The 115343-nt window shown below is 44.9% G+C and carries 101 protein-coding genes, 9 tRNA genes and 1 pseudogene (1 of these 111 only partly in view); 31 read left to right on the plus strand and 80 right to left on the minus strand.

The features are described 5' to 3' along the window. The first annotated feature begins 121 nt into the window (after positions 1–121). A complete protein-coding gene (gene btsR / locus Xedl_RS04525; protein WP_074022664.1) occupies positions 122–841 on the plus strand; it encodes a two-component system response regulator BtsR in 720 nt (239 codons plus the stop codon). A gap of 107 nt (positions 842–948) precedes the next feature. Here the strand turns inward: btsR and Xedl_RS04530 are convergent, their stop codons facing one another. The 17 genes from Xedl_RS04530 to rlmE form a co-directional block, all read right to left on the minus strand. Further along, positions 949–2871 carry a DEAD/DEAH family ATP-dependent RNA helicase gene (locus tag Xedl_RS04530; protein WP_074022665.1) on the minus strand — a complete coding sequence of 641 codons (1923 nt, stop codon included), beginning with the start codon at positions 2869–2871 and terminating at the stop codon, positions 949–951. Next, on the minus strand, positions 2861–2941 hold the full coding sequence (gene yrbN / locus Xedl_RS38725; protein WP_120211369.1) for a protein YrbN: 81 nt from the start codon (positions 2939–2941) through the stop codon (positions 2861–2863). The genes Xedl_RS04530 and yrbN overlap by 11 nt, the downstream gene beginning before the upstream one ends. Before the next feature lie 100 nt (positions 2942–3041). After that, positions 3042–3926: a lipoprotein NlpI gene (gene nlpI / locus Xedl_RS04535; protein WP_074022666.1), complete on the minus strand. Its 885-nt coding sequence runs from the start codon at positions 3924–3926 to the stop codon at positions 3042–3044. Between the two features lie 191 nt (positions 3927–4117). Further along, positions 4118–6256, minus strand: coding sequence for a polyribonucleotide nucleotidyltransferase (gene pnp, locus Xedl_RS04540; protein WP_074022667.1), 2139 nt, complete (start codon positions 6254–6256; stop codon positions 4118–4120). Between the two features lie 268 nt (positions 6257–6524). Next, positions 6525–6794, minus strand: a complete 270-nt coding sequence (rpsO, locus tag Xedl_RS04545; RefSeq protein ID WP_074019926.1) for a 30S ribosomal protein S15 — start codon at positions 6792–6794, stop codon at positions 6525–6527. 172 nt (positions 6795–6966) lie between these two features. Next, a complete protein-coding gene (gene truB, locus Xedl_RS04550) occupies positions 6967–7911 on the minus strand; it encodes a tRNA pseudouridine(55) synthase TruB (RefSeq protein WP_074022668.1) in 945 nt (314 codons plus the stop codon). Then, positions 7911–8321, minus strand: a complete 411-nt coding sequence (gene rbfA, locus Xedl_RS04555) for a 30S ribosome-binding factor RbfA (RefSeq protein ID WP_074022669.1) — start codon at positions 8319–8321, stop codon at positions 7911–7913. The genes truB and rbfA overlap by 1 nt, the downstream gene beginning before the upstream one ends. 74 nt (positions 8322–8395) lie before the next feature. Then, entirely contained in the window at positions 8396–11164 is a 2769-nt protein-coding gene (gene infB, locus Xedl_RS04560; protein WP_074022670.1) for a translation initiation factor IF-2, read from the minus strand. Between the two features lie 25 nt (positions 11165–11189). Further along, a complete protein-coding gene (gene nusA, locus Xedl_RS04565; protein WP_074022671.1) occupies positions 11190–12698 on the minus strand; it encodes a transcription termination factor NusA in 1509 nt (502 codons plus the stop codon). Between the two features lie 21 nt (positions 12699–12719). Continuing rightward, positions 12720–13172: a ribosome maturation factor RimP gene (gene rimP, locus Xedl_RS04570; protein WP_143187377.1), complete on the minus strand. Its 453-nt coding sequence runs from the start codon at positions 13170–13172 to the stop codon at positions 12720–12722. A 224-nt stretch (positions 13173–13396) separates the two neighbouring features. Beyond that, positions 13397–13473: transfer RNA gene (locus Xedl_RS04575), tRNA-Met, on the minus strand. 58 nt (positions 13474–13531) lie between these two features. After that, positions 13532–13621: transfer RNA gene (locus Xedl_RS04580), tRNA-Leu, on the minus strand. A gap of 87 nt (positions 13622–13708) precedes the next feature. Beyond that, positions 13709–14047 (minus strand): preprotein translocase subunit SecG, encoded by a 339-nt coding sequence (secG, locus tag Xedl_RS04585; RefSeq protein WP_074022673.1) that lies wholly within the window; start codon positions 14045–14047, stop codon positions 13709–13711. Positions 14048–14226: 179 nt separating this feature from the next. Continuing rightward, positions 14227–15564 (minus strand): phosphoglucosamine mutase, encoded by a 1338-nt coding sequence (glmM, locus tag Xedl_RS04590; RefSeq protein ID WP_074022674.1) that lies wholly within the window; start codon positions 15562–15564, stop codon positions 14227–14229. A gap of 95 nt (positions 15565–15659) precedes the next feature. Further along, entirely contained in the window at positions 15660–16502 is an 843-nt protein-coding gene (gene folP, locus Xedl_RS04595) for a dihydropteroate synthase (RefSeq protein WP_074022675.1), read from the minus strand. A 66-nt stretch (positions 16503–16568) separates the two neighbouring features. Continuing rightward, on the minus strand, positions 16569–18488 hold the full coding sequence (gene ftsH, locus Xedl_RS04600) for an ATP-dependent zinc metalloprotease FtsH (RefSeq protein ID WP_074022676.1): 1920 nt from the start codon (positions 18486–18488) through the stop codon (positions 16569–16571). 48 nt (positions 18489–18536) lie between these two features. After that, complete coding sequence (gene rlmE, locus Xedl_RS04605; RefSeq protein WP_074019936.1) at positions 18537–19166, minus strand: 23S rRNA (uridine(2552)-2'-O)-methyltransferase RlmE; 630 nt, start codon at positions 19164–19166, stop codon at positions 18537–18539. Between the two features lie 134 nt (positions 19167–19300). On the opposite strand from rlmE, the gene yhbY reads away from it, so the two are divergent. Beyond that, complete coding sequence (gene yhbY / locus Xedl_RS04610; RefSeq protein WP_038218890.1) at positions 19301–19594, plus strand: ribosome assembly RNA-binding protein YhbY; 294 nt, start codon at positions 19301–19303, stop codon at positions 19592–19594. Between the two features lie 89 nt (positions 19595–19683). Here yhbY and greA read toward each other — a convergent pair whose 3' ends face one another. Continuing rightward, positions 19684–20160, minus strand: coding sequence for a transcription elongation factor GreA (gene greA, locus Xedl_RS04615; RefSeq protein ID WP_074022677.1), 477 nt, complete (start codon positions 20158–20160; stop codon positions 19684–19686). A gap of 295 nt (positions 20161–20455) precedes the next feature. On the opposite strand from greA, the gene dacB reads away from it, so the two are divergent. Further along, positions 20456–21916 carry a serine-type D-Ala-D-Ala carboxypeptidase gene (gene dacB, locus Xedl_RS04620; RefSeq protein WP_074022678.1) on the plus strand — a complete coding sequence of 487 codons (1461 nt, stop codon included), beginning with the start codon at positions 20456–20458 and terminating at the stop codon, positions 21914–21916. A gap of 90 nt (positions 21917–22006) precedes the next feature. Here the strand turns inward: dacB and cgtA are convergent, their stop codons facing one another. From cgtA to rplU, 3 genes are all read right to left on the minus strand, one after another. Next, positions 22007–23176 carry an Obg family GTPase CgtA gene (cgtA, locus tag Xedl_RS04625; protein WP_074022679.1) on the minus strand — a complete coding sequence of 390 codons (1170 nt, stop codon included), beginning with the start codon at positions 23174–23176 and terminating at the stop codon, positions 22007–22009. A 131-nt stretch (positions 23177–23307) separates the two neighbouring features. Next, entirely contained in the window at positions 23308–23565 is a 258-nt protein-coding gene (gene rpmA, locus Xedl_RS04630) for a 50S ribosomal protein L27 (RefSeq protein WP_038237679.1), read from the minus strand. A 19-nt stretch (positions 23566–23584) separates the two neighbouring features. After that, the gene (gene rplU / locus Xedl_RS04635) at positions 23585–23893 is read right to left on the minus strand and encodes a 50S ribosomal protein L21 (protein WP_047766254.1); all 309 of its coding nucleotides are present in this window, start codon (positions 23891–23893) and stop codon (positions 23585–23587) included. A gap of 251 nt (positions 23894–24144) precedes the next feature. On the opposite strand from rplU, the gene ispB reads away from it, so the two are divergent. Further along, positions 24145–25116, plus strand: a complete 972-nt coding sequence (gene ispB / locus Xedl_RS04640; RefSeq protein WP_074022680.1) for an octaprenyl diphosphate synthase — start codon at positions 24145–24147, stop codon at positions 25114–25116. Between the two features lie 26 nt (positions 25117–25142). Here the strand turns inward: ispB and Xedl_RS04645 are convergent, their stop codons facing one another. Both Xedl_RS04645 and Xedl_RS04650 read right to left on the minus strand, forming a co-directional pair. Next, entirely contained in the window at positions 25143–25523 is a 381-nt protein-coding gene (locus Xedl_RS04645; RefSeq protein WP_074022681.1) for a DNA-binding protein, read from the minus strand. Between the two features lie 75 nt (positions 25524–25598). Beyond that, positions 25599–25946: a DNA-binding protein gene (locus Xedl_RS04650; protein ID WP_074022682.1), complete on the minus strand. Its 348-nt coding sequence runs from the start codon at positions 25944–25946 to the stop codon at positions 25599–25601. 187 nt (positions 25947–26133) lie between these two features. Between Xedl_RS04650 and Xedl_RS04655 the strand changes: the two genes are divergently transcribed. Beyond that, entirely contained in the window at positions 26134–26400 is a 267-nt protein-coding gene (locus tag Xedl_RS04655; RefSeq protein WP_074022683.1) for a helix-turn-helix domain-containing protein, read from the plus strand. A 110-nt stretch (positions 26401–26510) separates the two neighbouring features. On the opposite strand, the gene mdh is transcribed toward Xedl_RS04655, so the two are convergent. Next, positions 26511–27449, minus strand: a complete 939-nt coding sequence (gene mdh / locus Xedl_RS04660; RefSeq protein ID WP_074022684.1) for a malate dehydrogenase — start codon at positions 27447–27449, stop codon at positions 26511–26513. 344 nt (positions 27450–27793) lie between these two features. Here mdh and argR point away from each other — a divergent pair, with 344 nt between their 5' ends. Continuing rightward, positions 27794–28264: a transcriptional regulator ArgR gene (argR, locus tag Xedl_RS04670; RefSeq protein ID WP_074022686.1), complete on the plus strand. Its 471-nt coding sequence runs from the start codon at positions 27794–27796 to the stop codon at positions 28262–28264. An 82-nt stretch (positions 28265–28346) separates the two neighbouring features. Here argR and mpl read toward each other — a convergent pair whose 3' ends face one another. Continuing rightward, the gene (gene mpl / locus Xedl_RS04675; protein WP_074022687.1) at positions 28347–29717 is read right to left on the minus strand and encodes a UDP-N-acetylmuramate:L-alanyl-gamma-D-glutamyl-meso-diaminopimelate ligase; all 1371 of its coding nucleotides are present in this window, start codon (positions 29715–29717) and stop codon (positions 28347–28349) included. Positions 29718–29917: 200 nt separating this feature from the next. Between mpl and fbp the strand changes: the two genes are divergently transcribed. From fbp to ppa, 5 genes are all read left to right on the plus strand, one after another. Continuing rightward, positions 29918–30922, plus strand: coding sequence for a class 1 fructose-bisphosphatase (gene fbp / locus Xedl_RS04680; protein ID WP_074022688.1), 1005 nt, complete (start codon positions 29918–29920; stop codon positions 30920–30922). Positions 30923–31333: 411 nt separating this feature from the next. Continuing rightward, a complete protein-coding gene (locus Xedl_RS04685) occupies positions 31334–34510 on the plus strand; it encodes an inverse autotransporter beta domain-containing protein (RefSeq protein WP_083600270.1) in 3177 nt (1058 codons plus the stop codon). Between the two features lie 229 nt (positions 34511–34739). After that, positions 34740–35057: a type II toxin-antitoxin system RelE/ParE family toxin gene (locus Xedl_RS04690; protein WP_074022690.1), complete on the plus strand. Its 318-nt coding sequence runs from the start codon at positions 34740–34742 to the stop codon at positions 35055–35057. 2 nt (positions 35058–35059) lie between these two features. After that, positions 35060–35374: an addiction module antidote protein gene (locus Xedl_RS04695; RefSeq protein WP_208605024.1), complete on the plus strand. Its 315-nt coding sequence runs from the start codon at positions 35060–35062 to the stop codon at positions 35372–35374. Positions 35375–35483: 109 nt separating this feature from the next. Continuing rightward, the gene (ppa, locus tag Xedl_RS04700) at positions 35484–36014 is read left to right on the plus strand and encodes an inorganic diphosphatase (RefSeq protein WP_074022769.1); all 531 of its coding nucleotides are present in this window, start codon (positions 35484–35486) and stop codon (positions 36012–36014) included. Between the two features lie 90 nt (positions 36015–36104). On the opposite strand, the gene Xedl_RS04705 is transcribed toward ppa, so the two are convergent. The 3 genes from Xedl_RS04705 to tamA are packed head-to-tail and all read right to left on the minus strand — an operon-like array spanning position 36105 to position 41979. Continuing rightward, positions 36105–36452 carry a gamma-glutamylcyclotransferase family protein gene (locus tag Xedl_RS04705; RefSeq protein WP_074022692.1) on the minus strand — a complete coding sequence of 116 codons (348 nt, stop codon included), beginning with the start codon at positions 36450–36452 and terminating at the stop codon, positions 36105–36107. Between the two features lie 2 nt (positions 36453–36454). Then, a complete protein-coding gene (gene tamB / locus Xedl_RS04710) occupies positions 36455–40240 on the minus strand; it encodes an autotransporter assembly complex protein TamB (protein WP_074022693.1) in 3786 nt (1261 codons plus the stop codon). Further along, positions 40237–41979, minus strand: coding sequence for an autotransporter assembly complex protein TamA (gene tamA / locus Xedl_RS04715; RefSeq protein ID WP_074022694.1), 1743 nt, complete (start codon positions 41977–41979; stop codon positions 40237–40239). The genes tamB and tamA overlap by 4 nt, the downstream gene beginning before the upstream one ends. Positions 41980–42117: 138 nt before the next feature. On the opposite strand from tamA, the gene msrA reads away from it, so the two are divergent. The 3 genes from msrA to Xedl_RS04730 all read left to right on the plus strand — a co-directional run bounded on the left by msrA (position 42118) and on the right by Xedl_RS04730 (position 43552). Further along, the gene (gene msrA / locus Xedl_RS04720) at positions 42118–42765 is read left to right on the plus strand and encodes a peptide-methionine (S)-S-oxide reductase MsrA (protein WP_083600271.1); all 648 of its coding nucleotides are present in this window, start codon (positions 42118–42120) and stop codon (positions 42763–42765) included. A gap of 194 nt (positions 42766–42959) precedes the next feature. Further along, positions 42960–43274: a type II toxin-antitoxin system RelE/ParE family toxin gene (locus tag Xedl_RS04725; protein ID WP_074022696.1), complete on the plus strand. Its 315-nt coding sequence runs from the start codon at positions 42960–42962 to the stop codon at positions 43272–43274. Continuing rightward, complete coding sequence (locus Xedl_RS04730; protein WP_074022697.1) at positions 43271–43552, plus strand: helix-turn-helix domain-containing protein; 282 nt, start codon at positions 43271–43273, stop codon at positions 43550–43552. Before Xedl_RS04725 ends, Xedl_RS04730 begins: the two co-directional genes overlap by 4 nt. Positions 43553–43646: 94 nt before the next feature. Here the strand turns inward: Xedl_RS04730 and Xedl_RS04735 are convergent, their stop codons facing one another. After that, positions 43647–43853 (minus strand): DUF1107 domain-containing protein, encoded by a 207-nt coding sequence (locus Xedl_RS04735; protein WP_074022698.1) that lies wholly within the window; start codon positions 43851–43853, stop codon positions 43647–43649. Between the two features lie 343 nt (positions 43854–44196). Here Xedl_RS04735 and Xedl_RS04740 point away from each other — a divergent pair, with 343 nt between their 5' ends. Next, positions 44197–44769, plus strand: coding sequence for a YtfJ family protein (locus Xedl_RS04740; RefSeq protein ID WP_074022699.1), 573 nt, complete (start codon positions 44197–44199; stop codon positions 44767–44769). Positions 44770–44840: 71 nt separating this feature from the next. Here Xedl_RS04740 and cysQ read toward each other — a convergent pair whose 3' ends face one another. The 18 genes from cysQ to tsaE all read right to left on the minus strand — a co-directional run bounded on the left by cysQ (position 44841) and on the right by tsaE (position 62592). Further along, positions 44841–45584, minus strand: coding sequence for a 3'(2'),5'-bisphosphate nucleotidase CysQ (cysQ, locus tag Xedl_RS04745; protein ID WP_074022700.1), 744 nt, complete (start codon positions 45582–45584; stop codon positions 44841–44843). A gap of 143 nt (positions 45585–45727) precedes the next feature. Further along, the gene (gene bamJ / locus Xedl_RS04750; protein WP_074022701.1) at positions 45728–46348 is read right to left on the minus strand and encodes a BamJ family beta-barrel-assembly machinery protein; all 621 of its coding nucleotides are present in this window, start codon (positions 46346–46348) and stop codon (positions 45728–45730) included. 215 nt (positions 46349–46563) lie between these two features. After that, entirely contained in the window at positions 46564–47016 is a 453-nt protein-coding gene (gene rplI / locus Xedl_RS04755; protein WP_074022702.1) for a 50S ribosomal protein L9, read from the minus strand. Between the two features lie 38 nt (positions 47017–47054). Next, positions 47055–47282 (minus strand): 30S ribosomal protein S18, encoded by a 228-nt coding sequence (gene rpsR / locus Xedl_RS04760; RefSeq protein WP_000135199.1) that lies wholly within the window; start codon positions 47280–47282, stop codon positions 47055–47057. A gap of 4 nt (positions 47283–47286) precedes the next feature. Then, complete coding sequence (priB, locus tag Xedl_RS04765; protein WP_074022703.1) at positions 47287–47604, minus strand: primosomal replication protein N; 318 nt, start codon at positions 47602–47604, stop codon at positions 47287–47289. Positions 47605–47609: 5 nt separating this feature from the next. Then, positions 47610–48008 carry a 30S ribosomal protein S6 gene (gene rpsF / locus Xedl_RS04770; RefSeq protein ID WP_074022704.1) on the minus strand — a complete coding sequence of 133 codons (399 nt, stop codon included), beginning with the start codon at positions 48006–48008 and terminating at the stop codon, positions 47610–47612. A gap of 149 nt (positions 48009–48157) precedes the next feature. Continuing rightward, positions 48158–48895, minus strand: coding sequence for a 23S rRNA (guanosine(2251)-2'-O)-methyltransferase RlmB (gene rlmB / locus Xedl_RS04775; RefSeq protein ID WP_074022705.1), 738 nt, complete (start codon positions 48893–48895; stop codon positions 48158–48160). A 104-nt stretch (positions 48896–48999) separates the two neighbouring features. Then, complete coding sequence (rnr, locus tag Xedl_RS04780; protein ID WP_074022706.1) at positions 49000–51435, minus strand: ribonuclease R; 2436 nt, start codon at positions 51433–51435, stop codon at positions 49000–49002. Between the two features lie 44 nt (positions 51436–51479). Next, a complete protein-coding gene (nsrR, locus tag Xedl_RS04785) occupies positions 51480–51899 on the minus strand; it encodes a nitric oxide-sensing transcriptional repressor NsrR (protein WP_074022707.1) in 420 nt (139 codons plus the stop codon). Positions 51900–52078: 179 nt separating this feature from the next. Then, on the minus strand, positions 52079–53377 hold the full coding sequence (locus tag Xedl_RS04790) for an adenylosuccinate synthase (protein ID WP_074022708.1): 1299 nt from the start codon (positions 53375–53377) through the stop codon (positions 52079–52081). Between the two features lie 193 nt (positions 53378–53570). Continuing rightward, positions 53571–54560, minus strand: a complete 990-nt coding sequence (hflC, locus tag Xedl_RS04795; RefSeq protein ID WP_074022709.1) for a protease modulator HflC — start codon at positions 54558–54560, stop codon at positions 53571–53573. A gap of 2 nt (positions 54561–54562) precedes the next feature. Then, a complete protein-coding gene (gene hflK / locus Xedl_RS04800; RefSeq protein WP_074022710.1) occupies positions 54563–55774 on the minus strand; it encodes an FtsH protease activity modulator HflK in 1212 nt (403 codons plus the stop codon). A 322-nt stretch (positions 55775–56096) separates the two neighbouring features. Continuing rightward, positions 56097–57377 carry a ribosome rescue GTPase HflX gene (hflX, locus tag Xedl_RS04805; RefSeq protein ID WP_074022711.1) on the minus strand — a complete coding sequence of 427 codons (1281 nt, stop codon included), beginning with the start codon at positions 57375–57377 and terminating at the stop codon, positions 56097–56099. Between the two features lie 97 nt (positions 57378–57474). Next, positions 57475–57777: an RNA chaperone Hfq gene (hfq, locus tag Xedl_RS04810; protein ID WP_074021079.1), complete on the minus strand. Its 303-nt coding sequence runs from the start codon at positions 57775–57777 to the stop codon at positions 57475–57477. 120 nt (positions 57778–57897) lie between these two features. After that, positions 57898–58839 (minus strand): tRNA (adenosine(37)-N6)-dimethylallyltransferase MiaA, encoded by a 942-nt coding sequence (gene miaA / locus Xedl_RS04815; RefSeq protein ID WP_074022712.1) that lies wholly within the window; start codon positions 58837–58839, stop codon positions 57898–57900. Continuing rightward, a complete protein-coding gene (mutL, locus tag Xedl_RS04820; protein ID WP_074022713.1) occupies positions 58832–60697 on the minus strand; it encodes a DNA mismatch repair endonuclease MutL in 1866 nt (621 codons plus the stop codon). The genes miaA and mutL overlap by 8 nt, the downstream gene beginning before the upstream one ends. Before the next feature lie 60 nt (positions 60698–60757). Next, on the minus strand, positions 60758–62131 hold the full coding sequence (amiB, locus tag Xedl_RS04825; protein WP_083600272.1) for an N-acetylmuramoyl-L-alanine amidase AmiB: 1374 nt from the start codon (positions 62129–62131) through the stop codon (positions 60758–60760). Next, the gene (gene tsaE, locus Xedl_RS04830; protein ID WP_074022714.1) at positions 62128–62592 is read right to left on the minus strand and encodes a tRNA (adenosine(37)-N6)-threonylcarbamoyltransferase complex ATPase subunit type 1 TsaE; all 465 of its coding nucleotides are present in this window, start codon (positions 62590–62592) and stop codon (positions 62128–62130) included. Before tsaE ends, amiB begins: the two co-directional genes overlap by 4 nt. Before the next feature lie 204 nt (positions 62593–62796). Between tsaE and queG the strand changes: the two genes are divergently transcribed. After that, positions 62797–63954 (plus strand): tRNA epoxyqueuosine(34) reductase QueG, encoded by a 1158-nt coding sequence (gene queG / locus Xedl_RS04835; RefSeq protein WP_074022715.1) that lies wholly within the window; start codon positions 62797–62799, stop codon positions 63952–63954. A gap of 528 nt (positions 63955–64482) precedes the next feature. Here the strand turns inward: queG and Xedl_RS04845 are convergent. Next, positions 64483–64558: transfer RNA gene (locus Xedl_RS04845), tRNA-Gly, on the minus strand. A gap of 400 nt (positions 64559–64958) precedes the next feature. On the opposite strand from Xedl_RS04845, the gene Xedl_RS04850 reads away from it, so the two are divergent. Further along, complete coding sequence (locus tag Xedl_RS04850; protein ID WP_074022717.1) at positions 64959–68333, plus strand: indolepyruvate ferredoxin oxidoreductase family protein; 3375 nt, start codon at positions 64959–64961, stop codon at positions 68331–68333. Between the two features lie 92 nt (positions 68334–68425). Here the strand turns inward: Xedl_RS04850 and Xedl_RS04855 are convergent. The 3 genes from Xedl_RS04855 to orn all read right to left on the minus strand — a co-directional run bounded on the left by Xedl_RS04855 (position 68426) and on the right by orn (position 69411). Further along, positions 68426–68501: transfer RNA gene (locus Xedl_RS04855), tRNA-Gly, on the minus strand. A gap of 54 nt (positions 68502–68555) precedes the next feature. Beyond that, positions 68556–68631: transfer RNA gene (locus Xedl_RS04860), tRNA-Gly, on the minus strand. Positions 68632–68865: 234 nt separating this feature from the next. Beyond that, positions 68866–69411, minus strand: a complete 546-nt coding sequence (orn, locus tag Xedl_RS04870; protein WP_074022718.1) for an oligoribonuclease — start codon at positions 69409–69411, stop codon at positions 68866–68868. Positions 69412–69534: 123 nt separating this feature from the next. Between orn and rsgA the strand changes: the two genes are divergently transcribed. The 5 genes from rsgA (at position 69535) to Xedl_RS25055 (ending at position 75980) form a co-directional block, all read left to right on the plus strand. Next, positions 69535–70593, plus strand: a complete 1059-nt coding sequence (gene rsgA, locus Xedl_RS04875) for a small ribosomal subunit biogenesis GTPase RsgA (RefSeq protein ID WP_074022719.1) — start codon at positions 69535–69537, stop codon at positions 70591–70593. 94 nt (positions 70594–70687) lie between these two features. Beyond that, positions 70688–71593 carry an archaetidylserine decarboxylase gene (asd, locus tag Xedl_RS04880; protein WP_074022771.1) on the plus strand — a complete coding sequence of 302 codons (906 nt, stop codon included), beginning with the start codon at positions 70688–70690 and terminating at the stop codon, positions 71591–71593. 46 nt (positions 71594–71639) lie between these two features. Next, complete coding sequence (gene mscM / locus Xedl_RS04885; RefSeq protein WP_074022772.1) at positions 71640–74984, plus strand: miniconductance mechanosensitive channel MscM; 3345 nt, start codon at positions 71640–71642, stop codon at positions 74982–74984. A gap of 381 nt (positions 74985–75365) precedes the next feature. Continuing rightward, positions 75366–75596, plus strand: coding sequence for a hypothetical protein (locus Xedl_RS25050; RefSeq protein ID WP_143187378.1), 231 nt, complete (start codon positions 75366–75368; stop codon positions 75594–75596). A gap of 84 nt (positions 75597–75680) precedes the next feature. Continuing rightward, a complete protein-coding gene (locus Xedl_RS25055; RefSeq protein ID WP_143187379.1) occupies positions 75681–75980 on the plus strand; it encodes a hypothetical protein in 300 nt (99 codons plus the stop codon). Between the two features lie 481 nt (positions 75981–76461). Here the strand turns inward: Xedl_RS25055 and Xedl_RS04900 are convergent, their stop codons facing one another. Beyond that, positions 76462–76803 carry a HigA family addiction module antitoxin gene (locus Xedl_RS04900; RefSeq protein WP_422645899.1) on the minus strand — a complete coding sequence of 114 codons (342 nt, stop codon included), beginning with the start codon at positions 76801–76803 and terminating at the stop codon, positions 76462–76464. Positions 76804–76885: 82 nt separating this feature from the next. Here Xedl_RS04900 and Xedl_RS23070 point away from each other — a divergent pair. After that, positions 76886–77585 (plus strand): annotated as a pseudogene (locus Xedl_RS23070) (IS1 family transposase). Positions 77586–77715: 130 nt separating this feature from the next. Here Xedl_RS23070 and Xedl_RS04915 read toward each other — a convergent pair. The 4 genes from Xedl_RS04915 to recQ form a co-directional block, all read right to left on the minus strand. After that, positions 77716–78147, minus strand: a complete 432-nt coding sequence (locus Xedl_RS04915; protein ID WP_074022723.1) for a carboxymuconolactone decarboxylase family protein — start codon at positions 78145–78147, stop codon at positions 77716–77718. A gap of 784 nt (positions 78148–78931) precedes the next feature. Next, positions 78932–79732 carry a sugar/pyridoxal phosphate phosphatase YigL gene (yigL, locus tag Xedl_RS04920; RefSeq protein ID WP_074022724.1) on the minus strand — a complete coding sequence of 267 codons (801 nt, stop codon included), beginning with the start codon at positions 79730–79732 and terminating at the stop codon, positions 78932–78934. A 21-nt stretch (positions 79733–79753) separates the two neighbouring features. Then, on the minus strand, positions 79754–80725 hold the full coding sequence (gene pldB / locus Xedl_RS04925) for a lysophospholipase L2 (RefSeq protein ID WP_074022725.1): 972 nt from the start codon (positions 80723–80725) through the stop codon (positions 79754–79756). Between the two features lie 60 nt (positions 80726–80785). Then, positions 80786–82612 (minus strand): ATP-dependent DNA helicase RecQ, encoded by a 1827-nt coding sequence (gene recQ / locus Xedl_RS04930; RefSeq protein ID WP_074022726.1) that lies wholly within the window; start codon positions 82610–82612, stop codon positions 80786–80788. 287 nt (positions 82613–82899) lie between these two features. On the opposite strand from recQ, the gene Xedl_RS04935 reads away from it, so the two are divergent. The 3 genes from Xedl_RS04935 (at position 82900) to rarD (ending at position 85794) form a co-directional block, all read left to right on the plus strand. Then, complete coding sequence (locus Xedl_RS04935; RefSeq protein WP_074022727.1) at positions 82900–83385, plus strand: thioesterase family protein; 486 nt, start codon at positions 82900–82902, stop codon at positions 83383–83385. Positions 83386–83726: 341 nt separating this feature from the next. Next, complete coding sequence (locus Xedl_RS04940) at positions 83727–84401, plus strand: hypothetical protein (protein ID WP_074022728.1); 675 nt, start codon at positions 83727–83729, stop codon at positions 84399–84401. A 502-nt stretch (positions 84402–84903) separates the two neighbouring features. Next, positions 84904–85794 (plus strand): EamA family transporter RarD, encoded by an 891-nt coding sequence (gene rarD, locus Xedl_RS04950; protein WP_074022730.1) that lies wholly within the window; start codon positions 84904–84906, stop codon positions 85792–85794. Positions 85795–85919: 125 nt separating this feature from the next. Here rarD and corA read toward each other — a convergent pair whose 3' ends face one another. From corA to lptM, 7 genes are all read right to left on the minus strand, one after another. Then, positions 85920–86870 (minus strand): magnesium/cobalt transporter CorA, encoded by a 951-nt coding sequence (gene corA / locus Xedl_RS04955; protein WP_074020654.1) that lies wholly within the window; start codon positions 86868–86870, stop codon positions 85920–85922. Positions 86871–86958: 88 nt separating this feature from the next. Next, positions 86959–89124 carry a DNA helicase II gene (uvrD, locus tag Xedl_RS04960; protein WP_074022731.1) on the minus strand — a complete coding sequence of 722 codons (2166 nt, stop codon included), beginning with the start codon at positions 89122–89124 and terminating at the stop codon, positions 86959–86961. A gap of 46 nt (positions 89125–89170) precedes the next feature. Continuing rightward, positions 89171–89887 carry a 5-amino-6-(5-phospho-D-ribitylamino)uracil phosphatase YigB gene (gene yigB / locus Xedl_RS04965; RefSeq protein ID WP_074022732.1) on the minus strand — a complete coding sequence of 239 codons (717 nt, stop codon included), beginning with the start codon at positions 89885–89887 and terminating at the stop codon, positions 89171–89173. After that, complete coding sequence (gene xerC, locus Xedl_RS04970; protein WP_074022733.1) at positions 89887–90801, minus strand: tyrosine recombinase XerC; 915 nt, start codon at positions 90799–90801, stop codon at positions 89887–89889. The genes yigB and xerC overlap by 1 nt, the downstream gene beginning before the upstream one ends. After that, complete coding sequence (locus Xedl_RS04975; RefSeq protein ID WP_074022734.1) at positions 90798–91502, minus strand: DUF484 domain-containing protein; 705 nt, start codon at positions 91500–91502, stop codon at positions 90798–90800. Before Xedl_RS04975 ends, xerC begins: the two co-directional genes overlap by 4 nt. 48 nt (positions 91503–91550) lie before the next feature. After that, positions 91551–92375, minus strand: coding sequence for a diaminopimelate epimerase (dapF, locus tag Xedl_RS04980; protein WP_074022735.1), 825 nt, complete (start codon positions 92373–92375; stop codon positions 91551–91553). A 44-nt stretch (positions 92376–92419) separates the two neighbouring features. Next, positions 92420–92617: an LPS translocon maturation chaperone LptM gene (lptM, locus tag Xedl_RS04985; RefSeq protein ID WP_074022736.1), complete on the minus strand. Its 198-nt coding sequence runs from the start codon at positions 92615–92617 to the stop codon at positions 92420–92422. Positions 92618–92695: 78 nt separating this feature from the next. On the opposite strand from lptM, the gene cyaY reads away from it, so the two are divergent. Continuing rightward, on the plus strand, positions 92696–93016 hold the full coding sequence (cyaY, locus tag Xedl_RS04990) for an iron donor protein CyaY (RefSeq protein ID WP_074022737.1): 321 nt from the start codon (positions 92696–92698) through the stop codon (positions 93014–93016). Between the two features lie 95 nt (positions 93017–93111). On the opposite strand, the gene Xedl_RS04995 is transcribed toward cyaY, so the two are convergent. Then, positions 93112–95724: a class I adenylate cyclase gene (locus Xedl_RS04995; RefSeq protein ID WP_074022738.1), complete on the minus strand. Its 2613-nt coding sequence runs from the start codon at positions 95722–95724 to the stop codon at positions 93112–93114. Positions 95725–96464: 740 nt separating this feature from the next. Between Xedl_RS04995 and hemC the strand changes: the two genes are divergently transcribed. The 4 genes from hemC to hemY are packed head-to-tail and all read left to right on the plus strand — an operon-like array spanning position 96465 to position 100559. Continuing rightward, positions 96465–97406, plus strand: coding sequence for a hydroxymethylbilane synthase (gene hemC, locus Xedl_RS05000; protein WP_074022739.1), 942 nt, complete (start codon positions 96465–96467; stop codon positions 97404–97406). Continuing rightward, entirely contained in the window at positions 97403–98143 is a 741-nt protein-coding gene (gene hemD, locus Xedl_RS05005; RefSeq protein WP_074022740.1) for a uroporphyrinogen-III synthase, read from the plus strand. Before hemC ends, hemD begins: the two co-directional genes overlap by 4 nt. A gap of 20 nt (positions 98144–98163) precedes the next feature. Then, positions 98164–99351, plus strand: coding sequence for a uroporphyrinogen-III C-methyltransferase (gene hemX, locus Xedl_RS05010; protein ID WP_074022741.1), 1188 nt, complete (start codon positions 98164–98166; stop codon positions 99349–99351). Positions 99352–99353: 2 nt separating this feature from the next. Next, entirely contained in the window at positions 99354–100559 is a 1206-nt protein-coding gene (gene hemY, locus Xedl_RS05015) for a protoheme IX biogenesis protein HemY (RefSeq protein WP_074022742.1), read from the plus strand. Positions 100560–101341: 782 nt separating this feature from the next. Here the strand turns inward: hemY and Xedl_RS05020 are convergent. The 16 genes from Xedl_RS05020 to wzzE all read right to left on the minus strand — a co-directional run. Beyond that, positions 101342–101418, minus strand: a tRNA-Pro gene (locus tag Xedl_RS05020). 23 nt (positions 101419–101441) lie between these two features. Beyond that, positions 101442–101528: transfer RNA gene (locus Xedl_RS05025), tRNA-Leu, on the minus strand. Between the two features lie 15 nt (positions 101529–101543). Then, positions 101544–101619: transfer RNA gene (locus tag Xedl_RS05030), tRNA-His, on the minus strand. A 75-nt stretch (positions 101620–101694) separates the two neighbouring features. Beyond that, positions 101695–101771 (minus strand) — tRNA-Arg (locus Xedl_RS05035). Positions 101772–101941: 170 nt separating this feature from the next. After that, positions 101942–103315, minus strand: coding sequence for a bifunctional threonine/serine APC transporter ThrP (thrP, locus tag Xedl_RS05040; RefSeq protein ID WP_074022743.1), 1374 nt, complete (start codon positions 103313–103315; stop codon positions 101942–101944). 193 nt (positions 103316–103508) lie between these two features. Then, a complete protein-coding gene (gene wecG, locus Xedl_RS05045; RefSeq protein WP_074022744.1) occupies positions 103509–104246 on the minus strand; it encodes a lipopolysaccharide N-acetylmannosaminouronosyltransferase in 738 nt (245 codons plus the stop codon). Further along, a complete protein-coding gene (wzyE, locus tag Xedl_RS05050) occupies positions 104233–105660 on the minus strand; it encodes an ECA oligosaccharide polymerase (protein WP_074022745.1) in 1428 nt (475 codons plus the stop codon). The genes wecG and wzyE overlap by 14 nt, the downstream gene beginning before the upstream one ends. Before the next feature lie 2 nt (positions 105661–105662). Further along, on the minus strand, positions 105663–106775 hold the full coding sequence (locus Xedl_RS05055; protein WP_074022746.1) for a TDP-N-acetylfucosamine:lipid II N-acetylfucosaminyltransferase: 1113 nt from the start codon (positions 106773–106775) through the stop codon (positions 105663–105665). Next, complete coding sequence (wzxE, locus tag Xedl_RS05060; protein ID WP_074022747.1) at positions 106772–108022, minus strand: lipid III flippase WzxE; 1251 nt, start codon at positions 108020–108022, stop codon at positions 106772–106774. The genes Xedl_RS05055 and wzxE overlap by 4 nt, the downstream gene beginning before the upstream one ends. Before the next feature lies 1 nt (position 108023). Next, complete coding sequence (gene rffA, locus Xedl_RS05065) at positions 108024–109154, minus strand: dTDP-4-amino-4,6-dideoxygalactose transaminase (protein WP_074022748.1); 1131 nt, start codon at positions 109152–109154, stop codon at positions 108024–108026. Next, positions 109141–109869: a dTDP-4-amino-4,6-dideoxy-D-galactose acyltransferase gene (rffC, locus tag Xedl_RS05070; RefSeq protein WP_074022749.1), complete on the minus strand. Its 729-nt coding sequence runs from the start codon at positions 109867–109869 to the stop codon at positions 109141–109143. The genes rffA and rffC overlap by 14 nt, the downstream gene beginning before the upstream one ends. After that, entirely contained in the window at positions 109847–110728 is an 882-nt protein-coding gene (gene rfbA / locus Xedl_RS05075) for a glucose-1-phosphate thymidylyltransferase RfbA (RefSeq protein ID WP_074022750.1), read from the minus strand. The genes rffC and rfbA overlap by 23 nt, the downstream gene beginning before the upstream one ends. Before the next feature lie 18 nt (positions 110729–110746). Continuing rightward, positions 110747–111817 carry a dTDP-glucose 4,6-dehydratase gene (gene rffG, locus Xedl_RS05080; RefSeq protein WP_074022751.1) on the minus strand — a complete coding sequence of 357 codons (1071 nt, stop codon included), beginning with the start codon at positions 111815–111817 and terminating at the stop codon, positions 110747–110749. Next, complete coding sequence (wecC, locus tag Xedl_RS05085) at positions 111814–113076, minus strand: UDP-N-acetyl-D-mannosamine dehydrogenase (RefSeq protein ID WP_074022752.1); 1263 nt, start codon at positions 113074–113076, stop codon at positions 111814–111816. Before wecC ends, rffG begins: the two co-directional genes overlap by 4 nt. After that, positions 113073–114203, minus strand: a complete 1131-nt coding sequence (gene wecB, locus Xedl_RS05090; RefSeq protein ID WP_074022753.1) for a non-hydrolyzing UDP-N-acetylglucosamine 2-epimerase — start codon at positions 114201–114203, stop codon at positions 113073–113075. Before wecB ends, wecC begins: the two co-directional genes overlap by 4 nt. A gap of 81 nt (positions 114204–114284) precedes the next feature. After that, a protein-coding gene (gene wzzE, locus Xedl_RS05095) for an ECA polysaccharide chain length modulation protein (RefSeq protein ID WP_074022754.1) crosses the window boundary here: on the minus strand, positions 114285–115343 show its 3' portion. Its footprint extends 12 nt past the window's final position; 1059 of the gene's 1071 nt are visible here — the last part of the coding sequence; its start codon lies off the right edge, out of view; it ends in the stop codon at positions 114285–114287.

Here is a 115343-nt window from a genome sequence, read left to right on the forward strand (position 1 = left end):
GTGGACTGATCGCTTACTGCCTTAAATTGAAAAAACCATCACTGGAAGTTTTCTATTCAGAAGACGCTGTTCCAATGATGGCTTAAGCAGAATTCGGGTAAGTTAATAAAGCGGCGTAAATATGGATATATTGATTGTTGACGATGAGCCATTGGCTCGTGAAAATCTACGTTGTCTGCTGGAAGAGGAAACTGATATTCAAATCATGGGAGAATGTGCCAACGCAATCGAAGCGATTGGTGCCATCCATCGTTTGAAACCCGATGTTGTTTTTCTCGATATTCAAATGCCCCGTATTACCGGGCTGGAAATGGTAGGTATGCTCGATCCAGAGCATCGCCCTTATATTGTTTTTCTGACTGCATTTGATGAATATGCAGTGCAAGCCTTTGAAGAACATGCCTTCGATTATTTATTAAAACCTCTGGAAAAAGAGCGCCTGAGTAAGACGCTGCAACGGCTGCGTTCTGGCTATCAAAAGCAAAATCTGGCAGATCTTCAACGTGAAGATGAACAACTGAAATATATTCCCTGTACCGGACATAGCCGAATCTGGCTGATGCCATTGGATGATGTTCTGTATGTCACTTCCCGCCTGAGTGGTGTATATGTCATGAACGCTAACGGTCAGGAAGGCTTTACCGAGTTGACCCTGCGAGCACTGGAAACTCGCACGCCACTAACCCGCTGCCATCGCCAATATTTAGTCAACATGACCCAATTACGGGAAATTGTTTTTGGCGAAAATGGGCAGGCCGAGCTGGTACTAAGCAATGACGAGCGTATTCCAGTTAGTCGCCGTTATCTGAAACCCCTTAAAGAAGAATTGGGGTTAAATTGATCGCTGCTTATAGAAAAAGCCCTTCCTCTTAATGGAGAAAGGGCTTTATTCAATTCATTGCGATATTTTCAACGCAACAAGCAAGTCAATGAGAGATTAGCGTATGCTTATACATTGCCATTGCTTTGACGGCGACGTGGTGCACCACCATTGAAATCATCGTTGCCACGACCACGGAAAGAGCCACGCTCACCACCGCCACGACGTTCGTTGTTAAAACGACGGCCACCGTTATTGCCGAAACCGTCACGGTCACGACGTGCACCATTACCTCCGTTGCCGCCGTTACCGCCGTTACCATTACGACCACCACCACGACGCTCACGACGTTCAAATGGTTGCGCATCCCCCATCAACTGCATATTCATGGGTTTGTTCAGAATACGAGTACGGGTGAAGTGAGAGAGTAATTCCCCTGGCATGCCTTTTGGCAGCTCAATCGTAGAGTGGGTGGCAAACAGTTTGATATTACCGATATAACGGCTACTGATATCACCTTCGTTTGCAATTGCACCCACAATATGGCGAACTTCAACGCCATCATCACGGCCAACTTCAATGCGATACAGTTCCATATCACCCACGTCACGACGTTCACGACGAGGACGATCACCTCTGTCACGCTCACCAAAGCCATTACCATTGCTATTGCTATTGCGACGGCGGTCATCACGATCGTTGAATTCACGGCGAGGACGACGCACTGGATCGGGTGGCAGAATAAGTGGACGCTCACCCTGTGCCATTTTCAGCAGGGCTGCTGCCAATGTTTCCATATCCAAATCATCACCGGTGCCCAGTTTAGACAACAATGCGCGGTATTGATCCAGATCGCTGCTTTCCAGTTGATTCTGAACATTGGTCGCAAATTTCTCCAAACGACGCTGGCTCAGAAGCTCTGCGTTCGGCAATTCAACTTCCGGGATAGTCAGTTTCATGGTGCGTTCAACGTTACGCAGCAAACGGCGTTCGCGGTTTTCAACAAACAACAGAGCACGACCCGCACGACCCGCACGACCAGTACGACCGATACGGTGTACATAAGATTCTGCGTCCATTGGGATGTCGTAGTTAACAACCAGGCTAATGCGATCAACGTCCAGACCACGAGCCGCTACATCAGTCGCAATCAGAATGTCCAAACGGCCATCTTTCAGGCGCTCAAGTGTTTGTTCACGCAGAGCCTGGTTCATATCACCATTCAGAGCTGCCGAGTTGTAGCCGTTACGCTCCAGCGTTTCTGCAACTTCCAACGTTGCATTCTTGGTGCGCACGAAAATAATTGCAGCATCAAAATCTTCTGCTTCAAGGAAACGCACCAACGCTTCATTTTTGCGCATACCGTAAACAGACCAGTAGCTTTGGCTAATGTCAGGACGGTTTGTGACACTGCTCTGAATACGAACTTCCTGTGGATCATTCATAAAACGACGAGTGATACGGCGGATCGCTTCTGGCATTGTCGCGGAGAACAGCGCGGTTTGATGTTCAGCAGGGATCTGGCTCATGATGTTTTCAACATCTTCGATAAAGCCCATACGCAACATTTCGTCAGCTTCATCCAGTACCAGGCCTTTCAGGTTGGACAGATCCAAGGTTCCGCGTTTCAGATGGTCAAGCAAACGTCCCGGCGTTCCTACCACAACTTGTGGTCCCTGACGCAAAGCACGTAACTGAACGTCATAACGCTGTCCACCGTAAAGCGCAACAACATTCACATTGCGCATATGCTTGGAAAAATCTGAACATGCTTCAGCAACCTGCACCGCCAGTTCACGGGTTGGCGCTAATACAAGGATTTGTGGCGCTTTAAGTTCAGCATCAATGTTATTCAATAAAGGTAAGCTGAAAGCTGCGGTTTTACCACTGCCAGTCTGTGCCATACCCAGCACATCGCGGCCGTTCAGCAAGTGAGGAATACATTGTTGTTGAATAGGAGAAGGCTTCTCATAGCCCAGGTCTCCCAACGCAGAAAGGATAGGTGCTGATAAACCTAAATCAGCAAAAGAGATTTCAGTCTCAGTGGTCATGTAATGGTGCCTCATTGATCATGGCGGCCAGTCTACATAACACAGTGAAAAGAATTTCTGTCATTTTCATTTAAAATGTGAACTGGCTCAAATTATGTTATTAAACGAACAAACAAGCCCCCACCTCTAGAGATGTGGACTTTAAAATCTGTCGTGAAAATGTTCGTCAGCTATTGTTGGTTCGATTCCGATAAGTCATCTTGTTTTTGGCTCAATAGCGCCAATTCCAACAATGCGTAGCGGTGCTCAACAAAGTTATGCACATTGTTAGCCACCGTCAGCTTGAATAACGCAACTGCGCTATCCTCATCCCCCAGACTTAGGTAATGTTTACCTAAATAGAAGTCAGTTTCACTGAGATGCTCAGCGAGCGAAGTGTTATCTGCTGAACCCTGTTTTAAGCGTTCCATCAGTGTTTTTTCACTGATTTTGCCCAAATAGAATTCAACAATATTCCAGCCCCATCTCCCCCGGTTCGCTTTGTCAAAATGATGCGACAAATTAGTCATTGCAGCCTTAGGATCAATTTTATCTTCCACAAGGTACAACCACAACGAACGGAAGGGATCATTTGGATCGTCTTGATAAAACGCCTGCAGATCATCCTGCGCCAATCGATAGCGGCCACCGTAATACAGTGAAATGCCGCGATTCATTCGCGCGTAGTTGTAAGTTGGATCAAGCTCTAAAACAGAATCAAACGCTTCATAGGCAGAATCAAAATTGCCTGCCTGCGTAAAATAAATTCCCAGATAATTAAAAATTTCAGGAATATCAGGACGGATAGTCAAAGCCACTGAAAAATCATTCTGTGCCAATGCCCTCAGCCCAAGGCTATCATACAGCACACCTCGTTCATATAAAAGCTGTGCATATTCATCTTCCGTAAGTGACCGACTCGCAAGTATTTGCTCCATGCGAGCCAGAATAACCTCTTGTTGCAATGTCGGTTGTAATGGAATAGCAATAACTTCATTTTTACGCCATCCAGTGCCGCTACATCCCACAAGGAGAAAAATAGCCGCCACATAACACCAGCGCAGAAAAGAATTCATTTCCCACTCCCGAAGCCAGACATCAATCAAAATGCCCTATTACTCCACCCACATTGTATATTTCAGGCTTCCTGCCCAAAACTGACTTCTTCTCATCTTTCAGGCCATTGCCCAGCTACTGCCAACAACAACTCGAAATCTATTGAGATAAACGGCGCCCTTTTTACAGGACGCCGCTCTTTACGTCAAATTTATTCTACTGATGATTCCGGTGATTGCAGTTCTGCATCAGTTGTAATCACAGCTTCTTTCATGCTCAAGCGGATACGACCCTGACGGTCAATTTCCAGCACTTTCACCGGAACTTCTTGCCCGATTTGCAGATAATCAGTGACTTTCTCTACACGTTTTTCTGCGATCTGAGAAATGTGTACCAGCCCTTCTTTACCGCCGCCAATAGCCACAAATGCGCCAAAATCAACAATACGAGTCACTTTGCCAGCATAAATACGACCCACTTCAACTTCCGCCGTGATTTCTTCGATACGTCTGATAGCATGACGTGCTTTATCGCCATCAGTTGCCGCAATCTTCACTGTACCGTCGTCTTCAATTTCAATGGTAGTCCCTGTTTCTTCCGTCAATGCGCGGATCACGGAACCCCCTTTACCAATCACATCTTTGATCTTGTCTGGATTGATCTTGATAGTGTGAATACGTGGTGCAAATTCAGAAATATCATTGCGTGGGCTATGAATTGCCTGTTCCATCACATTCAGGATGTGCAGACGAGCGCCTTTGGCTTGATTCAGTGCAATCTGCATGATTTCACGGGTGATACCTTCGATTTTGATGTCCATTTGCAATGCACTGACACCATCACGGCTACCCGCAACTTTAAAGTCCATGTCGCCCAGATGATCTTCGTCACCCAGAATGTCAGACAGAACAACAAAGTTATCCCCTTCTTTCACCAATCCCATTGCGATACCTGCAACAGCAGCCTTAATTGGCACACCCGCATCCATCAATGCCAGTGACGCACCACAGACAGAAGCCATAGAAGAAGAACCGTTGGATTCCGTGATTTCAGATACCACGCGAACGGTATATGGGAATTCGTTAGCGCTTGGCATCACCGCCAATACACCACGTTTCGCCAGACGACCGTGACCAATTTCACGACGTTTTGGTGAACCAACCATGCCAGTTTCACCAACAGAGTATGGAGGGAAGTTATAGTGGAACAGGAAGCGATCTGTACGCTCACCCATCAGCTCATCGATAACCTGAGCATCACGCTCTGTACCCAATGTTGCAGTCACCAGAGCCTGAGTTTCACCACGGGTAAACAGGGATGAACCATGAGTACGTGGCAATACACCTGTGCGGACGTCCAGAGCACGAACCATGTCTTTTTCACGGCCATCAATACGCGGTTCACCACGCAGAACACGGCTACGAACAACATTTTTTTCCAGAGTAGCGAGAACTTCAAGAACTTCTGTTTCTTCCTGTTCAACGCCTTTTTCTGCGAATTCTGCCAGGATAGCCGCAGTAACTTCTTCTTTGATGCTATCAACCTGAGCATAACGCGCCTGCTTCTCAATAATGCGATAAGCATCACCCAGACGGCTTTCAGCCAGTTCTGCAACACGATCGTGCAGAGGCTGATTAACAAGCTCTGGCGCCCAATCCCATTTTTCTTTACCCGCTTCAGCAACCAGTGCATTGATGTTATCAATCACAATCTGTTGTTGCTCGTGACCAAACACCACGGCACCCAGCATTTGCTCTTCAGTCAGCAGTTCCGCTTCGGACTCTACCATCAGTACCGCGTTATTTGTACCGGCAACGACCAGATCCAAACGGCTGTGTTTCAGCTCATCGCTGGTTGGGTTCAGAACGTACTGATCGTTAATGTAACCAACACGCGCAGCACCAATTGGACCATTGAATGGAATACCAGACAGCGCCAGTACAGCGGAAGAGCCGATCATGGCAACGATATCAGGGTTTACTTGTGGGTTAACAGAAACGACTGTCGCGATGATTTGAACTTCATTCAGGAAACCTTCTGGAAACAGAGGGCGTAGAGGGCGGTCAATAAGACGGGCAACGAGCGTTTCACCTTCGCCCGGACGGCCTTCGCGACGGAAAAAACTTCCCGGAATGCGGCCAGCAGCGTAAGTACGCTCCTGATAGTTAACGGTCAGAGGGAAGAAATCCTGACCTGCTTTGACTTTCTTTTGACCTACAACGGTGACAAATACCGCTGTGTCATCCATATTTACCATAACGGCTGCTGTCGCTTGACGCGCCATCATGCCAGTTTCAATGGTCACAGTGTGTTGACCATACTGAAATTTACGAACAATCGGATTTAGCAAAATAATGTTCCTTTGTTAGTGTTGCCGCATTAAGAAACCAGCAACAAGGGATTTCCTCTTCTTGCTACACCCTCACGACTAATGACAGTGCTCATTGCTTTGAGTACTCTCATTAGCCGCGCGAGTCACTACTGTAGCGGAAGAGGTTCAAATTTTAGAGACGGTGCCAAAAACAGTAGATTAAATTTTCCAATTCTGTTTCCTGGCAATTCCGTTTCCTAGAAGAAAAGGGGCCCGATTAGGCCCCCTTTCCACTGAAACTCATCAATTAGCGACGCAGTCCCAGACGCTCAATCAGAGCAACATAGCGTGCCACATCTTTACGCTTCAGGTAGTCCAGTTGCTTACGACGCTGTGCAACCTTTCTCAGCAGACCACGACGGCTGTGGTGATCTTTTTTGTGCTCTGAAAAGTGACCTTGCAGGTGGTTGATGTCAGCAGTCAGCAGTGCGATCTGAACTTCGCTGGAACCACTGTCGTTAGCGCCGCGACCAAATTCAGCAATAATCTGTGCTTTTGCAGCAGTACTTAGAGACATAGTATAACTCCAAATATGTAATTTAAAATGACGAGTGCCGATCTCTAATTCAGCAACTCATATACAGACGCAGTATTCTACGCTGCAAATAGGTGAAGCGCAAGACAGCATAATCACCGCCATTCTGTGCCCCAACTCAATTTACCTGCTGTAAATTCCTTGTCTGTTGCTATCATGATTCAGTTTCAACAACCAGACGGCGTGGAGCCACTAATCCATCATCATCAATCACGGCAATACCGATGAATTTATTTTCATCTCCTTCGGTCACCCTCACCCATTCATCTGAAGCCAAATTATGTTTGCTTCGAATCGGCTGGCCTTGTTTGAAGTAAGACGCAACGACAGAGGGTAAGTGAATGACAGGAAAATGAGCCACCGCGGTATCCATTGGTAGCAACAATGAATCAAGTAATTCCCATGCCTCAATTTCTTGACCTTCAGCCTGTTGTTTTAACTGATATAACTGTTCCAACGTTACCATTCTTTGATTGGGATAATTGGCAACCTGCAAACGGCGCAGATAAATAACATGCGCGCCACAACCCAAAAGTTCCCCTAAATCATCAATGATGGTACGAATGTAAGTTCCCTTGGAACAGTGTATTTCCAATTCCAGCTCATTCCCTTCCCAGCGAATGAATTGTAATTCATAAACAGTGATAGGACGCGCTTCTCGCTCAACTTCAATCCCCTGACGGGCATATTCGTATAGCGGTTTTCCCTGATGTTTCAATGCAGAATACATGGAAGGAACCTGCATGGTATCACCACGGAATTTATCCAATGCAGCATTAAGCTGAGACTCGGTGATTATTACATCACGCTCACTGATGACTGTCCCATGTGAATCCGATGTATCTGTACGCTGCCCCAAACGGGCAATCACACGATAGCGTTTGTCAGAATCCAGCAAAAATTGGGAAAATTTGGTCGCTTCACCCAGACAAATCGGCAACATGCCTGTCGCCAATGGGTCGAGTGCACCAGTATGACCCGCCTTATTGGCATTAAAAATCCGCCTGACTTTCTGTAACGCATCATTGGAGGAAATATCTTGTGGCTTATCCAGTAACAATACACCGTGTATAGAACGGCCTCGACGACGGCGCCCCATCATTTTTCCTCATTATGATCCGTAGATGCGCGACGCTTCTCATCGTCTTTAACGACGTTGCTAACCAAATTCGACATACGCATCCCGTCTACCAAAGAACTGTCATAAGAGAATGTCAGTTCAGGAATGATACGCAAGCGCATCGCTTTACCCAGAAGGGAACGGATAAAACCAGAAGCTTCGTTCAATGCCTTGATGCCTTCTTTAACCATATCTGAATCATGCCCTTCCACCAACACATTCAAAAAGGTTACAAATACTTTGGCATAAGCCAGATCGCGGGAAACCTCAACACCAGAGACTGTCGCCATGCCGATACGAGGATCTTTGATTTCACGCTGTAAGATGATGGCAATTTCTTTTTGCATTTCCTGTGCAACGCGCTGAGTACGACTAAATTCTCTTGCCATTGTTATATCTCCTGACATTTTGGGGGGCATGAAGCCCCCCAAGAATGGAATGAATCTATTGATAAATAATGGTATTAATCGATGGAGCGTTTAATTTCAATCACTTCAAAGACTTCAATCATGTCACCAACGCGAACATCATTGTAGTTCTTCACACCGATACCACATTCCATACCATTACGGACTTCATTAACGTCATCTTTAAAGCGACGCAAGGATTCCAATTCACCTTCGTAAATGACAACGTTATCGCGCAGTACACGGATCGGGTTATTACGCTTGATGGTACCTTCTGTCACCATACAACCAGCAATAGCACCAAATTTCGGTGACTTAAACACATCACGAACTTCGGCAAGACCCATGATCTGCTGTTTGTATTCTGGTGCCAGCATACCGCTCATCGCCTGTTTGATCTCATCAATCAGGTTATAGATAACGGAGTAGTAACGCAGATCCAAACTTTCGTTTTCAATGATACGACGTGCAGAAGCATCAGCACGAACGTTGAAGCCCAGAATAATTGCCTCAGATGCCGCTGCCAGTGTTGCATCAGTTTCAGTGATACCACCCACACCAGAACCGATGATTTTCACTTTCACTTCATCAGTAGACAGTTTCAGCAGTGAATCACTAATTGCTTCACATGTACCTTGAACATCTGTTTTCAGAACAATGTTCAGTTCAGATACTTTGCCTTCTTCCAGGTTAGCGAAGATGTTTTCCAGCTTAGCTTTGTGCTGACGAGCCAACTTCACTTCACGGAATTTACCCTGGCGATACAAGGCTACTTCACGCGCTTTTTTCTCGTCACGAACAACAGTTGCTTCATCACCCGCAGATGGCACATTGGACAGACCCAAAATTTCCACTGGGATAGATGGGCCAGCCGAGGTCACTTCACGGCCAAGTTCGTTACGCATCGCACGGATACGGCCATATTCGAAGCCACACAGAACGATGTCGCCTTTGTTCAGAGTACCGGACTGAACCAGAATGGTTGCGACTGGACCGCGGCCTTTATCCAGGAAGGATTCAATGACCACACCATTCGCCATACCTGTGCGTACCGCTTTCAGTTCAAGAACTTCTGCCTGCAGCAAAATGGCTTCCAGCAATTCATCAATACCAATACCTGCTTTAGCAGACACATTCATGAACTGGTTTTCACCACCCCACTCTTCTGGAATGATACCGTATTGTGACAATTCATTCTTCACGCGATCTGGATCAGCTTCTGGCTTATCGATCTTGTTCACAGCAACAACAACCGGTACGTTGGCCGCTTTAGCGTGCTGGATAGCTTCGATGGTCTGTGGCATCACACCATCATCCGCTGCGACAACCAGAACAACGATATCTGTTGCTTTCGCACCACGTGCACGCATGGAGGTAAACGCAGCATGGCCTGGGGTATCCAAGAAGGTGATCATGCCTTTTTCAGTTTTCACATGATACGCACCAATGTGCTGGGTAATACCACCCGCCTCTCCAGAAGCCACTTTAGTGGAACGGATATAATCCAGCAGAGAAGTTTTACCGTGGTCAACGTGCCCCATGATGGTGACAACAGGTGCACGAGGTTCTGCCTGCGTTTCACCCGTATCACGATCACTCATCAGCGCTTCTTCCAGTTCGTTTTCACGACGCAGGAAAACTTTGTGCCCCATTTCTTCGGCAACCATTTGTGCTGTTTCTTGGTCGATCACTTGGTTGATGGTTACCATTGCGCCCATGTTCATCATGGTCTTAATGACCTGAGCACCTTTCACGGCCATTTTGTTAGCCAATTCAGCAACAGTAATTGTCTCACCAATCACAACGTCACGGTTAACCGCGGCAACAGGTTTCGTGAAACTCTGCTGTAAGGTACTCGGCTTACGTTGTTTACCTTTGGTACGACCCACAGCGCGCGCTTCTTCGCGATCAGCTTTCGATTCAGAATGTTTGTTATTCTTTTTCTGGCGGGATTTACCGCCACGGGAGCGGGAACGACGATCGCCTTCTACTTTGGCGTCATTTTCATCTTCCGCATCACGAGCATAGCGGGAAGTGGTTATGTGGTAGTCACTGTTGTCACTGTTCTCAGAGTCATAAGACCATTTGTCTTTGTTCTCTTCTGCCATTCGACGCGCTTCTTCTGCAACACGTTTCGCTTCTTCCTCCACCTTACGGCGCATTTCTTCTTCAGCTTTACGTTTTAAATTTGCAGCTTCAGCTTCACGACGCGCTTTTTCATTTAGCGCGGCAGAATGATTCTGAACTGATTTTTGATTGTTTTCGGTATGTTGCTTAGTCACTTTTTCTTTTTCCACCGCCTCACGCTGAGACAGTTTAGCCTCTTCACGTTTGGCTTTTTCTTCTGCTTCACGTCGAGCGCTCTCTTCAGCTTCACGTTTAGCCTTTTCTTCAGCTTCACGTTTAGCTTGCTCTTCTGCGAGTTTTTTCGCTTCAGCCTCAAGCCGCGCCTTCTCTTCTGCCTCGCGCCGAGCCTGCTCTTCCGCTTCACGCTTTGACTGCTCTTCCGCTTTACCCTGTTCAGTGGCATCGCGGTTTACATATGTGCGTTTTTTGCGGACTTCAATCGCTACCGATTTACTTTTGCCACCGGTGCCAGGAACGTTCAATGTACTGCGTGTTTTACGCTGTAGTGTCAATTTACCTGGCTGACCGCCAGAACCGCCTTGTTCGCGGTTAAGGTGGGCCAGCAAAGCTTCTTTTTCTTTCTGGGAAACAGAGTCAGTTGCGGTTTTCTGAATGCCAGCATCAGCAAATTGCTGGATTAGACGTTCCACCGATGCCTGGATCTCTTCTGCCAGTATTTTTACGGTTACCTCTGTCATTCTGTTCCTTCCTGCTACAGTTTATTTATGCATCATCGCCAAACCAACAGATATTGCGGGCTGCCATAATGAGTTCTCCTGCTTTCTCATCATTCAGTCCTTCGATATCAGATAAGTCGTCGATACCCTGCTCGGCAAGATCTTCCAGAGTGCAGATGCCACGGGCAGCCAGGTTAAACGCCAAAGTACGCTCCATGCCAGGCAGATTCAATAAATCTTCGGCAGGTTGCTGATCACCTAGACTCTCTTTCTGAGCCAGTTCCAGCGTCGTCAAGGCCGCTTTAGCGCGTTCACGAAGAACTTCAACGGTTTCTTCATCCAGGCCTTCTACAGCCAGAAGTTCATTGATTGGCACATAAGCCAGTTCTTCCAGCGTAGAGAAACCTTCCTCGACCAATACAGTGGCGAAATCTTCATCAATGTCGAGATGCTTAGTAAATGTATCAATAGAAGCGTGTGCTTCTGCCTGATGTTTTGCTTGTAACTCTTCCGCAGTCATGACATTAAGTTCCCATTTGTCATCACCACGATGTTTTTTCAACAGTTGTGCCGCCAGACGAACGTTCTGACCATTACGTCCAATCGCCTGAGCAAGATTACTGTTTTCTACGGCAACATCCATAGTGCAGTTATCTTCGTCAACCACAATAGATGCAACATCTGCCGGAGCCATTGCATTAATGACAAACTGCGCAGGGTTATCGTCCCACAACACGATGTCAATTCTTTCACCGCCCAGCTCACTGGAAACGGCTTGTACCCTTGCACCACGCATACCAACACAAGCACCAACAGGATCAATACGCTTGTCGTTAGTTTTCACTGCGATCTTGGCACGGGAACCCGGATCACGGGCAGCCGCTTTGATCTCAATGATTTCTTCACCAATTTCAGGTACTTCGATGCGGAACAACTCAACCAACATCTCAGGACGAGAACGAGTGATGAAAAGCTGTGCACCACGTGCTTCAGGACGAACATCATACAGAACACCACGCACGCGGTCACCTGGACGAAAGTTTTCCCGTGGCAACATGTCTTCACGTAAAATGACCGCTTCAGCATTATTACCTAAATCTAAGGTAATATTTTCACGGTTCACTTTTTTGACCTGACCGGTCACGATCTCACCCTGTTGTTCACGGAATTGATCAACAACCATCGCACGTTCAGCTTCGCGTACTTTCTGTACGATAACCTGTTTTGCCGTCTGAGTCGTAATGCGGTCAAAAGTCACTGATTCAATTTGATCTTCAATATAACCACCCAGATCAATCTCTGGGTTGTCAAATTTTGCCGCTTCCAGTGTGATTTCGCGCGTTGGCTGAGTCACTTCGTCAACAACTAACCAGCGGCGGAAGGTATCAAAATCACCTGATTTACGATCGATACAGACGCGGACGTCGATTTCCTGCTCATATTTTTTCTTGGTGGCTGTTGCCAGTGCAATCTCTAATGCTTCGAAGATTTTTTCGCGAGGGAGTGATTTTTCATTAGAAACCGCTTCCACAACAGCCAGAATTTCTTTATTCATCCTAGTTGCCTCATCCGAACTTTAAAAGTGGGGTACCAGGTTCGCTTTCTGGATGTTGCTCAGTGCGAACACTTCGTCTTTTCCATCCACCGTAACCGTAATCATTTCACCATCAACTGCCTTGATGATACCTTGCCATTTGCGACGGTTCTGCATTGCCATGCGTAAAACCAAGCTGGCTTCTTCACCGATAAAACGCTGGTAATGTTCAGCCTTAAACAGTGGACGCTCAAGCCCTGGTGAAGATATTTCCAGGTTATAAAGCCCTGGAATCGGATCTTCAACATCAAGCACTGCACTGACCTGGTGGCTAACATCAGCACAATTATCAACAGTGATACCCTCCTCACTATCGATATAGACTCGCAACGTCGATACACGAGCGCGAATAAACTCCAGGCCAACTAATTCAAAACCTAAAGCTTCAACTGGTGCTGAAATTATCTCTGTTAATTTTTGCTCTAATGTGGACAAGCCCACCCCCAAGACATAAAAAAAGGGCTATATTAGCCCAGTAATTCTGCTGTCAAATAACAAAAAACCCCGATACTCGGGGCTTTATGCAACTGGACCCTGTTTACTGCCAGCGGTCTCAACCAACTTCTTTTTTATACCTTTTAAAGCAACCTGTCAAATCAGGAGAGATATCTCAATGGCTGCTGAATATTACTATTGAAAAGGTATAGGTTGTTAAGAAGTGGTTGCGGGAGCCGGATTTGAACCGACGACCTTCGGGTTATGAGCCCGACGAGCTACCATGCTGCTCCATCCCGCGTTCGAAAACGTGGCAAATCTTACGCTGATAATACTAAAAACGCAAGTTTCTAGATTAATGGTGCCGAGGACGGGACTTGAACCCGTACGCCCGTTGTTTAGGCACTACCACCTCAAGGTAGCGTGTATACCAATTTCACCACCTCGGCACTGATTTTTATAGGACTGTTATTCTAAATGGTTATCTAAACTCATCGTTAAAACCAACAACCCTATTTCAATTCTGTTACTGAATATTACTGTGGGATATCACTATTTGGTTGTGCTGGCGTTGCCGGAACTTCTGCCTGTTTTTCAACTTTTACAGGATCGACAAGGTTATCCCATTTACTGCTAGAACCCGTCTTATTGCTGGTCATGTTACCAAGAATCAGGCTGATAACAATGAACAACGTGGCAAAAATGGCCGTCATGCGGGTCATAAAATTACCGGAACCCGATGAACCAAACAGCGTGTTAGATGCACCCGCGCCGAAAGAAGCACCCATATCAGCACCTTTACCTTGCTGTAGCAGAACCAGGGCGATTAGCCCGATACCAACCAGCAAGAATATACCTAAAAGAGCTTCATACATATGTTGTACCCGTTTCCTCGTGGCTTTTACCACAATTTCATAGCGACGTTATGTTGCATCACCCGCTCACAAAATTAGAAAAATTAACTTATTGAGCGGGTGTGAATACTAACCAAAGCGTATCAGACACGCAAGATTAATTTTAAATCCTGACGCTGATCGAGCAAAAAATCAACAAATCAGCCGATTTTTTTCACAGCATCAGCAATACGATGCGCTAATGCTGTGACTTGCTCTTCATCCTCACCTTCCACCATGACACGAATCAATGGTTCTGTACCTGATTTACGCAGCAGAACACGGCCACGACCATTCAATTCAGTCTCAACTTCTTTTACGGTTTCAAGCACGGAGTCTGATTGCAAGGGATCAACATCACCTGCAAAGCGAACGTTAACCAAAACTTGAGGTAAAAGTTTCATGCCACTGCACAGATCATGCAGGCTCATATTATTGCGTACCATTGCACTCAAGACTTGCAATCCAGCAACAATTCCATCACCTGTAGTGGTTTTGTCCAACAAAATCACATGGCCTGAATTTTCTGCCCCCAGACGCCAACCTTTTTCCTGCAATTTTTCCAGCACATAGCGGTCGCCAACTTTCGCACGTTCAAATGGAATACCAAGCTGTTTCAGTGCCAACTCCAGCCCCATGTTGCTCATCAACGTACCCACTACCCCACCCCGTAGCTGGCCTTGTCTCAACGCTTCACGTGCAATGATATAAATGAGCTGATCACCATCAACTTTTTGCCCCAAGTGATCAACCATAATGATACGGTCACCATCACCATCAAATGCAAGGCCTACGTGCGCTTGTTCTTCCAATACGCGCTGTTGCAATAGACGGACATCTGTTGCACCACACTCTTCATTGATATTGATACCATTAGGCTCACAACCAATGGCAATCACTTCCGCCCCTAACTCTCTGAGCACATTCGGCGCGATATGGTAGGTCGCACCATTGGCGCAATCTAAAACAATTTTCAATCCATTTAAACTTTGTTCACTAGGGAATGTCCCTTTACAAAATTCAATGTAACGACCTGCCGCATCAACTATCCGATTTGCCCGCCCTAACTCAGCAGATTCCACACAAGTCAGAGGCTTTTCCATTTCTGCTTCAATCGCCTCTTCAACATTATCCGGTAATTTAGTCCCATCAATGGAGAAGAATTTAATGCCGTTATCATAGTAAGGGTTGTGGGAAGCGGAAATGACAATGCCGGCTTCTGCACGAAAAGTACGTGTCAGATACGCCACGGCAGGCGTTGGCATCGGGCCGGTAAAGGATGCCGACAGTCCCGCAGCGGCTAACCCTGCTTCCAACGCAGATTCCAACATATAACCTGAGATTCGGGTATCTTTACCAATAATAATTTTGCGAGAACCATGACGCGCCAGCACTTTTCCGGCAGCCCAACCAAGTTTCAATACAAAGTCAGGGGTAATTGGGGTATTCCCCACTCTGCCACGGATACCGTCAGTGCCAAAATATTTACGGTTACTCATAAATTTCTTTCCTTTGCTGAACGAATTTTCTGTTCTCAGCGTTTTTTGCTGACATCATGTTCTTTACAAACGATGTATTCTACAAACTATATATTCTATGAACATGGATTCTTTTCAGATAGCGTTGCATGAACTACTTGCATTGCCTGAACGGTTTCTTTGACATCATGTACACGGATAATCTGGGCACCTTTCATGGCTGCAATCACAGCACAAGCAACGCTTCCTGCCACACGCTCCTGCGGTGGTACATTAAGTAATTGACCAATCATAGATTTGCGGGACATCCCCGCCAGAATAGGTAATCCCAAATGATGAAATTCTTGCAAGTGAGCCAATAACTGATAATTATGCGATAAGTTCTTACCAAAACCGAAACCAGGATCAAGAATCAGGTTGTTTTTCGCGATACCCGCCGCAACACAGCGCTCAATTTGCTGTATCAGGAAGGTTTTTACTTCCGATACCACATCTTCATAGTGAGGTTCTGTTTGCATGGTGCGCGGTTGTCCCTGCATATGCATCAGGCAGATCGGCAAACCACTTTGTGTTGCCGCTTCAAGTGCTCCAGGTTCCTGTAACGCACGGACGTCATTGATAATATGCGCTCCCGCCTTGGCTGATTCCCGCATAACAGCCGCTTTTGAGGTATCAACAGAGATCCAGATATCAAAGCGCTGTGCCAGTACCTCAATCACGGGAATAACACGATCCAGCTCTTCCTGCTCACTTACTTCATTCGCTCCAGGACGAGTTGATTCTCCTCCCACATCAATAATCGTTGCTCCTTCTTTGATCATCTCAGCAGCATATTTCAATGCTGAATCAAAAGTATTATGGGTTCCACCATCAGAGAAGGAATCGGGAGTGACATTCAAAATTCCCATGATTTGTGGGCAGGAAAGATCGAGGACACTGCCTCTGGCTGTCAGTTTCATCGCTAGGTGCCTTAATGTCAAAACCCCAGGACAAGCCTGGGGTTTAATGTAGGGTTGTTAGCCACGTTATACGGTTGGGTTACCGTCCGCTGGCTTTGAAGTTTGCTGCTGAGATGGAGTGTTGTGACGGTTATTACTATTACCGCTATTTTTATCTCCTTCCCAACCGGCCGGTGGACGTACTGTTGTACGATTCATCAGATCATCAATCTGAGGAGCATCAATGGTTTCATACTTCATCAAGGCATCTTTCATTGAATGAAGAATATCCAGATTACCCATCAGAATCTGACGCGCACGTAAATAGTTACGATCGATGATGGCCTTCACTTCCTGATCGATTAAACGCGCGGTGTCTTCAGACATATGTTTTGCCTTGGCAACCGAACGACCGAGGAAAACTTCACCCTCTTCTTCCGCATACAGCAATGGCCCCAGTTTTTCTGAGAAGCCCCACTGTGTCACCATGTTACGCGCAATAGATGTCGCCACTTTAATATCGTTAGAGGCACCGGTAGAAACATTATCTACACCATAGATAATTTCTTCCGCTAACCGTCCACCGTATAAAGTTGAAATTTGGCTTTCCAATTTCTGACGGCTTGCACTGATCTGATCGCCCTCTGGTAAGAAGAACGTCACACCCAACGCACGACCACGCGGTATAATTGTCACTTTATGTACAGGATCGTGTTCTGGAACCAAGCGGCCAATAATGGCATGCCCTGCTTCATGGTATGCGGTGGATTCTTTCTGTTCCTCCGTCATAACCATTGAACGGCGTTCTGCGCCCATCATGATCTTATCTTTGGCTTTTTCGAACTCAACCATAGAAACAACGCGCTTGTTACCGCGAGCGGCAAACAAAGCAGCTTCATTCACAAGGTTAGCCAAATCCGCACCAGAGAAACCAGGTGTACCACGAGCAATGACCGAGGCATCAATATCAGTATCCAGTGGAATGCGGCGCATGTGAACTTTCAGAATTTGCTCACGGCCACGAACATCTGGCAGGCCCACAACAACCTGGCGGTCAAAACGACCAGGGCGTAACAGAGCTGGGTCGAGAACATCAGGACGGTTAGTCGCTGCGATAACAATGATGCCTTCGTTACCTTCAAAGCCATCCATTTCAACCAGCATTTGGTTCAGTGTCTGTTCACGTTCATCATGTCCGCCACCCAGACCAGCACCACGCTGACGACCAACTGCATCAATTTCGTCAATAAAGATGATGCACGGTGCAGCTTTTTTTGCCTGTTCAAACATATCACGAACACGGGAAGCACCAACACCAACAAACATTTCAACGAAATCTGAACCAGAGATGGTGAAGAACGGCACTTTCGCTTCGCCAGCAATAGCTTTCGCTAGCAATGTCTTACCGGTACCTGGAGGGCCAACCATCAAAATACCTTTCGGGATCTTACCTCCGAGTTTTTGGAAACGGCCAGGTTCACGCAGATACTCAACCAATTCGCCCACTTCTTCTTTTGCTTCATCACAACCAGCAACGTCGGCAAATGTGGTTTTAATTTGATCTTCTGTCAACATACGGGCTTTGCTTTTACCAAAAGACATCGCCCCTTTACCGCCACCACCTTGCATTTGGCGCATAAAGAAGATCCAAACGCCAATGAGCAGTAACATTGGGAACCATGAAATAAAGAGGGTCGCCAACAGGCCTTGTTGTTCTGGTGGTTCACCAACAACTTTTATCTGCTTATTGAGTAGGGTGTCCAGCAACTTTTCATCCTGAACTGGCATATAAGTGCTGTATTTTCCACTGTTGTCCTTCTTAGTGAAATCAATGTCACGACCCGAAATACGTACTTCGCTTACTTGATTCTGCGATATCTCATTGATGAAATTAGAGTAATCTACCCTACGACCACTAGAATCGCCGGGACCAAAACTCTGGAACAATAACATCAAGACAACTGCGATGACTAACCAGAGAATCAGGTTTTTCGCCATGTCACTCAAGGGATTAACCTCATATTACAACTGTGTTAACAAATAGTAGTCAGGGTACTATACTTTCCGCCCTGTCGCTACAATGTATACTTCACGTGATCGTGCCCGCGAAGATTCGGGTTTACGAACTTTTACCTTCGCAAAAAGGGAGCGTATTTCCCTCAGGTATTCATCAAAGCCCTCTCCCTGAAATACTTTGACAATAAAACTACCCCCAGGGGCCAGCACATCACGACACATATCCAACGCTAACTCAACCAGATACATGGATCGGGGAATATCGACCGCGGGGGTTCCACTCATATTTGGAGCCATATCCGACATGACGACCTGGACTTTATTATCACCAACTCTCTCAAGTAGTGTTTTCAATACCAGCTCATCACGAAAGTCTCCTTGAAGGAAATCGACTCCAACTATCGGGTCCATTGGCAAAAGATCACAAGCAATGACGCGCCCGCTATTACCAATCTGACTCACTACGTACTGAGACCACCCACCTGGAGCAGCACCTAAATCAACAACGGTCATGCCCGGTTTAAAGATTTTGTCGCTTTGCTGTATCTCATCAAGTTTAAACCAAGCGCGAGAGCGAAGCCCTTTTTTCTGCGCCTGGAGAACATATTTATCACTAAAATGTTCCTGTAACCAGCGACTTGAGCTTGCTGAACGTTTTTTATTGGCCATTGTTCTTTCCAACTCTACTAATAAGGCGCCTTATTTTTTGCGCTCTCTTATCAAACCACACCACACTTTTATGGTGATAGATATGAGATGGCGGTAGAATATATCGTTTTCAATCCTAACTAAGCAAAAAAACGATGACTCTTAACAAGAAACAAGTCCAATACCTGAAAAGTCTCGCTCATTCATTAAAGCCTGTCGTTATGATCGGCAACAATGGGTTGACCGAAGGCGTGTTGGCTGAAATCGAACAGACCCTTTCGCATCACGAGCTTATCAAAGTTAAAGTTGCTGGCGAAGACCGTGAAATAAAAACTTTGATCGCTGAAGCGATTGTTCGTGAAACAGGTGCACATAACGTGCAAATCATTGGCAAAATGTTAGTTCTCTACCGTCCATCGGAAGAACGCAAGATTAGTCTACCTAAATAATCACGGCATATTTATACAAAAGTGCCATATTAATTGATTTATTATGATAAAAAGGCCAAAAGCTGGCCTTTTTCTTTGATCATGGTGTATTAAACATAATCCACGTTCAAAACTTCGAATTCCACTTGACCGCCAGGCGTTGAGATGACAACAACATCATCGACTTCTTTACCAACCAGGCCACGGGCAATCGGTGAATTCACTGAAAGAAGATTTTCTTTAATATTGGCTTCATCATCACCGACGATACGGTAGGTCTGTTCTTCATCGGAATCCAAGTTCAGTACCGTTACCGTTGCCCCAAAAATCACTCGGCCATTATTGGTTATCTTCGTGACATCAATCACCTGTGCATTGGAAAGTTTAGCCTCAATCTCCTGAATACGGCCTTCACAGAAACCCTGCTGTTCACGAGCAGCATGATATTCTGCGTTTTCTTTCAAATCACCGTGCTCACGCGCCTCAGCGATTGCGGCAATAATTTGAGGCCGACGTACATTTTTCAAATGTTCTAATTCTTCGCGCAATTTATCCGCGCCACGTACCGTCATCGGAATTTGTTTCATTTATTCAACCTCTAAATTAATCCTAAGCCCAAACAACATCTTCCTGATTTTTTGTAATAACAGCACATTTTTTAATAACAGCACAATGAGCACACCTTATCAGGCAGGCTTACAGATACTTAATAAAAAGAAGTGTAATTCAGCACAATCTGAAGTCTACAGGCATACTTACCTGTCAATCTATCATTCTAACGTAGAGTTGATGATGGATCATCGTTTACTTTGCCTTTAAACAGCACCTTAGTATCATTAATACAAATATTCTTGGAATACATTACCTTCATATGCGAGATCTATGGCTCTTTTAAAACTTCCCAGCAGAATAGCGTGTATGCTCAGCTTAAGCCTGAGCATTTTCAGTGCAAATGCCTCTTTTGATATCTCTTCTATTGAGAAAAGCACCCAATATCTGCCTACGGGAACTGATTTCTCATTTATTGCCCAAGCCGTTGGTGCCAAAAATCCTTTAATTGATTATCACGGGCAACAAATGGCTTTACCTGCAAGTACGCAGAAAATTGTAACAGCATTAGCAGCGCTATTGCAGCTTGGTAAGGATTACCGTTTTATCACAACACTGGAAAGTGATGCTAATCTTTCAAATGGCGTATTAGAAGGTAACTTAACGGCTCGTTTTGTCGGTGATCCCATGCTGACACGCTCACAACTGCGCACTATGGTCGAAACCTTAAAACAATCGGGGATAAAACAGATTGATGGAGACCTCATCATCGATGTTTCGATTTTCTCCAGCCATGATAAAGCCCCAGGCTGGATATGGAACGATATGACCCAGTGTTTCAGTGCCCCTCCATCAGCAGCCATCGTGGATAAGAACTGCTTTTCTGTTTCACTTTACAGCGCGGAGAAATCTGGCGAACTGGCATTTGTTCGTGTCCCCTCTTTTTATCCCGTTAATGTATTGAGTGAAGTCAAAACATTGGCTAAAGGCTCACCAGAAGCGAAATATTGTGAATTTGATGTTACATCGGGCGATTTAAATCGATATACCCTTACAGGTTGCCTGACACAACGCGATGAACCACTGCCATTGGCATTTGCTATCCAGAATGGGCCTGACTATGCTGGCAAGCTCCTGAAGAATGAATTGAATATTGCCGGTATTGAGTTAAAAGGCCATATACAGCTCCAGTCGGCTCCCAAACAACCAGAAAAGATCCTCGCCGTAAATCAATCTGTGCCATTAAATAAGATGCTCGAAATCATGTTGAAGAAATCAGATAACATGATTGCGGATACTCTCTTTCGTACCCTTGGTCACCGCTATTTCAATGTGCCTGGGACATGGCGGGCAGGTTCCGATGCCGTCCGCCAGATCCTGAAACAGAAAGCGGGTATTAATTTGGGCAATACTATCATGGTGGATGGTTCCGGCCTTTCACGCCACAATTTAATCGCCCCCGTAACCATGATGGAGATATTGCAATTTATTGCTCAACACAATGATGAGCTGGACTTTATCCCGATGTTACCCAAAGCGGGATATGATGGCACATTGGCTTATCGTCCTGGCCTGCATGAAGCGGGGCTTGATGGTAAGGTTTTTGCCAAAACCGGATCATTACAAGGCGTTTATAACCTCGCTGGGTTTATGACTACTGCCAGTGGACAACACATTGCTTTTGTCCAGTTTGTCTCTGCCTACTCTGTTCCGCCAGAAGATCAACGAGCCCGTCGTGTTCCGTTATCGCGTTTTGAGCACAATTTATATAAATCGTTATATCAAAGTCACTGAGCTGGCTCAGTGACTAAGAAGGGCTTGACCAAAAGAAAAAAGGGCGCTGTATTGGCGTCCTTTTGTTATATTCAAATGACTACATGAAGATTAGCGTTTATAAATAAACTCAACGCCTTCGTCATCTTCTTCGTCCCAGTCATCATCCCAATCTTCGTCGTCAGATGCTTGCTGTAACTGCTCTTTATGGTAGTCATCCCACATGAATTCAACTTTTTCAGGTTGAGATTCTCCCGACGTTTCCATGCTACGCGGCTGTGTCTTCATGAACTCCATAATGTCCCAGCAAAGCTCTTTCACGCCCTGACGGTTCACGGCTGAGATCATGTAATAATCGCCTTCCCAACCCAATTCATCAGCAATCGCTTTTGCCCGCAACTTAGCGTCTTCTGGATCGATGAGATCGACTTTATTAAAGACTAACCAGCGTGGTTTTTCTGCCAGTTTTTTACTGTAGTTGTGCAGCTCTTTGATAATGATACGCGCGTTTTCAACCGGAACAGATTCGTCGATCGGGCAGAGGTCGATCAAATGCAGCAATACGCGGCAACGTTCCAAATGCTTCAAGAAACGAATACCCAATCCGGCGCCTTCTGATGCACCTTCAATCAAACCAGGGATATCTGCGACAACAAAACTTTGTTCGTTATCCATACGCACAACACCCAGGCTTGGCACCAGAGTTGTAAACGGATAATCAGCGACTTTCGGTTTTGCTGCTGATACAGCACGAATAAAGGTGGATTTGCCTGCATTTGGCATCCCCAGCATTCCCACGTCAGCCAGTAGCATCAGCTCCAGCATCAGCTCACGGCTTTCTCCAGGCGTTCCCATCGTTCTTTGACGTGGAGCACGATTCACCGAAGATTTAAAACGGGTATTACCAAGGCCGTGGAAGCCCCCTTTTGCCACCATAAAACGCTGTTCATGGTGCAGCATATCCCCTAGTATTTCGCCCGTGGCAACATCACGCACACGGGTTCCGACCGGAACCTTAATAGTAATGTCCTGACCACGTTTACCCGTACAATCGCGGCTTTGTCCATTCTGACCACGTTCAGCACGGAAGGATTTTTCAAAACGGTAATCAATCAGTGTATTGAGGTTTTCATCTGCCAGCAGGTAGACATCACCACCATCACCACCATCGCCGCCGTCTGGCCCACCTTTTGGAATATATTTCTCACGACGGAAGCTGACGCAACCATTGCCACCATCTCCCGCTACAACCAGAATCCTGGCTTCATCTACAAATTTCATCACTTTTCTCCGTAGGATAGCCACTGTAAAGCTGGATGGCTGTTAGTACCCAGAGATGGCATAATCCAAAATAATAAAAAGCCCCGCAACACATATTGCAGGGCTTCTGATTCGATCAAGATACAAAAAACTTATTCAGCTTCGATGCTGATAAATTTACGGTTTTTTGAACCTTTAACTTCGAACTTAACTTTCCCGTCAGCTAATGCGAACAGGGTGTGATCGCGGCCACAACCTACGTTGTTACCTGCGTGGAATTTAGTACCACGTTGACGAACGATGATGCTACCTGCCAAAACAGATTCACCACCAAAACGTTTTACACCCAGACGTTTGCTTTCAGAATCGCGACCGTTACGAGTCGAGCCGCCAGCCTTTTTGTGTGCCATTAATCTGCTCTCCTAAATCTTAAGCGATGCCAGTGATTTTAACATCGGTGAACCACTGACGGTGGCCCTGCTGTTTACGGCTGTGTTTACGACGACGAAACTTAACGATTTTAACTTTCTCGCCACGACCGTGAGCAACAACTTCAGCTTTGATTTTAACGCCTTCAACTACTGGAGCGCCGATTTTGATATCTTCGCCGTTAGCGACCATCAGCACCTGGTCAAACTCAACAGTTTCACCTGTTGCGATGTCCAGCTTTTCCAAGCGAATTGTTTGGCCTTCGCTTACTCGGTGTTGTTTACCACCACTTTGGAAAACTGCGTACATATAAACTCCGCTTTCCGCGCACCCCCTAAAAATGCTTTCCAGAGCGCGCTATAAAATATTCACAATAGGGCGCGAATTCTACGCAAAAACCACTTGGAAGACAAGTGCAGAATTAGAACAGATGAGAAAAAAACGGAGTTTTTCAATTGTCATTTATTTGAACGGTTTTTCAAGTACAATCGATATATCTTGATATCTATTGATATGCTAATTAATGAGCACAGCTCTGAATCAGAGTCCAAAGCCAAAACATGAATTTAGAATCGATAATTAAACTCACCGCTGATGATATGGCAGCGGTTAATGAAACCATTCTTAACCAATTAAATTCTGACGTTGCGCTGATCAACCAACTTGGTTACTACATCATCAGCGGCGGTGGCAAGCGCATACGACCAATGATTGCCGTACTGGCAGGTAAAGCCCTTCGCTGCCAAGACGCAAAACATATCAAAGTTGCTGCTTTGATTGAATTTATCCACACAGCAACGCTGCTGCATGACGATGTTGTTGATGAATCTGATATGCGCCGTGGTAAAGCGACAGCCAACGCCATTTATGGTAATGCGGCCAGTGTCCTTGTGGGCGATTTTATCTATACGCGCTCATTTCAAATGATGACCGATCTCGATTCCATGCGCGTATTAAAACTGATGTCTGACGCGACCAATGTCATTGCTGAAGGCGAGGTCATGCAGTTGATGAACTGCAATGATCCGAATATTTCAGAAGATGACTATATGCGGGTCATTTACAGTAAAACCGCCCGCCTGTTTGAAGTTGCTGCGCACTCAGCCGCTATTCTCGCCAACGCGACTCCTGAGCAAGAAATAGCACTACGTGATTATGGCCGTTATCTAGGCACCGCATTTCAATTAATTGATGATCTGCTGGATTATGACTCAGATAACAGTACGCTTGGGAAGAATACAGGGGATGACTTGAACGAAGGTAAACCAACATTGCCTCTTTTGCATGCCATGAACCACGGAACAGCGGAACAGTCTGCGCTGATCCGCAGTGCCATTGAACAAGGTAATGGCCGCCATTTGCTGGATACCGTCCTGGCAACAATGAAACAGTGTGGTTCACTCAAATATACCCGCCAGCGGGCAGAAGAAGAAGCTGATAAGGCCATTTCAGCATTGCAGTTACTGGAAGATTCTCCATACAAGGCGGCTCTTGAGGGATTGGCCCATGTCGCTGTACAGCGACTTTCCTGAATTGAAGCAATCAGTGCCCAGATCATTCAATCTAGGGCGCTGTCTTTATTATCAATATCATGAATACTGACATATTGGACAAGGCTGGCTAGCCCTTTTCTCAAAATAAATTTAACCATTCGTTCTCTTTCAGACTTACTCAACTGGTAATAAGCCTCTACCCAGATCATAAATGGATCTTGTCGCTTATTCCGATAGTATTCGACTGAATTTTCACTGACTGTCAGTACATTCACGACGTCTTCGGGCAAACTGTTGACATTATATTCGAGCGCTTTTCCCTGTACGCCACGCTTACGGCGTTGTTCCCAGCCCTCGCGTCTTGCCATCAGATTGACTCCTTGGGGAGACGATGGCAGCCCTGCGAGGCCGATGAGTTCTTTTGCAGAATACCACTCTTTTTTCATCTCTTTCTCCTCGCTTGATACTGGAGCAGTGACGAGAAAACCAAATTTTAAGCACCTGGCTTTTCAAAAGCTGCCTCAAGTAGCTATGATTTTTTCCAAAAAACTTCTTATGCCATCTCGTAATATCACTTCGGTAATGACCTCCTTCTCTTCCTCGGTGAGTAAATTAAATGCGCTTACCCAAATGGATAAAGGATCTTGTTTCTGAACCTGATATTCCGTTGGTGTTTCATGAAGCTCTAAAGCTTCTAACGTTGATGGAGGAAAACAAGAGTAATGGTATTCAATCGCCCTTCCCTGGACACCTGACCGTTTTTGCCGCAACCACTCTTCACGTTTTGCCTTGGCATTAACTCCTTGTGGTGATCTAGGTAACTCACCTACACCGGTCAACTCCATTGCCGTATACCACTCTTTTTTCATAATGTTTCTCTATTTTTGTAACCAAGTTCAAAAAAGAAGTTATTAAGAAAAAATTAGAAACATTTTTAGAAAAAATAATGTTATTTTGTTTTCTTAATAACAGGTTCGTGTTCGTTATTAATTTCACATTAACGCTTTAGTTATACCACTAATGTGGCTTCTAATTTAATAGAAAAGGATTAAAAAAATGATTTCTATGAAATCGGATTGGCATCCTGCTGATATTATTGCAGCTTTACGTAAACGTGGAACGACGTTAGCTGCCGTTTCCCGTGCGGCGGGACTGAGTTCATCTACTTTGGCGAATACACTTTCTCGCCCGTGGCCCAAGGGAGAATGGATAATAGCGAATTACTTAGAACTACATCCGTCTGAAATATGGCCAAGCCGTTATTTCGATCCCCACACAGGAGAACTATTAGAAAGGAAAATGAGAGAGAAAAAGAATAATTAGCTATCAATATAACTATTGAAAGAAAAACCGCTAGTTATTCCTAACTAGCGGTTTTAGTTATTTAATATATTTAACTTAATTCGTATATTAATAAATTATTAATAAATGAATTAGCCGTTAATAAACTTCTCGCCCAATTCAATATCTTTCTTCAAAACATCCAGCATGTTATCCAATGCCTTCTGTTCAAAGTCACTTAACTTACCAATATCTAAACGTTCTTCGATACCATTTTTACCTAAGCGAACAGGCTGTGCAAAGAAACGGGCATATTTGCCATCACCTTCAACATAGCTGCACTCAATGACATCGCCTTCACCTTGCAGGCCACGGATCAACGACAGCCCCAAACGAGCCGCTGCCTGTCCCATAGACAGTGTTGCAGAGCCGCCACCCGCTTTTGCTTCCACCACCTCAGTACCCGCGTTCTGGATCCGCTTGGTCAACGCTTCAACTTCTTCATCAGTGAAGTTAACACCAGGAATTTGCGACAACAGAGGCAGAATAGTCACACCAGAGTGCCCGCCAATCACAGGAACTTCCACTTCTTCGGCATTCTTACCTTTCAGTTCAGCAACAAAGGTGTTGGAACGGATGATATCCAGGGTTGTGACACCAAACAGGCGGTTCTTATCGTACACCCCTTCTTTTTTCAGTACCTCAGCGGCAATCGCGACAGTAGTATTAACCGGATTGGTAATAATGCCGATTAATGCTTTTGGACACGTTTTAGCAACCTGCTGAACCAGATTACGAATGATACCCGCATTGATATTGAACAAATCGGAACGATCCATACCCGGTTTACGTGCTACACCCGCAGAAATCAATACGACATCTGCACCGACCAGTGCAGGGGTTGCATCTTCACCAGCAAAACCAGTGACTTTGACTTCCGTTGGGATGTGGCTCAGATCGGCTGCGACACCTGGGGTCACTGGCGCAATGTCATACAAGGAAAGTTCTGAACCTGAAGGAAGTTGGGTCTTAAGTAGAAGGGCAAGTGCCTGACCAATACCACCGGCTGCACCGAGAACTGCAACTTTCATCCTGATACTCCTTAAATTAAGTACTGTAAACACCACGTATTAAAAACAATCTGTTAACAGGCAGATTATCCACTTAATGACCTGATGATGGAATACAAAAGTTATTTTATTCTAAACAAAATGCTTATCTGTTAATGAGATAATGGGCACTTTTTTAAGAATTATTTCCGTCATATCCTGCATCAATTGGCTGATTACCTTACGCTCCTCTTTCACACCAAACAACACCATTTGATTAACAATGCATTTACCATGCTTAATTTGGTTTTTTCTTCCCTTTCTTGAATAAAAATTCACTCTTTCGCATAATGTTGGCCTGATAATGGATTCAACGATGGTGAAATATGCGTGTTCCTTCGAAACAGGAAGATTTGGTAAAAGCTTTCAAGGCATTATTGAAAGAAGAAAAATTCAGCTCTCAAGGTGAAATTGTTGCAGCACTTCAGGACGAAGGGTTTGAAAATATCAACCAATCTAAAGTTTCCAGAATGCTGACGAAATTTGGTGCTGTTCGAACCCGTAATGCCAAAATGGAAATGGTTTACTGCTTACCCGCAGAATTGGGCGTTCCTACCGCCACCAGCCCATTAAAAAATCTGGTATTAGATGTCGATTATAATCATAGCATTGTCGTTATACGAACCAGCCCTGGTGCAGCGCAATTAATTGCACGCCTATTAGATTCATTAGGGAAAGCAGAAGGGATCCTGGGCAGTATTGCCGGCGATGACACCATTTTTTCTACACCAGCACAAAACTTTACGACAAAACAACTCTACGAAGCGATCCTCAACTTGTTTGAACAAGAACTTTAATTTTGCAGGTCTGCCGTATGCCAATCCCAACAAGAGATGCGCACGGCAGACCAGGCAACAGATAAATACGCAAATTTTACCGTTAAACTGCGTTTGCTTTTTGGGTCAATGCGGCCAACAGTTTCTCGTAAATGCCGCCAAATCCGCCATTACTCATCAGCAGAATGTGATCACCCGGCTGCGCCGTTTCGACAATCATCTTCACCAACGTATCAATATCAGCGCTCCAGCGAGCGGGCTGAATGCACTGTTCGGCAATTTCAATCACCTGCCATAGAATATTGGTGGGCTGATAGAGAAAGACTTCATCAGCGCGTCCCAGAGAAGGCGCAATATCATTTTTGCTCATCCCCATTTTCATGGTATTTGAACGCGGCTCCAGTACGGCAAGAATGCGAGCCATACCGCCCACTTTGCTTCTCAGCGCTTCCAATGTGGCTAAAATGGCCGTGGGATGATGGGCAAAATCATCATATACTGAGATGCCATTGATTTCACCGCGTAACTCCAGACGACGACGGGCATTAATAAATTTGCTAAGAGCCTGACAGGCATCCTCCGGTTGAACCCCCACATGATGGGCGGCCGCAATCGCGATTAAACCATTATGCATATTGTGTTCACCGACTAATGACCAATTGACCTCCCCAATCAGTTCACCCTGCCGGAATACGTGATAATTGCTGCTATCCTGACTGACTTTCTTCGCCTGCCAATGGCCACTGTCTCCGATCTGTTCCAGTTCACTCCAGCATCCCATTGCAAGCACGTGCTTCAAATTAATATCATTATCAGGAACGATAATCTTGCCCGTACTCGGCACAACCCTGACGAGGTGATGGAACTGTTTTTGAATGGCGGCCAAATTTTCAAAAATGTCGGCATGATCAAATTCAAGATTGTTCATAACCAGAGTGCGGGGGCTATAGTGGACAAATTTCGAACGCTTATCAAAAAAGGCGCTGTCATATTCATCGGCTTCAATCACAAAAAACGGACTTTCACCCAATTGTGCTGACACTTCAAAATTCCCCGGCACACCGCCGATCAGGAATCCTGGTTGATAGCCACACGCTTCCAAAATCCAGGCCAACATTCCCGCGGTTGTTGTTTTGCCGTGGGTGCCAGCAACCGCCAATACCCAACGTTCCGGCAAGATATGATCATGCAACCACTGCGGACCCGAAGTGTAAGGAATACCTCGATCCAGCACCGCTTCCACGCAAGGATTGCCACGTGTCATCGCATTGCCAATGATCACCACATCTGGCGCAGGATCGAGCTGTGCTGGATCGTATCCCTGAATCAGCGCAATGCCCTGTTTTTCCAGCAGGGTACTCATTGGCGGGTATACATTGGCATCAGAGCCAGTCACTTCATGCCCTTGTGCGCGAGCAAGGATCGCCAGCCCCCCCATGAAAGTACCGCAAATGCCAAGAATATGAATACGCATTTATTTCTACCTGATATCATGAAACGTATCACTATTCTAACCCTCAAATCAGAGATTAAAAATGCAATAGCCTATGAATCATCAGATTCTTTAGCTAAACTGCCCGCGCATAAGTGCGACACATAAGCGCAATATAGATAAGCGCAATATCTACGTGGAGCACACTTCCTAAAACCACAATCAAATTCAAGGCCTTTGTCATGAAAACATTAGGCGAATTCATCGTCGAAAAACAGCAAGATTTTCCGCACGCTACAGGTGAGCTGACTGCCCTGCTGTCGGCTATCAAGTTAGGTGCCAAAATTATCCATAGGGATATCAATAAAGCCGGTCTGGTGGATATTTTAGGCACAAGTGGCGTATCGAATATTCAGGGGGAAGTTCAGATGAAACTGGACTTGTATGCCAATGAAAAACTCAAAGCCGCATTGAAAGCACGCGGCGAAGTTGCAGGCATTGCTTCTGAGGAGGAAGATGAGATCGTTATTTTTGATGGCGACCGAGCAGAAAATGCGAAGTATGTTGTTTTGATGGATCCACTGGATGGTTCTTCGAATATTGATGTAAACGTTTCCGTCGGGACTATTTTCTCGATTTACCATCGAATTACCCCTATAGGCCAGCCTGTCACTGAAGAAGATTTCCTGCAACCGGGGAATCGGCAGGTTGCCGCCGGTTATGTGGTTTATGGTTCATCCACCATGCTGGTTTACACGACAGGCTGTGGTGTCCATACTTTTACTTATGATCCTTCCCTTGGTGTGTTCTGCCTGACCCATGAGAAAGTCCAATTCCCCCAAAAGGGCAATATGTACTCTATCAACGAAGGGAACTACATCAAATTTCCGATGGGTGTGAAAAAATACATCAAATATTGCCAAGAGCAAGATGAAGCAACCCAGCGTCCTTATACTACCCGTTATATCGGTTCTCTGGTGGCTGATTTCCACCGCAACCTGTTAAAAGGTGGGATCTATATCTACCCAAGTACAGCAAGCCATCCGACAGGAAAACTGCGCTTACTTTATGAATGTAACCCCATCGCATTCCTGGCAGAGCAAGCGGGTGGGAAAGCCAGCGATGGTGCCAACCGTATTCTGGATATCGTGCCGAATAAACTGCACCAGCGCGTGCCTTTTTTTGTCGGGACAAAATCGATGGTAGAAAAAGCAGAAAGTTTTATGGCGGAATTTCCTGACCAATAAGGTTTTTTATTATGTCATGGATTCAATCATAATATAAAGGGGTGGATTACCACCTCTTGTTTTATCTGTATTTTTCAAATGTATGCGTTTTTCCTATTTCTGCTTCCTGCCCCTAAAACGTTTTAATGATATATATCCATTGATGCTCCCTATTATTACTGAAAAAACACATTTCTTTCATGAAAATGAAATTAAAATCACGGTAAAAATAAAGCAATGACTTTTTTCTATCGATTAATAATTATTTTTCATTACGCATAACAAGGAAATTTTTCCTAATGTATGTAGGTATGGGAAATATTATCTTTTTTATATTAATGAGATAGCTATACCCAATAGTCTAAAATTTTTAACATCAAAGGTGTAACGCTAAAGCGCTGGCGACAGCCCATATTTTATGAGGATTCATATATGGACTCGTATATTAATCATAAGGTTTTCCGGCTTTCTATTCTCATGTATTCGCTTTTTTTACCCTTTACGCCTACGAGTGCGCTTTCAGCAGGGGAAAAAGTGCAGGAGAATAGAATAGGAGACAGGGCATTTTTACAACCATCGGCAAATGAAAATCACGTTAATCTGGCACAGAATAAGCAAGCTGCTGCCGATAATGAAGTGAATGTCATCGCCCAAAATATTCATCGGGTAAGTAATATTTTATCTTCTTCCCCATCGCAATTAACTGAGCAGGCGAAATCCTACGCGTTGGGAAAAGTCAATGGTGCGATATCCTCGGAAACACAAAAATGGTTGTCCAGATTTGGTACAGCCAACATTAATTTTACCCTCGATAAAAAAGGCAAACTGGATAGCAGTTCCTTAGACCTGCTGTTACCGCTCTATGACAATAAAGCGGATTGGCTCGTTTTCTCCCAGTTAGGTTATCGACGTCACGATAGCCGTAATATCCTAAACCTGGGTCTTGGTGGACGTTATTTCACACCCAATTGGATGTATGGTTTAAATACCTTCTTTGACAATGATTTCACCGGACAAAATAAACGGATGGGTTTTGGCGGAGAAATCTGGACGGATTACGCCAAATTCTCGGCCAATACTTATTGGCGCATAAGCAAATGGCGCCAATCACCAAAAGAGCTGGATTATGATGAAAGACCGGCCAATGGCTTCGATATTAATGGGATCTTTTTCTTACCGGCTTATCCAAGCCTTGGGGGTAAACTGAGTTATGAACAGTACTTTGGCGATAATGTCGCTCTGTTTAATCGGGATACCAAGCAAAAAAATCCAACCCTTGCCCGGATTGGTCTGAATTATACCCCAATCCCATTGATGACGATGGGCGTAGATTACAAACTCGGAAATAGTGGGCACAGTGAAACGCTCTTTTTGGCAAATCTGAATTATCGTTTCGGTATGCCTTTTGAAAATCAGATTTCACCCAGTAGTGTTGATGATGTACGCACATTGTCTGGCAGCCGTTATGACCTCGTGGAAAGAAATAACCATATCGTACTGGATTACAAGAAAAAACCTGAATTCAACCTTACCCTGCCAAATATACTTAGCGGATATAGTTCCCAACATATTCAAATCACTCCGAATATGACCGCTGAACACAAGTTGAAGAAGCTATCATGGCAGGCTAATGAAGCATTCCGTAAAAACGGGGGAGCTATCATACCTCATGGCAAATCGGTTGAACTGGATCTGCCGAAATATTCTGCCAAAGGGGTAAACAGCTACGTCCTGTCTGCGATTGCTGATGTCGATGGCAGCAATAAGCCGAAGACAACGCAAATGAATGTAATGGTGGAACCTTTTGCCATTAAAGAGCAAAGCATCAAGCCAAGCAGTCAAGGCCCTGCGATTTCCAATGGTAAACCGGCTTACGATCTGGCTGCTACCATTACCTATGGCAATAAAAATAACCTGCCGATTAAAAACAAGGCGATACCCAACGTTAAATGGAGCATCGAACCGCCAGATGAACATGCCACATTGCACTGGAACGAAGCTGGCATGACCGATGATAACGGTCAGTTAACGGCAACATTGAGCAGTACTCAACCGCTTAAACCCAATACCAAGATTTATCTGACAATGGATGATCAACCTAAACTGGAAATAAAAGGCGATAAGCCACTGACTTTCATCCCGCTTTCTGATGCGCTTCAAGCCAAGGACTTCGTATTTGACAACAAAGCGCCTTATGAAGCAACGGAACAAAACCCAATTATAGTGACGGCGACCGTGTTCGATACCGATGGCAACCCCATCAAGAAAAAAATGGATATGAATTTACAATGGAGCACAGAACCTTCTGACCTGTCAGGATTATCAGTTACACCTGAAAAGGGCTATGAAAACGGCTCGGATGAGGATGGTAAGATCAAAGCAATTGTGACCAGTACCCGAGCGGTGAAAGGTGCTAAAGTCGGTGTGTTGATCAATGGGAAACACCAAAGTTTTTCTGAGCCATTCGATTTTATCACGCCAGAAAATCTGAAGATTAAATTGGGCGATATTTCCGCAACCATATCCACTCAAGGGGCAGTAAAAGCGGACGGGAAAGAGTACTATACCTTTAAAGTGCCAATTCTCGACGAGAACGGTAACCCTCTAAAGAATCAGTCTATTGGTAATCAATTTAAAACTGAACTAGCCATGCAAGGTTCGGCCAAACCCGCACCACAAGAAGTTAAACTTGAGATACCGGCCAACCCGACAACCGATGCCGAGGGTAATCTGGCTCTCAATATGACCAGTTCAGTCGGTGTAACTAACGTTTATTTTACGATATATCCTGATTCATCCGGTACAGATACTGCCGAAGGCAAGGCCTCTGAAGCTGTCATTTTCGAGCCATTTCCAGAACTCACGGGAATTATAATATTTGGGAGATCGGCGGGAATGCAGAAATATATTCCTCCACAGGGAAGGCTCTATAACGTGCATAAAGATATAAGAGTTAACCTGTCGAGAGATGGAAAAACAGGCATATTGCAGGAATCTCCGTCCCTGAAACTTTTAAGTGTCAAATCTAGCAATCTCAAGTTGGTGACAGCAGATCTGTCTTATGGGTATATAAAATTCCATCCTAGTGGCTTCAGCACGGAACCATGGCCAGTCACAGTGACTATCACTGTAGTCGATGAGGAAACCCAAATAACGCATAGTTATTACCATACTTTCAACCCCAGAAGGTTTATAGCTCTCCTTGAAGAACCGATGGTGAGTTTATCTAATCTGAAGGATGGCTGTGGTTATGACACAAATGATGTTGAGCGACCTTACTGGTGGACTGATGGCAGCAGCAATAAATCTCCTAATTTCGGTTTAACGCCATTCGATACTCCTCCATCTAACGCAACCGCGCTTGATATAGGAATAGATCCTTACAATAACCAGTCTTCATTGAGTTATGAATATGACAAAACGAATTTCCCTGATTTTGGATTGAACCTTTTACAGTATGGTAATGCTCTTCACGGTAAGACCTTAAAAGTCTATAGCCCACAAGAAGACAGGGTGTATGCATATGATGTCGAGACGAGAACCGCTAAACTGGTGGATCCACAGAGTACGGAGCAGGCATACGCAATATGTGTATTACGCAATAATTAATTAGGTAATATCGCAAATACTGAACAGGAAGTTTTTTATATAAAATAAGCGCAGACCTAAGAGTGATTGGGTCTGCGCTTTACCGTGATTGCATTTCCGGGCTTTCTTGCGCTAACAATTCTCTGTAAGTAGCCATAACTATTTTTCCAAGTGAAGGCGGTACTCAAAATCAAATGTACAACATAAGCTAGATTGACAAAATTGTAGTTTTAAAGCTACAGTCATTCACATGAACACGATCAAACATTATCTCACTTCCGATGACAGGGACTTGTATATGGAATTCCTGAAAGGTATTCGGGATCCTATAGCGAAATCAAAGATCTCGTCACGGGTTAACCGAATGGCTACCGGAAATTTTGGTGATCATAAACCTTGTCGAGAGGGTGTCTGGGAACTTCGTATAGATCAGGGGCCTGGCTACAGAGTGTATTACAGCTTGGTTGGTCATGAAGTGGTGGTGTTGTTAATTGGCGGCGATAAACGAACCCAAGACGCCGATATAGATCAGGCAATTGAATGTCTGAAGGACTATTTGAAGAGGTGATTATGGCCAAAGCACGTTTACATGATGATGCAATGGTGCAGCTTCTCCGTGAAGATACCGAATTTGCTAAGTATTATCTGCATCAAGCATTTGTTGATATGGATGAAGAAGGCGGACAGGAAGCATTTCTTGTGGCGTTACGCCATGTTGTAGAAGCGCGAGGAGGAATGGCACAGATTGCAGATAAAGCAGGTATTTCACGCGAGACGCTATACCGAACACTATCGCCTAAGGGCAATCCGACTTTGAAAACTTTGCGTAATGTCGTTTCAGCAACAGGATTCCAATTTTCTCATATCGCATTAATGAGCGTCTGAACACTTTGTTGCTCTACCGCCAATAACCGAAAAATCCGAGGCATTTTGGCCTGTTTTGGCTATAATGCCTCGCATCCCATTTTGGTTTGAAATTGAAGGAAACCGTTTTATGAGCCTGAATAATGTACCGGCTGGCAAAGAGCTGCCTGAAGATATTTATGTCATCATTGAGATCCCTGCAAATGCCGATCCCATTAAATATGAAGTAGACAAAGAATCGGGCGCCCTGTTTGTAGACCGTTTCATGTCAACCGCCATGTTCTACCCATGTAACTACGGTTACATCAACAATACCCTGTCTCTCGACGGTGACCCTGTTGACGTATTGGTGCCAACACCATACCCATTACAGCCAGGTTCGGTGATCCGCTGCCGTCCGGTCGGTGTGCTGAAAATGACTGACGAATCCGGTGAAGATGCAAAACTGGTCGCGGTTCCTCATACCAAACTGAGCAAAGAATACGATCACATCAACGATGTAGACGATCTGCCAGAATTGCTGCGTGCCCAAATCACTCACTTCTTCGAACACTACAAAGATCTGGAAAAAGGTAAGTGGGTTAAAGTGGACGGCTGGGACAATGCTGAAGCCGCTAAAGCTGAGATCCTGTCTTCTTTCGAACGCGCTGCTAAAAAGTAATCCTGACAGGTAATTGCAGATTTTAATCCCCAAAAACCTCTGCCCCAACTAGGGACAGAGGTTTTTGTTTGTCTTCCGCTTGTCTAATTTTCACTCTTCTTCATGGCGTTTCAGCCAGTCACCACAGGTTATCCGGTGCAATCCTTCAACAGGCAATTGATAGAGATAGATCCACGCTTTGCCATAAGGTGTTTCAATCAGTTCCCTTTCGTACTCCTGCGCGTTCTTTTTCAGTTCATCCAATTCGGTCAGGATGGATGGCGTAATACGATAGACTTCACATTCGATTATCCCTTCACCCCGGATAACCGCCGGATAGTGCCCCAGATCATAAATTTCATAACCGGCTAATCTGTGTTTTCCTAACAATTGGGCATCCGTCATCCAGTGATGATTGCCTTGCTTCTGCCTCAGGCTGCCATAAACAATAACTCGCATCTTTAAAACTCAAACTCATAGAGCAGATCTAAAGCCTGATCAATACCAGATACCGCTTCCAGATACAATCTTGGCATAACTCGATAGCGTAATGTCAGTGTCGCCAACGAGTCAAAAATCCCCACGCCATACTTCACTTGTAAGTCGTTGGTAATTCGTCCACTGACAACCACCTGAGATTTATCGCCAACCCCCTGAGTATCTAAAGCCAAATCAGAGACGCCAAAAGTTTCCCCAATCTTACCGACTAATTGACTGCTCTGGGCAATCCCCAACCCAATCAGCATCGCCGCCATTTGCGAGTTGTCAGAATCGCCTTTCTCCAACCCTTCACCCCGTAGCAAGTAAGACAAGGCTTCTTGTTGGGATTTTACCGGATCAGAAAAAACTTCGACTTTCGGTTTATCTGCCAATCCAGTTACGCGCACACCGGCAATCACTTTGTTCGCGGTCGATTCTGGATTACGGATCGCTTCAATATTCAATAATGGCTGATCTGGCGGGCCGGAAAACATAATCGTTCCCTTACGCACTTGTAAATCCTGTCCATAGGCATGGAAATTCCCTTCAGGAATATCAATCTGGCCATTCAGCCCCAACCCCTGCTTATCCTGAAGGATTTTTAACGCACCCTTGAGCTGGGCTTTCAAGCCAAAAGCACTCAAGCGCACATCATTGCCAATATACACATTTAAGTTACTTTGAATTAAAAGAGAAGATTTTTTCTTTTCTATAGGCTGGAGGTTTTTATCCAGCATCACTTCATCAGCAGAAACACCAACCGCAGATTCCGGCAACTCTTGAACCGTAATCCGTGCCCACGGGATCTCCACACTCCCATCGAGTTTCAACAGGTTGGGTTTCGCTTCCAGCACTAAATCCGGGCTGACATCCACCTTCACCATCGGCGGCACAGTCACGCGCAACTTCTCCCCATTAGCTGCCATTCTGGCGTACCAGTCATCCACATTACGCCAATCAGCGTGGCCGTTCAGGTTTAATTGCCCCTTCGGTGTTCTAATCATGCCATGCAAATCAGAGCTGACACCGGCAAAATGCACCGCTAACTGGCTTTGGGTAATATCAAATGGCAGCCAATGGTTGCTCACCTTCAAAACATCTGCGTTAAGCTGACCAAATAACAGTGGGTGCTTAGCATTTCCACCAATGCGTAAATTCGCATTTAATCCCCCCTCCGCTTTTTCGTCTTTACTCAAAATAGGTTTAATCAGCTTTAAGGAAAGTGCCTGAATATCAATATTCCCCGATAACTTTCGGCTGCCTTCTAAATCAGCGACCTGCACATCGCCTTTTAACTGTCCATTGCCAGCCAATTTGAATAACCATGCCAAATTAGCCTTACCATCGGCCAGCCCGACATGCAAAGTTAGTGTTTCAAAATCAATTGGTAATGGATTACCTTCCACCACCTGACGAACTTGTACCCCATTCCCTTGAAGAGCCACTTTTGCTTGTGGCAACCCCTGCTCTGCCGTCCATCTGATCTCCGCATTACCACTGAACAGCCCCTTAAGTTGGGTACTTTTATCAAGAAATGGCTGGATCATAGCCAGGTCAAAGCGTTCAAGTGACACTTGTGCATGGCCGCGAGCTCCCGCCTCAATAGGTTTTGGGATACAAAGATGTGCATTGGGATTCAGCCAGCAATGGGTTCCCACTATCGCTTTTTGTTGCAAGTTGAAATAATCAATGGCTATCACTTTGCTTAAACGCCATTCTCCAACAGGTGTATCAAAGTCAGTATTGTTGATACTGCCTTTCCAGTGTTCCTTTTGACGATCAAAGCTGCCATTAAGTGCCAATTGGCCTGAGACCGGAGTTCCTTCGATTTTCAGTTGTAAATCATGCTGCTTTTCTGTGCCTTTCGCATGGAGCACCAAATTCTTGATAGTGAAATCCGCCTGCTGCAATTGCCGCACAACAACCGATAGCTGGCCTTGGATCTGTTCAGCCGAACGTATATCCCCTTTAATCGTGGCACTATCCACCCTGAACGCATCCTGCCAGCGTAACCCACGGGCATTCAAATCTGCCATGATTTGTGGGGCTTTTATATTGCCCCGCAGTTTGACGTCACCCGTAATAAAGCCCGCTAAACCTGGCAGTAAGCCAGTTAATTGCGGTGCATTAATTTCACCATCGAGTTGCCACGCCTGATCCGTCAGCCGACCTTGTACATTCAGCGTATTACGCCCAACGGTAAGATCGAGTTGGGGAATATCCCACTGTCCAGCTGCGTTACCCGATGCCTTACCACGCGCTCGGATGGCATTTTGTTTCACATGACCATTGAGGGCAATTTCAGGGATCTGAAGCTGCCAGCTTCCTCCATACAGGCTGCCACGTACGGCTATTTGACCGTCTATTTTGGCAGGCCATTCCGGCCACTGTTTGGCCGTATTGATACCATCCAAAATGAGCCTGGCATTCCAACTAATGGCTTTACTCCAATCAATCACGCCGGCAATATCGGCTTTACCCTGCAAGGCCGCCAAACGCAGGCGCGTTAACCTCAGCAATTCTTCATTGCCTTTCGCATCCAGCAGCAACGATGCCGGCGGAAGGTCATGGCCTTTGATATCCGAGCGGAGGGAAAGATCGTAATGACTGGCTTGACCATTCAAGCGCAACTTGACGCCATCAAGCTGATATTCTGGCTTGCCTTTAAGTGGCCATTGCAGTTGCTGGCTTTTCAATGTCAGGCGAACAGGTAAGCCTGCTTTTGCCAATTCAGCCTGAGCATCCAAACTGGCGGTGACAGTGCCGGAAAGATCCAATGCGAGATTAAGCTGCTGTAACAACGCACCTTTTAACGTTAAATCAATCTGTTGCCCTTTTAAGTCATCCAGATTGATATGATGTAAGTTATCGACCTTCCCCTTAACCACCAAGTTAACTGGCCATTTTTCCGCTAGCTTGGCCGTCCCCCGTATTGCCAGTGAACCTTCCGGTGCCTGTACGCTTAACGTTTTTATTTCGACTGCCTGCCCATGATTGCTGGCCTGTAGCCGCAACTCGTTAATCTTGATATCGGTATCCCCCGTCAAATGAAGCTGGCTGCCGTGGATACCCTCCAGCGTGATATCAAGTGGAATGGGAACCTCAGGCAATTTCGCTAATAACGGGTTGGCAAACAACGCTTTCAACATCTCACCCAAGGGTTTTTCAGGTTCGGACGGCGGCACATTTTTTTGTACCGCACCAACTTTCTCAGATGAATACGTTGGTAATGCGACCAACAAGTTTTTAATTTCTGTGGGTTTTAATATCAGTTGCTTTTCCTGCCACTGAGCCCCCGTTTTAAACTCATCCAACGCAATGACAATACCATCAACCTTGACATGCGTATTTTTCAAGGAGAGTACATCCAGTGAGATAGGATACGGCGTTTGTAATTCAGTCAATGGTTCTGATTCAGCAGAAGGTGCCGATGGCGGAAGTTCAGCGGTATTCACCGAAACGGTGACCCCTTCGGTTGTCAATGCATTAACGCACACCTGGCTGTGTTTCAGGCAGGAGAGCCGGATAGAGAGATGCAAATTATCTGCATTAACGTTAACGCCAGGCATCTGATATTTGACGCCTTTTAACGTTAAATCGCGCCAACCGCCGCTGACACTCGCAATATCCAATCCCGGCACCCAACGCGCCGCACTGTTGATCACCAAATGCAAACCAGTTTGAGTACCAAGTAGCCCGACAACTGCCACCAATAACAGACCAACAATCAGCAGGAAAGCAATACTAACCCTTTTCGCCCACCTCATAGTTCGGCCCCTAATCCAATATAAAATTCAACATTATGACTATCTGGATCTCCAATTGGCGTTGCCAAATCAAATTTTATCGGCCCTACCGGTGACGCCCAGCGCACGCCAATTCCCGCACCCGTTTTAAAATTACTCTTTTTAATGTCATCCACCGCTTCACCGGAATCGACAAATAACGCACTCCACCAATTGCCATAAATATTGTATTGATATTCCAACGAGCCAATCGCCAACTTTGATGCCCCGACTAATTTGCCTTTACTGTCTTTCGGTGAGATTTTCTGGTACTTATAGCCGCGAATGCTGCGATCCCCGCCGGCAAAGAAACGGAGATCTGGTGGCACCATGTCGAATTCATTCGTCTCTATCCAGCCCAAATCCGCTCGCACCACAAAACGGTGATTCTCCCGATACGTTCTTATCCAAACGTGATGAGCCTGTAATACGAGAAAATCGACATTGGAATGCCAGGTTGTATTAGAAATATCAATCGAATAGCGCTGACTATCCCCCCAATAAGGCATCGCACCGCCACGTTGGCGAATACGGCTAAGACTGGCACCCGGATAAAGCAGCATGGTGGTATTGGTTACATTAGCCTGAGTAAAGTGGCTAAGGCTCCAGCGCAGATTCACGCTGTACTGCCAGCCGGTAAAACGATCCCAATTACGGGAAAGGTTCAAAGTTGCCGTATCCGAAATGGTATCGTTAATATCTTTGCGTTTATAACCCGTTTGTAGCTGAAAATATTCCTCAAGCGGGTTGACCTTAAGCGGCATTTTGTAGGATGCATCAATGAGTTGTTCACGTGCAGAAAGGTTAAGGCTGGTACTCAGACTGTGCCCACGGGAGTTGAGCCACGGCTTTTTCCATTTTGCTTGAACACGAGGCCCGACATCCGTTGCATAACCGCCCCCCAATTCGACATAGTTGGCAGAGCGAGGCACTAAGGACGCATTCAATGGTAATAACTTTTCCTGACTCTCACGCCCGATTTTAAAATCAGGCACAACCACCGCAGAGTTGAACCAGCCGGTATCCACCAAACGGCGGTTAAATTCAGCTAATTGTTCAGAGGTATAATATTCGCCTGATTTAAAAGGAATAAGGTTATTCAGGTAAGTTTCTCGAATTTGTGATCCGTGAAATGTCACTGGGCCAAACCGATAGCGTTGCCCACTATCAAAATCAAAATCCCAAATAGATTCATGCTGATCTTTTGCCACCCCCAACTCACTTTTCTTCATGACGGCATCAAAATAGCCTTTCTTAACCGCCAAATTCGTCAAGGCACTTTTAAAATTTTCATATTCACCGTGGTTGAGTATCGCCTCTTCTTTTGGCATATTTTTTTTGATCAGGGCGGCATAATCTTTATCTGTTTTAGCGCCCCCTTCCAAATCCACGTCCACTTTAACGACCCTCACCGGTTCGCCGAGTGTGACTTTAGCCGTTAAAACCGGGCGGGCAGGAGGGGGATTCTCTTGATAGGTAAATGTAACAGTGGGATCATAATATCCCAATGGACGAAGGCCTTGTCGTATCGCTTTCTCCACACGAGCCCGAAAACGGCCATCAGGGGAAACTTCATCGGTACTGATATTGGAGAGTTGTACTCTGGCATTTTTTTCTAATTCGCCAGAAAGACCTTCTAGTTTCAATCGTAAATTTGCACTATAAGCCGATGGAGTAACGATAGATACCAAAAGCGCACCTATGAGGGGATATCGTGACACTCGAACTCCTAATGTTTATCTCTCTGTTGAATAAAATTCAACAATATAAAAATGCCGTAATCAATTAATTCTGGTAAAGTTTTAACAATATACAAGCAACATATAATCATAAAACTTATGGATATACAGGAGAGAACCTTGCCAAATTCAGCCAATGAAAAACAACCTGTTTCTGCACCAGATGCCATACCGGGTAGAGCCACTCCATTAACCATATCACCCTACCATGTCATCACACAGCATGCGATAGAGAACATTCCTGAAAATATGGAAATTGCCTATGTTGGAATGGGATGTTTCTGGGGCGTGGAGCGCCTTTTCTGGCAACAGGAAGGCATTTACACCACCTCCGTGGGTTACAGCGGCGGCACTACGCCAAACCCAACTTATGAAGAAGTGTGTACAGGCTTAACCGGCCATGCGGAAATCGTCAGGATCGTATTTGACCCGACTAAAATAACCTATTCACAATTACTCACTCTGTTCTGGGAAAATCACGATCCTGCCCAAGGTATGCGTCAACATGGCGATATTGGTACGCAATACCGTTCTGTCCTGTACACGGTTTCACCACAACAGTATGAACAAGCAATTGCCAGCCGAGACCAATACCAGCAAGCGATGGCGCAAAATGGCGACCAACGCACTATCACGACGGAAATTCGCAAAGCCGAGCCATTTTATTTTGCCGAGGACTATCATCAGCAATATCTCTACAAAAACCCTGAAGGGTATTGTGGCTTAGGTGGTACTGGGATCTGCTTTCCGCCGACACTTAGAAATTAGAAAATAGCTGATTGAGTTAGCCCAACGGTATGATTGTTGGGCTAATTACCTGAAATACATCAATCAGCATCTATCCCCCAACCAGTAACAAACCTTGACCTGTATTATATTTATACAAATTTTCTCCAAAAAGTGAAATTTTCCTATTGAGTTAATTTCTCCTTCTGTGTATATTTTGAGCAGGAGGAATTAGAATGTTTGATGTGATAACCCACCCAGATGCACTGTTAGAGTTAAAACAGTTACCGGATGAGCTACGAGGTCGGATGTTTAGATTAATAGAGCGTCTGCGAATGGATGGTAACCAGCTAAAAATGCCCCATAGCAAGGTTATTGGTGGTGGCCTATTCGAATTGAGAATAGGAGATAAAAACATTGCCAGAACCCTATACGCATTTGAAATAGACCAGAGAATTTATCTACTCCATGCATTTGTGAAGAAAACGCAAAAAACACCTACTGGTACGATAGAAATAGCCAGAAAACGGCTGAAGGAGATGAACAAATGAACGGTATTGATTTTGAACAACTGAAATCAGAAATGTTAAACACCCCAGAAGCTATCCAGGCATATAACGACGCAGACAGAGAGCTAGGTATTATAGAGTTGCTATACCAAATGCGGGTAAACGCGGGTTTGTCTAAATCAGAATTGGCCAAGAAATTGGGCGTTTCACCCTCTGCCATTACTCGGCTGGAAGGAAATCCGATGGGGGCTAGCATAAGAACCCTCTCCCGATATGCTAATGCCTGCGGTGCCAATATCAATATTAAATTGAGTTATTGATAACCCACAATCCAAAAACGGCCACAAGGCCGTTTATTATACTAATGTTATGTATTGATTTTATTACCATTAGTCGATAGGCAATTACAAACAATCATCCCATTTCGGTCTGTAAGCGCAATACTTGCTGGTTAATTTCACTCATTACATGGAAATGACGTTTATCTTTGATTTTCGGGGGTAAAATCTTTCCATAATTAAATTCAAAAGCGCCCATGTCCTTAATATATAAACGCCCACGAAATAAGGTTTTTACGTAGAGAGCAATTTTCACTGGGTTATAATGGCGAAAGATTTTCATCTCTGTTTTTCCTCCCATGCTTCTTACGATACTATTTTTTTACGTAATATTTATTGCATAACATTGGTGACTCAATGCATCAGAAAACCCACCTCCTGTTATGCCAACTGTATAGACTACGTATATGGAAATTTGTTCCCCTCAATATTAAGATTCAATCTCTGCTTTAATGTAACATAATGATATTAATGAATATTATATTAAATCCCCCTTTTATTTACTTATACCGCAACCAAATGTTATCAAATTGTTTATTTTATTGAGGACAGACCAGTTAACAAGCGCTATGCTGAATATGTCATTCCCTGATAACATGCCATACCATGATAAATAAGGAATAAATATGTTAAAAAACAACTTGTTAACAAGAATCGTATTATCTGCAATATTGAGTATAACGCCCATATTTGCACTCGCTCATAATATTGCCTTAGAACAACCTGTTCCCGCTATTAGTGTGACAGATAAAGGTGAGCTGTTGCTAAACGATGGTAAGTTCAGCTACCAAAATTGGAGCAGTATTGAACTTTCGGGAAAAGTCAGAACAATCCAGCATATTGCCGGTCGTAGTTCCGCAAAAGAGATGAATGATCCCTTGATTCAAGCATTGAAGAATGCTGGTTTACCTAAGGATAAGTATCAAACCACCAGCATCGTGAATACCGATGAGGCTATTTTTGGTACGGGCGTTTTTGTTCGCAATAGTCTCGAAGACAGCAAAAAACAGTTCCCGTGGTCACAATTCATTGTCGATAGTAATGGGTTGGTTAAAAAGGCTTGGGGACTGGAACCTAAAAGTTCGGCAATCATTGTGCTGGGTAAAGGCGGTAAGGTGAAATTCGTCAAAGATGGCAAATTAAGTAACGAAGAAATTACGCACGTTATCAGCCTCATTAAAGAAGAATTGGAAAAATAGCCTATTCAATGCCGTACAGTGATAATGGTTCCCATTGTGAGCCATTATCACCTTAATATATCGCTCCAGCATCAAAAAACCCTGACCCTAAATCCTGGATTCAGGAAAGATTCACGCGGTGTGTAATCTAATGCCTTCCCTTGCCAATCCGTCACATGCGCTCCCGCAGCAACAGCAATGGCATGACCAGCTCCCGTATCCCAGATGTTGGTCGGACCAAAACGTGGGTAAAGTTGGGCTTTTCCCTCCGCAACCATGCAAAATTTAAGTGAAGAGCCGACCGCAAGTGTATCGTGTACCCCTAGCTGGGAAAGATAGTCTTGTAACTCCTCATCATCCTTGTGAGAACGACTGACAACCACGACTGGCGGCTTCGCAGCCATAATTTTAATGGGAAGCATCTGACCATTAGCTTCTTTCCACGCCTGACGCCCTTGCCCTGAATATAAGACATTCTGTACCGGGACATAGATAACGCCCATCACAGGGACACCTTGTTCTACCAGTGCAATATTGACCGTAAACTCGCCATTGCGACGAATAAACTCTTTCGTACCATCCAATGGGTCAACCAGCCAATAACGCTGCCAATTTTTCCACTCTTCCCATGTTGGAGGTTCTTCTTCTGATAACAGCGGGATATCAGGTGCAATATGCAACAATCCTGCTTTAATGATCTTATGGGCGGCAATATCCGCGGCAGTAACGGGTGAATCATCCATTTTATGCTTTACTTGCAACGGTTGTTCAGCCTGATAGACCTCCATGATCGCCGCGCCTGCTTCCCGTGCCAATTGGCAGATCTGTTGTAGCATCATACACCTCTGCATTTGTTGTTTGGCGATACCACTTGAAGCACCATTTTAAACGCATTTTTTACCGGAATGGCGAATATTTTATGCTGCCATATTCCCAAATACACCTAAAAAAATAGCCGGCTAACCGGCTATTTAATAAGTTACAGAATTTCCAATAATTCTACTTCGAAAATCAGCGTGCTATAAGGAGGAATGGATGCTCCTGCCCCACGCTCACCATAAGCCAGATTGTGAGGAATATAAAGTTCCCATTTGGAACCGACTGGCATTAAGGTCAACGCTTCAATCCAACCTGGGATCACGCCGCTAACAGGGAATTCTGCTGGTGTACCACGCTGTACTGAACTATCGAATACAGTGCCATCGATCAGGCGACCCGTATAGTGAACACGAACACGGTCGGTACGAGCTGGGATCGCGCCATCACCTTGCGTCAGAACAGAAAATTGCAGACCAGACTCAGTGCTGCTTACGCCTTCACGTTGAATGTTCTCTGCCAGAAATTTTTTACCTTCTTCTGCCATCGTTTGCTGACGTTCACGACGAACGCTATCAGCACGTTCATGTATCTCACGTAGCGCACGATGCAGTTCTTCTACCGGAATAGCAGGAGAACAGCTTTCCAGTGCATCACACAATCCTGCCAACAAGGCTTCTGGTTCTAACCCTTGTAAACCAGATTCCTGTAATTGTTGCCCAACCTGCAAACCAATACCGTAACTTGCCCGCGCTTCAATAGACTCAAAAGAAGGTTTTGTCATGAAAATACCTGTTATTAAATGAGTGAAGGCTCAAGCATAACAGCACTGTCCGGATGGGTAAACGCGTGAAAGTGGGTAATAATAATGTAAGGCACCAATTCTTGAAGTATAACTGCTACCAGGCCTTATGTTTGGGGGCATGTTTTTACGACACAAAACAAAAAACGCTGGCAATGCCAGCGTTTTTTGTCACATGTTCTTCAGCTAATCAGCGATTAAGCTTCTGGAACGATGTTAACGTTCAAATGTGCGAACACATCGCTGTGTACCTGGAAGTGAACTTCGTGTTCACCAACAGTACGCAGAACGCCGTTAGGCAGGCGAACTTCGCTCTTAGATACTTCAACGCCAGCAGCAGTCACTGCATCAGCGATGTCACGAGTACCGATAGAACCGAACAGTTTACCTTCGTCACCCGCTTTAGAAGCGATAGTGACAGAACCCAGTGCATTGATCTTCTCTGCACGAGCTTCTGCTGCTGCCAGAACGTCAGCCAGTTTAGCTTCCAGTTCTGCACGACGAGCTTCGAAGAATTCGATGTTTTTCTTAGTTGCAGGAACAGCTTTGCCCTGTGGTACTAAGAAGTTACGGGCATAACCCGCTTTAACGTTAACTTGGTCACCCAGGCTACCCAGGTTAGCTACTTTATCAAGCAGAATAATTTGCATTACCTTATCCTCTCAAAGTCGTTAATGGACTGAACCTATTACTGATGGCGATCAGTGTAAGGCAACAGAGACAGGTAGCGCGCACGCTTGATAGCACGAGCGAGCTGACGCTGGTATTTTGCACGAGTGCCAGTAATACGGCTTGGTACAATTTTACCGCTTTCGGTAATGTAGTTTTTCAGCGTAGCAATATCTTTATAATCGATCTCTTGTACGCCTTCCGCGGTGAAGCGGCAGAACTTGCGACGACGGAAATAACGTGCCATTTGGCTAGTCTCCAGAATCTATCAATTCAATCTGCTCGGCATGTAGAACCAGTTTGCTAAGACCATTGCGCCCATAATGGGAATTAATGAATCCTGAAACCGTTATTCGACTGCCGACCGTTATACTGTGAGTATATTTCTGTAACAACTGTCCGCTGGCAATAACGGGCATTCTGCACCATGATTGCCGGCTAAATCCGGCTTCCTGCTGCTGTGAACGATGTTCAAGCACAAACTGACAATGTGGAATACCAGATGGACTGACTTTTCGTATCGGTGCCTTGCACACTGTGCCTAAGAGCACCAAACGATTAGTTGTCACGGTAATTACTCTTCAGAATCCCCAGCTTCATCAGCATCATCAATCAGGTCTTCTTCCAAGACCAGATCACGGCTGCGACGTTCGTCTTTAGCCTTAACCATTGGTGATGCTTCAGTTACTGCGTGCTTAACGCGCATAACCATGCTGCGGATAACGGCGTCGTTGAAGCGGAAGTTAGTTTCCAGCTCATCAATCGCTTCTTGTGGCGCTTCAACGTTCATCAGAACGTAGTGAGCCTTGTGCAGTTTGTTGATTGGGTAAGCCAGTTGACGACGACCCCAGTCTTCCAGACGGTGAATCTGACCTTGCGCGTTAGCGATAGTCGCACTGTAACGCTCGATCATGCCCGGAACTTGTTCGCTTTGGTCAGGATGGACCATAAAAACGATTTCGTAATGACGCATTGATTGCTCCTTACGGATTATTCAGCCTCCTGTCAGGGTCAGCCGTGGCCCATGGAGGCAAGGAACGTGTTTAGTACGGCTGAAAAATCGACGCGTCACTATACCCGTACAATACAAAAAACTCAATAAAGAATTACCGGAATAAAGAATTACCGGACGCTTCTCTGGCGTACAATTTCAAACAAGCATACCCCTGTTGCAACCGATACATTCAAAGAAGAGACTGACCCCGCCATAGGAATACTGATCAATTCATCACAATGTTCGCGGGTCAATCGGCGCATACCTTCTCCTTCCGCCCCCATCACCAAAGCCATCGGACCAGTCAACTTGCTTTCGTATACAGAATGCGTGGCTTCACCTGCGGTTCCGACAATCCAGATATTGTGTTCTTGCAGTAAACGCAGTGTCCGGGCAAGGTTAGTAACACGGATCAGCGGTACACTTTCTGCCGCACCACAGGCTACTTTTTTCGCCGTTGCACTCAATTGGGCAGAACGATCACGAGGGACAATAATTGCATCACCCCCCGCCGCATCCGCTGTACGCAGGCAGGCGCCCAGATTATGTGGATCGGTGACACCATCCAATACCAGCAGAAATGGCCGCTCCAGCCGAGATAACAAATCCGGTAGATCATTTTCCTGATACTGACGCCCTGGCTTGACGCGTGCAATAATCCCTTGATGGACGGCACCTTCTGTTTGGGCATCCAACCATTGGCGATTAGCGATTTGTACCGCAATACCGATACTTTCCAGCTCCTGCAATAACGGGGTTAAACGGCGATCTTCACGCCCTTTCAGCACATAAACTTCCATGAAACGTTGTGGATCGCGCTCCAGCAAGGCTTTAACGGCATGGATACCGTAAATAATTTCACTCATGACTGACTGATACCTAACTCACTGATATCTTTAAGATACCGAAAAATAGCGGGCGGCAAAATCCGCCCTGTTTGATGATTGTATGGATTAATTTTTACCAGCGATTAGCTTGCGGGTTTTTTCGCGCGCTTCGCTTTTAGTTTTGCTGCAATTTTTTTAGTCTTGCTTGATGGTTTTTTCTTATTGCCTGGCTTAGGTTTTTCCGTACTTTTCTTTTTACGAAAGGCGCTATCTGGCTCAAAATTGGCGGACTTTTTATGATCACGGCCTTTTTTACCATTTTTACGCTCTGGCGTATCTTTTTTCGCCTTATCTCGTGCCGTCTTCCCCTGATTACGCGCTTTGCGGGTTGTGGAAAGTAAGGTGAAATCAATATTGCGTTCATCCATATGAACCGCTTCCACGCGGATCTCTACTTCATCACCGAGACGATAAGTTTTCCCTGAAGACTCACCAATCAAGCGCTGGCCGACATTATCATAGCGATAATAATCGTTATCCAACGTCGAAATATGCACCAAGCCGTCAATAAACAGATCATTTAAGCGGACAAAGAAACCAAAACCTGTCACGCTGGTAATTAGTCCGGTGAAAACATTACCCACCTGATCTTGCATGAAATCACATTTCAGCCAGTCTGCCACATCCCTTGTCGCTTCGTCAGCACGGCGCTCAGTCATGGAACAGTGGTCACCCAATTGCAGCATCTGTTCCATATCGTTGTGCCAACCTCCTGTTGGCGTTCCGCGATGTTCAACGGCACCTTTTTCTTGCTCTTGTGCCAGTAAGTGTTTGATCGCCCGATGCAGAGCCAGATCAGGGTAGCGGCGGATTGGCGAAGTGAAGTGAGAATAAGAGCGCAATGCCAAACCAAAGTGTCCCCGATTCTCCGGCTCATAGATCGCCTGCTTCATAGAGCGCAACAGCATCGTTTGCAGTAATTCGCGATCGGGTCGATCAGCGACTTGTTTCATCAATTGCGCATAATCTTTCGGTTCTGGCGTCATGCCACCCAACAAGCTCAATCCCAACTCATTGAAGACTGAACGCAGGTTCAGGATACTCTCTTCCCTTGGTCTATCATGGATGCGATATAACGCTGGCTCATGGTGTTTTTCAATAAAGCGAGCGGCGGCAATGTTCGCCAGAATCATACACTCTTCGATAAGTTTATGCGCTTCGTTGCGTACAACGGGTTCTATGCGATCAATGCGACGCTCTGCATTAAAAATAAATTTAGCTTCTTCCGATTCAAACGCAATAGCGCCACGCTGTTCACGTGCCTGTTCCAGTGCCTGGTAAAGTTCATGCAGATGTTCAATATGTTGCACCAGCGGCTTGTAGTGCTCACGCAACTCTTGATCACCCTGTAAAATTTTCCAGACTTTGGTATAGGTTAAACGGGCATGTGAATTCATCACCGCTTCATAAAACTTGTAGGAAGAGAGTTTGCCTTGGGCGGAAACGGTCATTTCACACACCATACATAGGCGATCAACTTCTGGATTGAGGGAGCACAATCCATTAGACAGCACTTCCGGCAGCATAGGGACGACTTGAGACGGGAAATAAACCGAGTTTCCACGGCTGCGTGCTTCAATATCCAAAGCTGTTTGCGGGCGAACATAGTAGCTAACATCAGCAATCGCTACCCACAATCGCCAACCACCACCCCGTTTTCTTTCGCAATACACCGCATCATCAAAGTCTCGTGCATCTTCGCCGTCAATTGTCACCAATGGCAACGCGCGTAAATCTACCCGATCTTGCTTAGCTGATTCCGGTACATGTTCATCCAAACCAGCGATCTGTTTTTCTACCAATGGCGGCCAGCTATGTGGGATTTCATGGGTACGCAGCGCAATCTCAACCGCCATGTTTGTTCCCATGCTCTCACCCAGCACTTCAACAATTTTGCCGATGGCTTTAGTCCGGCGGGTCGGGCGATTTGTCAATTCAACCACCACGACGTTACCCATTCTTGCCCCGCAAGTTGCTTCTTTTGGGATCAATATATCGAAACAGAGGCGGCTATCGTCAGGGACGACAAATCCCATGCCCGCATCCATAAAATACCGGCCAACAATCTGGCTACTCTTTGGCTCTAAAACCCGCACGATACGCACTTCAATGCGACCTCTTCTGTCTGGTCGCAAGGGTTGTGCCAGTACTACATCACCGTGGATCGCCATTTTCATCTGATCGGCTGGCAGGAAATAATCTTCTTTGTGGCCTTCCACACGTAGAAAACCATAGCCATCACGGTGCCCAATCACCGTACCTTTCAATAAATCCAGCCGCTCTGGCAACGCGTAACATTGCCGGCGGGTAAAAACCAACTGTCCATCACGTTCCATTGCCCGTAAACGACGGCGTAGTGCTTCCAGGGCATCTGGAGTGGTTAACTGAAGTTCCTGTGCTAATTCCTGACGGCTTACCGGAGTGGCGTGTTTAGAAATGATATCCAAGATGTATTCACGGCTTGGGATAGGAGATTCGTATTTTGCAGCCTCTCGTTCCTGAAAAGGATCTTTTGACATCGTCATTCCTCTATTGTCATCAGCAAGCTGTTTATCCCCTTGCTTCATTTAACTAAAAGTAATTGATAAAGGGGACGATTGTCTTTGACCATATCGGCCACAGTATGTTTATCCAACTCTTCCAAAAAATTTTCTACCGCTTGATTCAAGACTGACTTTAAGCGACATGCAGGCGTGATTTGACAGGCACTACAATCAACCAATGACAGAGGCTCCAATGAGCGAACCACATCACCAATTCTGATCTCGTTGGCAGGTTTCCCTAAACTGATGCCGCCATTTTTTCCCCTGACAGCATTCACTAACCCTAAATGACTCAGTTGGTTGATGATCTTTACCATATGGTTACGTGAGACACCATAAACTTTAGTGACTTCTGTAATACTCGTCATTTGGCCTGCTGGTAGAGAGGCCATATAAATCAAGGCACGTAATCCATAATCAGTAAAACTGGTTAACTGCACGCTCACCTCTGAGAGACTGAATATAACGGAGCTTATTTGGCACCAAAAATAATATATGTTTATTGGTTTTCGTTAGTTGATCATCATTATGTGGGTATTTTGAAAATTAAGCAAAACCGGAAAAAACAAAAACCGGGCAATAAGCCCGGTTATGTGCGCCGAAAAGATCGATCTATCGATTAAGCGTCAAAGGGATCACGCAGGATCATGGTTTCTGCACGATCTGGGCCTGTAGAAATAATATCAACAGGAACACCTGTCAGCTCTTCTACACGTTTGATGTAGTTCAGTGCTGCTTGTGGCAATTGGCTGTGATCTTTCACGCCAAAAGTGCTTTCATCCCAACCAGGCAGGGTTTCATAGACGGCTTCAAGACCTTCCCAGTTTTCTGCGGCCAGTGGTGTCGTATCAATGACAGAGCCATCAGGCAGGCGATAACCAACACAGATTTTCACCTCTTTCAGGCCATCCAACACGTCCAGTTTAGTCATGCAGAAGCCAGACAGGGAGTTGATTTGGATCGCGCGACGAATAGCAACAATATCCAACCAGCCAGTACGACGGCTACGGCCTGTCGTCGCACCAAACTCCTGACCTTTCTGACGCAGGTATTCACCTGTTTCATCAAACAGCTCAGTTGGGAATGGACCAGCCCCTACACGGGTAGAGTAAGCCTTGATGATACCCAGGACATAGTCAACATAGCGTGGACCCAGGCCAGAACCCGTTGCAACGCCACCCGCAGTAGTGTTGGAAGAAGTCACATAAGGATAAGTACCGTGGTCGATATCCAGCAGAGTTCCCTGTGCCCCTTCGAACATGACCAATTCACCTTTCTGGGTTGCTTTGTACAGCAAGTCAGAAACGTCAACTACCATGCCAGTCAGGATATCGGCAACAGCCAAAATGTCATCTAAGGTTTTCTGGTAATCAACGGCAGGTTCTTTGTAGTAGTTAACTAGCTGGAAGTTGTGGTATTCGATGATTTCTTTCAGTTTGACAGCAAAAGCTTCTTTATCAAACAGATCACCAACACGCAAACCACGACGTGCGACTTTGTCTTCGTATGCAGGACCAATACCACGGCCTGTTGTGCCAATCGCTTTGGCACCACGCGCTTTTTCGCGGGCGTTATCCAATGCAACATGGTAAGGCAGGATCAGCGGACAAGCTTCAGAAATAAGCAGGCGCTCACGTACAGGAATCCCACGTGATTCAAGCTCTTTCATCTCTTTCATCAAAGCATCTGGTGCTAAAACGACCCCATTTGCGATAATGCTAATGACATTTTCACGTAAGATCCCGGATGGGATTAAGTGGAGAACGGTTTTTTCACCGTTGATGACTAGTGTATGGCCTGCGTTATGGCCCCCTTGATAACGAACTACGTATTTAGCTCGTTCAGTCAGCAAGTCGACGATTTTACCCTTGCCCTCGTCACCCCATTGGGTGCCCAATACGACAACGTTCTTACCCATTTCAAAAGTTCACTCGGTTGCTTAAAAATGGATTCTACCATCTCATTTAGCACCTTTCAGTATTTTTTGTTACTTCCTGTTATTTCGTTTAATTATATAAACATAAATATAAGCAACTTTTTTGTAATAATAGCGGTATATAAAAAAGCCACTGTCGTTTTTTTACAGTGGCTTACAGTAAGTTAAAAGGATTTTACTTCACAGGGGCTTTCATATAACGGAAGAAGTCAGTATCTGGACTGAGTACCATTACATCATTACCGTTATTCTTGAAGCTCTTCTCGTAAGCACGCAAGCTACGGATAAACGCATAGAACTCAGGATCTTGGTTAAATGCATCCGCAAATAGTTTAGTGGCTTCCGCATCACCTTCACCACGTAATACCAATGCTTGGCTCTGTGCTTCTGCCCTGATTTCAGTTGCTGTTTTATCAGCAGCAGCCCGGATCTTTTCTGCTTCTTCCGAACCTTCTGAACGCAGGAGACGTGCTTCTGCTTCACGATCAGCACGCATACGCTGGTAAATAGCTTCTGAAATTTCCTGTGGCAAGTTGATCTGTTTGATACGAACGTCAACAACTTCAATACCTAACGCAGCCATGCTGTTTGGATTAATAGCTGGTTGCTTGCCTTTGGTCTCTTTTTCTACCAAGGCCGCGGCAGAGGCAATCGCATTATCGACATCGGTTGCATCATCTTCTTCGTGGGTTCCCCGATTCAGAGCATCACGCACATCGGTAGTTAAACGACCACGGGAATCAGTCACAATACCGCGTACATCAAGGCGACCAATTTCAGAACGCAAACGGTCACTGAATTTACGTCTCAGCATCATTTCAGCTCGGTTAATATCACCGTTACCGGTTGCCAGATAGTAACGACTGAAATCATTAATGCGCCATTTTAAGTAAGAATCGACGATCAAGTCTTTATTTTCACGTGTCAAGAAACGGTCTGCCTTGATATCCATCGTTTGGATACGGGCATCAAGGGTTTTAACGGTTTCCATAAACGGAATTTTGAAATGCAGACCCGGCTCATAAATGATTGGCTTATTCTCTGCATCACGTACAACCTTACTAAAACGCAACACAATGCCACGTTCGCCTTCTTTGACAGTAAAGATTGATGAATAGAGAACAACCAATACCGCAATAATCGCAACAATAAATGAATTACGCATGATTATGGTCTCCCTATTCTGACCGTATCACCGCGCGGGTTATCGCTACCACCATAAGTGTTAGATTCCCGTTGTGGCGGAGATTGATTCTGACGAATCATCTTTTGTGCTGCTGTGTTACTGGACGTATTTTGCTCAACTCGTGCCTGATCTTTCATCATTTGATCTAACGGCAATAACAGCATGTTATTACTCTTCTCGTTTGCAATGATTTTACGTGTATTGCTCAACACACGTTCCATCGTTTCGATATACAGACGTTCGCGAGTAATTTCTGGCGCTGCTTTATATTCAGGCAAGATTTTGGCAAAACTCGCCACTTCACCCTTAGCATTCAATATTGCGCTAACTTTATAGGCTTTGGCATCTTCGATAATACGCTGTGCTTCACCTTTCGCTTTAGGTAATACTTCGTTCTCGTAAGCTCTGGCTTCGCGAATGGTTTGCTGCTTCTGTTCACGCGCTGCGATCACATCATCAAATGCAGCCTTAACTTCTTCTGGTGGACGAGCAGCCTGGAAGTTTACATCGACCACAGTAATACCCATATTGTATGGACGGATAGTCTCTTCCAATACTTTCTGAGTATCATTACGGACAATAGTACGCCCTTCCGTCAGGTTTGTTTCCATCGAATATTTGCCAACAACACCGCGCACGGCACTGTCTGTAGCCTGACGCAGGCTATCATCAGGATTAGTAACACTGAAGAGATAAGCTGCTGGATCAGTAACACGGTATTGAACGTTCATTTCAGCCAATACCACGTTTTCATCTGAAGTCAGCATGGCACCCGTCGTTGCCAAATCGCGAACAGATTCAACGTTAACCGCTCTGACCTGATCGATGAACGTCATTTTCCAGTTCAAACCAGGCTGTACAACATGATTAAACTTACCAAATCGAGTTACTACACCACGCTCTGTTTCTTTAATCGTATAGAAACCACTGACAACCCAAACAGCAATTGCAGCAGCAGCGGCAAGACCAATAAGACGCCCGCCAAATTTAGGGTTCTGCTCAGAACCATTTCCACCTTTGTTTCCACCGAGACCACCGAGTTTTTGACTCAGTTTACGGAACAGATCGTCGAGATCAGTTGCCCCACGGTTACGACCACCTTTATTGTTGCCGCCGGAGTTGCCGCCATTATTATTGCTGCTTCCCCACGGGTCGCGGTCCTGTCCGTTATTACCGGGCTGATTCCACGCCATGTTTTAGCTCCACTTTCTAGTTTTTACTGGTTTTTCAGAGGTGACTGCTCTCCACCCAGATGGGTGAGGCTTCCCACTTCACAGGCCGTTATCGGTCCCTGACAGGTTTGACAGCGGCCTCCGTGGGCAGAAACGACGAACTTCATCGTTTTTGTAAGCAACCAATATTATTGGGTGATAACTTTTGACAGTGCTAATCCTGTCACTGCAATTCTGGCACAGTCATTTCATCACCGCCATTTCATCTCTGCTACTCCATGACTATAAGCACCTTGAAATGACGGGTAAAATGATACCTTGTTTGTTGTCTTGCGCCAATCAATCAGACAACATAGTCGGGTAATTTTGGTTCTTGTTTACACAGACGACGCCAATCAACCATTGGCATCCTGACTTCAACACCAACCTGGCCATTTTCTTCCATCCATTCGCGCTCGATGGCCTGAAGCTGATAAAAACGACTGCGCAGACGCCCTGCTTCAGGTGGAAGGTGCAATTTATAGTGCGCAATCTCACCTGAAAGATGCTCAGTCAACGCTTGCAATAACAGAGGAATTCCTTCGCCAGTTTGTGCAGACAACCAAACTCTGACCGGACGATTTTCATCATCACGATCAATGCGGGGAATAAAATCTTCCAACATATCGATTTTATTCATTACCATCAGCGAAGGGATTTCATTGGATTCAATCTCTTCAAGAACACTGTCAACCGCGATAATGTTTTCATCGAAGCGAGGGTCTGCCGCATCAACAACATGCAGCAATAATCTCGCTTGCCGAGTTTCCTGCAAAGTCGCCTTGAACGCTGCCACCAAATCATGGGGTAAGTGGCGGATAAAACCGACTGTATCAGCCAAAACAACCGTACCAACATCATCCACCTCTATTCGGCGCAGTGTCGGGTCCAGAGTGGCAAAAAGCTGGTCAGCCGCATAAACTCCGGCAGAAGTTATTTTATTGAATAAACTGGACTTTCCGGCATTGGTGTAACCAACAAAAGAAACCGTTGGGATATCGGCTTTATTACGTGCCTGGCGCCCCTGTTCACGCTGCTTTTCAACTTTGTTAAGGCGTCCCAAAATCTGTTTGATTTTGTCTCGCAGCATGCGGCGGTCACTTTCCAACTGGGTTTCCCCAGGCCCACGCAGCCCGATCCCCCCTTTTTGGCGTTCAAGGTGAGTCCAGCCCCGAACCAGACGGGTGGACAGGTGACGCAATTGTGCCAACTCGACTTGTAACTTACCTTCGTGCGTCCTTGCCCGCTGGGCAAAAATATCCAGAATCACCCCCGTGCGATCAACGACACGGCATTGGCACAAGCGTTCAAGATTACGTTCCTGAGCAGGGCTGAGGGCATGGTTAAACAACACCACATCTGCACCACTGTTTTTGACAGCTTCAGCAATTTCCTCTGCCTTACCCTCTCCGACAAAATATTTCGGATGAGGTGCCTTTCGGCTTCCCGTTACAATCTGCACAGGAGAAACACCTGCGGAAGTTACCAATGACTCGAATTCACTGAGATTTTCCGTATCTTTTTCCTGTGAGAAGAAAACATGCACCAGAACGGCTAATTCTCCGCCTTCATAACGATCAAACAACGGTGCAACCCCTCAGGCTGAGTAAAAATCCAATAGGAAAAAACATAGGTAAAGTCTCCCTACCTATGTTTTTATTTTTATAGGCACGGCTGCTGATTTACTCAGCGCCATCACTTTCCTGTTGTACTGCTGGGTTAGTGCCAGCATGATAATTTCCAACGCCAGTCGGCACATTCTGGTTGTTACCATGATGAGACACTGGACGGGAAGGCACAACAGTAGAGATGGCATGTTTATAAACCATCTGGCTAACCGTGTTCTTCAGTAAAATGACAAATTGGTCAAAAGATTCAATCTGACCTTGCAATTTGATGCCGTTAACCAAATAAATAGAAACCGGGACCCTTTCACGCCGTAAAGCGTTCAGGAATGGATCTTGCAAAGATTGCCCCTTAGCCATTCTATATTTTCCTTATTTGTTGTTTTTAACTAAGAACCGATTGGTTCGAAAAAGTAACTACTCAAAAATGACACTTGGTACTGATCACTGATACTGATCAATTGTACACAATCAATGAATTTATGTACTAATAACCTGCATGACTGTGTTTAGGTTTTGTTTAGGTTGATCGCTATCCAACCAGGTCACATTGTCCCAACTCCTGAGCCACGTAATCTGACGCTTCGCCAATTGGCGTGTCGCACAGATACCGCGATAAACCATCTCATCATGAGAAATTTCGCCCGCGAGATAAGACCACATCTGACGATAACCAACACAACGAATGGAGGGTAAATCTATATGCAAATCACTACGAGCATAAAGCGCTTTCACTTCATCTTCAAACCCTGATTTGATCATTTGTTCAAAACGGGCTGCGATACGTTGATGTAAAATTTCACGACTTGCCGGCGCGATCGCAAATTGATGAACTCGATAAGGCAATATTTCTCCAGACGTTTCAGTCAACTCAGTTAGAGTTTTACCCGAAATTCGAAAAACTTCCAGTGCACGAGTAAGACGTTGTGGATCATTAGGATGAATCCTTGCCGCAGAAACGGGATCAATTTCCTGTAATTGTCGATGTAACACGTCCCATCCCAGCTCCGCGGCCTGCTGTTCGATCTGGGCTCTAATCTCAGGATCTGCGGAAGGCAAAGGCGATAATCCTTCCAACAATGCTTTGAAATATAGCATGGTTCCACCCACCAGGAGCGGAATTCTCCCAGCCGCCGTGATTTCTGCCATTTCTTTCAATGCATCACGGCGAAAATCAGCAGCAGAATAGACGGCCGCAGGATCAAGAATATCGATCAAACGATGAGGTGCCAGCGCCTGCTCTTGGGCGGAAGGTTTTGCTGTCCCAATATCCATCCCACGATAAATCAACGCAGAATCGACACTGATTAATTCAACCGGAAGATGCTGGCGCAAGGCGATCGATAACGCCGTTTTCCCTGACGCCGTCGGCCCCATGATAAAAATGGCTGTCGGCAGATGTTGAGTTTTTAAATCACTCATGATTAAGAAGTGCCACCACTGCTTGTAAATCAATTAATTGTAATAACCCATCCGGCGGCGATCCCACCAGTTGAGGGCAAAGGCGTTCAACATCAGCCAAAAGCTGGACAGCTTGCGCGATGTTCCACGTTTCATGCTCGCTACCCACGTGACGAGAAAGCCAACTGGCAACCTGCTCAACAGAAGCCGCTGACTGTTCCCCAAGATAGCCCAACAGTTCCGGCAAGAGTTTCGGCAGGTTCTGTTGACGCAGAGGCAACGATACCGCATGAATGGTTACTTTTCCATGTGCGACTGTCGATTCAATGCCAAAAGTCTTTAATAAATCACCATTCTGCTTCAAAACACTCATTTCTGCCTGATTGAGAGCCAGTTTCAGCGGGATCAATAATGGCTGGGATTTAAGTCCCTGTTCTCCAGGAGTCAGTTGCGCTTGTTTCAGCCAGCGTTCAGCTATCGGCAGGGCAAGCAGCCCGATTCCCGACGGGGATTCGATCAAGGCGTAGCAACCTGCATAGATACACAATACTTTGCCAAAAGTATATCTTTCCTGTCCCGATAGCGCAGATGTAGCGGGAGCCGACACACTTTCCCGCACGCCCCGCTCTGGAAATAAGGGGCGTTTTTCTTGCGGTGAGAACTGCATCATTTTTTGGTACAACTCCCCCTCTTTTTTCTGGTAGCTTTCCCCATGATGCATTTGCTGTGTGCCACGATCATGATGCTCATGACGTCGTGAAGGTGTCGCATCTGCTGGCTCAACACGCTGGCGGGTAAAATGGTTTTCTCCCGCAGAAGGGCGATTCTCCGGCACCCAGCTTGTCACACTCTCCTGACAGCCAAGCGCTAATTCATCCCCCGTACCGCGTTGTTTCAATACCGCGGCTACCCCCTGGTAAATAAAATCATGCACCAGGCGAGCCTGATGGAAACGTACTTCATGTTTGGCTGGATGTACATTGACATCCACCTGGCGCGGATCGATTTCGAGATACAAAACATAAGCGGGTTGTTGCTCACCCTTAATCAAATCCTGATAAGCTTGACGAATCGCATGATTAATCAGGCGATCCCGCATCATGCGTCCATTGACATAGCAATATTGAAGCTCGCTCACTGCCGTATTCACGGGATCAGCAACCCAGCCCTTAATGGACAAGGCATCATGCTGCCATGACAACGCCAGTGCCTGTTGTACAAAAGCGGTTCCACAAATGGCTGCCAAACGTCGTCCATGCTGAGACTCATCTTTAGCAGGACGGTACTGGCGCACCAATTTTCCATTGTGATTCAGGTTAATGGCGACATCCAACCGCGCTAAAGCTATCCGACGCACGACTTCATCGATATGACCAAATTCCGTTTTTTCTGTTCTCAGAAATTTTCGACGAGCAGGTGTGTTATAAAACAGATCCAACACTTCAACCGTTGTCCCCACTGGGTGAGCGGCAGGTTTTACCATGACGTTCATATCACGGCCTTCCGCATAAGATTGCCACGCTTCTGCCTGACTTTCAGGGCGGGAAGTTAATGTCAGCCTTGAAACAGAACTGATACTCGCCAAAGCTTCTCCGCGGAAGCCCATACTGACAATCGTTTCCAAATCATCCAATGACGCAATTTTACTGGTGGCATGGCGCGCCAGTGCCAGCGTCAAATCCTGTTTGCTGATCCCACAACCATTATCACGAATTCGTATCAGCTTTGCGCCACCCCGTTCAATATCAATATCAATACGGGTTGCACCGGCATCAAGGCTATTTTCCACCAACTCTTTCACTACAGAAGAAGGGCGTTCAACCACCTCACCGGCAGCAATCTGGTTTGCCAATTGTGGGGGTAATATCTTGATAGCCATAATTTGACCTTACTTACAATTCAGCGCCTATCAGACCTGTTCTGATAAGCGTATATTTGGTTACTTTGGTGCAGACTGCAATGGATTAGCCAGAAAATAGTGACGTAATCCCAAATGAATGGCCTGTGCCAGTTTTTCCTGATACTGATTAGAGCCTAACAACCCTTCTTCAGACACGTTACTGATAAAACCTGTTTCCACTAAAATGGACGGAATATCCGGCGAACGCAAAACGCCAAGACTTGCATGCTCTGGTGTGCGCTTATGCAAGGAGCCAATGCCAGATAGCTGGCGCAATACTTGCATGGCAACGTCATAACCAACCCGCTGAGAATGCCCAAATTGCAAATCCAATACGGCCTTGCTCAGATAAGGATCAGTACCATTGGCGAGAGCATCCCCCGCACCTCCCAGTAATTCCGATTGTTTTTCATGCTGTTCCAACCAATTCCCTAATTCACTGTTTGCCCGGCGGTTGGAGAGCACCCAGACAGAAGCACCTCTGGCACTGCGATTGGGAGCGGCATCGGCATGAATTGATACCAGCATATTGGCTTTATGTTTACGGGCGACTTCAGAACGCCCTGCCACAGAGATAAAATAATCGCCATTGCGCGTCAACACCGGCGTGAACATGGGATCATTGCGCAGCAGGGCTTCCAATTTACGGGCAACATTAATCGTGACATTCTTTTCTTTCAGCCCCCGTAGCCCAATCGCCCCAGGATCTTGCCCTCCATGCCCCGCATCAATAGCAACGACGATCGGGCGGGACACTCTTCCTTGCACAGATTGGGCAGCCTGTTTCCGCACACCTTGCTCACGGTGATTCGATACTGGCTGAGTTTCTTTTCCCGTAAGTTGAGCATGATTTGTAAGTAACCGCTTACTTTCATTTTGTAAGGCATGACTAGTCGATACAGATGAGTTGTTCGCCACGCCATTGGCTTTCAGTGTCATCACCACTTGTGATTTATTACCGACATTTTTCACCGCAGACGTTTTCACCGTAGATGTAGCTGTGGCCTTATGCGCCAACTCCAACACTACCCGCTGATGATTTGCATCAGGTGCCTGGCTGGAACGCACAAGTTTTACCAGATTCTGGCCGGATAAACGCATCGGTAGCCCAATAATTTTACTGGGTTGACGAATATCCACCACTAACCGTTCAGGAGAATGCAAAGGAAAAAAACGATAATCAGGATGCCCGCCAGTGAATTCCAATGTGACTACAGCCTCAGAGGGATCATTCTTCACATGAATATTCGACAGCGTAGCCGCCGATGCGGCCGTCATCACCAACTGGCTCAACATGAAAAACAAGACACAGGCCATTACCCAATAGGCACGCCATTTTTTTATCTCATTCACGAACATATTCACGGACATATTCACGAAAAAGGCATTAATCATGGTCGGGTATTCCTTCATAAGGACTTCAAATTATCCAACAGACTTTCACCATATTTAGATAACGCAACAAAACGAGCCTGCCGCCCTTCATCGTCATAACTCAGGTACAACTCAATATCTGCCTCAGGTAAAACCCCTGCACCCTGCTGAGGCCACTCAGCCAGGCAAATAGAGTCCTGCTGGAAATAATCACGGATACCCATAAATTCCAGTTCTTCCGGATCAGCCAGACGGTAAAGATCGAAATGATACACAGGACGTGGTTGTAAGGCATAAGGCTCAACTAACGTATAAGTCGGGCTTTTCACATGTCCCTGATGGCCGAGAGCTTGCAGAAAACCACGGCTGAATGTGGTTTTCCCCGCCCCAAGATCACCATATAGATAAATAACATAGCCGCGATCGCTAACTACCGCCACTGCATTACCCAATGCAACTGTGGCATCTTCATTTGGAAGTGATAAAACGAGTTCTTTCATCGAAAAGTATCTATTTTGATTTATTGAATTAGAGATTAATCAGGTAGACATATCAGTTAATAGCTTAACCGATAACCATAACATAATTCAGACATTATCATTTAATATCTTCTGTGCCACTGTAACGGCCATGAGCCGTATTTTTTGTATTCGATCCCCTCTGTGCTAAGCTAACCGCCCTTTTTCAGCAGTAATTTGTATTTCATGGCAATCCCTCTCGATCTGAATCTTCTGGCTACAAACATCAAGCAATGGGGACTTTCCCTTGGCTTCCAGCAAGTCGGCATCTGTGATACCGATTTATCAGCAGAAGAGCCAAGGCTACAGGAATGGCTTGATAAGCAATATCATGGCGAAATGGACTGGATGGTTCGTCACGGCATGATGCGCGCCCGTCCCCATGAACTTCTACCAGGGACTTTACGGGTTATCAGTGTACGCATGAATTACCTGCCTGCTAAGGCAGCGTTTGCCAGTACGCTTAACAACCCGCAAATGGGTTATATTAGCCGTTATTCGTTAGGGCGAGATTATCATAAACTGCTGCGTCAACGTCTCAAAAAACTGGGCGACAAGATCCAAGAATATTGTCACGCTCACGAATATCAGGGAGCTTTGAATTTTCGTCCTTTTGTCGATTCTGCCCCAATTATGGAACGCCCACTGGCGGAAAAAGCGGGGCTTGGTTGGGTTGGTAAACACTCACTTATATTGAATCGTGAATCGGGCTCCTGGTTTTTCCTTGGTGAATTACTGATTAACCTTCCCCTGCCCATTGATGCTCCGCAAAAGGAACAATGTGGACGCTGCGTGGCCTGCATGACAACATGTCCAACGGGTGCCATTGTTGAGCCTTACACCATTGATGCCCGACGCTGCATCTCTTATCTGACCATTGAATTGGAAGGTGTCATTCCAGAAGAATTTCGCCCACTCATGGGCAACCGGATTTATGGCTGCGATGATTGCCAACTTATTTGCCCCTGGAATCGTTTTTCTCAATTAACAGATGAAGCTGACTTTAGTCCACGTGCCGCGCTGCATACCCCTGACCTGCTAGCGTTATTTAATTGGAGCGAGGAAAAGTTTCTGCGTATCACGGAAGGTTCGCCAATTCGCCGTATTGGATATTTGCGCTGGTTACGTAACATTTCCGTCGCCTTGGGCAATGCCCCCTATCAAGATGACATCGTATTAGCGTTGGAAAAACGGTTCGGCTTAAGTGAAGTTCTAGATGAACATATCTACTGGGCGATAACCCAACAAATGGCTCGCCGGAATGCTAATGCCATCGAAGTTCAAACCTCACAACAAAAACGGTTGATAAGAGCAATAACCAAAGGCCTACCCAGGGATGCCTAATAATTAAACAGCCGAATTTCTGCTAAAAAAAGGCTTTCATTTCCTTGTGAATAAAATGAAAAGACTTTGCTGATCAACTAACAAACAGAAAATAAACATTGATCATGTTATTTTTAAATTAGGTTAATTACTTTAATTAATCAATAAGTTAAGGTTTAGCTGTTGTTGTGAATGATCATACAAAAAAACCAAACACAAAGAAGCCTCCTGTGGATAACTCTGTGCAACAAGTAGAGCATCATCAGGTGACTCGATAAGGCATAATGTTAAAAACTGTGGATAAAAATAAGAATTGAATTCTAGTAGTAAACAACCAGAAATCAGCAGCGAAGTAATAGCCCACTCACACATTCTAGACGTTAGTGAAGAAATTTTCCTCTGCCTCTTCAAAAATGAGGCGGCATTATGGACCTGTTGGAGCAGGATAGCAAGCGCTTTATCGACAATTTATTTTGGGTGGGGCTTGTAATATGTGCCAGCACTTCACGCAGATATTTTTAGGAAGGAAGATAACAGAATGGAGGAAATTGGAGCGGGAAACGAGACTCGAACTCGCGACCCCAACCTTGGCAAGGTTGTGCTCTACCAACTGAGCTATTCCCGCGTCGCTGACAGCTAATAATTTAGCTTGAGATACCCGAATGCTGATTTTGAATGCCTGTAACCTTATGAGTTATAGATAATTCTTAGAACCTGCATATCAGGAATGGGCGCCATTATGAACGTGTTCAGATAAGATGGCAAGTCCTTTGCAGTTACTGCCGTGTTAAACGCTCAAAAGATATTCGCCCCAGTTTGGCACAAAAAATTCATGCCATCCCCCCCAACAGCTATTCACCCCAACAGCTATCTGAAATACCAAATAGCATAGAGTTAACATTAAATATACAATTAACCAACATCTAATAAGATTTATGCTTGTCCTGATGATTTTGTGGAAATAGATTAACAACAATTTTCGTTGTTGCTTAGATGATTATTCTCTTGAGAGAGGGGTCAGGAATATGGCTCGATATTATCAATCTAAATTTGTCACGGGCACTGAGGCGCTGGTTGACCTTCTACTCGCTCAAGCTGAGTTGGACGAAATTCACAATCTCAACACAGCGGGGTTCGTTTCAGGTTATCGTGGCTCTCCTTTAGCCCGCTTAGATCAAACATTATGGCAATACAGCAAAGAACTTATCCAGGCCAATATTCGCTTTCAACCGGCCGTCAATGAAGATCTTGCAGCCGATGCACTGATGGGAACACAAAAAGTCGAAACAGATCCAGACAGACAGGTTAGCGGCGTTTTTGGTATGTGGTACGGCAAAGGGCCAGGCGTCGATCGTTCCGGTGATGCACTTAAACATGGTAATGCCTACGGTTCCTCTCCGCACGGCGGTGTGCTGGTTATCGTCGGAGACGATCACGGTTGTGTCTCTTCTTCCATGTCTCACCAATCTGACCTTGCGATGATGGCATGGAGTATGCCTGTTTTGCACCCAGCATCAGTTGCCGATTATCTTGATGTTGGTTTGTGGGGTTGGGCGGCATCACGTGTCAGCGGTACATGGTTTGGCTTTAAAGCAATCAGTGAAGTTGTGGAAAGTGGTGCCATCAGAGAAAGCAAACCCTTTCCTGATTATCAACTTCCCCAAGTTGATCCTGGTCCCGATGGACTGCATTGGCGCTGGCCTGATCTCCCTGGCCCACAAATTGAAAAGCGCCTGGCCTATAAACTGAAAGCCGTCGAAGAGTTCGCTAAACTTAATCCCATTGATTACCTGCTCACCCCCTGTGAACACCCACACGCTTTATTGGTAACGGTTGGCAAAGCCCATAAGGATGTTATGGAAGCTCTGCGTGTTGGAGGTCTAACGCCTTCTGAACTAGCCCAACAAGGCGTCGCTTTTCTCCATGTTCGTTTGGTTTATCCCTTATCACCACTTCTCAGCGAACTTGCTACCCAAGTCAGTCATATTTTTGTTATTGAAGAAAAAGCCGCCATCGTTGAGATGTTACTCGCTCACCAATTGGTTAAATTACAGAAAATGACCCACCTGATAGGTAAGCATAACCACCTTGGTCAAAAATTGTTACCCGCTGACATTGAACTGCACCCTTCACGGGTTGCCGCCCCACTTTCTGGCTGGTTACAACAATTCAATTTATTTCTTTCCGTGCCACCAGAATGGTCAACGACTACCATTCAGCACGATGTAACGTTACCCAAACGTACACCGTATTTTTGCGCCGGATGCCCCCATAGCACTTCAACTCGCTTGCCAGAAGGCAGCCAAGCGCAGATGGGTATTGGATGCCATGTTATGGCCGCGTGGATGGATCGCAACACCGGAAATGGCCTCTTGCCAATGGGCGGAGAAGGTGTCGACTGGATAGGACATGCCCCGTTTGTCAATCGCTCCCATGTCTTTCAAAACCTGGGAGATGGCACCTATTTCCATTCTGGTCACTTAGCCATTCGCCAATCCGTCGCCGCAGGAAGCCACATTACTTACAAATTGCTGTTCAATGATGCTGTGGCGATGACAGGCGGTCAGCCGTTGGATGGAAATATCACCCTATCGCAAATTGTTTCTTTAATGCTTGCAGAAGGGGTGAAAGAAGTGGTTGTCGTGACGGATGACAGGGATAAATACAAAGATAAAAATAGTCTTCCTGCCAACGTGAAACTCTATGAACGAGATTATCTGGAAGATGTACAGAAGCGTCTTCGAGATATCGTTGGCGTAACGGTACTTATCTACGATCAAACCTGTGCTACAGAACTACGTCGTAAAAGAAAACGTGGCTTGGTGCCAAAAGTAACGCGCCGTGTTGTTATCAATGAATGGGTTTGTGAGGGATGTGGTGACTGTCAAATACAATCAAATTGCCTTGCTGTAATGCCAATCAAAACGTCTTTAGGCACTAAACGCAAGATAGACCAACACGTTTGTAACTCAGATATGTCCTGCCTGAAAGGATTCTGCCCCAGCTTCATCACTGTCGAAAATGCCAACCCACGCGCCGATCTCAGTCAAATCATCTCACAGGCTGAGTTAGATACAATTATCCAGCAACTACCGCAGCCAACACTGGCTTCTGCCGAAACACCTTATGAAATCCTGTTAGTCGGTATCGGCGGTACAGGTATCATCACCGCAGGACATCTACTGGCAAATGCCGCACAATTAGATAACTGCTCTGTCAGTCTGCTCAATTTTACCGGATTTGCACAAAAAGGAGGGGAAGCCATAACCCATGTTCGGTTATGCCATGACAAAGATAAACTGCATCAAGTCAGGATTGATCGCGGACGCGCTAATCTGGTTATCGCCGCGGATTTAGTGGCTGCAACAGGGCAAAACTCACTGAAAGTAATGTCAAGGGGATCAACAAAATGCATACTGAACACCCATGAAACCCAAATCGGCACTATGCTCCGCTCCCCTATGCTGGATTTGGATCATCCCAAAATGCTAGACATTCTGAAGCAACACACACAGACATTACTCTCCATTGATGCAGAAATAATGGCTGCTTATCTCGTCGGTGACAGAGACCAAACAAATATCATATTAATAGGTTATGCCTGGCAGCTCGGCAAGCTCCCAATCACATTATCTGCCATCAACAGTGCGATGCAAGAACTGGGAGCCTCAGCAGATAATGCCAGACGCGCTTTCTGTATAGGTCGCATCGCGGCAGGCCAACCCGATATTCTGCAAAAACACCTTAATATTACGCCGCCAGAAAATATAAAAAGCCTGGATGATCTCATTATGCATCGCTATCAATTTCTGGTTGATTATCAAAATGAAAGATATGCGATGCGTTATCTCAGCCGTGTTGCCCAAGTCCAAATGGTGGCTCAGCAGATCGATGCAGAAGAAATGACTAAATCCATCGCTGAAAACTTATTCAAATTAATGGCGTATAAAGATGAATATGAAGTTGCCCGACTCTACGTCAAAACTGGTTTTTTCGATAAGCTCCGCTCGCAATTTGATAATACAGAAACCATTCGTTTTCACCTTAGCCTTCCCCTCTTCAATCGCAAAGATCCCCGTACAGGCCAACGCGGAAAAAGGGAATATGGTTCATGGATCATTCCCGTATTCCGCTTTCTTGCCGCCTGTAAGTCACTGCGTGGTACTGTTTTCGATATTTTTGGCTATCAGGAAGAACGCAAACAGGAAAGAAATTTGCTGCTTGAGTATGAACGATTAATTGATTTTTTAATCGAAAAAATGGAACGCAATAACTTGGCAACCTGCCTGCAACTTGCTGAACTACCTAATCAAGTGCGTGGTTTTGGTCATGTGAAGCAAAAAGCGATGAAACGTATGTTGGAAAGCAAAGAAGAGTTGTTGAAATCGTTACAAAAATAAGTTGGTAATCTATTATTTTATAATGAAAAAAGGGCCATAAGACCCTTTTTTCTATGACTTGCAGACTTCTATCACATCTACAGTCCTGAATTTGGAGCGGGAAACGAGACTCGAACTCGCGACCCCAACCTTGGCAAGGTTGTGCTCTACCAACTGAGCTATTCCCGCATTTTTTATGGCTTGTATTAAGCCTGACTTGATATACCCGAATAAATTCTAATTTGGAGCGGGAAACGAGACTCGAACTCGCGACCCCGACCTTGGCAAGGTCGTGCTCTACCAACTGAGCTATTCCCGCATGTATTCTGGTATGCCGTACTGTTGAAATTCTTCATCGGTACGGGGAGCGCATTATACGAGAAATTATTCCGCTGACAAGTCCCACAACCGAAAAAATTGTATTTTTTCTCCGTTTGATGATTAAAGCAGCAAAGGTTCCGCTTAACCATCAACACGGAGATTGATTTACGTACAAACTTGTACCCAATACCGCTCTTTATTTTTGAATAATGTGTTACTTCTGAATAATGTGTTACTTCTGAATAAAGTGCTCACGGTAATACACCAATTCAGCAATAGATTCCCGAATATCATCCAATGCCTGATGGGTATTTTTCTTACTGAACCCCGACAACATCTCAGGCTTCCAACGACGAGCCAATTCTTTAAGCGTACTGACATCCAAATAACGGTAGTGAAAATACTTTTCCAACTCTGGCATATAGCGAAACAGGAAACGGCGATCCTGCCCCACGCTATTGCCACAAATGGGTGATTTTCCTGCCGGCACCCATTGTTCTAGAAAAGCAATGGTTGCTTTTTCAGCTTGCGCATCATCAAACTGACTCTTCTTTACACGTTCTACCAATCCACTGGCAGTGTGCGTCCGTACATTCCAATCATCCATCAATGCCAATTGCTCTTCCGACTGGTGAACCGCAATCACAGGCCCTTCTGCAAGGATATTCAATTCCGAATCGGTGACAATAGTCGCAATTTCAATTATGCGATCCTGCTCGGGATTTAACCCAGTCATCTCTAAATCTATCCAGATAAGATTGTTCTCACTTTTTGACATGATATATCCTAGTTTCCTTCAAAAGAGGTAGTCTGTATCCGTGAGGTATCATAACGTTTTTGATTACTCACAGCGATGACCAGCAAGATAAATGAAAGATAAACGAAAAATAAGTGAGGTTCGGTGGCTAAAAGTAAACTCTCCAAAGGGCAACAACGCCGTGTGCACGCCAATCATCAGCGTAAGCTGAATAAGGCCGATGCTCAAAAACCAGAAATGGATGACAGCCAGTTTGGTGAGCCACAAGAAGGGCTGGTGATCAGCCGATTCGGGCAACATGCCGATATTGAAGCCGCAGATGCGTCTATACAGCGTTGCAATATCCGTAGGACAATCCCCTCATTGGTCACTGGTGATCGCGTTGTATGGCGCCCCGCGCTACAACGCCAGTCTGATGTCAAAGTGAATGGTATCGTAGAAGCGGTTCATGAACGCACGTCCGTTCTTACTCGTCCTGACTATTATGATGGCATCAAACCCATCGCCTCAAATATCAACCAAATCGTGATAGTTTCCGCCATTTTGCCTGAACTCTCACTGAATATTATTGATCGCTATTTAGTCGCATGTGAAACACTCAATATCGAGCCTCTGATCGTACTCAATAAAATCGATCTGTTGGATGCCGAAAGCCGTGAGTGGGTTAACGATGTCATGGATATCTATCGCCATATCGGCTACCGCGTTCTGGAAGTTTCCAGCTATACCGGAGAAGGTATCCCCGAACTGACCGCTTTGCTGGCTAACAAAATCAGTATCTTTGCAGGCCAATCTGGCGTTGGGAAATCCAGCTTACTCAATACCCTGTTGCCTGACATTCAAGAAGATATTCTGGTCAATAATGTCTCAGATAACTCAGGTCTTGGTCAGCATACCACCACCACCGCACGCCTTTACCATTTCCCACTAGGAGGAGATGTGATCGACTCTCCAGGTGTCCGTGAATTTGGATTGTGGCATCTAACGCCAGAACAGGTTACACAAGGTTTTGTCGAATTCCGCGAATATCTGGGAGGATGCAAGTTCCGTGATTGCAAACATCAAGATGATCCTGGGTGTGCCTTACAGGAAGCGTTGAAACAAGGCACCATTGCTCAAGAACGCTTCGAAAATTACCACCGGATTCTGGAAAGCATGACACAGGTTAAACCGCGCCGAAATTTCACAAACGCTCAAAAATAAGGCAATAATTAACGATACACTGACATTAAAAATAATGGCAGGTACAATAGCCGACTTTTGTCCAATTTGCCAAGAACAGATCCAAGAGGTTGACGTGCTGGATAATTTTAAAATCAGTCTACAATATTTACTGCCAAAACAATGCATTACTAATCTGGCAGGCTGGTTTGCCAATAAAAAGGCTGGCTGGCTGACACAGCTTGCAATCAAGGCTTTCGCTAAGGCCTATAAAGTGGATATGAATGAGGCAAAAGATCCTTCATTCACTGCTTATTCAACATTCAATGAGTTTTTTGTCCGCCCTCTTAAGGAAGGCATTCGCCCTATTGCCAATGAAGCCGACCAATTGGCTCTGCCAGCAGACGGCACCGTAAGCCAGCTAGGGGCGATCCGCGAAGATCAGATTATTCAGGCCAAAGGACACTATTACACGATAGAAGCCCTACTGGCAGGGCAGTATCAACTGGCCGAACAGTTCCGTCATGGTCAATTTATCACGACTTACTTATCGCCAAAGGATTACCACCGTGTCCATATGCCATGCGATGGCGTGCTCAAGGAGATGATCTACGTCCCTGGTGATCTGTTCTCAGTAAACCCATTGACGGCAGCCAATGTACCAAACTTATTTGCGCGTAATGAACGCGTCATCTGTTTATTTGAGACAGAGTTCGGCCCCATGGTGCAAATTCTGGTTGGGGCAACGATTGTTGGCAGTATTGAAACTGTTTGGAGTGGCTGTGTCACCCCTCCGCGTGAAGGCATCATCAAACGCTGGACTTACCCTACAGAAGGTCAAGAAGGCGTCATCTCCCTCAAAAAAGGAGAGGAAATGGGACGCTTCAAGCTGGGTTCAACCGTGATCAACCTGTTTGCTGCCAATCAGATTAATTTTGCCAATACCTTATACAGTGGTTCACAAACCCGTATGGGAACCATAATGGCGCAGGCTGCCACATCAGAAGAACTCGCAGTAAATAACGATGAATCAACGAATTAAAGATATCATCAGCTAATTCATAACCAAGGAGCCCCTTATTGTGATTGTGCGCCTGATTATCAGTTTACTTCTCAGCCTCTTAATTGCGAGCTCAGCTTTTGCTTCCGTACTTCAGTTGGATGAAACCCAACTGAGACAAGAGTTAAAGCAGGTTGGCGGCAATAAAAGTTCACAAGATTCTGAAATCGCACATGCACTTCAAGGGGCAATAAATTGGATTAACGATGTAAAGTCCGCCAACGAGCGTACTCAGAAATATCGACAAGCCATTGATGAATTTACTAAAATCATCAAAGAACTACGCCAGAAAATCCTCACTGAAGACAATGCTGTCACGCCCATTCCTGCCAATCAGACTATCAGCAATTTAGAACAGCAAATTATTCAGGCAACTAACGAATTACAAGAACAAGGCCGCCAATTACAACTCGAACAGGATAAACTTCGAGAAATCAGTGACTCGATGAGTCAATTGCCTCAACAACAGGCTGAAGCAAAGCACTTACTGGATGAGGCGATTTCTCGACTCCGGTCTCTGGACTCACCTTCCACGCCGCTGGCTAAAGCGCAATTGGCGCTGGCGCAAGCAGAAGTCAATGCCCGTAAAGCTATGACTGATGAGCTGGAGATGGCTCAACTTTCTGTTAATAATCGTCAGGAGATTGCGCGCGTACGCGCCGAATTATACAAAAAACGCTATCAACGACTGGACCTTAAACTCCAGCAGTTACGCAGCCAGTTAAATACCCAACGCCAGCAGAAAACGGAATCCGCGCTGGAATATACAGAAATGCTGGCAGAGCAAAGTGGGGAAAAACTGCCTAAGTTTTTGCAGGATGAGCTCCAGAAAAATCGCCAATTGTCGCACATGATCAATCAGCAATCCCAGAGAATGGAAGCCATTGGTTCAAAACAGCGTAAGGCCAATAGTGAAATTCTTTTTGTTCTCCAAACACTCAATACTATCCGTGAACAAGCACAATGGCTAAACGATTCCACTGCACTTGGCGAAACCTTGAGGGCGAGAGTCACCCATATTCCCGATATGTCAAAATCCCAGCAAATTGACAGGGATATCGTCGAATTGCGGGTCGAAAGATTGAAATATGAGGAAATGCAAGAACTCCTGCAACGGCCTCTTGAGCAGACCTTGCCCTCATATCACACTCTGACACCAGAGCAAAAGAAGATCTACGAGTCACTTATCCGCACCAGGAAAGAGCTATTAAATTCCCTGCTATCAGGCTATGACAATGAGATACTGGAACAGACACAATTCAAGGTAATCACCAACAAATTAAACGATGCCCTGAAAGAAGTTCAGGATGCTACCCACCGCTATCTGTTCTGGGTAGCGGATGTCAATCCTATATCACTTAATTATCCATTGCAGGTAGTGCAAAATCTGACGCGTCTGTTATCTCTCGATACGTTCTCTCAGTTAGGTGCCGCCATTCACAGCATGTTGACCAAACAAGATACTCTGCTCTATTTACTGGGTACACTATTATTGGTCATTTTTAGCATTAGCTCACACCGCCAGTATCATGCTTTTCTTGAGCGTTCGAGCAATCGCATCGGCAAAGTGACACAAGATCATTTCTCTCTGACTATGCGCACCGTTTTTTGGTCTGTCGTCGCAGCCTTACCGTTACCAATGCTCTGGTCAGCCATTGGTTATGGGCTGCAAAACGCATGGCAGTATCCAATGGCTACCGCAATAGGCAACGGTGTACGTGAAACTACCCCCGTTTTGTGGGTTTTTATGCTCAGCGCGGCCTTTGCCCATCCCAATGGCTTATTCATCGCCCATTTTCGCTGGCCGGAAGAACGCATCACGCGAGCGATGCGTTTCTATCGTCTTTCCATTTTCCTGATCGTGCCTCTCATGATGGCATTGATCACTTTTAATCATTACAAAGACCAGGATTTTATTGCGACCCTCGGCAGGCTGTGCTTCATCATGCTCTGTATCTCGCTGAGTTTGGTAACCAGCAGCTTAAAGCGTGCTGGTATTCCACTCTATATGGACAAACATGGTTCAGGTGAGAATATTGTTAGTTCTGTTCTATGGTGGATACTGCTCTCGGCTCCAATTTTAGCGGCACTCGCTTCGATTCTGGGTTATCTGCAAACCTCACAGGCGCTATTAGGTCGTCTGGAAACCTCTGTCGCTATCTGGTTCTTCCTGCTGGTTGTTTACCACATTGTGCGTCGATGGATGCTAATCCAGCGCCGTAAGATAGCTTTTGAGCGGGCAAAACAACGCCGCGCAGAAATATTGGCTCAGCGCGCCAAAAGTGAGGAAGATTCTGGCAATATTAATAGCAGTGTAGAAGGTGCAATCGAAGTTGAAGAGCCTGTCATTGATTTAGATGCCATCAGTGCCCAATCGTTAGGATTAGTGCGTTCAATCCTGACAATGACAGCACTGGTTTCACTTATCCTATTGTGGTCTGAGCTACATTCAGCCTTTTCTTTCCTTGAAAATATCCGGCTTTGGGACGTGAGTACAACCATCAACGGTGTTGATAGCGTTCAGCCAATTACCTTAGGCTCCGTATTAATTGCAATCTTAGTGATTGTCATTACTACACAACTTGTCCGTAACTTACCAGCTCTGCTGGAACTCGCCCTGTTACAGCATTTAGTACTGACTCCGGGAACAGGTTATGCCATTACGACACTGACCAAATACAGCATTACCCTCATTGGTGGCCTGGTTGGTTTTTCTCTGGTGGGTATTGAATGGTCAAAAATACAATGGCTAATTGCTGCAATGGGGGTGGGACTTGGTTTTGGCTTACAGGAAATTTTCACCAATATTATTTCTGGCCTGATCATCTTATTTGAAAAACCGATCCGCATTGGTGATACCGTGACTATCCGCGGTCTGACAGGCAGTATTACGAAGATCAATACACGGGCAACAACGCTGTCTGACTGGGACAAAAAAGAAATTATTGTTCCCAACAAGGCCTTTATTACAGAGCAATTCATCAACTGGTCACTGTCTGACACGATCACTCGTATCGTCCTGACCATCCCTGTTCCGGCTGATGTTGATTCCGCAAACGCCACCGACATATTACTGTCTGCCGCCAAAAGTTCCCCCTTTATTCTCGATAACCCGACGCCGGAAGTGTATTTAGTGGATTTGCAACAAGGCATTCAGATTTATGAACTACGTGCCTATGCCGCAGAGATGGGGCACCGTATGCCTGCCCGTCATGAAGTGCATCAACATATTTTGCAGGAATTCCGCAAACATAATATCACCTTGCCATTCCCACCATTCCAGGCACGGGTTGATATTTTTGGACAAGAGATCCGCAGTGCGACAACTAACTTCACAGGCCGTAATCCCCCACGCAGGCCGGGGGAACTGTAGTGACCAGACAGTGAGTTGAAAACCAGACGTACAGGATGAATGGTGATTGTGAACGTGGCAGGGGCTATTGCTCTGCATAAATGATAAGTCGGTGCATAACGAGACCGAGAAACTTTCATCGCCAGACGATGGATCGTTTCCATGGTTCGACGTTACAAGGGCTGTCAACTCACCAGCTCAATCAGCGGTATATGTTGAAAATATGGGCGATTAAAAAGTGCGCATGCAATAGAGATATTACTCTAGCTGAACAGCAAGAGATATTGCCCAATGCTCCGCAAAGAAGACTTCAAGACAATTTAAAGGCACTTAATCAAGGATTTGATAAGTTTGATATTACTACATGTCGAGGAAAAGCACATTTTTTAGTGCAGGTATGCCATGAAAGTGGTGCATTGCGATATACGAAAGAAATTGCAGGAGAAACAAAAATATAATCCTTGGTATGGTCGAGGATTGTTAGAACAAAAAATGTATGGAATAAAAAAGTGTGATGTCTCCAATTATATAAACAAGAGAATCGCAGACCTGAGAGGAGGAGAAAATAGAAGAATGGAAGGAAGAGAAAGAAAAGATGGAAGAAGCAAAAATAGAGGAAGGAAAGAAAACTAAAATGTATAAAAAAACTATTTTTTTATTTTTATACTATTGTCTTATAATGCATTTTCTTCTGAATGGCCTAGTGAATTTAGATGTTTGACTTCTGACAATAAAAAACCAATAAATATAAAACATGTCACTCTTTATTCAAAAATAGATAAAGTCTATCTTGGTTATGTTAAGTATGAAACGTCTGATACAGCCATAACGATTAATTTCGTTAAAGATGATGAAATATCAATAGAAACAAGACCATCTATTTATACTATAGTGTGGAATGAAATAATTAAAGGAGAAATTAATGGAACATATACAGTTATTTCACAGGGAGCAAGATTCTCAAGCTTCACGTATAAAAATAAAGATGGTAAAGAAGTTGAGTTTGATGAAAATTGATATGCTTATGATGAAAAAATAGGTGATTGTGTCTGGAAAAAATAGACCTTGTTTAGGATTTTGTGTAATCGCCATTTCATGTTAAATGAGACCATCTAGTACTACAGCCGTAATTTTAGATGTACCACCCTGTTATTTTTACATTGACGGCGACAACGATACCTTCGCCTATCAAGTTTTAATTCTGTACAAAACAAACTCTTATCAGAAGGATGAGTTTGAGGAAGAACTCATTACTACCTTACTAGAGTACGAAAAAGCAATGAATATCATTAAAAATACAGCCAATTCAATAAAATCTATTAAAGAAAGGGTTATAAAAAATAAAAATTAGGGGCTGTTACTGGTGCAAAGAGCTTGTTTCCTGATATTCTGCTCGCATAATCCAGCAAAAACACCCTGTTTGGGTTGGATTTGTGCACGCAGAAGGCCGGTGTTGATACACCGGCTTTGCTTTTTCTGGGCGCAAGCCTGTTTACTGTCACTTAAAAGCGGGTGGAATAGCATTATCCAGCGTTACGCTGGATGTGAATGCTGTACAGGTGTAAACAATCGCGTTAAACGCGTTAAATCTATTTCCTGTTTGGCTTGCGCCAAACTGTATGCCTCTTGAAGCCTCAGCCACATTTCCGGCGTACTGCCCTATCACGTTAGCCAAACGCACCGCCATAGCTGGCGTGACCGCTGCGCGACCTTCCACTACACGCCCAATCGTTGACGGGGAGACATCCAGCGCCCGCGCAAGAGTTCGCAGACTAATATTTAAATGCGCCATCTCGTCAGAGATGTAGCGCCCCGGATGGGGCGGCATACGTTTAGTCATTAATGGTAGTCCTCATAATTCGGTCATGCTCCCAATGATTAGATCTTGTGATAAACTCCCTGCTTTTTATTCTGGGTGAGATATGGCTAAAGTGGATGTGGTTTGTCGTTACTGTCATAAAACAAACGAGGTTAAAGGGCATGGAAAAGGGCGTACTGGGCATCCCCGCTATCACTGCTATGCTTGCCGTAAGACCTTCCAACTGAATTATACCTATCAAGCTTGCCAGCCCGGCATGAAAGAGCAAATTATTGATATGGCCATGAATAACGCAGGTGTCAGGGACACGGCTCGGGTTCTGAAAGTCGGCATTAACACCGTCATTCGCACATTAAAAAACTCATACCAAGACAAGTGACTACGCTGCCGCTTGCGGGCAGTGAGATTCATCTTGTCTGTGAAATAGACGAGCAGTGGTCATTTGTCGGTAATAAGAAAAATCAACGCTGGCTCTGGTATGTCTGGGAGCCGAATAAGAAACGGGTAGTGGCACATGTGTTTGGGGATCGCAGCAGGAAAACATTGAAAAAGCTACTGGCACTCTTGTCTCCTTTTACTATCCGGTTTTACTGTACAGATGATTATGCCGTTTACGATTGCCTCTACCTCAGGAAAAACACCTCACGGGAAAGAAATTTACCCAACGTATCGAGAGAACAAATCTTACGCTTCGTATCCGGATAAAGAGGCTGAATAGAAAAACAATAGGTTATTCCAAATCCGAAGAGATGCATGACAAAGTGGTAGGTACGTTCATTGAACGTGAATACTATATTTTATAACAGATCTAATCATTGGGAGCATGACCATTCTAATATCTATAGCTTTTGAAAGGAGGGACAATAGTCCCAACTTCCAAAACAGACATTTTCCTTTAATTAGCTCAAAAACCCACAATGAAATCAAATAACATTAATGACGCATACCGATTGCCAATCGATTCATTCCATTCATAAGCGCAATCGCAAAAGTCAGATCAGAAATTTCCTGATCTGTGAAGTGATCTTTCAAGGGTAAATAAGCATAGTCATCTGCGTGTGTCGTTACAATGTGAGTCAGCGCCTCAGTCCATTCCAATGCCGCTTTTTCACGGGGAGTAAACTGACTACTCACTCGCCATCCGGCTAATTCAGCTAACCGACGTTCTGATTCTTGATTTTCACGTAAAACTTGAGAGTGTTTATTTAAGCAGAAAGAACAACCATTGATTTGAGATACTCGCAAATAGATCAATTCAACCAATTGCAAACCTAACGGACTATTTTCCAAACCTTCTTTTACAGCACGAAAACCTTGCAGTAACTCTGGAGATAAGTTGTAGTAAGCGAGGCGTAATTTACTCATGAATAATATTCCTTATATTAATACTCCAAGAGACTATATTAAAAATTATCACTTTAAACAAAGGAAATGTTATTTAAATGAAAAAAATCACAAAATAAGAATTAATTTAATTTCATATAATTAATTGTGTAAATTATTTAATAGAGAGATTATTAAAAATACCACTAAAGGAATAAGTGGTATTTTATGTTAATATTGTGCAGTAGGCGTATTGTTACAGCAAGACTTGGAATAAAAGTAACAATGATATAAATCAACAACAATGCAAAACCAGTAGTATCATTAATTGCTGAACCCAATACTATAAGAGCCACATCACTTTATTGAAATTAAATTACATAGAAGAAAAACAGGCAAACTGTAAAAGATGATAAACTCTATTCTTAATTATCTTTTAATGTCCATAGTTCATTATTAATTGATAAACATTCCCTTATTTATGCCATTATTAGATAGTGAATTAAAAAACATTTACAAATGTAAAATTAGAAACAGGAAAAACATAAATATCTTTAACTCATACCAAAGTTACGCATAAATCTATCAGAAAAATAAGCCCTATTATTTTATCATAAGCTACGCTTACATCCACAAGATTCACCAATTTGTAATTCAAACTCACACTCCTGAGCTGCTCCATTCCATGTTTTCAATATTTAATAGACGACCCAAGTTTCCACCAGCATTATTGGTTATTTTATTGGAAAAATGACTTATCAATATAAGAAAACAGCATCACATCGGATGCTGTTTTCAAACAATTAACTTCGTTAAGTCATCAGCTTCAAACCTGATATATTTTCCGTAAATAACAGGAAACGGCATCATCCGCATTAGAGCCAATGATTTCCATATCAGGTAAAATGTCTTTTAAGCGCTGGTGCGCTCCCTGCATTATGCAACCTTTACCTGCCACACTTAACATTTCCCGATCGTTCATCCCATCACCAAAAGCAATGCTGTCGTTTAATTGATATCCGATCAATTGACAAACCTGCTCTAATGCATGACCTTTCGAAACACCTCCAGCCATCACTTCCAAACAATTTCTCAATGAAAAACTGACATTAACCCTTTCCCCCCAACGCGCTTTAATCCTCTCTTCTAAATCCACCAAATAATCATGATCTTCACTGGTGTAGTAAACCTTGCATACGCCATCTGTAGGAAAATTATCGCGCTGAAAAAGTTGATAATGGAAGACTGACTCCTGAAAAAACGCTTCCTGTTCAGGAGATTCTCTATTCATTAGCCAATCATCGTTATTGAAGTAATTGGTCAGGATATCGGGATTATCAAACTCCAATAAACACAAATCATGGGCAATTTCAGGATCTAAGTTATGGCTAAATACCAATTCATCTTGGGTATTGTGAACCCTTGCACCGTTGGAAGTAATCATATAAGCATCAATGCCCAACCCATCACGGATCTGCCCTACATCAATATGATGGCGCCCTGTTGCAAAAACAAAATGAATCCCTTGTTCCGTTAATAAGTTCAACGTTTCCTTGGTATATGGGGTTAATTTATGGTTGGGAGATAACAAAGTGCCATCTAAATCTGAAGCAACAATATGATACATAGTTATGGTTCCTAAACTAAATCAGTTCTGGTCAAAAAAATCACAAATTGCATTGAGAGCCTGTGCCCGCAATGCATCTTTTTCGAACAGGATTTCGTGATGAGCCCCCTGGATAATCAGGGGATTTTGGTGAGATGCACAAAAAGCCAATAACTTCCGATTACTTACTATCTTATCTTCACTTGCTTGTAATACGATGAGCGGAGTTTTAATTTTGCCAGCATTTTCAATCAGTTTATCTCCCATCAGCATACTTTCACGCATCCAATGGTAAGTTGGCCCCCCAAGGCGCAATTCAGGATAATCAGCATAGTAACGCAAATAACGCTGATAACGCGCATAACTGTGCGTTAATAGGTTGATAAAATAAGGTAATGGCCGCCATTGCCCCGTTGATAGGGCATAAGCATTGCGCCTTTTGATATTGAGTTCCGCCTGGTTAACCAGAAAATTCGCCAGCCAGCGGGGCATTGGTAAATGGATACCAAACATCGGTGCACATAACGCCACGGCACGAAAAGTCGACTCTTGGTAACGTACCAGAAAACGGCTCAAAATCGCTCCTCCCATTGAATGAGCCAGAGCATAACAGCGGTGAGATTGACGAGGTGCCACTTCAAGCTCAATAAATTTAGCTAAGTCATCCACATAATGATCGAACTCTTCAACATGGCCTTTTTGTCGATCGTCCAATATTCGCCCTGAACGGCCTTGTCCACGATGATCAATAATGAAAATATCGTAACCCTGATGATAAAAATCATAGGCCACCTCAGGGTATTTCACGTAACTTTCACTACGGCCAGGCAAAATAACGAGTGTTTTGTCATGATGAGGGGAACAAAAGGAGACATAATGGATAGGAATATCATCAATTCCTATAAATTGCCGCTCTTCTCTTGTTTGCCAAAAATCCAGTAATAATCCATTCGTAAAGGCTGAGAACTGAGGTTCACGGTTTAACCAACTAGCTTTCAATATCTCAGACGCCATTCGTCATCCTCTGTTCTCCAATCCTCTATTCACTGTCCTTTAGTTATTCAAGATTTTCAGTTACTCGAATTCTTCAAAATGCTCTCGGATTAATGTCATAAATGCTTCACCAAAACGTTCCAATTTCCGTTGACCAACGCCATTAATCAGCAAAAGTTCATCCGGCGTTATTGGGCACTGTTCTGCCATTTCAATTAATGTGACATCATTGAAAACCACAAAGGGTGGAATATTGTTTTCATCAGCAATGGATTTACGCAATTTACGCAACTTAGCAAATAATTTGCGATCATAGTTGCCGCTGTACGATTTGTTTTGCTGATTGCGACTTTTCAAGTTTTGGATACGCGGTACGGCAAGTTGTAGAGACATTTCGCCACGTAATACAGGCCGCGCAGCCTCAGTCAATTGCAGCGCAGAATAGTTAGCAATGTTTTGGCTAATCAGCCCCAAGTGAATAAGCTGACGCAAGACACTCATCCAATGTTCCTGGCTCTGCTCTTTACCAATGCCATAAACAGGCAGTTTGTCGTGCCCAAAATCTCTGATGCGTTGATTATTTGCACCACGTAGCACTTCTACAATATAGCCAATCCCAAAACGTTGTCCAACGCGATAGATACAGGATAGCGCTTTCTGTGCTTCCACCAGACCGTCGTAACGTTTGGGAGGATCAAGGCAAATATCACAGTTGCCACACGCTGTTTGACGGCTTTCCCCGAAATAATTCAACAATACCAGGCGCCGACAGGTCTGCGCCTGGGCAAATGCGCCCATGGCATTGAGTTTATGCCGCTCAATATCCTGTTGTTCGCCCGCTGGTTTTTCTTCTAAACAGCGACGCAGCCATACCATATCCGCGGGATCGTAAAACAGCACGGCTTCCGCCGGTAAACCATCTCGCCCAGCCCGACCAGTTTCCTGATAATAAGATTCGATATTACGGGGAATATCAAAGTGCACGACAAAACGCACATTAGGTTTGTTAATTCCCATACCAAACGCAACCGTCGCCACAACGATCTGTAAATCATCTCGCTGGAAGGCATCTTGTACCCATGCCCGCTGGCTGTTTTCCAGCCCTGCATGATAAGGCGCAACACTTAACCCACGCTTTTGCAAACGCTCCGCAGTCTCTTCCACTTTAGTCCGACTATTGCAATAGATAATTCCGCTTTTTCCCTGCTGACCGCGGACAAATGACCAAAGCTGATCAAGCGGTTTGTATTTTTCAACTAAGGTATAGCGAATATTGGGACGATCAAAGCTGCTGATATGGATAATTGGCTCACGCAACTCCAATAAACGTACGATATCCTGACGGGTCGTTTTATCTGCCGTAGCGGTTAATGCGATCACCGGAAGATCGGGGAAATGACGACGGAGTTGCCCTAATGCTCGATATTCTGGGCGAAAATCATGCCCCCATTGAGAAATACAGTGGGCTTCATCGACAGCCAATAAAACAGGTTGCCAATCGTGAAGTTGGTCAAGAAAGTTATCCGTTACCAGCCGTTCAGGGGCGATATAGAGCAGCTTAATACTCCCTTTACGGCAACGTTGAATGATATCAAATTGCTGTTCACGATTTTGAGTTGAGTTCAGGCATTCCGCTTCAACGCCATTCGCACGTAGCTGATCAACCTGGTCTTTCATCAATGAAATAAGTGGCGACACAACCAGAGTCAGCCCGTTTTTAACCAATGCGGGGATCTGGTAGCACAGTGACTTACCGCCTCCCGTTGGCATAACCACCAGACAGTCACGCCCGTCAAGAACAGCGTCAATAACTTGCTGCTGTCCCGGCCGAAATTGCTGGTATCCGAATGTTTTTCGTAATGCTTGTTCAGCCAGCGATGCCGTGCTGATGAGTTCTGCGGTAGACACGCTTTTCCTCGATCGTTAGAAACTTAATCCCTGAAAAAACCTAAAAACAGGCTATAAAAATACAGTTGCGATCCAAGCGCCTGTATATAAAAAATTACCGCTTATTCTACACGCTATATGATTATTTTTTGTAGTCCGTTTTTTCCTCCATGAATTGTTTCTCGAAGCGCTTCACAGACTGGCAAAGTCGATAATGAAAGCATAATATTAACAAGTAATTAACCATATGCACCCATTTAACATCCGTTGATTTTACTTTTCATTATCAGGTTATCAGGAAAACCACCATGGAAAATATTCCGCCAGTAGACACCATATTAACTCCAGAAGAAGCTCGCAAATTTATAGGTGAAATTTTTGTTTATCATATGCCATTCAATCGTCTGTTAGGACTCGAACTGCTCCGCTTCGAACCAGACTACGCAGAACTGCAATTTTGTTACCAAGAAAAATTGATTGGCAATATGATTCATAAAATTCTGCACGGTGGTGCGATCGCTTCCATATTAGATGTTGCTGGAGGGCTGGTTTGTGCAGGCAGTGCATTGACATCCATTGAAACGATTACCATCGCAGAGATCCAAAAAAGTCTAACCACATTAGGCACTATCGATTTACGCGTGGATTATCTGCGCCCTGGACGTGGTGAAGTATTTACTGCCAGTTGCAATCTTATCCGCGCCGGCAATAAAGTTTCTGTCGCCAGAATTGAATTGCATAATGAAAAACAAATGCATATCGCCAGTGCAATGGGGACTTATTTGGTGGGTTGATGTTTTTAAACCCTAAGACCTAAAATTAATACCCAACTCATGCCCAAAATACAAACTTAAAATAAATGAAGGAATGTGCCAGCAAAACACATTCCCTTTTCGTGGGTATACTTATTTTCAATCTCACCATTCGTTTATAATCTAGAGCCAGATACCTAAATTCACTATAACTATTAACAAGCTGTCACTCTGGGTATATGATAACCAATGGAAACAAACAGATTTCCAACAGCAACTATGCTGAACTTACCTTAACCATTATCAAGAACCAATAACCAGAAAAACCTCACAAACACTGTTTTGATACTAATTAATTAAGTAGATCAACATGAGAATAGATTATGATTCCAAGAACCAAAGCAGAATCGGAGATCCTCTCTGGCAGAGCTGTTGATGCTGTTGTATATATCTGGTATCCCTGCCACAGCTTCCCTTTTGGGCATGCTTCTATTTATATCGGTGGAACGCCGCAATGCCCTTGGCCAGGCTTCTATTCAGGAAATTTAGAATCATCAAACAGTTCAAGGAACGCTGGATCCTCACATAATCCACAACGTCCGGCAGAAGATAACTATGTCAGTTTCCTTGCAGAACCAAATATACAGCGAGGAACTTTATCATCTGCCGGAGCCTTTAATAACATTCAAGCTGATTTTTTAGAGCTTCCCCATCTGGAATATTATCTGATTGGCTTGGATGTTGAGAAAATGCAACACCAAAAGCGTGAACTCTATAACGGCAAAATGTATGGCAATTTTCGTATAAGCCATAGTTATAATCCTATTAATAAAAATTGTGCAACAATGGTTGCCAAAATATTAAAAGTCGGTGGAGTAGAAAGTTTATTAAATACTATTCAAAGGGTTGGTTATGCCAACAATGTATATTGGACACCCAAAGACATCGCCCAATTGTGTAATGAATTAAGAAATAATGACAAGGCGGTAAAAATAAGGGGGCTGAATTGTCCAAGTATACTAAAATCACCATTTAAGACGTTATTAGGTTTTAGATAGATATAATAGATTATACTTGTTTATCATTCTGCCAATGACAATCTTAAAATAAAATGATGTCAATACAATACGATTTTTAAATTGGGATAGCAGATCTCCTGATGTAATTATGCTCTTCTGAACTATGGTTTGATTGTCAAGTTTAGCAATTACCTTAACAAAGTTGCCAAGTATAATCATGAAATTCAATTTCCAAGGCTAACCCTTCAGAGAGGATACGTGAATAATCTATTTATAGATACTCATCTTAACCTACCACAGTAGTACAAAAAATTAGGATGAAATAAGCGCCTGATTCTATCAATATAGATACTCCTGTTACCTGGGTATAATAATTTAGCATAAAGTGCTATTCAGCTTAGTATAAAAATTTAATTTATTATTCATGCCATTAACTACTTGTAAATCATTCATCCCAATGACACATTGTATAGTGCTATGAGCTATCACCTTAACCAGCTCTTCTGATTTTCTGAACATTCTCTCAACATTCAAGGATATTATGAGTAACCAACAGACTGCCAAAGGTATCTTATATGCCTTAGGGGCTTATCTTATTTGGGGATTAGCCCCCATCTACTTCAAGACCATACAATATGTGCCACCCGATGAAATTGTGTCACATCGTGTTATATGGTCGGTTTTCTTTATGGTGCTGATGCTGACAGTGACTCGCCACTGGCGCCAGGTGTGGGCTGTTGTTCGCCAGCCGAAAATACTACTGTTGCTAGGCATCACTGCCTTCACTATTACCAGTAACTGGCTTACCTATATCTGGGCAGTCAATAATGGGCATTTACTGGAAGCGAGTCTGGGGTATTTTATTAGCCCACTGGTTAATGTTCTGTTTGGTATGATATTTCTTGGTGAACGTTTCCGCCGTATGCAGTGGATTGCTGTGGGATTGGCCGTTACTGGTGTATTGATCCAGCTATGGCAGTTTGGTTCTGTACCGATGATTGGTTTGTACTTAGCGACAACATTTGCCGTCTATGGACTGATCCGCAAAAAAATGGGGATTGATGCACAGACAGGTATGTTGATTGAGACAACCTGGGTATTCCCTGTCGCCCTAACTTACCTGCTGTTTTTCACCCATAGCCCAACAAGTAATATGTTGGATAATACATATTCTTTGAACCTCATGTTGATTGCTGCCGGTATTATTACGACAGTGCCACTGCTGTTTTTCACCGCAGCCGCTGCGCATCTGCGTTTGTCTACGCTGGGCTTCTTCCAGTATCTTGGCCCAACATTGATGTTCTTGCTGGCAACGTTAGTTTATGGTGAGAAAATTGGACCAGATCGTTTGATTACTTTTGGCTTTATTTGGGCTGCCTTAATTCTGTTTATACTGGATGCGCTCTATACGCAGCGTCGTTTACGGAAGTAGTAAAATTCTTTCAACAACATTCCTAAACTGACCCAAGGCATTCTCTACAATTTGGGTCAGTTTAGTAAAATCAGCCGACAAAGCAACTCGTTAGCAGATAAGAAGATAGATAACTGGTGATATAACTACAGCCAATTTTTGCGTTTGAAGTAGAGATAAGGCGCCAAACCCGCTGCTATCATTAACCCAATGGCCGCAGGGTAACCGAATGTCCAATGCAATTCCGGCATAAATTCGAAATTCATACCGTAGCTGGATGCTACCAGCGTCGGTGGCAGGAATACTACGGAAACAACGGAGAAAATCTTGATAATGCGACTCTGCTCAATGTTGATAAAGCCCATCGCAGCTTGCATCAAGAAGTTCACTTTTTGGAACAAGGATTCATTGTGCGGCAGCAAGGATTCAATATCCCGCAGAATCTCACGAGCCTGTTCTAATTGATTAGCAGGCAAGCGAGCACGGCGCACAAGGAAGTTCAACGCGCGCTGGCTATCCATCAGGCACAAGCGGACTTTCCAGCCAATATCTTCCTGCTCAGCAAGGTTAGATAAAGCAGAATCAAATTCATCGCCCTGTTTACCGTTCATAATGACCCGACTCAGGGATTCCAGCACGCTATAGATGTTTTCAATGACATCAGCCAATTGTTCGATTTTGGTTTCGAACAAGTCCATCAACAATTCATAGGCATTTCCGTCAACCATAGTCTGGTTACGGGCACGCATTCGGTATAATCGAAATGCAGGGAGTTCACGCTCTCGCAATGTGTAGAGACGACCGTCACGAATAGTAAATGCGACTGTCGAGTTGCCAGCATGGTCTTCGGCATCTTCAAAGTAGAAGAATGAATGGACGTGCATACCATCTTCATCTTCAAAAAAACGGGCTGATGCCTCAATGTCATCCAACTCGGTGCGGGTCGCCAAGACTTGTCCCAGCTCATTCTGGACTCTGAGGCGATCATCGTCCCCCAGTCCCACTAAATCTACCCACATGGAGTCAGATAACTTATCACCTTCTTCAAATTCAAGACGGAGCAGGCGATTATTCTCTAATTTAAATGCGTTCAGCATGTACCATAAGTCTCCTTATACTCCCTACGTTTATCGTAAGGCGCGAATGTTACGCTTAGTAGAAAAAGCCTGTCAACATTCAACCGGATTATTGGCCTGTTTCGAGTCTGGCATAAGCAGCCACCAGCCACTTAATACCTTCACCCTGAAACGCGATTTGCAAGCGGCAATGCTCTCCACTGCCTTCTATATTGATAATCGTCCCTTCACCAAATTTAGGATGGCGCACACGCTGTCCAAGAGCATAACCACTATCATTAGCACTGATAGGCGTGCCCAACCGTTTGTGGCTGACCGGACGGGATACCGTTGCCCGCAAGCGAACTTCTGCCACGCATTCTGTCGGTAATTCACCAATAAAACGAGACGGGCGGTGATACACTTCCTTGCCATATAAACGACGGCTTTCCGCATAAGTCAGCGTCAGTTTTTCCATCGCCCTGGTAACGCCTACATAGGCCAAGCGCCGCTCTTCCTCCAGCCGATCGCCTTCGTCAATGGACATCTGACTCGGAAACATGCCCTCTTCCATACCCACAATGAAAACTTGTGGGAACTCCAATCCTTTCGCTGAGTGCAAGGTCATCAGTTGCACTGCATCCTGATAGGCATCCGCCTGACTTTCTCCCGATTCAAGCGCGGCGTGGGAAAGGAAGGCTTGCAATGGCAGCAAGTTTTCATCTTCGTCCTGATAGCTGAATTGGCGGGTTGCCGTGACCAATTCTTCCAGGTTTTCGATACGTGCCTGCGCCTTTTCGCCTTTTTCCTGTTGATACATCGCCCATAGGCCAGAGTCACGGATAATGCGATCGGTCTGCACATGCAATGGCATTTCCTGTGTTTCTGTTTCCAACGCTTCAATTAATTCGATAAAGCGTTGCAACGCAGATGCCGCACGGCCAGTCAGCACTTTTTCCTGTATCAATATCAGGCTACTTTCCCACAAGGTTTTTTGCTGATCTCGCGCCGCCTGACGCACAACATCAAGCGTCCTGTCACCAATACCACGGGTTGGCGTATTGACCACGCGCTCAAAAGCGGCATCATCGTGACGGTTTGCCACCAAACGCAAGTAGGACAAGGCATCTTTGATTTCCTGACGTTCGAAGAAACGCTGGCCACCATAAATACGGTAAGGCATGGAAACCTGTAACAAGGCTTCTTCTAAAACGCGGGATTGGGCATTGCTTCGATACAGGATCGCACACTCTTTCAGTGCACCGCCATTATCCAACCAATGCTTGATACGGCCGACAACATAACGGGACTCATCCAATTCATTAAAGGCGCAATAAAGTGAAATTAGCTCTCCCTCGCTGCCTTCTGTCCACAAATTCTTACCCAAACGATCACTGTTATGGGCAATCAGGGTATTGGCAGCTTTAAGGATATTGCTGGTCGAACGGTAATTCTGTTCCAGGCGGATCGTTTCCGCGCCCGGAAAATCGTTAAGGAAACGCTGGATATTTTCTACCTGCGCACCACGCCAGCCATAAATGGACTGGTCATCATCCCCGACAATCATGACCTTGCCGCTATCGCCAGCCAGAAGGCGGATCCAGGCGTATTGAATACTGTTAGTATCCTGAAATTCATCCACCAGAATACTCGTGAAACGTTCACGATAATGTTGCAGGATCTGTGGCTTGTTCAGCCAAAGTTCATGGGCGCGTAGCAACAATTCGGCGAAATCCACCAGCCCTGCGCGGTCACACGCTTCCTGATAAGCCTGATAAATTTTCAGCCAGGTTACCTCTACCGGATTGCCATAACTTTCAATGTGCTGCGGACGCAAGCCTTCATCTTTTTTGCCATTGATATACCACATCCCCTGACGCGCTGGCCACTTTTTGTCATCCAGATTCATCGCCTTGATGATGCGTTTGATGAGGCGGTGCTGATCTTCGCTATCAAGGATCTGGAAATCCTGCGGTAAATTTGCATCAAGGTGATGGGCACGCAACAAGCGGTGAGCAAGGCTATGGAATGTACCAATCCACATTCCGCCCTGACTGGTGCCAATCAGGTTTTCAATTCGGTGCCGCATCTCAGCAGCCGCTTTATTCGTAAACGTGACTGCCATGATGGAAAACGGCGAGGCATTTTCAACTGACAGTAACCAGGCAATCCGATGAACCAGCACGCGCGTTTTACCACTGCCAGCACCAGCCAGTACCAACATATTACTACGGGGAGCTGCGACCGCTTCACGTTGTTTATCATTGAGGCTTTCGAGCAGATAAGAAACGTCCATAATTACCGTCAGTTGTTAGGATTTTTATATAGATTTCAACCTGAAATTATATCAGTGCTATCAGAGAAGCCAAATCAGAAATCTCAATATGTGGCACCAGACGCCCCTCAGATTCCTGCATCAAGTTCTTATTTTCGATGTTGATCCAACAGGCTTGCATACCACTACAAAGTGCCCCTTCTACATCGGTATTCAGATTATCTCCTACATGCAGGATCTGATTTATCGGTAAGTTGAGCCGCTCTGCCGCTAGCTGATACATATCAGGATAAGGTTTGGAACGCCCATCAATGCCCGCTTTCAAGACAAAGTCAAAATAAGGGGCAAGTCCACATGCAGCAGGTTCAGCGTTTCCATTGGTAATCGCCACTAATGGCATTTTTTCCGCCAATATAGACAACGTCTTATGAGTGGATTCTGGAACAGTGATTTGGTTACGCCAGTACATAAAACAAGACATAATTTCATCCGTACCACGTATTGTCTCTTCATTATTGAAGCCGTGGTGGGTAAACATGAGTTCTGCGGATTGCCGACGCCATGAAGTCATATCATGATAAATATCTGGCTTCCGTTCAAGAACCGCCTGGCGGTATACATGCAGATCTCCATGTCCAAAGTGACCGAATTTGGCATCGTACTGCCTGATAAAACACAACACCTCTTTTTCGGTTTTATCGATTACAGGATGGTTATCGTAAAGTGTATCATCCAGATCGAATGTCATCGCAGCAAACGGCGCGATAGGCCGATAAAAACGCATTATGATTTTCCTCGTTTGGCTCTAGGGTGAGCCACATCATAGACTTTGGTCAAATGCTGAAAGTCCAAATGGGTATAGATCTGGGTGGTCGACAGGTTCGCGTGACCAAGTAATTCCTGCACTGCTCGCAGATCGCCGCTGGACTCCAGAATATGAGTGGCAAAAGAGTGACGCAATTTATGAGGGTTAACATGGCTGCTGACACCTTGCCGAATCCCCCACTGTGCAAACCGTTTCTGTACGTTACGGGCAGAAATACGTTTTCCACTCTTGGTGGAAATAAAAACCGCATTATCTTCCGGCTCAAGTAACTCCCGCATTTCCAACCAATGCTGGAGCCATTCCTGCGCCATACGGCCGAACGGTACTTTACGTTCTTTGCTACCCTTCCCTTGTACCCAAACTTCCCCACTTTCTAAATCTAAATGGCGACAATCCAGTCTTACCAGTTCAGACAAACGCAACCCCGCTCCGTACATCACTTCCAGCATAGTTCTGTCACGCACTGACAGTGGATCGTTCAAATTAATATTGAGCAGTTGATTAACTTCATCCACATCCATGTTTTTAGGTAAATGGCGTTTTTTACGGGGGGTACTGACTGTTTTAGCGGGATTGGCTGCCAGTTTATTTTGCATTACCATCCAATCAAGAAAACTACGCAAAGAAGAAAAACGCAATGCAATGCTGGCAGACTGCAATCCTGCCCGACGACTGCGGGCGGCAAACGTTCTGACTTTAGCCGGCTCTAACTCCTGCCACTCACGTATCCCCATCTCCAGCGACATTTCCGCCAAAACGGCCAAATGGCGTCGATAGTTAGTGATCGTGATGGGGCTTAAATGTCGCTCAACCCGCAAATAGCGCAAAAAATCTTCTACGGGCGCTAACAGTAAATCTATCGGCTGAGTCATGCGCGTTCAACCCAATGGGACAACAACCCCGGCAACAGCTTCGCCAAATGGTCGAGAATGTCAGTTCCCATGCCTTCGTGATAATGCTGTTTATCATGGCTACTGAAAATGACCATGCCCAAATCCCCTCGTGCACCTAAAAGGGAAATCGCCACTGAGCCAACATGGAGTGCCTGTGGCATCAACAATAAAATCTCCGGGCCGTACAATTGGCCAAGATAATGATTTTTTTCCCCGAATCGCTTAATGCGGACAGATTCAAAGACCTGGCGAGAGATAGCCAGTTCTGGCATATTCAATGGTGCGCCAAGATGCCATTTATCACTGAATAACCGAATATAACTGTTACTCAAGCCCAATGTTTTTGACCATGAACTTAAGCAGGAAAGAAAGTCCTGTAAGCTTTTGGCACCTGAGAGATCTGACAGTAATTGCAATAAGCTGCTAAACAGCACTTCATTCTGTTTCGCCTGCTCTATCAAATGGTTCAGATCGTCTTCCAAATAACAGATACGTTTCCTCTGACGGCTCATATGCCATTCCATCAAAGAGACACATTCCCGCACCGGATGAGGAACTTTTATCTTATCGACCATATTGGCATTACGGATAAAAAAATCGGGATTATTTAATAAATAATCCACGACTGTCTGATCATCCAGCCTGTTTTTGATGTGCAATGGATCGTCTTTTTTACTCATTTTCCAATGCCCCATATTTCAAGAGAGACTTAGCAAACACAGAATTAATCACAAATGAATCGTACCATCATAAACATGGGTTGCTGGCCCAGTCATAAAAAGTGGTGTGCCTTGCCCATCCCAGCGAATTTGCAATGTCCCACCCGGAAGATCAACCCGAACCTGATTATCCAACAGATCCTGCTGAATACCGATGGCGACTGCGGCACACGCGCCACTGCCACATGCCTGGGTTTCACCAGCACCACGCTCATAGACACGCAAGCGGATATGGCCTCGATTGATGACCTGCATGAAACCAATATTGGCGCGTTCAGGAAAACGTTCATGGCTTTCCAACACGGGCCCCAATATTTCCACTTCGGCAGTGTCCACATCCTCAACCTGTATAACACAATGGGGGTTTCCCATCGACACAACTCCACAAAGCACGGTACGTTCGATGGCACGGATAATATAGGTTTTCTCAGCCTTATTGGCGCGAAAAGGAATTCGCTGTGGCTCAAAATCCGGCTCTCCCATGTTGACACAAACTTGGTCATCATTTGTGATGCTTAATATCATTTGACCTGCTTGCGTGCTGACTTTGATATCACGTTTATTGGTCAATCCCTTAAGACGGACAAAACGGGCAAAGCAACGTGCCCCATTACCACACTGAGAAACTTCACTGCCGTCAGCATTAAAAATGCGATAGTGAAAGTCTAAGTCAGGATCATAGGGCGCTTCAACAATCAAAAGTTGATCAAAACCCACCCCAGTATTCCGGTTAGCCAGACGGCAAATTAACTCTGGAGAAAAATAAACATTTTGGGTCACTGCATCAACGACCATAAAGTCATTGCCAAGACCATGCATTTTGGAGAACTGCATATATGTACGGCTCCAAGAGAAATCACATTACCGAATTACTATCATTAAGCATTCATCGATATATTGTCTTTTAATAAGCTGTTTTTAAATAATTTTCCTGGCTGAACCTTATCCATTTTGTGTATAGGTACTTGTGTTGCAGATGTTTCCGCAGGAGGAAAATAGAGGGGGCCTTTCAAACCACAACCTGCCAGAGAAAGTAATGTTATGATAGCCAGTGACCAACAAAGTTTTTTTTTCATGATATTAATGCCTGTGATTCATGCGCCAATACTCTCTATAATCGCAGCTAGGCCCTGAAATGCAAATAGGAAATAAACATGAACGATAGCGAATTTCATCAATTAGCTGATCAATTGATGTTTCATCTTGAAGAGCAACTGGATAATTACGATGGCGATGCGGATATCGACTATGAAACAAACGGCGGTGTGATGACGCTAAGTTTTGAAAACGACAGTAAAATCATTATTAACCGCCAAGAGCCTTTCCATCAGATATGGCTGGCAACCAAAAATGGCGGTTACCATTTCGATTATCGGGATAGTCAGTGGATTTGTGACCGCAGTGGTAATGATTTTATCTCCATGCTGGCACAAGCGATTACTGAGCAAAGCGGTGAACTATTCCAATTTTCGTGACTATATTTCACCAAAAACCAATAAAAACAATTAGTCAACGAAAGGTATCGAATAAAAGCGCCTGATAAAACAGGCGCTTAGGGTAATTAACAATATCAATAGTGATACAGCGAACGATAAGGATCATGTGCTCCACATGTTTTATCAAGGCACTCGTCAGCATAGAGCCTTGTATCATTCGCTTCTATATCATCCACTGGGTACACTCCCGCTATAAATGGCGTGACATGGATACGCTCACCTTTCTTAACGATTTGATAGAATTGCGGCAAGTTGAAATTGATAAAACTAGAACCATAAGTAAAACGATCATGCGATGATGAATAAAATCGGCTGATATCTCGCACCAACTCTTCTTTACTACCTTCACAATGGGAATAAATTTCCACCCGATTTGATTCATCAAGAATATAAATATTGAACCCTTGTTCGTTTTCAATATCTTCGAAAAAAAACTGGATAATTCCTTCGCAGGCAAAACCATCTATGACAGGCGGTAAGTGTTTTTCTTTAGTCTCAATTTTGACTGGCAGGCCATGCAATTTCGTATTGGAAATTGCACCATAGAATTCCACTGCATTTTCCAACTTTTGTACCGAAACGTTTAACCGTTCAAAGAATAATCCCCATGTTTGCCCTGAAATCCGTAACGCCTTGAAACGGTTTGGATCTTGTCGGTTGCTGGACAGACGTAACTCGATACACTCCGAAACTAATTGCTGAATACGTGTGCGGATTAATCCACGCAAATGTTTGCTATAACAGAATACTTCAACATCAGATGGTGGTGCTGCGTCTCGATGCATTTTGCCCAATATCGTCTTCAATGCTTCCAATACCGATTGTTCGCCACTGAAATGCAAGGTTCTCACTTCATTCCATGAATTGCGGTAAAGCAAATCAATGCTACCTACCAAACATTGCTGCAACTCGCCAAAACTCAAAACATTCAGGTTCCTTAAGTCAAAATGGACGACTTGCTCAGAAAATGCAGCCGTTGGATCTTGCTCTAAATTAACAATGATCGCCAAATGGCGGATTTCACAAGGACTGTATAGTGCTTTGGGTGTGGGAGCAGGTAAACGGATTGGGAAATGAGCGGCAATGTCATCTACCAAATCACATAATTTCTGCCTGTCACACTGAGATCCCCCGTGACGAATATGGAGTCGAGTTTCTTTCGTCAGCAGGCCATTGAAATAGGTCCAGGAAACTAATTTATTCAGATAGCGATTGTATTCCAATGGTTGATGACCAATGATCGATTCAATCGTGGGGGCTTGGTTGTAAAGATACCAGCCACTGCGGTTTACTCGCCCCGGAGGGACATAAATGAAGGTCAGTTCCTTTTCTGACAGATCCGGTGATATCTGGGGATTCACCAAAGTCACTTTACCGGGCAATGCTTCAAAAGCCGCATACAATTTACGGGTCAATACACCAATATCTTGCGGGCTGGCACTCACACTTAAATTATTGCGGCGGGCAAAGCGTATTAAGTTGCGATAACTCTGCATCATGGTGTCAAGTAATTCATTATGGGCATCACGTACCTGCTCAATTTTCCATGAATTACGGTTATCCAGCATGTCTAGTTTATTGTCATCCCAATCCCATTCGCGCACCAACTGGGACATAACCTGACGACGCCATCCTGTACAGCCTTTATCATGCTGGCCTGCCAATAATTTCTCGCATACCTTCAGATAAAAACAACGACGCGCCAAATCAAGGCGCGCAAGATCGTTCGTGGCAGTAAGATAGCGAGTTACACGCTCCAGCATCATGCTATAGGCATCAAGGCCAAAGGAAACAATCGCTCCATCATGAAAATATTGCTTCATTTCCATCGCCAGCAGTTTTCCATTGGGATATTCCCATGAATAAGCTTCCAACAGCAGACTTTTCAATACGGCCTTATAAGGAGAATCCACGCTTTTGTAAAGCTGCCAGAGACTCGCACCAAAATATTCTTCTGCGGACAATTCACCCAAGCCGCCCAGATCCAACCATTCATTTGGCGTCAACACACCTTGGGCATAGAGAGAAAGGACGTATTCATCATAATGAACTTCCTCTTCCACCGGAACCATTGCCCATAATAAGCGTTTGCCAGCCATACAAACCGCTGTACGATAAAATTCATCAAGCAGAAGGATATGTTGGGTAGAACCACAATCTTCACCGTTCAAACTACCAGAAGCATTATGCCGAAAACGGTTTTCATCAATCAGAAAAAAAGTAACCTCAGTACCCAGTGAAGCCGCCCACTGTTCTATCAAGGTACATTTTTGTTCCAATAAAGCTTTTTCGTCACTATCCAACCAGGATTGATGGCAAACCCAAATATCCAAATCAGAAGAGCAACTTTGCCCGATAGAAGAGGTACTGCCCATGGAGTAAATTCCCGTTATCGGCAATTCACCATTAGATACATGTGAAGATACATCTGGCAGGACACCCGTAAGCTGGCTATCCAGATCATTAATCCAAAACTGTTGTGCTTCATCAGGCATAAAAAAGCAAACACCATGAGGAACATCGCTTTTGATATAACCTGGCATCATTGGATGATGATAATGTAATAATACTGGAATTAAACTATAAACTTGCTTGAAAGCGTCACTCATTAAGCTAGTGGCGCGCTCTAATCTAAGTTGGTTAATTGCATCCAGTCGCTGCTTCAGCGTTTCAATATAGAGATACAAGAGTTTCGCCTGATATCAGTTCCAGTGCTTAAAGTAGTCCCCTGTTTCCGATAACACTTGGTATTACAAGATTATTTAAAATTATTTTTACAAACTTATTGTCGGAAACGTGATCAATTTAACACCTTGCAATCAAAGCGTAAAGTACGCAATACCATCTTTTCTCTTCACCTGCAATAGCCGACATATAATTAACTCTTTGTAAAGTATTAAGTTAATCACAAAACAGACACAATAATATGTTTTTTTAGCATAACTATTATCATTGATTATTTTTCATGTCTCGGTTGTAAAGCATTGTAAATACATCATTCTTTCATAAATATTTACGCGAATAATATTTTTCTTATTGTTAAATATTTTCACCGCTTTTTATCATCAAGCTAAGTACAAATTTCAATTTGCTTTTAAATCAATCTGTTTGTTTATTTTCTTCATTAAAATAAAATATTATTTTAATATTTAAAATTATTTTTATTTCATAACCTGTACATCTATAGACTATTTTGATTTTTTCCGGCTTTTTCGTTACTGGAAAAAAAATCATTGAAATGTTAAAACTGGCACTATTTTCTCACTAATTGGTGACTAACTGGTGGCTAAAAACCGTTATTTTCCATCGATTCAAATTGCATAGCAGTCAATGTTGCGGTCAATAAAGCAACTAAATTGAAAGATGAAGAATACAGAAATCATGAGTTAATACAGTCACCCAATACACTTATCTAATATATTTATCCATGACAATGAAAACCATTCGCATCGCTACCCGCCAAAGCCCATTAGCTATGTGGCAAGCGCAATATGTTCAACAGCAACTGAAATACTTTCATCCAGAACTGCAAGTAGAGCTGGTTCCAATGGTGACACGCGGCGATATTATCCTCGATACCCCATTGGCAAAGGTGGGAGGCAAGGGGTTGTTTGTGAAGGAATTAGAGCTGGCTCTGCTTGAGAAACGGGCTGATATTGCCGTCCACTCCATGAAAGATGTCCCTGTCGAATTTCCTGATGGTTTGGGATTGGTCACAATCTGCGAACGGGATGATCCACGGGATGCTTTTGTTTCAGTAAAATACGCCTCGCTTGATGAGCTACCCGCTGGCAGTGTTGTGGGTACATCCAGTTTACGCCGCCAGTGCCAAATTCGTCAGCTACGTCCTGATCTGGCTGTTCGTGACTTACGCGGTAATGTCGGTACTCGTCTGAATAAACTCGATAACGGCGATTATGATGCCATTATTCTTGCAACAGCGGGGTTGAAACGGTTGGGGCTGGAAGAACGCATTCGTATGCCATTAGAACCTGAATTATTGCTACCAGCCGTCGGCCAAGGGGCGGTAGGAATTGAGTGTCGGCTCGATGATCAGCAAACCCGTGAACTGCTGTCACCCTTAAACCACGCAAAAACAGAAGTTTGTGTTCTTGCTGAAAGAGCAATGAACACCCGCCTTGAAGGAGGCTGCCAGGTACCCATTGGCAGTTATGCCATCTGGCAGGGAGAGAACATTTGGCTACGCGCGCTAGTGGGTTCTCCTGATGGCACAGTGATCGTACGCGGTGAAAGAAGGATATCACCAGAAGAAGCCCGTCAAGCGGGTATCATGCTGGCGGAAGAGTTATTGGAGAAAGGCGCACGCCAGATCCTGTCGAGCGTATACCAGAGGAACCTACCGGAATGAGCATTCTGATCACCCGCCCTGTCCCCGCAGGAGAGGAATTGGTCAAGCGACTGCGGTCTATTGGAAAATCAGCCTTCAGCGCCCCGCTCATCGAAATCCGGTCGGGGGCAGATTTGCCATTCCTGTCACAAAAATTGCAATGGTTATCTGCGGGAGATCTGGTTTTTCTATTATCAAAAAATGCCGTTCATTATGCCAATGAACAGCTTATTCAAGCAGGCCAGTCATGGCCTGAACAGTTATCCTATTATGGGATCGGCAAATCAACTTCCCTGATGTTTCATCAATTAACTGGATTGGAAATCACCTACTCTAAACAGGGTGAAACCAGTGAAGATCTACTGCAACTCCCCACCTTACAGACAATGAGCAATAAAAAGATTTTATTGCTACGAGGCAATGGCGGCCGTGAAGTGATGGCCTCCACATTAAGGCGGCGTGGAGGTGAAGTAGATTACTGTGAATGTTATTCACGCCAGCCAGTCAAATATGATAGAGCCAATTTCAGTCGTCAATGGCAGCAATGTGGTATAAAAACCCTCGTTGTTACAAGTGGCGAAATGCTGCAACTGTTATATAACTTAGTAACTGATAGCGATGGAAAAGCATGGTTACTGAATTGCACGCTGATTGTGGTCAGTAAACGTCTTGCTGATATCGCCCAAACCTTGGGCTGGCAAACAATAAAAGTAGCCAAGAGTGCCGATAATGACGCCTTAATCCAGGCGCTGGAATAAATTAATATGGGATGTCCACTATGACGGAACAAAAACAATCTACCGATGCGGTTGAGACAAAACGTCCTCAGCAGCCTGCAACGGCTCCCCATAAATCCAAGAGTTATGGATGGGTGGGTAATACGCTCTCAATTGCCATTTCTTTGGCGATAGGTGTTGGTGGTCTTTATATTTATTATCATGGTCAACAACAGAATGCGGCATTAAAAGCCGAAAATCTCGTTCTTCAACAAGAAATTGCCTCTCTGACACAACAGCAGTCTGCCGATAAGCAAAACTTTGGCGCCAAACTCCAAGAGCTGGAGGATTCCGTACAACAAGCCAACTCACAAAACCAGCGGCTGGATGGTCGCATTGCTGAGCTTCAAAACCGTGTTTCGGCATTTTCAAATACGGATATCGAAAACTGGCGGCTGGCGCAGGCAAGCTCTTTTGTTAAGATGGCGGGTCGAAAAGTGTGGAGCGAACAGGATATCACCACTGCCATCGCCTTACTGAAAGATGCCGACCAGAACCTGGCTGAAATGGATGATCCCAGCCTGCTCTATGCCCGTAAAGCTATCATGGCGGATATCGATTCCCTGACCAAAATCAAGCAGATTGACTTAGACGGTATAATCCTGATGCTAAATCAGCTATCAAACCAAGTCGATCACTTACATCTTGCCAATAAAGTGGAACAAACCACATCAGAGAAAGCAAACGATCATGAGATCACGGCTTCCCTCTCTGATTGGCGTCAGAACCTGAGCAATAGTTGGCACAGCTTTATGGATAACTTCGTTACCATTACCCCACGTGATAACAGCAAAGAGCCACTGCTGGCACCTAACCAAGGTGTCTACCTGCGCGAGAACATTCGCGCCAAGTTACTGATTGCTGCACAGGCGGTTCCTCGCCATCAAGTTAAAATTTATCAGGATGCATTGGAAAATGTTCAATCTTGGGTGAAATCTTATTTTGATACTTCTTACCCTGAGGCAGAAAACTTTTTAAAAAATGTTGTTTCACTGCAAAAGAGACCATTATCCATTGATGTTCCTGAACAACTGAGCAGCCAACCAATATTGGCAGAGCTGGTTCGTCAGCGTATCTATAACTTACCGCATTCCAAGCCATCCCAAACGGATCCTCAGCCTGAAACACAACCAAGGTCGACAACAACAGAAACCACCGATCAGGCAAAAACCCCCGTTGAGGAGAACTGAACATGCTGAAAATATTCTTGCTGTTCATTATCCTTATTGTGGGGATCGTAGTTGGCCCCTTGATGTCAGGTCATCAAGGATATGTTTTGATTCAAACGGATAAGTCCAATATCACCACCAGTATCACCGGTCTGGTGATTATCTTCCTTCTGCTCCAATTCCTGCTGATTTTTATCGGCTGGTGTTATCGTCGCTTAAAACGTACCAGCACATCTACCCATAGCTGGCTCTTTGGCGGATATAAACGTAATCGTGCTCGTTCACAAACTAAACAGGCACTGCTGAAATTCGCCGAAGGAGACTTCAAACAAGTTGAGCGACTGATGGCGCGCAACGCTGACCATGCAGAACTTCCTGTCGTGAATTATCTGCTGGCGGCAGAGGCGGCTCAACGACGTGGTGATTATTTCCACACTAACCAATATATTGAACAAGCGGCAGAAGTTGCTGATAAAGACCTGCTCCCTGTCGATATTACCCGTGTCCGCGTCCAACTGGCACAAGGTGAAATTCATGCCGCACGCGTTGGCGTGGACAAACTGTTGGATCATGCCCCTCGTCACCCCGAAGTATTGCGCTTGGCGGAACAGGCTTACTCTCTTTCAGGCGCTTATCAATCCCTGATTGATATCTTGCCTTCTATGCTGAAAGTTAATCTGCACAATGAAGAAGAGATCTTTAAATTGCGTCAACAAGCCTATATCGGATTAATGAATCAGGTTATGGCAGAGAAAGGCAGTACGGGGCTGAAAATATGGTGGAAAGATCAAAGCCGCAAAATTCGCAATGACATTGTGTTGCAAGTCGCCATGGCTGAGCATTTGATTGAATGCAATGATCACGAGACTGCCCAACAAATTATTTTGGACGGATTAAAACAGCAATATGATGAACGTTTGCTGCTATTAATCCCCCATCTCAAGGTAAATGATTCTGAAACCATACAAAAGACCCTCTCTCACCTGTTAAAGCAACACGGTGCAACTCCATTGCTCAATAGTACACTGGGACAGGTTGCCTTGCGCCATGGTAAATGGGCGAATGCTGAATCGGCATTTAAAGCAGCGCTTGCACAGCGACCAGATGCCCATGATTACGCATGGCTTGCCGATGCACTGGACAAATTGCAAAAGCGTGAAGAAGCCACGCAAATCCGTAATAAGGGTTTTATGCTGACCTTGAAACGTGATAGCGACATTGAAGCATAAAAGCGCGTAACAACACCTCAGTTAACGATGAATGTTGTATGGATGCAATTGAGTCGTTAACCGAGGTACATTCACCACTTGATCTAATGGCAAACTTCCTGAAGTCTATTCTCACTTTTCTACAGACAAAAAAAACACCTATCAAAGGAGACAGGTGTATAAATACCAATCAGGTCTACAGACGGATGGTGCCTCACTCAACGTTGTGTCCGGTTTGCGATGAAAAGACAGAATACTAACTCATCTATAACGTGGACCATAGGCACCGACAATCAGCTCTACATCATCCTGAGGTTTATGAAGTCATATGCTGTCATAAGGAATAGGATGAGTATCTACGATTTTAATTCTGCATTTTACGTGCCAACTTTTTCAACCAGGATAAATTTTCCTTACCCAAGGTTTGACTGGCTTTCCATAATAGAAAACTTAATTTTCACCAAATATCGTTAAAAATACCGTCTCTCATTTGAGACGCCATTTGAGTGATTCACATATAGTAAATATAAATCATGTAGTTGAGTGTCTCCTATTTGAGACATTCAGTGATGCGGTTTGTCGTTGAAATACAACACCAATACAAAAATAGCTTTTAAAACATAATGCTAATGGATTGATAACAACTATAGCATTCAATTTGCCAATCAAAAATCAAACGGAAATTAACAGAAAAGAAAATAAAAAGGGAAAATTTTTTTCAGCAGGAAAAACAGGAAAAAATAAAGTAACGAAGAAGTCGTCAGAAAGAAAAAACCCCGCAATAGCAGGGATTTCTCAGAATTTGGTCGGCGAGAGAGGATTCGAACCTCCGACCCACTGGTCCCAAACCAGTTGCGCTACCAAGCTGCGCTACTCGCCGAAATATATTTTTTATCTTTCTTATGGTGCGAAGGGGGGGACTTGAACCCCCACGTCCGTAAGGACACTAACACCTGAAGCTAGCGCGTCTACCAATTCCGCCACCCTCGCGTTTCATAAAAAAGATGGGGTGGCTAACGAGACTCGAACTCGCGACAACTGGAATCACAATCCAGGGCTCTACCAACTGAGCTATAGCCACCATAACAGCTATCTTTTTACATACAACAACGTCGAACCACGATAACCCATTACCACTGCTCTTGCACGCTTTAAATGGCGCGCCCGACAGGATTCGAACCTGAGACCTCTGCCTCCGGAGGGCAGCGCTCTATCCAGCTGAGCTACGGGCGCTTAACGCCGTTGCGGTGGAGGATAGTACGGATTTAATGTCGTACTGTCCAGTGCTTTTTTAAAAGAAATGATGCGTTTGATTATGCTTTGCTCATTTAGCTGATAAAGCCAGCACTTTTCCACCGCAGTATTACCACAAATAGTTTATTGATTGAAAAACAATCAATAAACTATATCGATTTTTTAGGTGAATACAATGTCATCAACCAATAAACTGATGACACGATCAGTAAAAATATTCCCCCCACTATCAGTGAGAAACGTGTATCCGGGTTAATTGCCATCCCCACTAATACACAGCACAGGAAAATCAATGTCAGGTAATTGACATAAGGGAACAGAATCGATTTAAACCGATGGTGTTTTATGGCTTCCTCATGATGCTGACGGAAACGCAATTGGCTGACCAGAATCACAAACCATGGCACCATACCCGGCAATACACTGGCACTATAAACGTAAACAAATACTGACTGTGGATTTGGTATCAGATAATTCAGGCTGGAACCTGCAATCAAGCAACCAATGGTAATTGCAATACATTTTACCGGCACACCATTTTTCGACAGCTTCAGCAATGAAGCAGGCAATTGACGGTTCTGCGCCAAGGCATACAGCATTCTGCCACCGCTGTACATTCCGCTGTTACAGCCTGACAACGCAGCAGTTAGCACAACAAAGTTAATCACCGCGGCCGCAGAAGCAATACCGACTTTAGAAAAAGTCATCACAAACGGGCTGCCATGTGCTCCAACCTCTGTCCACGGGAACAAGGTTACAACAATAAAAATGGCACCAACATAAAAAATCAGGATACGCCACAAAATATTGTTGATCGCTTTTCTAAGGGTAACTTGTGGTTTTTTTGCTTCACCAGCAGTAATACCAACCAGCTCTACTCCCTGATAGGAAGCAACCACAATACAAAGAGCAAATAAAAAGCCTTTCCATCCACCGGAGAAGAAACCACCATGTGAAGTCAGGTTATCCAAACCAATAGGTTGCCAGTCATTGCCCAAACCGAAAAAAATCAAACCAATGCCAATCAGGATCATCACAATAATCGTTGTGACTTTGATCATGGCAAACCAAAACTCCAACTCACCATACAGCCTTACCGCGGCCAAGTTTGCCAAGGCAACCAATCCAACCGCTACCAGTGCCGAAACCCATTGGGGCAATTCCGGAAACCAAAATTCAGCATAGACGCCAACGGCAGTAATCTCTGAGATCCCGACAGAAACCCACATGAACCAATAACCCCATGCGGTCAGGCACCCCCAGTAAGGGCTTAGGTATTTATGCCCAAAAGCAGCAAATGAACCCGTTACAGGTTCAAGGAACAACATTTCTCCCATGGAACGCATAATGAAAAAGACAAAAAGCCCAGCAATAATGTAAGCCAGCAAAACAGAAGGGCCGGCCCATTTTAAGGTACTGGCTGATCCCATGAACAGCCCTACGCCGATGGTGCCACCTAGCGCAATCAGCTCAATATGACGTGCCTCAAGTCCCCTTTGCAGGCTCTGTTTTGAATCACTCATAAAACTCCCTATCCACTTTTATGATGTCTATACTTGCAAACAGAAAAATACAGGAATTGATAATCAATCGTTGTAAAAAAGGCTGGGATCAAAACACGTTTTGCCGATCAGTGAAATAAAAAAATTATAAAAATAAAGCAAAAACCTGCTGCATATACTTAATGCAGCAGGTAGAAACAGAGAAATTTCGGGATTAGAGCTTACCGCCGTAATAATAGCCAAGGAATCTCAACAACTTTATCTGCCTACGGATACGGCTTGGCTGGGAGAGCAAGCGATACAACCACTCCAGGCCTAGATTCTGCCAGACTTTCGGTGCACGTTTAACGTGACCAGTAAAGGCATCATAGGTTCCTCCAACGCCCATATACAGTGCATCTGGATGTACCTTGCGGCAGTCACGCATAAAGATCTCCTGTTTGGGTGATCCCATTGCTACGGTAATAATCACCGCGCCACTGGCATGAATCCGCTCAAAGACATCATCACGCGTTGCTGGCGTAAAATATCCATCCTGGCTGCCCACGATATTGACATTCCACTGGGTACGCAGTTTGTTCTCAGTCTGCGCCAAGATATCGGGTTTTCCGCCGATGAGAAAGACCGGCGTGCCTTCACGCCCAGCCCGCTCCATCAAGGCTTCCCACAAATCAGCGCCCGCAATACGCGATACATCCGCATCAGGATATTTGCGGCGAATGGCACGTACGATACTAATACCATCTGCGTATAAGTATTCGGCCTCATCCAGCAATGTATTCAGTGCATTGTCTTTCTCTGCTGTGAGTACTTTTTCTGCGTTAATCGCAACCAATGTACCTGTTTTTACCTGTCCATTCAGGAAAAGGTGGTCGAGGAAATGCGGCATACCGCGGAATCCCCAGAGATTGAGACCACGAATGCGGTATTTAGGAATGTTATTCAACGCCATTTTTTTTCCTTACATCCAAAATAACCGATGTTTTTCGCGAAGTAGCCAGATTACTGACCACAAGCTTTCGAATCAGCCCGGCACTTTCAAACAGCCAATACAGCAATTTCGCCGCAACCAGACACAGGCCAAAGACAATACAAAAGAACACAACCCTAGAAACAAAAGAATCTACCCCCTCACGGGCAAGGACAATCATGTTAAAGATGGCGCCAAAGCAGAAAGCCTGCAAAATTGCTGCCTTATAGCGATTGCTTTCCTGTTTTCCTGCTTCATAAATCCAGTCAAACCATTTAATAATAAAACCGACTGCAATCGCTCCCAGAGGGATAAAAAATACTCCCCCCATCACCACAAGAGAACCAATGAGTGTTGGGGAAATCGCAAGACCAGAGCGGTTATTCAACACATCCCAGGTGAAATAATTAGCGGTATTCCAGACCAGGTTGGGCCTGTCCGGCCATACCCAACTGGGAATGAAAACATAAAAATCACGGATAATCGGTGCCAGCCCCTGAAAATCTATTTTGCCGTAATTATCCAGCAACAGTGCCAAATTCTCCCACGGCGAAAAAGTATCCCGCGTGAGATACAGGAAAGTATAAAATGCCTCTGCCCCACTGACTTCCAGGCTATAGCGCTTCAATGCTAACCAGAACATGCCGACAATTCCCATTGCGCCCGCAGTAAACAACATCCACAGCGTGATCCAGCCACGAACGATCCCGATAAACAGGAACAATGCAAACGCGATAATGATATTAGCTCGTGTTCCCCCCACGATCACATAGGTCAGAATGCCAAACCCCACCGTTCCTACCAAAAAGCACAACCATCGTGCTTTGGTTGGTTTCAGGAAAAAAACAACCAGCATGGCAGGAATAAAGAAATAGAAAAATCGCTTGAGCGCCACACCGGAAACCTGGCTGGAAAATATCTGGCTATAGGACTGTAACTTAAACAGCAAAAAACCGTTCTGCATAAAGAACGAACCTACCGTCACGATAGCAATGCCGGCAAGTAGTAACCAGGTCAAATTAGTTTCCACCCGATTCATCGTAAATAGGGGTTTACGCGGCGTAGTCACCGTTAAGTTTTCAGGTTTTATCTTATCGTTAGGCCTTATTTTGTAAGTGAGGCGTGTTTTATAAGCCACATAATAAATGGCATAAAAACAACCAGACGCCAACATCGCATGTAACAATGAATCTACCGGCACCACTGCCACATCAAACTGAAATACCAGCAGGCTGGTCAATGGAAAACCAAAATAGAATGTCAGCAGGTACAACAATGAGAAGAAGACATTAAAATTAAAGCGGACACGTCGAAATTCCTGATACGTCAAGGTCAGGATAAAAGTCACCGAAATCACGTAAACAACAAAAAGCCCACCGAATTGTGTCAAGGTCATTGCTACTCTCCAGATGCATCCAACAGGGCGGTTTTCCACCCCTCAATGAAATTGGGATCAAAAAAAGCAATCGCCTTTTTATCGAGGGACAGCATCTGGCGCTGTGCTTCCTGCACCCAGTGTTTATTAAGCTCATCACCGTCAAACAGAACAGGGATCTGCTGTTCCGTTAAATCATGCCAGAATGGATTTTGACGGCTCAGAACAAACGGAATACCAAGTTGAATCAACAGACAAAGTGTTCCAATACCTTGCTGCCGATTGAAAATGAAATAACCCAAATCGCATTGGCGCAACAATGACAAGTATTCATCAAAGGCGATTTGCTCTTTCAGAATACGAACATTTTGCGCTGGAAATAACGACAAAGCAGTTTGCTCCACGCTCTGGATATAGGCTTGATTATTATCAGGATAGCCCATTGGAATTAGCACCCTTGCCTCATCACCAAACTGGTGGTAGATCTTCTGCAAGGCTGCAATATGACGGTTGGATTGATCCCCCGAATTTCCCAGTAAGATGGTAATGCCTTCCGGTGAGAAGGTTTTCTCCGTCACTGTCAGCGCAGGCTCCATCCGAGCCGGGAAATAGAGCAATGATGATGGCACATCCGGTTTGGCCGGATTTGAACACGGAGCACCATATTGGGAACTTTTCTGGAAAAAGTACCTGAGATCACCATGCGTGGCAAAAATATGCCCCACCCGCTTCTGTGCCAAACGACGAATCAGATAGAATAAACGGAATTTTAGTTGGCGGGATTCTTCATAGAGATCGGCTCCCCAAACATGCCAGAAGAATTGATGCCGCTTAATTTTTCCCATTAATAAAGCCAACCACAAAGCCGCATTAAATTGCCCGTGGAAAAAGAAACGGACTGTTCTGTTTGCCTTCGCTTTTTCTACTACTGCCCGCGACAAGGCAGATTTGCTGTTATAAAGAGAAATAGTCAAATTAGGGTAATTTGATAGCCATGTGTGGTCTTTAGACACCACCATAAAACACGGTTTGGCGGAAAAATGTATTTCCTGTGCCAAGACGTCATTAAAGAAACGCAGTAACGTTTGATTGTGATGTGGGATATCCGATCCCAAAACGTGAATTAGGGTTGTCATGCTCGCCTGCGGTAAATAATAAATACGCTACAACAAAGAATGAAATAAACAATGTAAGTTACCATATATGACTGGGCAGCCCCCAATGCCCCATTGGCGGGTATCAGCCAATGGGAAAAACCCGTCAGTAAAAGGAACTGACTCACTTCAGTCAATATATAAAAACGCAGTGCAGCTTTCGCTATCACCAGATAACCAAAAACATAAGCGCCAACTTTCAACACGTCGCCCACTAACTGCCACGCAAACAGCTCCCGCATAGCGATAAATTTGTCTGAAAATAACAGCCAAATCACGAAATCACGCAACAACCAGACAGAGAAACTGGCAGCAGCGACAGCAGGCAAGACAAATTTCAATGCCTTCACAATTTCGCGGGTCATCTCTTGCTTATTCTCCAGACGAGCAAGAGTCGGCAATAGATAGACAGTGAAAGAGGCAGTGATAAATTGTAAATAAGCATCCGAAATACTGCTTACTCCCTGCCAAATCCCAACCTCTTCCCAGCTATAACGCGTTGCCAGTAAATTTCGCATCATGACGTAAGCAACAGGCAATGTAATGGAGGTCAGCAACGCCATAAGGGTAAACTTGCCCAAATTACTGGCAACTGCACGATCCCACATAGGCTTCAAGACAGAAAATGTAATCACCTTGCGATGCAGTATCAGCAGACCGGCAGGTAACACCACCAATGCCGGTACTAATGCCAAGCCTGCCAATGCCCCTTCATAGCCTCCCAGCCAATAGCAGAAGCCATAAGCCAACATGCCTGTCAGACTACCCAAAATAATGGCTAACGCGTTTCCCTTAGCATCTCTGAACCCTTTCAGGATTGCCAGAAAATAGTTGGCATAAGCGATGCCCATTTGAATAAATGCGAGCGCCTGCACAACAGTTTTGTAATGGGTGTGACCAAATAAGCTAATACTGATGATTTCACTGAATAAAAGGAAGATCACTGCCAATAAGGTCGAAAATCCCAGAATCATCAAGGATGATGTGCCCAATATGGCTCTAAGTTTTTCCGGTTGCTGATGATGTTCCGCTACATATTTTGTGACACCATTAAAAATCCCTGCCCCAGAGAGTACACCTAATACAGTAATGAGCTGGCGAAAATTACCGGCTTGCCCAACACCTGTTGGACCAAAAGATACTGCCAGAAGTTTAATGACCAGCAACCCCACACCGATTTTGATCAGTGTGGAGCCTGCCGTCCAAATAGAAGCTTTAGCAAGTGACATATCAGGCGAAAAATTCCTTGATACGATCGATAACAATTTGCTGTTCTGTATCAATGATGTTGTAGAACATCGGTAAGCGAACTAAGCGGTCACTTTCGTGGGTGGTAAAGCGATCTTCGCCGTGGAAACGGCCACATTTTTCACCTGCGGGACTGGTATGCAATGCCACGTAGTGGAATACGCTCAGGATACTATTCTCTTTCATGTAACTATTGAATGCGCTGCGTTCTTCCACATCTTTGAGCTTGATATAGAACATGTGGGCATTGTGTTCCAAACCTTCTGGGACAATGGGTAAAGCCAAATGTCCAGCGTCTGCTAACGGTTTCAGGGCTTGATAGTAGTTATCCCACAAGGTCAGGCGGCGTTGGTTGATTTTTTCAGCAAGTTCCAGTTGTGCCCACAGGTAAGCCGCTTGCAGGTCAGACAGCAGATAGCTGGAACCAATATCACGCCATGTGTATTTATCTACTTGTCCACGGAAGAATTGACTGCGGTTAGTGCCTTTTTCCCGAATGATTTCGGCACGGGCAATCATGGATTTATCATTGATTAATATCGCCCCACCTTCACCACCGGCTGAGTAATTTTTGGTTTCATGAAAGCTGAAACAACCAATATGCCCAATCGTGCCCAGTGCACGCCCTTTATAGGTGGACATAACACCCTGTGCAGCATCTTCCACCACATACAGGTTATATTTTTTCGCCAGTGCCATGATGGTATCCATTTCACAGGCCACGCCCGCATAATGCACCGGTACAATAGCACGGGTTTTCTCTGTAATGGCGGCTTCAATCTTGTTCTCATCAATGTTCATGGTATCAGGGCGAATATCCACAAACACAATGGTTGCACCACGCAGAACAAAGGCATTGGAGGTCGAAACAAAGGTATAGCTCGGCATGATAACTTCATCACCTGGCTGGATATCCAACAACATTGCCGCCATTTCCAGTGAAGCGGTACAAGATGGCGTCAGCAATACCTTCGGGCAATTAAAACGCTGTTCCATCCACGCTTCACAACGTTTGGTAAATTCACCATCTCCACACAACTTACCGCTAGCCATTGCCTGTTGCATGTATTCAAGTTCGGTGCCGACTATGGGTGGTTTATTAAATGGAATCATTTCGTCCTCTGTATAACCAATATGCGGTGCTCTCAATGGTGGCACCACAGCGTGTATAAAGACGCAAGGCAGTGATATTGCTGATTTGCGTAGCCACTCTCAGCCATTGTATCTGATGGTTATGACACCACTGTTGCGCCGCCGACATTAATTTTTTGCCAATCCCTTGATGATGATGGCCTGGTACAGCAGCCAATAAGCCAATACGTGCTTCACTGTTACCTATGTCCCTTAGGGTGACAAAGCCCACTATTTGACCATATTCATTATTGATAAGCAGACATTGGTGATCAAATGTGCCCAAAACGGCTTTTTCAACCCAGGCAGCATAGAATTTCCCACTGTCCTCCGGTTGATACCAAGGTTCACGGAAACGGCTAGACGTAAATACACGGGCTGACACCGCCTTCAATACGGGGATATCTTCTTGTTTTGCAGAAATTGGTTCCTTTCCCGTATGAATGCCAGAAATATCCCCCGCCTCAATCGCTAAACGTAAATCTACCTCACCCTCAACCAGAGAAAAGCCCAAGGCAGAAAGTTCATCGATAATGCCCGTTTGTTGGGCAGTAACCTTGGCCTGCACCAATTCATATCGATCCAGATCAACCGCCGTCAATGCCGCTGCTTCTGGCGAAAAATTCAGGCGAGCCGTGGATAAACCAAAAAATTGGCTATCCCAAGTTAAGGGTTCAAGGTTGGCGTGAATAGACATTGAGCAAGTTCATCAGATAGTTACCGTAGCCTGTTTTCGTCAAATCCACGGCCGCCGCTTTCAATTGTTCATCACTAAGCCAGCCATTCCGCCATGCGATCTCTTCCAGACAGGCAATCTTGAAACCTTGCCGTTTTTCGACGGTCTGGACAAAAGTACTGGCTTCAATCAGGCTGTCATGAGTCCCTGTGTCTAACCAGGCAAAGCCGCGCCCCAATAATTCAACATTTAATTCACCACATTCCAGATACATCTGGTTAATACTGGTGATTTCCAGTTCTCCGCGCGCAGAAGGTTTCACTAGTTTGGCGAAATCCACGACTTTGTTGTCGTAAAAATAGAGACCAGTCACCGCCCAATTGGATTTAGGCTGTATGGGTTTTTCTTCTATGGAAAGTACCCGATATTGCTCGTCAAATTCCACTACGCCAAACCGTTCAGGGTCCATCACCTGGTAACCGAATACTGTCGCTCCTGTTGTTCGGCCAGCGACTTGTTGCAATTTCGGGCTAAATGCCTGACCAAAAAAGATATTATCCCCCAGAACCAGACAACACGCATCATTGCCGATAAATGCTTCGCCAATCAGAAATGCCTGCGCCAGACCATCAGGTGAAGGCTGTTCGGCATAGCTCAGTTGGATACCCAATTGTTCGCCACTGCCTAACAATCGCTTAAAAGCGGGTAAATCTTCCGGTGTCGAGATGATCAGGATATCGCGTATGCCCGACAGCATTAAAACTGACAGCGGATAATAAATCATCGGCTTGTCATAAATTGGTAATAACTGCTTTGATACGCCACGTGTTATTGGATACAAACGGGTGCCAGAGCCCCCAGCCAGTATAATTCCTTTCATCTGCTCCCCCTGATGGGCTTATTCATTTCCTAACCCAAGTCGTTCCCCTGTATAAGAGCCATCCTGAACTCTTCTCCACCAATTCTCATTTTCCAGATACCATTGCACAGTCTTGCGAATGCCGGATTCGAACGTTTCCTGGGGTATCCAACCTAGTTCACGCTCAATTTTCGCCGCATCAATCGCATAACGCATATCATGCCCTGGGCGATCCGTGACATGGGTAATAAGATCACGATAATGCTCTACCCCAGCCGGTTTTTCGGGGCGCAGCTCCTCCAGCAATTCACAAATCGTTGCCACAACTTCGATATTTCGACGCTCATTATGTCCACCGATATTATAGGTTTTTCCTGGCTTCGCCTGGGTTACCACCAGATACAACGCCCGCGCATGATCTTCTACATAGAGCCAGTCACGAATTTGCTCTCCCTTGCCATAAACCGGCAAAGGTTTACCAACCAGCGCGTTCAGGATCATCAAGGGGATCAGTTTCTCAGGGAAATGATAAGGACCATAGTTATTCGAACAATTGGTGATCACGGTCGGTAAGCCATAAGTGCGACGCCATGCCCTGACCAGATGATCACTGGACGCTTTTGATGCGGAATAAGGACTGCTCGGCGCGTAAGGGGTGGTTTCAGTAAAGAAGCCATCTTCACCATGCAAATCACCATACACTTCGTCTGTTGAAATATGGTGGAAACGGAATTGGCTCTGTTTTTCCTGATCCAACTGTTGCCAAAATGCACGAGCCGCTTCCAGCAAAGTATAAGTGCCGATGATATTGGTTTCGATAAAAGCGGCTGGCCCGTCAATGGAGCGGTCAACATGACTTTCTGCGGCCAAATGCATGACAGCATCAGGTTGATATTGTTGGAATACGCGATCTAAGGCATCACGCTGGCGGATATCAACCTGCTCAAACGCATAGCGGGGATGGTTAGCAACCGAAGCCAGTGATTCAAGATTACCGGCATAAGTCAGGCTATCAACGATAACGACGCTATCTTCAGTCTGATTAATAATGTGGCGAACAACCGCAGAACCGATAAAACCTGCACCACCTGTAATAAGAATACGTTTCAACGCCAAACTCCTTTTGTATCAACAATCCATTTTTGTTTTATTGCAGAACCGTTAATGGCTTTAAACTGGCTATGATCCACCAGCATCAATACCACGTCAGCCTCTTCTAATGCCGGGTTGACATCCATCAACGTCACCAAATCTTTCAGTGAATCAGGCAATTCATGCACATTGGGTTCAACTGCGATGGTTTGCCCGGCATGCCATTGTGCAACCATTTTTGTAATATAAACGGCAGGGCTTTCCCGCAAATCATCAATGTTCGGTTTGAAGGCCAGGCCAAAACAGGCAATTTTAATCTCATTGGCGCGTTTACCACTCTCAGCCAAACAGTCAGCAACTGCGGCTTTCACTTGATCCACGACCCACAGCGGCTTGCCATCATTGACCAAACGCGCAGTATGAATTAAACGGGATTGCTCAGGGTTCTGAGATACGATGAACCACGGGTCAACGGCGATGCAGTGCCCCCCAACACCAGGGCCAGGTTGCAAAATATTTACACGGGGATGGCGGTTTGCCAGGCTAATCAGTTCCCACACATTGATCCCCTGTTCGGCACAGATCAAGGAAAGTTCGTTGGCAAAAGCGATATTAACATCACGGAAACTGTTCTCTGTCAGCTTACACATTTCCGCAGTTCTGGCATTGGTGATAACACATTTACCTTCAAGGAAAATGTTGTACAACTCGCTTGCCCTACGAGAGGATTTAGCTGTCATGCCTCCTACAACCCGATCATTTTTGATCAATTCCACCATAACTTGCCCCGGCAAAACACGCTCAGGACAATAGGCAATGTCGATATCTGAGTTTTCACCCGCGTGTTGAGGGAATGAGAGGTCAGGACGGACTGCGGCCAACCATGCTGCCATCTGCTCTGTCGCACCAACAGGAGACGTGGATTCCAAAATAACCAAATCGCCTTTTTTCAGGACAGGTGCTATTGATTCTGCCGCAGAACGCACATAGGCCATATCAGGTTCATGTTCCCCTTTGAAAGGCGTCGGAACAGCAATCAAGAAAGCATCCGCAGTTTGCGGAACAGTCACCGCTTTCAAAAAGCCACCTTCTACCGCAACTTTTACTACCTTATCTAAATCAGGTTCAACGATATGAATCAAACCACGGTTAATCGTTTCTACCGCATGTTGATTAACATCCACGCCAATAACCTGCTTTTGACAGGAGGCGAAGGCCGCTGCGGTGGGTAAACCGATATAACCCAGGCCGATAACAGAAATTGTTGCAAAACTCATAATGTCACCCGATTTTTTCTCAATGCTTCAAGAATGCGCTGGCAAGCCCGACCATCACCATAAGGGTTATGGGCATGGCTCATTTGTTGGTAGGCGTTAACATCCGTCAATAGACGCGTAACTTCCGCGACGATAGTTTGTGTTTCTGTCCCCACCAGCCGTACTGTCCCCGCATCAACCGCTTCAGGTCGCTCAGTAGTATCGCGCATAACCAGAACTGGTTTTCCCAGAGAAGGCGCTTCTTCCTGAATTCCCCCTGAATCGGTCAAGATTAAATAGGCATGATTCATCAAATAGACGAATGGCAGATAATCCTGTGGTTTGATAAGGATAACGTTCTCAATATCATGCAAAATGCGCTTAACTGGCTCACTGACATTCGGGTTCAAATGAACCGGATAAATCACCAGAACATCAGGATGCGCCTTGGCAATTTGTGCTAATGCTTCACAAATGCGCTCAAACCCTTTGCCAAAATTTTCACGGCGGTGGCCTGTCACCAAGATCATTTTTTTATTTAGGTTAAGGAAAGGATAAAGTTCAGCAAACTGCCCATACATGGCTTCATCATTCATAATGCGATCACGCACTGATAGCAGGGCATCAATCACCGTATTGCCTGTAACAAAAATACGATTTTCCGCAATGGATTCTTTTAAGAGGTTATTTCGGGAATTTTCCGTCGGTGCAAAATGGTACATAGCCAGGTGTCCGGCAATCTTACGGTTGGCTTCTTCCGGCCACGGCGAATAAAGATCCCCTGTTCTTAAACCAGCTTCAACATGGCCTACCGGAATATGCTGATAAAACGCAGCCAGACTCGTTGCCATGGTTGTTGTCGTATCACCATGCACCAATACCACATCTGGTTTGAATTCTTCCAATACAGGCTTTATACCTTGCAAGATACGGCAGGTAATATCTGTCAGATCCTGCCCTTTTTGCATGATATTAAGATCAAAATCCGGTGTTATCCCAAACAGGTGCAATACCTGATCTAGCATTTCCCTATGCTGAGCTGTGACACACACTTTTGCTTCAAAAGCCGTATCCATAGCCAACGCATGTACCAACGGAGCCATTTTAATGGCCTCCGGCCTAGTACCAAACACAGTCAACACTTTCACAGTGACTCTCTTATTTTGTCAATCATTGCAGATACTTCCAAGAATGGAGATCAAAAGCCTATCGTTTATATTTACATATTGTTATTTATATGAACTCTCGGAGCGAGGACGCCTCACTAAAGCGACACCTGCACCAACCAACATGCCTACGGCTCCCCATAAAATCATCATAAAAACACGGCGAGGGCTGTCCCGGTTAACAGGTTCCTCCGGTGTTCTGAGATAACGGTAAGTCAGGAAAGAGTCCTGCAGAGTCGGACCGACATTCAATGTAGCCAGCATCGCGATATTTTGATCATAATCGATGCTGTAGTTAGCACCTGTGGCTTCTAAAGTTTCAATTTGGGCTTGCAGTAATGATGTACCCAGCATAAACATTTTAGATTCAGGCAGTTCTTCGATAGGGATGTTTGTCTGACTACGGTGAATACCTTGTTTCTCAGCCACTTTCAGTGATTGCTGCAAGACATTCAATTCACGATTATATATTGCCTTTGCCACCATCTCTTGACGTTTCACCAACGCTTTCATTGACTGGGTACGTGTCGCCCATGCCCCTTTAATTTCGTTGTTCAGGTGAGAACTCGCCCGTTGGTTGGCAAATGTAATATATTGACGCAGAAGTTGATTAGCATCAACGGCGGTTTCTGCTGTCAATTTGATATTGTCATTTGATGATGTTCTATCATCACTACGCGTGATTTTAATATCGTTGACTAATTGATCCAACAATACCGCATCCGCTTTGGCATGCCCTTCCTTACGTTGTTTGTAGTATTCAGAGTGAAGCCAAAATTCACGACGAGTATCATAAGCAGAAACCTGTGTCATAAATTCTTTGTATGCGCCGTCTGGGATGGTCGGCAATTGTGCTTCTGGCGAAGCATTGATATGGGTATCCAAATTACGCAAGAATTGTTTTTGCGAATAGTAGCTACCCAAATTATTCGTTGTCGGTAAGTCCACAATAGCGGTTGTGCTCCATTTTTGCTGCATCAAATAAGATGCACCCAGAGCGGCGGCAGCGAAAATTATTACCAGTGCGATAATCCATATCTTTCCATGCCACAAAGCATAACACAACGTCCGAATATCCAGTTCATGCTCTATAGCAGGTTGATCCTGTTTAGATTTCGTTTC

Source organism: Xenorhabdus eapokensis (assembly GCF_001908105.1).

Excerpts from the sequence above, each read along its gene's own strand:
- nlpI (WP_074022666.1), bottom strand. The coding sequence starts at position 3,926 with ATGAATTCTTTTCTGCGCTGGTGTTATGTGGCGGCTATTTTTCTCCTT.
- mdh (WP_074022684.1), bottom strand. The coding sequence starts at position 27,449 with ATGAAAGTTGCAGTTCTCGGTGCAGCCGGTGGTATTGGTCAGGCACTT.
- thrP (WP_074022743.1), bottom strand. The coding sequence starts at position 103,315 with ATGAGTGATTCAAAACAGAGCCTGCAAAGGGGACTTGAGGCACGTCAT.
- hflK (WP_074022710.1), bottom strand. The coding sequence starts at position 55,774 with ATGGCGTGGAATCAGCCCGGTAATAACGGACAGGACCGCGACCCGTGG.
- ppa (WP_074022769.1), top strand. The coding sequence starts at position 35,484 with ATGAGCCTGAATAATGTACCGGCTGGCAAAGAGCTGCCTGAAGATATT.
- rffC (WP_074022749.1), bottom strand. The coding sequence starts at position 109,869 with ATGTCTATTCACGCCAACCTTGAACCCTTAACTTGGGATAGCCAATTT.
- rplU (WP_047766254.1), bottom strand. The coding sequence starts at position 23,893 with ATGTACGCAGTTTTCCAAAGTGGTGGTAAACAACACCGAGTAAGCGAA.
- Xedl_RS04685 (WP_083600270.1), top strand. The coding sequence starts at position 31,334 with ATGGACTCGTATATTAATCATAAGGTTTTCCGGCTTTCTATTCTCATG.
- fbp (WP_074022688.1), top strand. The coding sequence starts at position 29,918 with ATGAAAACATTAGGCGAATTCATCGTCGAAAAACAGCAAGATTTTCCG.
- lptM (WP_074022736.1), bottom strand. The coding sequence starts at position 92,617 with ATGAAAAAAAAACTTTGTTGGTCACTGGCTATCATAACATTACTTTCT.
- rpmA (WP_038237679.1), bottom strand. The coding sequence starts at position 23,565 with ATGGCACACAAAAAGGCTGGCGGCTCGACTCGTAACGGTCGCGATTCT.
- rpsO (WP_074019926.1), bottom strand. The coding sequence starts at position 6,794 with ATGTCTCTAAGTACTGCTGCAAAAGCACAGATTATTGCTGAATTTGGT.
- xerC (WP_074022733.1), bottom strand. The coding sequence starts at position 90,801 with ATGACTCAGCCGATAGATTTACTGTTAGCGCCCGTAGAAGATTTTTTG.
- corA (WP_074020654.1), bottom strand. The coding sequence starts at position 86,870 with ATGCTGAACGCATTTAAATTAGAGAATAATCGCCTGCTCCGTCTTGAA.
- tamB (WP_074022693.1), bottom strand. The coding sequence starts at position 40,240 with ATGAGGTGGGCGAAAAGGGTTAGTATTGCTTTCCTGCTGATTGTTGGT.
- Xedl_RS04645 (WP_074022681.1), bottom strand. The coding sequence starts at position 25,523 with ATGAAAAAAGAGTGGTATTCTGCAAAAGAACTCATCGGCCTCGCAGGG.
- Xedl_RS04735 (WP_074022698.1), bottom strand. The coding sequence starts at position 43,853 with ATGAAAATCTTTCGCCATTATAACCCAGTGAAAATTGCTCTCTACGTA.
- Xedl_RS04655 (WP_074022683.1), top strand. The coding sequence starts at position 26,134 with ATGATTTCTATGAAATCGGATTGGCATCCTGCTGATATTATTGCAGCT.
- uvrD (WP_074022731.1), bottom strand. The coding sequence starts at position 89,124 with ATGGACGTTTCTTATCTGCTCGAAAGCCTCAATGATAAACAACGTGAA.
- Xedl_RS04900 (WP_422645899.1), bottom strand. The coding sequence starts at position 76,803 with ATGACTAAACGTATGCCGCCCCATCCGGGGCGCTACATCTCTGACGAG.
- Xedl_RS04940 (WP_074022728.1), top strand. The coding sequence starts at position 83,727 with ATGATTCCAAGAACCAAAGCAGAATCGGAGATCCTCTCTGGCAGAGCT.
- yigL (WP_074022724.1), bottom strand. The coding sequence starts at position 79,732 with ATGTATCATATTGTTGCTTCAGATTTAGATGGCACTTTGTTATCTCCC.
- wzxE (WP_074022747.1), bottom strand. The coding sequence starts at position 108,022 with ATGTCACTTGCTAAAGCTTCTATTTGGACGGCAGGCTCCACACTGATC.
- folP (WP_074022675.1), bottom strand. The coding sequence starts at position 16,502 with ATGAAACTGACAGCCAGAGGCAGTGTCCTCGATCTTTCCTGCCCACAA.
- truB (WP_074022668.1), bottom strand. The coding sequence starts at position 7,911 with ATGGGGCGCCGTCGTCGAGGCCGTTCTATACACGGTGTATTGTTACTG.
- rarD (WP_074022730.1), top strand. The coding sequence starts at position 84,904 with ATGAGTAACCAACAGACTGCCAAAGGTATCTTATATGCCTTAGGGGCT.
- cyaY (WP_074022737.1), top strand. The coding sequence starts at position 92,696 with ATGAACGATAGCGAATTTCATCAATTAGCTGATCAATTGATGTTTCAT.
- rpsR (WP_000135199.1), bottom strand. The coding sequence starts at position 47,282 with ATGGCACGTTATTTCCGTCGTCGCAAGTTCTGCCGCTTCACCGCGGAA.
- hemC (WP_074022739.1), top strand. The coding sequence starts at position 96,465 with ATGACAATGAAAACCATTCGCATCGCTACCCGCCAAAGCCCATTAGCT.
- rpsF (WP_074022704.1), bottom strand. The coding sequence starts at position 48,008 with ATGCGTCATTACGAAATCGTTTTTATGGTCCATCCTGACCAAAGCGAA.
- Xedl_RS04935 (WP_074022727.1), top strand. The coding sequence starts at position 82,900 with ATGGAAAATATTCCGCCAGTAGACACCATATTAACTCCAGAAGAAGCT.
- miaA (WP_074022712.1), bottom strand. The coding sequence starts at position 58,839 with ATGAGTGATTTAAAAACTCAACATCTGCCGACAGCCATTTTTATCATG.
- nusA (WP_074022671.1), bottom strand. The coding sequence starts at position 12,698 with ATGAATAAAGAAATTCTGGCTGTTGTGGAAGCGGTTTCTAATGAAAAA.
- cgtA (WP_074022679.1), bottom strand. The coding sequence starts at position 23,176 with ATGAAATTTGTAGATGAAGCCAGGATTCTGGTTGTAGCGGGAGATGGT.
- Xedl_RS04690 (WP_074022690.1), top strand. The coding sequence starts at position 34,740 with ATGAACACGATCAAACATTATCTCACTTCCGATGACAGGGACTTGTAT.
- Xedl_RS04730 (WP_074022697.1), top strand. The coding sequence starts at position 43,271 with ATGAACGGTATTGATTTTGAACAACTGAAATCAGAAATGTTAAACACC.
- mpl (WP_074022687.1), bottom strand. The coding sequence starts at position 29,717 with ATGCGTATTCATATTCTTGGCATTTGCGGTACTTTCATGGGGGGGCTG.
- hfq (WP_074021079.1), bottom strand. The coding sequence starts at position 57,777 with ATGGCTAAGGGGCAATCTTTGCAAGATCCATTCCTGAACGCTTTACGG.
- rplI (WP_074022702.1), bottom strand. The coding sequence starts at position 47,016 with ATGCAAATTATTCTGCTTGATAAAGTAGCTAACCTGGGTAGCCTGGGT.
- wzyE (WP_074022745.1), bottom strand. The coding sequence starts at position 105,660 with ATGACCTTGACACAATTCGGTGGGCTTTTTGTTGTTTACGTGATTTCG.
- hemX (WP_074022741.1), top strand. The coding sequence starts at position 98,164 with ATGACGGAACAAAAACAATCTACCGATGCGGTTGAGACAAAACGTCCT.
- Xedl_RS04530 (WP_074022665.1), bottom strand. The coding sequence starts at position 2,871 with ATGACCACTGAGACTGAAATCTCTTTTGCTGATTTAGGTTTATCAGCA.
- yigB (WP_074022732.1), bottom strand. The coding sequence starts at position 89,887 with ATGCGTTTTTATCGGCCTATCGCGCCGTTTGCTGCGATGACATTCGAT.
- greA (WP_074022677.1), bottom strand. The coding sequence starts at position 20,160 with ATGAAACAAATTCCGATGACGGTACGTGGCGCGGATAAATTGCGCGAA.
- Xedl_RS04695 (WP_208605024.1), top strand. The coding sequence starts at position 35,060 with ATGGCCAAAGCACGTTTACATGATGATGCAATGGTGCAGCTTCTCCGT.
- rbfA (WP_074022669.1), bottom strand. The coding sequence starts at position 8,321 with ATGGCAAGAGAATTTAGTCGTACTCAGCGCGTTGCACAGGAAATGCAA.
- pldB (WP_074022725.1), bottom strand. The coding sequence starts at position 80,725 with ATGGCGTCTGAGATATTGAAAGCTAGTTGGTTAAACCGTGAACCTCAG.
- Xedl_RS04790 (WP_074022708.1), bottom strand. The coding sequence starts at position 53,377 with ATGGGTAAGAACGTTGTCGTATTGGGCACCCAATGGGGTGACGAGGGC.
- mutL (WP_074022713.1), bottom strand. The coding sequence starts at position 60,697 with ATGGCTATCAAGATATTACCCCCACAATTGGCAAACCAGATTGCTGCC.
- glmM (WP_074022674.1), bottom strand. The coding sequence starts at position 15,564 with ATGAGTAACCGTAAATATTTTGGCACTGACGGTATCCGTGGCAGAGTG.
- rnr (WP_074022706.1), bottom strand. The coding sequence starts at position 51,435 with ATGTCAAAAGATCCTTTTCAGGAACGAGAGGCTGCAAAATACGAATCT.
- Xedl_RS05055 (WP_074022746.1), bottom strand. The coding sequence starts at position 106,775 with ATGACAACCCTAATTCACGTTTTGGGATCGGATATCCCACATCACAAT.
- wecG (WP_074022744.1), bottom strand. The coding sequence starts at position 104,246 with ATGGCGTTGAATAACATTCCTAAATACCGCATTCGTGGTCTCAATCTC.
- Xedl_RS25050 (WP_143187378.1), top strand. The coding sequence starts at position 75,366 with ATGAAAGTGGTGCATTGCGATATACGAAAGAAATTGCAGGAGAAACAA.
- hemD (WP_074022740.1), top strand. The coding sequence starts at position 97,403 with ATGAGCATTCTGATCACCCGCCCTGTCCCCGCAGGAGAGGAATTGGTC.
- Xedl_RS04725 (WP_074022696.1), top strand. The coding sequence starts at position 42,960 with ATGTTTGATGTGATAACCCACCCAGATGCACTGTTAGAGTTAAAACAG.
- argR (WP_074022686.1), top strand. The coding sequence starts at position 27,794 with ATGCGTGTTCCTTCGAAACAGGAAGATTTGGTAAAAGCTTTCAAGGCA.
- dapF (WP_074022735.1), bottom strand. The coding sequence starts at position 92,375 with ATGCAGTTCTCCAAAATGCATGGTCTTGGCAATGACTTTATGGTCGTT.
- cysQ (WP_074022700.1), bottom strand. The coding sequence starts at position 45,584 with ATGCTACAACAGATCTGCCAATTGGCACGGGAAGCAGGCGCGGCGATC.
- dacB (WP_074022678.1), top strand. The coding sequence starts at position 20,456 with ATGGCTCTTTTAAAACTTCCCAGCAGAATAGCGTGTATGCTCAGCTTA.
- yrbN (WP_120211369.1), bottom strand. The coding sequence starts at position 2,941 with ATGAAAATGACAGAAATTCTTTTCACTGTGTTATGTAGACTGGCCGCC.
- Xedl_RS04850 (WP_074022717.1), top strand. The coding sequence starts at position 64,959 with ATGGCTCGATATTATCAATCTAAATTTGTCACGGGCACTGAGGCGCTG.
- Xedl_RS04915 (WP_074022723.1), bottom strand. The coding sequence starts at position 78,147 with ATGAGTAAATTACGCCTCGCTTACTACAACTTATCTCCAGAGTTACTG.
- btsR (WP_074022664.1), top strand. The coding sequence starts at position 122 with ATGGATATATTGATTGTTGACGATGAGCCATTGGCTCGTGAAAATCTA.
- hemY (WP_074022742.1), top strand. The coding sequence starts at position 99,354 with ATGCTGAAAATATTCTTGCTGTTCATTATCCTTATTGTGGGGATCGTA.
- secG (WP_074022673.1), bottom strand. The coding sequence starts at position 14,047 with ATGTATGAAGCTCTTTTAGGTATATTCTTGCTGGTTGGTATCGGGCTA.
- wecC (WP_074022752.1), bottom strand. The coding sequence starts at position 113,076 with ATGAGTTTTGCAACAATTTCTGTTATCGGCCTGGGTTATATCGGTTTA.
- ispB (WP_074022680.1), top strand. The coding sequence starts at position 24,145 with ATGAATTTAGAATCGATAATTAAACTCACCGCTGATGATATGGCAGCG.
- queG (WP_074022715.1), top strand. The coding sequence starts at position 62,797 with ATGGCAATCCCTCTCGATCTGAATCTTCTGGCTACAAACATCAAGCAA.
- Xedl_RS04975 (WP_074022734.1), bottom strand. The coding sequence starts at position 91,502 with ATGAGTAAAAAAGACGATCCATTGCACATCAAAAACAGGCTGGATGAT.
- Xedl_RS04740 (WP_074022699.1), top strand. The coding sequence starts at position 44,197 with ATGTTAAAAAACAACTTGTTAACAAGAATCGTATTATCTGCAATATTG.
- infB (WP_074022670.1), bottom strand. The coding sequence starts at position 11,164 with ATGACAGAGGTAACCGTAAAAATACTGGCAGAAGAGATCCAGGCATCG.
- Xedl_RS04650 (WP_074022682.1), bottom strand. The coding sequence starts at position 25,946 with ATGAAAAAAGAGTGGTATACGGCAATGGAGTTGACCGGTGTAGGTGAG.
- rlmB (WP_074022705.1), bottom strand. The coding sequence starts at position 48,895 with ATGAGTGAAATTATTTACGGTATCCATGCCGTTAAAGCCTTGCTGGAG.
- tsaE (WP_074022714.1), bottom strand. The coding sequence starts at position 62,592 with ATGAAAGAACTCGTTTTATCACTTCCAAATGAAGATGCCACAGTTGCA.
- orn (WP_074022718.1), bottom strand. The coding sequence starts at position 69,411 with ATGTCAAAAAGTGAGAACAATCTTATCTGGATAGATTTAGAGATGACT.
- hflC (WP_074022709.1), bottom strand. The coding sequence starts at position 54,560 with ATGCGTAATTCATTTATTGTTGCGATTATTGCGGTATTGGTTGTTCTC.
- rfbA (WP_074022750.1), bottom strand. The coding sequence starts at position 110,728 with ATGAAAGGAATTATACTGGCTGGGGGCTCTGGCACCCGTTTGTATCCA.
- Xedl_RS04705 (WP_074022692.1), bottom strand. The coding sequence starts at position 36,452 with ATGCGAGTTATTGTTTATGGCAGCCTGAGGCAGAAGCAAGGCAATCAT.
- yhbY (WP_038218890.1), top strand. The coding sequence starts at position 19,301 with ATGACTCTTAACAAGAAACAAGTCCAATACCTGAAAAGTCTCGCTCAT.
- bamJ (WP_074022701.1), bottom strand. The coding sequence starts at position 46,348 with ATGACAAAACCTTCTTTTGAGTCTATTGAAGCGCGGGCAAGTTACGGT.
- rlmE (WP_074019936.1), bottom strand. The coding sequence starts at position 19,166 with ATGGCCAATAAAAAACGTTCAGCAAGCTCAAGTCGCTGGTTACAGGAA.
- rffA (WP_074022748.1), bottom strand. The coding sequence starts at position 109,154 with ATGATTCCATTTAATAAACCACCCATAGTCGGCACCGAACTTGAATAC.
- amiB (WP_083600272.1), bottom strand. The coding sequence starts at position 62,131 with ATGAAGGAATACCCGACCATGATTAATGCCTTTTTCGTGAATATGTCC.